The organism is Bifidobacterium bifidum ATCC 29521 = JCM 1255 = DSM 20456 (assembly GCF_001025135.1).
In the GTDB taxonomy this organism is placed as follows: domain Bacteria; phylum Actinomycetota; class Actinomycetes; order Actinomycetales; family Bifidobacteriaceae; genus Bifidobacterium; species Bifidobacterium bifidum.
Genome location: NZ_AP012323.1, coordinates 173,015 through 288,357 on the forward strand (window position 1 = coordinate 173,015; position 115,343 = coordinate 288,357).

88 protein-coding genes, 3 tRNA genes and 3 pseudogenes (2 of these 94 running past the window's edge) are annotated in these 115,343 nt (G+C 61.3%); 60 read left to right on the plus strand and 34 right to left on the minus strand.

Annotated features, from left to right (window positions below):
• A protein-coding gene (locus BBBF_RS00660; protein WP_003811470.1) for an ATP-binding protein crosses the window boundary here: on the plus strand, positions 1-344 show its final stretch. 1,342 nt of this gene lie to the left of the window's left edge; the window shows 344 of its 1,686 coding nt (coding positions 1,343-1,686); its start codon lies beyond the left edge, outside the window; its stop codon occupies positions 342-344.
• 456 nt (positions 345-800) lie between these two features.
• Positions 801-1,121, plus strand: a complete 321-nt coding sequence (locus BBBF_RS00665) for a hypothetical protein (protein WP_014759742.1) — start codon at positions 801-803, stop codon at positions 1,119-1,121.
• Positions 1,122-1,231: 110 nt separating this feature from the next.
• On the opposite strand, the gene BBBF_RS00670 is transcribed toward BBBF_RS00665, so the two are convergent.
• From BBBF_RS00670 to BBBF_RS00700, 7 genes are all read right to left on the minus strand, one after another.
• Positions 1,232-1,903: a DUF4417 domain-containing protein gene (locus BBBF_RS00670; protein ID WP_003817625.1), complete on the minus strand. Its 672-nt coding sequence runs from the start codon at positions 1,901-1,903 to the stop codon at positions 1,232-1,234.
• A complete protein-coding gene (locus BBBF_RS00675) occupies positions 1,900-2,283 on the minus strand; it encodes a hypothetical protein (RefSeq protein WP_003811477.1) in 384 nt (127 codons plus the stop codon). The genes BBBF_RS00670 and BBBF_RS00675 overlap by 4 nt, the downstream gene beginning before the upstream one ends.
• A 14-nt stretch (positions 2,284-2,297) precedes the next feature.
• A complete protein-coding gene (locus BBBF_RS00680; RefSeq protein ID WP_014759743.1) occupies positions 2,298-2,645 on the minus strand; it encodes a hypothetical protein in 348 nt (115 codons plus the stop codon).
• Positions 2,646-2,647: 2 nt separating this feature from the next.
• Positions 2,648-3,016, minus strand: a complete 369-nt coding sequence (locus tag BBBF_RS00685) for a hypothetical protein (RefSeq protein ID WP_003817631.1) — start codon at positions 3,014-3,016, stop codon at positions 2,648-2,650.
• 197 nt (positions 3,017-3,213) lie between these two features.
• Positions 3,214-3,783, minus strand: coding sequence for an ImmA/IrrE family metallo-endopeptidase (locus BBBF_RS09420; protein ID WP_003817633.1), 570 nt, complete (start codon positions 3,781-3,783; stop codon positions 3,214-3,216).
• A 43-nt stretch (positions 3,784-3,826) separates the two neighbouring features.
• Complete coding sequence (locus BBBF_RS00695; RefSeq protein ID WP_003811486.1) at positions 3,827-4,168, minus strand: helix-turn-helix domain-containing protein; 342 nt, start codon at positions 4,166-4,168, stop codon at positions 3,827-3,829.
• A gap of 378 nt (positions 4,169-4,546) precedes the next feature.
• A complete protein-coding gene (locus BBBF_RS00700; RefSeq protein WP_021648146.1) occupies positions 4,547-5,842 on the minus strand; it encodes a polysaccharide deacetylase family protein in 1,296 nt (431 codons plus the stop codon).
• 138 nt (positions 5,843-5,980) lie between these two features.
• Between BBBF_RS00700 and fbaA the strand changes: the two genes are divergently transcribed.
• The 10 genes and pseudogenes from fbaA (at position 5,981) to ilvC (BBBF_RS00750) (ending at position 18,198) form a co-directional block, all read left to right on the plus strand.
• A complete protein-coding gene (gene fbaA, locus BBBF_RS00705) occupies positions 5,981-7,048 on the plus strand; it encodes a class II fructose-bisphosphate aldolase (protein ID WP_013362976.1) in 1,068 nt (355 codons plus the stop codon).
• A gap of 289 nt (positions 7,049-7,337) precedes the next feature.
• Positions 7,338-8,624: an adenylosuccinate synthase gene (locus tag BBBF_RS00710; RefSeq protein WP_003817639.1), complete on the plus strand. Its 1,287-nt coding sequence runs from the start codon at positions 7,338-7,340 to the stop codon at positions 8,622-8,624.
• Positions 8,625-8,698: 74 nt separating this feature from the next.
• Positions 8,699-9,643 (plus strand): fluoride efflux transporter FluC, encoded by a 945-nt coding sequence (locus BBBF_RS00715; RefSeq protein ID WP_014759747.1) that lies wholly within the window; start codon positions 8,699-8,701, stop codon positions 9,641-9,643.
• Between the two features lies 1 nt (position 9,644).
• Positions 9,645-10,013, plus strand: coding sequence for a fluoride efflux transporter FluC (locus tag BBBF_RS00720; RefSeq protein WP_013389414.1), 369 nt, complete (start codon positions 9,645-9,647; stop codon positions 10,011-10,013).
• Between the two features lie 159 nt (positions 10,014-10,172).
• Complete coding sequence (locus BBBF_RS00725) at positions 10,173-11,219, plus strand: LacI family DNA-binding transcriptional regulator (protein WP_013389415.1); 1,047 nt, start codon at positions 10,173-10,175, stop codon at positions 11,217-11,219.
• 64 nt (positions 11,220-11,283) lie between these two features.
• A pseudogene (locus BBBF_RS00730) lies at positions 11,284-11,634 on the plus strand (alpha-amylase family glycosyl hydrolase); the annotation flags it as partial.
• Positions 11,635-11,783: 149 nt separating this feature from the next.
• A complete protein-coding gene (locus BBBF_RS00735) occupies positions 11,784-13,469 on the plus strand; it encodes an MFS transporter (protein WP_021648144.1) in 1,686 nt (561 codons plus the stop codon).
• A gap of 589 nt (positions 13,470-14,058) precedes the next feature.
• Positions 14,059-15,429 (plus strand): MFS transporter, encoded by a 1,371-nt coding sequence (locus BBBF_RS00740; RefSeq protein ID WP_013389418.1) that lies wholly within the window; start codon positions 14,059-14,061, stop codon positions 15,427-15,429.
• Between the two features lie 245 nt (positions 15,430-15,674).
• Positions 15,675-16,727, plus strand: a complete 1,053-nt coding sequence (ilvC, locus tag BBBF_RS00745; RefSeq protein WP_003811512.1) for a ketol-acid reductoisomerase — start codon at positions 15,675-15,677, stop codon at positions 16,725-16,727.
• Positions 16,728-17,145: 418 nt separating this feature from the next.
• Positions 17,146-18,198, plus strand: a complete 1,053-nt coding sequence (ilvC, locus tag BBBF_RS00750) for a ketol-acid reductoisomerase (RefSeq protein WP_021648136.1) — start codon at positions 17,146-17,148, stop codon at positions 18,196-18,198.
• A gap of 436 nt (positions 18,199-18,634) precedes the next feature.
• Here ilvC (BBBF_RS00750) and BBBF_RS00755 read toward each other — a convergent pair whose 3' ends face one another.
• The 4 genes from BBBF_RS00755 to BBBF_RS00775 form a co-directional block, all read right to left on the minus strand.
• The gene (locus tag BBBF_RS00755) at positions 18,635-19,624 is read right to left on the minus strand and encodes a DUF559 domain-containing protein (RefSeq protein ID WP_013362985.1); all 990 of its coding nucleotides are present in this window, start codon (positions 19,622-19,624) and stop codon (positions 18,635-18,637) included.
• 372 nt (positions 19,625-19,996) lie between these two features.
• A complete protein-coding gene (locus BBBF_RS00760; protein WP_021648134.1) occupies positions 19,997-23,875 on the minus strand; it encodes a glycoside hydrolase family 2 TIM barrel-domain containing protein in 3,879 nt (1,292 codons plus the stop codon).
• 296 nt (positions 23,876-24,171) lie between these two features.
• On the minus strand, positions 24,172-25,668 hold the full coding sequence (locus tag BBBF_RS00765; protein WP_013389422.1) for an amino acid permease: 1,497 nt from the start codon (positions 25,666-25,668) through the stop codon (positions 24,172-24,174).
• Between the two features lie 740 nt (positions 25,669-26,408).
• Positions 26,409-26,978: a TetR/AcrR family transcriptional regulator gene (locus tag BBBF_RS00775; RefSeq protein ID WP_003811525.1), complete on the minus strand. Its 570-nt coding sequence runs from the start codon at positions 26,976-26,978 to the stop codon at positions 26,409-26,411.
• 137 nt (positions 26,979-27,115) lie between these two features.
• Between BBBF_RS00775 and BBBF_RS00780 the strand changes: the two genes are divergently transcribed.
• The gene (locus tag BBBF_RS00780; protein ID WP_003811528.1) at positions 27,116-27,817 is read left to right on the plus strand and encodes an ABC transporter ATP-binding protein; all 702 of its coding nucleotides are present in this window, start codon (positions 27,116-27,118) and stop codon (positions 27,815-27,817) included.
• An 8-nt stretch (positions 27,818-27,825) separates the two neighbouring features.
• A complete protein-coding gene (locus tag BBBF_RS00785; RefSeq protein ID WP_033510155.1) occupies positions 27,826-31,245 on the plus strand; it encodes an FtsX family ABC transporter permease in 3,420 nt (1,139 codons plus the stop codon).
• Between the two features lie 16 nt (positions 31,246-31,261).
• Here the strand turns inward: BBBF_RS00785 and rlmH are convergent, their stop codons facing one another.
• Together rlmH and upp are read right to left on the minus strand one after the other, a co-directional pair.
• The gene (gene rlmH, locus BBBF_RS00790) at positions 31,262-31,741 is read right to left on the minus strand and encodes a 23S rRNA (pseudouridine(1915)-N(3))-methyltransferase RlmH (protein ID WP_003811533.1); all 480 of its coding nucleotides are present in this window, start codon (positions 31,739-31,741) and stop codon (positions 31,262-31,264) included.
• 231 nt (positions 31,742-31,972) lie between these two features.
• The gene (upp, locus tag BBBF_RS00795; protein ID WP_021648130.1) at positions 31,973-32,614 is read right to left on the minus strand and encodes a uracil phosphoribosyltransferase; all 642 of its coding nucleotides are present in this window, start codon (positions 32,612-32,614) and stop codon (positions 31,973-31,975) included.
• A 165-nt stretch (positions 32,615-32,779) separates the two neighbouring features.
• On the opposite strand from upp, the gene BBBF_RS00800 reads away from it, so the two are divergent.
• A complete protein-coding gene (locus BBBF_RS00800) occupies positions 32,780-33,034 on the plus strand; it encodes an ABC transporter (protein ID WP_003818478.1) in 255 nt (84 codons plus the stop codon).
• A gap of 74 nt (positions 33,035-33,108) precedes the next feature.
• Here the strand turns inward: BBBF_RS00800 and BBBF_RS00805 are convergent, their stop codons facing one another.
• On the minus strand, positions 33,109-33,666 hold the full coding sequence (locus BBBF_RS00805; protein WP_003811539.1) for a peroxiredoxin: 558 nt from the start codon (positions 33,664-33,666) through the stop codon (positions 33,109-33,111).
• Between the two features lie 162 nt (positions 33,667-33,828).
• Between BBBF_RS00805 and BBBF_RS00810 the strand changes: the two genes are divergently transcribed.
• Positions 33,829-34,665 carry a YihY/virulence factor BrkB family protein gene (locus tag BBBF_RS00810; RefSeq protein WP_047937760.1) on the plus strand — a complete coding sequence of 279 codons (837 nt, stop codon included), beginning with the start codon at positions 33,829-33,831 and terminating at the stop codon, positions 34,663-34,665.
• A gap of 129 nt (positions 34,666-34,794) precedes the next feature.
• Complete coding sequence (locus tag BBBF_RS00815; RefSeq protein ID WP_003811543.1) at positions 34,795-35,043, plus strand: mycoredoxin; 249 nt, start codon at positions 34,795-34,797, stop codon at positions 35,041-35,043.
• A gap of 132 nt (positions 35,044-35,175) precedes the next feature.
• On the opposite strand, the gene BBBF_RS10050 is transcribed toward BBBF_RS00815, so the two are convergent.
• Positions 35,176-35,817 carry a transposase gene (locus BBBF_RS10050; protein ID WP_231855226.1) on the minus strand — a complete coding sequence of 214 codons (642 nt, stop codon included), beginning with the start codon at positions 35,815-35,817 and terminating at the stop codon, positions 35,176-35,178.
• A gap of 659 nt (positions 35,818-36,476) precedes the next feature.
• On the opposite strand from BBBF_RS10050, the gene BBBF_RS00825 reads away from it, so the two are divergent.
• From BBBF_RS00825 to BBBF_RS00835, 3 genes are all read left to right on the plus strand, one after another.
• Entirely contained in the window at positions 36,477-38,945 is a 2,469-nt protein-coding gene (locus BBBF_RS00825) for a LamG-like jellyroll fold domain-containing protein (RefSeq protein ID WP_021648125.1), read from the plus strand.
• A 74-nt stretch (positions 38,946-39,019) separates the two neighbouring features.
• A complete protein-coding gene (locus BBBF_RS00830) occupies positions 39,020-39,241 on the plus strand; it encodes a hypothetical protein (protein WP_003811552.1) in 222 nt (73 codons plus the stop codon).
• 175 nt (positions 39,242-39,416) lie between these two features.
• A complete protein-coding gene (locus BBBF_RS00835) occupies positions 39,417-41,597 on the plus strand; it encodes a beta-galactosidase (protein WP_013389427.1) in 2,181 nt (726 codons plus the stop codon).
• A 310-nt stretch (positions 41,598-41,907) separates the two neighbouring features.
• Here the strand turns inward: BBBF_RS00835 and BBBF_RS00840 are convergent, their stop codons facing one another.
• The gene (locus BBBF_RS00840; RefSeq protein WP_256211256.1) at positions 41,908-42,258 is read right to left on the minus strand and encodes an HNH endonuclease; all 351 of its coding nucleotides are present in this window, start codon (positions 42,256-42,258) and stop codon (positions 41,908-41,910) included.
• Positions 42,259-42,279: 21 nt separating this feature from the next.
• On the opposite strand from BBBF_RS00840, the gene BBBF_RS00845 reads away from it, so the two are divergent.
• Positions 42,280-43,683, plus strand: coding sequence for an ATP-binding protein (locus tag BBBF_RS00845; protein ID WP_003811560.1), 1,404 nt, complete (start codon positions 42,280-42,282; stop codon positions 43,681-43,683).
• Positions 43,684-43,790: 107 nt separating this feature from the next.
• On the opposite strand, the gene BBBF_RS10680 is transcribed toward BBBF_RS00845, so the two are convergent.
• Positions 43,791-43,943, minus strand: coding sequence for a tyrosine-type recombinase/integrase (locus BBBF_RS10680; RefSeq protein WP_080545186.1), 153 nt, complete (start codon positions 43,941-43,943; stop codon positions 43,791-43,793).
• Between the two features lie 781 nt (positions 43,944-44,724).
• Between BBBF_RS10680 and BBBF_RS00855 the strand changes: the two genes are divergently transcribed.
• Together BBBF_RS00855 and BBBF_RS00860 are read left to right on the plus strand one after the other, a co-directional pair.
• The gene (locus BBBF_RS00855) at positions 44,725-46,293 is read left to right on the plus strand and encodes an MFS transporter (protein ID WP_033510153.1); all 1,569 of its coding nucleotides are present in this window, start codon (positions 44,725-44,727) and stop codon (positions 46,291-46,293) included.
• Positions 46,294-46,308: 15 nt separating this feature from the next.
• Positions 46,309-46,554, plus strand: a complete 246-nt coding sequence (locus BBBF_RS00860; RefSeq protein WP_013389432.1) for a hypothetical protein — start codon at positions 46,309-46,311, stop codon at positions 46,552-46,554.
• Here BBBF_RS00860 and BBBF_RS09435 read toward each other — a convergent pair.
• Positions 46,529-47,239, minus strand: a complete 711-nt coding sequence (locus BBBF_RS09435; protein WP_231855227.1) for an IS3 family transposase — start codon at positions 47,237-47,239, stop codon at positions 46,529-46,531. The genes BBBF_RS00860 and BBBF_RS09435 overlap by 26 nt on opposite strands.
• Positions 47,240-47,289: 50 nt before the next feature.
• Positions 47,290-47,577, minus strand: a complete 288-nt coding sequence (locus BBBF_RS10185) for a transposase (protein WP_014759766.1) — start codon at positions 47,575-47,577, stop codon at positions 47,290-47,292.
• A 423-nt stretch (positions 47,578-48,000) separates the two neighbouring features.
• On the opposite strand from BBBF_RS10185, the gene BBBF_RS00875 reads away from it, so the two are divergent.
• Positions 48,001-48,636 (plus strand): TetR/AcrR family transcriptional regulator, encoded by a 636-nt coding sequence (locus tag BBBF_RS00875; protein WP_003818508.1) that lies wholly within the window; start codon positions 48,001-48,003, stop codon positions 48,634-48,636.
• A gap of 67 nt (positions 48,637-48,703) precedes the next feature.
• Here BBBF_RS00875 and BBBF_RS09210 read toward each other — a convergent pair whose 3' ends face one another.
• Positions 48,704-49,231 carry a 4'-phosphopantetheinyl transferase family protein gene (locus BBBF_RS09210; RefSeq protein ID WP_021648120.1) on the minus strand — a complete coding sequence of 176 codons (528 nt, stop codon included), beginning with the start codon at positions 49,229-49,231 and terminating at the stop codon, positions 48,704-48,706.
• 701 nt (positions 49,232-49,932) lie between these two features.
• Here BBBF_RS09210 and BBBF_RS00885 point away from each other — a divergent pair.
• From BBBF_RS00885 to BBBF_RS00935, 11 genes are all read left to right on the plus strand, one after another.
• Entirely contained in the window at positions 49,933-50,124 is a 192-nt protein-coding gene (locus BBBF_RS00885; protein ID WP_021648118.1) for a helix-turn-helix domain-containing protein, read from the plus strand.
• Between the two features lie 117 nt (positions 50,125-50,241).
• Positions 50,242-51,687 carry a hypothetical protein gene (locus tag BBBF_RS00890; RefSeq protein ID WP_013389436.1) on the plus strand — a complete coding sequence of 482 codons (1,446 nt, stop codon included), beginning with the start codon at positions 50,242-50,244 and terminating at the stop codon, positions 51,685-51,687.
• 347 nt (positions 51,688-52,034) lie between these two features.
• Positions 52,035-53,597: a type I restriction-modification system subunit M gene (locus BBBF_RS00895; protein WP_021648117.1), complete on the plus strand. Its 1,563-nt coding sequence runs from the start codon at positions 52,035-52,037 to the stop codon at positions 53,595-53,597.
• Between the two features lies 1 nt (position 53,598).
• Positions 53,599-54,372 (plus strand): hypothetical protein, encoded by a 774-nt coding sequence (locus BBBF_RS00900; RefSeq protein ID WP_047289824.1) that lies wholly within the window; start codon positions 53,599-53,601, stop codon positions 54,370-54,372.
• The gene (locus BBBF_RS00905; protein WP_033510151.1) at positions 54,359-55,582 is read left to right on the plus strand and encodes a restriction endonuclease subunit S; all 1,224 of its coding nucleotides are present in this window, start codon (positions 54,359-54,361) and stop codon (positions 55,580-55,582) included. The genes BBBF_RS00900 and BBBF_RS00905 overlap by 14 nt, the downstream gene beginning before the upstream one ends.
• A 113-nt stretch (positions 55,583-55,695) precedes the next feature.
• Complete coding sequence (locus tag BBBF_RS00910) at positions 55,696-56,649, plus strand: Abi family protein (RefSeq protein WP_013389439.1); 954 nt, start codon at positions 55,696-55,698, stop codon at positions 56,647-56,649.
• A 91-nt stretch (positions 56,650-56,740) separates the two neighbouring features.
• Entirely contained in the window at positions 56,741-59,785 is a 3,045-nt protein-coding gene (locus tag BBBF_RS00915; RefSeq protein ID WP_033510149.1) for a type I restriction endonuclease subunit R, read from the plus strand.
• A gap of 487 nt (positions 59,786-60,272) precedes the next feature.
• Entirely contained in the window at positions 60,273-60,617 is a 345-nt protein-coding gene (mobC, locus tag BBBF_RS00920; protein WP_021975234.1) for a plasmid mobilization relaxosome protein MobC, read from the plus strand.
• Positions 60,617-62,509 carry a relaxase/mobilization nuclease domain-containing protein gene (locus tag BBBF_RS00925; protein WP_013389442.1) on the plus strand — a complete coding sequence of 631 codons (1,893 nt, stop codon included), beginning with the start codon at positions 60,617-60,619 and terminating at the stop codon, positions 62,507-62,509. Before mobC ends, BBBF_RS00925 begins: the two co-directional genes overlap by 1 nt.
• On the plus strand, positions 62,451-63,212 hold the full coding sequence (locus tag BBBF_RS00930) for a hypothetical protein (RefSeq protein ID WP_161388809.1): 762 nt from the start codon (positions 62,451-62,453) through the stop codon (positions 63,210-63,212). Before BBBF_RS00925 ends, BBBF_RS00930 begins: the two co-directional genes overlap by 59 nt.
• 269 nt (positions 63,213-63,481) lie before the next feature.
• On the plus strand, positions 63,482-63,919 hold the full coding sequence (locus tag BBBF_RS00935; RefSeq protein WP_013389444.1) for a TnpV protein: 438 nt from the start codon (positions 63,482-63,484) through the stop codon (positions 63,917-63,919).
• 64 nt (positions 63,920-63,983) lie between these two features.
• Here the strand turns inward: BBBF_RS00935 and BBBF_RS00940 are convergent, their stop codons facing one another.
• From BBBF_RS00940 to BBBF_RS09440, 4 genes and pseudogenes are all read right to left on the minus strand, one after another.
• Positions 63,984-64,754, minus strand: a complete 771-nt coding sequence (locus BBBF_RS00940; RefSeq protein WP_021975238.1) for a hypothetical protein — start codon at positions 64,752-64,754, stop codon at positions 63,984-63,986.
• 4 nt (positions 64,755-64,758) lie between these two features.
• Positions 64,759-66,267: a tyrosine-type recombinase/integrase gene (locus tag BBBF_RS00945; RefSeq protein WP_033510073.1), complete on the minus strand. Its 1,509-nt coding sequence runs from the start codon at positions 66,265-66,267 to the stop codon at positions 64,759-64,761.
• A 211-nt stretch (positions 66,268-66,478) separates the two neighbouring features.
• A tRNA-Ser gene (locus tag BBBF_RS00950) sits at positions 66,479-66,566 on the minus strand.
• Positions 66,567-66,718: 152 nt separating this feature from the next.
• Positions 66,719-66,889 (minus strand): annotated as a pseudogene (locus tag BBBF_RS09440) (glycerophosphodiester phosphodiesterase); the annotation flags it as partial.
• Here BBBF_RS09440 and BBBF_RS10685 point away from each other — a divergent pair.
• The 3 genes from BBBF_RS10685 (at position 66,878) to BBBF_RS00965 (ending at position 68,908) form a co-directional block, all read left to right on the plus strand.
• Positions 66,878-67,528 carry a DUF5011 domain-containing protein gene (locus BBBF_RS10685; RefSeq protein WP_020372718.1) on the plus strand — a complete coding sequence of 217 codons (651 nt, stop codon included), beginning with the start codon at positions 66,878-66,880 and terminating at the stop codon, positions 67,526-67,528. The pseudogene BBBF_RS09440 and the gene BBBF_RS10685 sit on opposite strands and share 12 nt — an antisense overlap.
• Entirely contained in the window at positions 67,525-67,680 is a 156-nt protein-coding gene (locus BBBF_RS10195) for an LPXTG cell wall anchor domain-containing protein (RefSeq protein WP_020372719.1), read from the plus strand. Before BBBF_RS10685 ends, BBBF_RS10195 begins: the two co-directional genes overlap by 4 nt.
• A 235-nt stretch (positions 67,681-67,915) precedes the next feature.
• The gene (locus tag BBBF_RS00965) at positions 67,916-68,908 is read left to right on the plus strand and encodes an aldo/keto reductase (protein WP_017143196.1); all 993 of its coding nucleotides are present in this window, start codon (positions 67,916-67,918) and stop codon (positions 68,906-68,908) included.
• Between the two features lie 386 nt (positions 68,909-69,294).
• Here the strand turns inward: BBBF_RS00965 and BBBF_RS00970 are convergent, their stop codons facing one another.
• Positions 69,295-69,582 carry a type II toxin-antitoxin system TacA family antitoxin gene (locus tag BBBF_RS00970; protein ID WP_003811585.1) on the minus strand — a complete coding sequence of 96 codons (288 nt, stop codon included), beginning with the start codon at positions 69,580-69,582 and terminating at the stop codon, positions 69,295-69,297.
• Positions 69,583-69,786: 204 nt separating this feature from the next.
• On the opposite strand from BBBF_RS00970, the gene BBBF_RS00975 reads away from it, so the two are divergent.
• The 7 genes from BBBF_RS00975 to BBBF_RS01005 all read left to right on the plus strand — a co-directional run bounded on the left by BBBF_RS00975 (position 69,787) and on the right by BBBF_RS01005 (position 85,197).
• Positions 69,787-70,317, plus strand: coding sequence for a MarR family winged helix-turn-helix transcriptional regulator (locus BBBF_RS00975; protein WP_003811587.1), 531 nt, complete (start codon positions 69,787-69,789; stop codon positions 70,315-70,317).
• A gap of 218 nt (positions 70,318-70,535) precedes the next feature.
• Positions 70,536-72,419 carry an ABC transporter ATP-binding protein gene (locus BBBF_RS00980; protein WP_003811589.1) on the plus strand — a complete coding sequence of 628 codons (1,884 nt, stop codon included), beginning with the start codon at positions 70,536-70,538 and terminating at the stop codon, positions 72,417-72,419.
• A gap of 50 nt (positions 72,420-72,469) precedes the next feature.
• Entirely contained in the window at positions 72,470-74,410 is a 1,941-nt protein-coding gene (locus BBBF_RS10690; RefSeq protein ID WP_003811591.1) for an ABC transporter ATP-binding protein, read from the plus strand.
• Positions 74,411-75,242: 832 nt separating this feature from the next.
• Positions 75,243-81,122, plus strand: coding sequence for a glycosyl hydrolase family 95 catalytic domain-containing protein (locus BBBF_RS00990; RefSeq protein ID WP_033510071.1), 5,880 nt, complete (start codon positions 75,243-75,245; stop codon positions 81,120-81,122).
• A gap of 175 nt (positions 81,123-81,297) precedes the next feature.
• Positions 81,298-81,849: a YbhB/YbcL family Raf kinase inhibitor-like protein gene (locus tag BBBF_RS00995; protein WP_013363002.1), complete on the plus strand. Its 552-nt coding sequence runs from the start codon at positions 81,298-81,300 to the stop codon at positions 81,847-81,849.
• A gap of 124 nt (positions 81,850-81,973) precedes the next feature.
• Positions 81,974-83,587 carry a C69 family dipeptidase gene (locus tag BBBF_RS01000; protein WP_013363003.1) on the plus strand — a complete coding sequence of 538 codons (1,614 nt, stop codon included), beginning with the start codon at positions 81,974-81,976 and terminating at the stop codon, positions 83,585-83,587.
• Between the two features lie 92 nt (positions 83,588-83,679).
• Positions 83,680-85,197 carry a formate--tetrahydrofolate ligase gene (locus BBBF_RS01005; RefSeq protein WP_013363004.1) on the plus strand — a complete coding sequence of 506 codons (1,518 nt, stop codon included), beginning with the start codon at positions 83,680-83,682 and terminating at the stop codon, positions 85,195-85,197.
• A 395-nt stretch (positions 85,198-85,592) separates the two neighbouring features.
• Here BBBF_RS01005 and BBBF_RS01010 read toward each other — a convergent pair whose 3' ends face one another.
• Complete coding sequence (locus BBBF_RS01010; protein WP_003811601.1) at positions 85,593-85,940, minus strand: phenylpyruvate tautomerase MIF-related protein; 348 nt, start codon at positions 85,938-85,940, stop codon at positions 85,593-85,595.
• A 160-nt stretch (positions 85,941-86,100) separates the two neighbouring features.
• On the opposite strand from BBBF_RS01010, the gene BBBF_RS01015 reads away from it, so the two are divergent.
• Positions 86,101-86,634, plus strand: a complete 534-nt coding sequence (locus BBBF_RS01015) for a GtrA family protein (RefSeq protein ID WP_003819120.1) — start codon at positions 86,101-86,103, stop codon at positions 86,632-86,634.
• 91 nt (positions 86,635-86,725) lie between these two features.
• On the opposite strand, the gene BBBF_RS01020 is transcribed toward BBBF_RS01015, so the two are convergent.
• The gene (locus BBBF_RS01020) at positions 86,726-88,156 is read right to left on the minus strand and encodes an MFS transporter (RefSeq protein ID WP_013363005.1); all 1,431 of its coding nucleotides are present in this window, start codon (positions 88,154-88,156) and stop codon (positions 86,726-86,728) included.
• Positions 88,157-88,561: 405 nt separating this feature from the next.
• On the opposite strand from BBBF_RS01020, the gene BBBF_RS01025 reads away from it, so the two are divergent.
• Both BBBF_RS01025 and BBBF_RS01030 read left to right on the plus strand, forming a co-directional pair.
• The gene (locus BBBF_RS01025; RefSeq protein ID WP_003811609.1) at positions 88,562-89,221 is read left to right on the plus strand and encodes a histidine phosphatase family protein; all 660 of its coding nucleotides are present in this window, start codon (positions 88,562-88,564) and stop codon (positions 89,219-89,221) included.
• Positions 89,222-89,468: 247 nt separating this feature from the next.
• Complete coding sequence (locus tag BBBF_RS01030) at positions 89,469-90,392, plus strand: hypothetical protein (RefSeq protein ID WP_003811611.1); 924 nt, start codon at positions 89,469-89,471, stop codon at positions 90,390-90,392.
• A 276-nt stretch (positions 90,393-90,668) separates the two neighbouring features.
• Here the strand turns inward: BBBF_RS01030 and BBBF_RS01035 are convergent, their stop codons facing one another.
• Positions 90,669-91,454, minus strand: a complete 786-nt coding sequence (locus BBBF_RS01035; RefSeq protein WP_003811612.1) for an ABC transporter permease — start codon at positions 91,452-91,454, stop codon at positions 90,669-90,671.
• Between the two features lie 262 nt (positions 91,455-91,716).
• Positions 91,717-92,784: an ABC transporter substrate-binding protein gene (locus BBBF_RS01040; protein WP_013363006.1), complete on the minus strand. Its 1,068-nt coding sequence runs from the start codon at positions 92,782-92,784 to the stop codon at positions 91,717-91,719.
• A 427-nt stretch (positions 92,785-93,211) separates the two neighbouring features.
• On the opposite strand from BBBF_RS01040, the gene BBBF_RS01045 reads away from it, so the two are divergent.
• Together BBBF_RS01045 and gltX are read left to right on the plus strand one after the other, a co-directional pair.
• Positions 93,212-93,874 carry an HAD family hydrolase gene (locus BBBF_RS01045; RefSeq protein ID WP_013363007.1) on the plus strand — a complete coding sequence of 221 codons (663 nt, stop codon included), beginning with the start codon at positions 93,212-93,214 and terminating at the stop codon, positions 93,872-93,874.
• Positions 93,875-95,329: 1,455 nt separating this feature from the next.
• Entirely contained in the window at positions 95,330-96,859 is a 1,530-nt protein-coding gene (gene gltX, locus BBBF_RS01050) for a glutamate--tRNA ligase (RefSeq protein WP_003811622.1), read from the plus strand.
• A gap of 241 nt (positions 96,860-97,100) precedes the next feature.
• Here the strand turns inward: gltX and BBBF_RS01055 are convergent, their stop codons facing one another.
• Both BBBF_RS01055 and BBBF_RS01060 read right to left on the minus strand, forming a co-directional pair.
• A complete protein-coding gene (locus tag BBBF_RS01055) occupies positions 97,101-97,631 on the minus strand; it encodes a DUF4143 domain-containing protein (protein WP_003811624.1) in 531 nt (176 codons plus the stop codon).
• Positions 97,597-97,992 (minus strand): AAA family ATPase, encoded by a 396-nt coding sequence (locus BBBF_RS01060; protein ID WP_013389458.1) that lies wholly within the window; start codon positions 97,990-97,992, stop codon positions 97,597-97,599. The genes BBBF_RS01055 and BBBF_RS01060 overlap by 35 nt, the downstream gene beginning before the upstream one ends.
• A 488-nt stretch (positions 97,993-98,480) precedes the next feature.
• On the opposite strand from BBBF_RS01060, the gene BBBF_RS01065 reads away from it, so the two are divergent.
• The 3 genes from BBBF_RS01065 to BBBF_RS01075 all read left to right on the plus strand — a co-directional run bounded on the left by BBBF_RS01065 (position 98,481) and on the right by BBBF_RS01075 (position 100,240).
• A tRNA-Glu gene (locus BBBF_RS01065) sits at positions 98,481-98,553 on the plus strand.
• 43 nt (positions 98,554-98,596) lie between these two features.
• Positions 98,597-98,668, plus strand: a tRNA-Gln gene (locus BBBF_RS01070).
• 282 nt (positions 98,669-98,950) lie between these two features.
• Positions 98,951-100,240, plus strand: a complete 1,290-nt coding sequence (locus BBBF_RS01075; protein WP_021648481.1) for a metallophosphoesterase family protein — start codon at positions 98,951-98,953, stop codon at positions 100,238-100,240.
• Between the two features lie 138 nt (positions 100,241-100,378).
• Here BBBF_RS01075 and BBBF_RS01080 read toward each other — a convergent pair whose 3' ends face one another.
• Positions 100,379-101,137 (minus strand): IclR family transcriptional regulator, encoded by a 759-nt coding sequence (locus BBBF_RS01080; protein ID WP_047298685.1) that lies wholly within the window; start codon positions 101,135-101,137, stop codon positions 100,379-100,381.
• A 370-nt stretch (positions 101,138-101,507) separates the two neighbouring features.
• Here BBBF_RS01080 and leuC point away from each other — a divergent pair, with 370 nt between their 5' ends.
• The 7 genes from leuC to murA all read left to right on the plus strand — a co-directional run bounded on the left by leuC (position 101,508) and on the right by murA (position 113,266).
• Positions 101,508-102,911: a 3-isopropylmalate dehydratase large subunit gene (gene leuC, locus BBBF_RS01085; RefSeq protein ID WP_003811629.1), complete on the plus strand. Its 1,404-nt coding sequence runs from the start codon at positions 101,508-101,510 to the stop codon at positions 102,909-102,911.
• Between the two features lie 148 nt (positions 102,912-103,059).
• Positions 103,060-103,752 (plus strand): 3-isopropylmalate dehydratase small subunit, encoded by a 693-nt coding sequence (gene leuD / locus BBBF_RS01090; RefSeq protein ID WP_003817545.1) that lies wholly within the window; start codon positions 103,060-103,062, stop codon positions 103,750-103,752.
• Positions 103,753-103,910: 158 nt separating this feature from the next.
• A complete protein-coding gene (locus BBBF_RS01095; RefSeq protein ID WP_021648483.1) occupies positions 103,911-107,930 on the plus strand; it encodes a DEAD/DEAH box helicase in 4,020 nt (1,339 codons plus the stop codon).
• 74 nt (positions 107,931-108,004) lie between these two features.
• Positions 108,005-108,385, plus strand: a complete 381-nt coding sequence (locus BBBF_RS01100; protein ID WP_003817542.1) for a hypothetical protein — start codon at positions 108,005-108,007, stop codon at positions 108,383-108,385.
• Positions 108,386-109,277: 892 nt separating this feature from the next.
• The gene (locus BBBF_RS01105) at positions 109,278-110,384 is read left to right on the plus strand and encodes a CPBP family intramembrane glutamic endopeptidase (protein ID WP_021648486.1); all 1,107 of its coding nucleotides are present in this window, start codon (positions 109,278-109,280) and stop codon (positions 110,382-110,384) included.
• Between the two features lie 126 nt (positions 110,385-110,510).
• Positions 110,511-111,662: a beta/alpha barrel domain-containing protein gene (locus BBBF_RS01110; RefSeq protein WP_021648487.1), complete on the plus strand. Its 1,152-nt coding sequence runs from the start codon at positions 110,511-110,513 to the stop codon at positions 111,660-111,662.
• A 278-nt stretch (positions 111,663-111,940) separates the two neighbouring features.
• Positions 111,941-113,266 (plus strand): UDP-N-acetylglucosamine 1-carboxyvinyltransferase, encoded by a 1,326-nt coding sequence (gene murA / locus BBBF_RS01115; RefSeq protein ID WP_003811644.1) that lies wholly within the window; start codon positions 111,941-111,943, stop codon positions 113,264-113,266.
• A gap of 96 nt (positions 113,267-113,362) precedes the next feature.
• Here the strand turns inward: murA and BBBF_RS01120 are convergent.
• A pseudogene (locus BBBF_RS01120) lies at positions 113,363-114,706 on the minus strand (MFS transporter).
• A 222-nt stretch (positions 114,707-114,928) separates the two neighbouring features.
• Positions 114,929-115,343: the 3' portion of a TetR/AcrR family transcriptional regulator gene (locus BBBF_RS01125; protein WP_014759783.1), read on the minus strand. The gene runs 296 nt beyond the window's last position; only the last 415 of its 711 coding nucleotides appear in the window; its start codon lies off the right edge, out of view — the gene reads right to left on this strand; its stop codon occupies positions 114,929-114,931.

Consider the following 115,343-nt stretch of genomic DNA (forward strand, 5'->3'; position numbering starts at 1 on the left):
TGACGGAGTCTGGGCTCGTCGAAAGCTCCGGCACTAACGCTCGTCGTACATACACATTGGGGGCGAAAGTGTATCGGCGCAGCGGTAAAACGGTGGAATATGTCAGACAGTCAGGCATCGACAGGGTGCGTTACCCCGAATTGATCATGAAGCTGATGCGCGAGCAGAAGTCGGTAAGCAAAAACGACGTGATGGAGCTATTGCATCTCGACGAGAACCAGGCATATTACCAATTGCGAAAACTGGTTGGTGAGGGACGCGCCAAAAAGGTGGGTGGTGGTCGCAATGTACGATATGAGGAAATGCAACGAGACGACGATGGAATATCGGGCGAACAGTTCTGATTAGGGATTATCCCCTGAATGCATAGAGCTGGGATTCAGCACAGCAAAGAGGATTTTCATCGACTCGTTCGTCGGTATGCAGGAATCGCCATGGAATTGTTCCATGGCGATTATCCGTTTTCTCCGGACGCTCATCGTCCAGACCAGTTTCGCTGATTCTGCTCCACGATTGAAGTGTGGGCGATCCTTTTGCCCTCTACTGATGCCGTTGGAAGGGAGCCGGCATGCCGATATATTCATTCCCCGAACCACGCTATATTTCGGGCGCGGGCTGTTCCCAATCCATTGATATGAATATGGGGTTAGCAAGCGACGTATGTGTGGCCACACGTGCTCGCTCCACAGGTGCGGGACGGCTTGCCGGGAGACCCGGTCCCCATGGTCGGCGAGGCCTCCAGACCGCTGACGTGGCTTATGGAATGAGCCGTTCCAGCTCCCGCGGGGAGGTGTTTCTTTATGGGCTGGCGTGACAACCGCAGGCGCAGCGTATGCAAGAAAATCATGTTCACACCGGAGGAATGGGAGCAGACTAGGAGAATCCACGAGCGTTGGGCGAGGAACATCCCGGTATACAGGCGGTGGGGTGATTTCGCCCGCCAGACCCTCATGCATGGCGCGTTGATGAACGTTTCGGTGACGCTGGCGAGCGATCCGGAGGTGTTCAAGGCCGAGCCCCACCACATCGGCGTGAACGTGAACCAGACAGCCCATTGCGCTGGCCCGACTGGTGGATCCTGCTCACCGCCACCACGCACCCGGTCTACCTGCTGGCAATAGCGCCAAAGATCAGCCGGTTCATCACTGGCGGCCAGCGATGAATGGCAAGAGCATGGAGGCATGGCGGTATCTCGGCATGGCGCAAATGACGAATTCTTCCATAACGTTCTTCAGGTCCGGGCCAGTTGCTTATAGAGCGTATGAGCGTCTGGGTAAATCCTGCAGGGCACTCCGGCGACGTTCGCTTGACGCTCCATGATGGGGTCGTGCTTGCCATACAGCAGCAGTTTGCCGGGCCTTATCGCAAAAAGCTTCTCGGCGAAGAGCAGATCCAGTTCGGATTCGGTGTTCGCGCATCCCAATGTGCTGGTGGCGCACATCACTCCGGAAGGAACGCAGCTCAGGCATGTGATGGTGCTGGGGGAACCGCATCTGAGATTCTGCACGATTTTGACGCCGTTCACCGCCAATGTCGCCAGATAGAGCTGATTAAGCAGCATGATTGCCTGCTGCCATTCCAGGTCCATGTCCGAAGTGACGGTGAGGTCCGAGCCGACGGCACCCATATACCGCGAGTATTCCGGGATGTCGTCGAGGGCCTTCTCCAGTCGCGGGTATATCCGCATGTCACTGGTGAACAGACAAAGCACGGTATGGGAAGGATTATGGACGAATCGCGCCTTGCGATCCCGGTACGGCACCATGAGCTCCGGCCATTCGTCCAGATACATCTGCGGCTGAAGCATCGGGAAACCTTGTGGATTGAACTGGATGCCTTTACCGCTGAGATAGTCGGCGTAGCGGTCGATGAGCTCTTCGAATGATGCGATGGATCGGTTCATGCCGCCCTTCCCACGTTGGGAAACTTCATGACAAGGACGTGCGCCCCCGGGATTTCGCATCGCAGCAGGCACAGCACCTGGCGCAGGCGATGCTGGTGAAACTGCTGCACCGCCTGGCCTTGGAACCGGGGACGGCAATCGTCGATCACTGCGATTTGACGGCAGCCGGCCAGGGACGCCCTGACCCGTTCCCAGTCCGCCTCATCCCGAACGGCGAATAGCACCGAGAGCCAGATGCCGCGCCGCTTGCCATTGATGTCGAACAGACAGTAGGGCGTTCCTGCTTCCGGCATCAGGGGATCATAGGGAACCGTCTGCGCGACGGCGTCGGCGGGCCTGCCGTCCCAGAAAGTGCCGATGAGATCATAGGTGGATTTCATGCTTGTCCCTTTGCCTAGAGATCGAAGACAATGCCGGTGCCCAGCTCGATAGCCTTGTTGGCGAACTCGACGAGCTTGCGGTAGATCGTTTCAAGCCGTGGGTTGATCGGCTCCGTGAGCCGCCATTCAAGCCATCCGAGCATGAGCTTGCACTGCTCGGCGTTCAAGTAGTCCACGTCTCCAGGGTCGATGAGCGAATTGCACAGCCTGTCTATCGGGCCGATGAAGTCCTTATCGAGGAGATCCTCGTCCCCCTCGGTTAGTTCGAATGATTCCGTCTGCCCCGGCTTCGCTTGGAAGGTTTCGGGAATATAGCCGTAGTAGTTGAGACCTTCAAGGCTGAGAACAAGGACAAGTTCCATGATCACATTTCCCTTCTCTTGAGAATTTTGAAGTGGGTTTCTTTGTTGCTTCCAGGCAGACCGTTGAGCTTGACGTTTTTCTTCGTTCTTTTGTCGTATATGCGCAGATAGCCCGCCACCATGTCCGCGTCGATTCTCCACCGGGCGTTCTCGAACACGTACTTGACGCCCCTTCTGCGCCCCTGGGCACCGGGAGTGAACCGGCTGACAATGTCATTGAGATCGACCGGCTGCCTCTTCCAACTTTCGTTCCACCTCGTCTCGCGGTCTTTGCTTCTGTCGTAGCGGCCCTGATCCACCATGGAGCCGGGGACGTCGTTGCCGATGTAGCTGCGCGAGCTGTCCGAATACCGCTGCTTGCTGTCCGACATATGCCATATGTCCTTTCCTGCGGCGCCTTGCCGCATGCCATCTTGAAGATGCGCCAGCATTGTGAGAATGCGGCGCGCTTCACCTGTTTGTATGAGTGGGTGGGTCCAGACGGTGGCACAATGGGATGTGCGAGATAGTCCATTGTGGGCCGTCTGGACCACGGTGCGAGAACTTGCCGGTTCGCGCACCGTTTTTTTTATTGCAGAATCTGTGCCGGGTCGGCCTGCTTCTCATCCCTCCTTTCCAAGAGGAGTCCGCGTGCGTAGAGTTCGAGGATGCTGGCGTCGAGCGCTTCGTCATCATGGCGATGGCGCAGCCAGTTCGCATGCTGGTTCAGGATGTTAGAAGCGCATTCCAGCGAGGTGCCGAATCGCTGAGAGATTTCCTCGATGGTCGTGAGACCGAGTTCTTCGATGAGTACTTGGGGCGCGATAGCGTATTTCGCCCAGAAATTCGCTTCGATTTCGGCAAGCTCGCTGTCTCGGAGATGGCCTCGCATGGTGTGTCCCATTTCATGCAATTTGGTAAAACGAATTCTTCCTGAGTTTTCTTGGAGATTGCAGGCAATGTATCGGCTGTCATTGCCGTTTGCGCTAATCGTGAATGATATGCCACTTGGGCAGCTGCAGAGCGTCATCAAGTCATCCAAGGAGACAGATGGGTTGAATGCAATCTGATAGGGTATCGTTTGAATTCCGTGTGCATCCAGCAACTCTGATGGGTCGATGGGCAGCCTGATGTAGCCGAGTTGCTGGAATGCGTCCACCACGCTCCATTTCAACTCCTGATAAAACGACGGGTCGTCAATCCTATATCCCGTGATGTCCTCCTTGTTCCCTTGCAGTCAACAGAGTCATGATGAGCTCCCGCGTCTCCGCTTCGCTGAGATCGCCGCCGTGCCTGGCGCAGTACGCCTTGATCGTGCCGAACGGCGTATCGGCGTTTGATTCGGGCAGGCCCAGCAGAAATTCCGATGTGGTGTGCAGAGCGGTGGCTATGTTCGCGAGCGTACTCGACGTGGGCTCCCGCTCTCCCGCAAGGTATTTCGAGATATTCGGCTGGGTTGTCCCGGCTCGCGCGGCGAGCTGGGACTGATTGATGCCATGCTGCCGCATAAGCTTGCGCATCCTGTCGCCAAGTGCCGCCGTCATATGATGTCCTTTGTCTTTAAGCCTGCGAGGCTCCTTTTCAATTGCTTCACGGCAATCAATATACCACGATTATTCCAAAAGGAATAATCGTGGTGCAACAACTAATGTGCTGCAAGTAGGAAAACGCAAGATAAGTCGTTCCCAAATTGTTGTCACCATGTTGTCATACAAGGCTGCAATCAGGTAAATAAAGCCGCTAAATCACTGGTATTTAGCGGCTTCTCAGCATCGGTCAAGGCGGGTTCGACTCCCGTCATCCGCCCCACCACTTTCCGCTCCCGCTGGCGGGAGCTGGCTCGCGTCAGCGAGACTGAGGGTGAGACTGAGGGTGGTTTTCCACCTATCAGATAGCTACACGTGCCAGCTCCAGCAGGGGGCTCAGTTGCCCGCGTCCCCCGTATCTCCCGCGTCGCCGGCCATCTTAATCAGCTGCTCGATGGTGACGAACTCGTACCCCTGCTTCTTGAGATCGTCGATGATGCCGGGAAGCGCCTCGACGTCCTGCGAACGGTCGCCGCCGCCGTCGTGCATCAGCACGATCGCCCCGTTATGCGCGCCCGTCATCACGGCATCATGAATCGCCTTGGCTCCGGGACGCTTCCAATCGAGCGTATCGATATCCCACAGCACGTTCATGTCGATCAGGTCGGACGTCTCCTGCCACTGCTTCTTGCCGAACGCCCCGTATGGCGCCCTTAGCACTTTCGTTACATGCCCGGACGCCTTCTTCATGTTCGAAAACCCGGCGATGATTTCAGCGCGCAACGCGTCGCGGCTGAGTGTCGGCATGTCCGGATGCGTGTTGGAATGGCTCGCCACCTGATGTCCCTCCTCCAGCATGCGTTTCTCGGCGTCCGGGAACGACAGGCACTCCTCGCCCACGTCGAAGAACGTGGCCTTGACGCCCTTCTCCTTGAGGATGTCCAGGATCGGGCCGCTGTATTTGCTCGGCCCGTCGTCGAACGTCAGCGCGATGACCTTCTTCCCCTCCGGGCGCGGATTCAACGGCACGACGATCGTGTCCTGCGGCTCGACGGTGACGCCTTTGTCCACATGCTTGCCGGAACGTTTCCCGACCCAGTATTCGTGCACGCCGTCTTTCCCGGCCTGCTTGAGTATCTGTATCGAGCCGCCTGCGATGTCGATGCTTTCGCCGTGCGGCACGGTCTCCTTTCTCACGGTATGGTCTTCGGTCACATCCTCGCCTGACGTCACCATCACCATGCCATCCTGCGGGATCGTCGTGCTGTCGATTGCATCCCGGCGCACGGCAGCGCCGTTGATGCTGACGACGATCGGTTTGCCGGCATGCTTCTCGATCATGTCGCCGGCCACGTCGACCAGATTGCCCGGATGCGCGTCGAAATCGCCATTGTCGCGCAGCAGTCGTCCCAACGTCATGTCGACGCTGACTTTCATGGAAGTGCCGTTTACCGTGATCGGTATCTGCCGCCAATGCCGGTCCCACATCCACCAGCCACCGACACTGCCACCGGCCAACGCCAATATCACCAGAATGGCGACGAATGCAATCAGCCGATGCCGTCCCCTGCCGTGCCGCCCGTTATCGGGGCCGGCTCCGTACTCGCCATATTCGTTCCCGCGCGTCTTCCCCGCCCGGCGCACACTGTCCCCAAACGACAGCTCTTCAATGTACTGCGGTTCTTTTGTCACGTTCTTATTTTACGGAGGTGAAGGTGGGGGAAAGGTGAGGAACGGGCCGCGGCGTGCGGAGGCGATGGATTCCGCCCGGCGGCTCCGGCCGGAGTAGCGGTGGTGCCAAATGTTGCATGGTCGCGGGATAATGCAGGTATGACGATTGCAACTGCCGAACGATACGCTGAAATGCTGGACGCCGCGCGCCGCGGCGGATATGCCTACCCGGCGATCAATGTGACGAGCTCCCAAACGCTGAACGCTGCGCTGCAGGGTTTTGCCGATGCCGAGTCGGATGGCATCATCCAGGTTTCAGTGGGCGGCGCCGCGTATTTTTCCGGTCAGGGCGTGAACGACCGCGTGACCGGGTCGTTGGCGTTCGCGGCGTTCGCGCATGAGGTGGCGAAGCGCTACCCGCATATCACCGTCGCGTTGCACACAGACCATTGCGCCAAGCAGTATCTGGACGGTTGGGTGCGTCCCCTGCTGGACATGGAGGCCGATGAGGTGGCGCACGGCCGCGAGCCGATGTTCCAGTCCCACATGTGGGACGGTTCGACGGTTCCGCTGGACGAAAACCTCGCCATCGCCGAACAGCTGCTCGACAAGTCCGTCGCCGCGCGCACGATCCTGGAAATCGAAATCGGCGCGGTCGGCGGCGAAGAGGACGGTCATAGCGCCGAAATCAACGAAAAACTGTATTCCACGCCGGCCGATGGCGTGAAGGTCGCCCAGCGTCTCGGCCTGGGAGAGCGCGGCCGGTACATGGCCGCGTTCACGTTCGGCAACGTTCACGGCAGCTACAAGCCCGGCGTGGTCAAGTTGCGCCCGGAACTGTTGGGCGACATCCAGCGCGAGGCGGCTCAGGCCGTGGTGGACGGGCGTATCGCATCCGCCGCCGGGGCCGTCGATTTTCCGAACGGCAAGCCGTTCGCTCTGGTGTTCCACGGCGGTTCGGGCTCTCGCCCGGAAGAGATCGCCGAGGCGGTGCGGTACGGCGTCGTCAAGATGAACATCGATACGGACACGCAGTACGCGTTCACCCGTGCGATCGCCGATCATGTGTTCTCGAACTACGATGCCGTGCTCAAGGTGGACGGCGAGGTCGGCGAGAAGAAGCTGTACGATCCGCGCTCCTGGGGCCGCGAGGCCGAGAGCGCGATGGCGGCCCGCATCGTGGAGGCCTGCAAGCAGCTCGGTTCCGCCGGCAAAGCCCTGAAGTGACGTCGGTCGCCGCGGTAGATGCAACCGCAGCTGTCGAGTTACGGTCTTCCGATATGATGGCTGAATATTGGAAAAATGCGTCGGCGCGGGATTTCCCACGCAAGTGCAGGGAGAGACTGCAGGAACTTCAACAAGGCAAGGACGGCAAGTTGCAGCCGTTCGCGCCCATGTTGATATGGGCGTTGACAAAACGAATGCGACGGTAACCGCCGCCCCAGCGCTTACCTTCGCAGTAGAGGGCATACGGTAGGCTGTTCCCGGCGGAATTGTGCGGATGCGGAGGTGCAGTATGTCCGGAATCGTGTTGATCGGCGCTCAGTGGGGCGACGAAGGCAAAGGCAAGGCTACCGATCTGATCGGTACCAAAGTGGACTATGTGGCCCGTTTCAACGGCGGCAACAATGCCGGCCACAGCGTGATGGTCGGCGACCAGATGTATGCGTTGCACCTGCTGCCTTCCGGCATCATCAGCCCGAACGTCACCCCCGTGATCGGCAACGGCGTCGTCGTGGATCCGGAAGTGCTGTTCGAGGAGATTGATGGTCTTGAAAGCCGCGGCGTGGACTGCTCCCGCCTGCTGGTGAGCGAGGCTGCACATGTCATCGCGCCTTACCATCGCACGCTCGACAAGGTGACCGAGCGTTTCCTCGGCAAGCATAAGATCGGCACCACCGGCCGCGGTATCGGCCCGGCCTACGCCGACAAGATCAACCGCGTCGGCATCCGCGTGCACGACCTGTTCAACGCCGAGCACCTGCATGACAAGGTCGAAGCCAGTCTGCACCAGAAGAACCAGATTCTGGTCAAGCTGTACAACCGTCGCGCCATCGACGTGGACCAGACCACTGACGAGCTGCTCAAGCTCGGCGAACGCCTCAAGCCGTACGTCGCCAACACCGGCCTGATTCTGAACAAGGCTCTCGACGAGGGCAAGACCGTGCTGTTCGAAGGCGCCCAGGCCACGATGCTTGACGTGGATCATGGCACTTACCCGTTCGTCACTTCCTCCAACCCAACCGCCGGCGGCGCCTGCACCGGCACCGGCGTCGGCCCCACCAAGATCACCCGCGTGGTCGGCGTCTCCAAGGCGTACGTGACCCGAGTCGGCGAGGGCCCGTTCCCCACCGAGCTGTTCGACGAATCCGGCGAATGGCTTCGCCAGCAGGGCCACGAGTTCGGCGTGACCACCGGCCGTCCGCGCCGCTGCGGCTGGTTCGATGCGGTCGTGAACCGCTACGCCAGCCAGGTCAACGGTCTGACCGACCTCGTGCTCACCAAGCTCGACGTGCTCACCGGTCTCAAAGAGATTCCGATCTGCGTCGCCTACGACGTGGATGGCGAGCGTTACGACGATATGCCGACGGATCAGGCCGCCTTCTCTGCTGCCAAGCCGATTTACGAGACCATGCCCGGCTGGACCGAGGACATTTCGCAGGTCCACGAGTTCGACGAGCTGCCCGCCGCCTGCCAGGCGTACGTCAAGCGTCTTGAAGCTCTGAGTAACTGCCGCATCTCCGTGATCGGCACCGGTCCTCAGCGCGACCACATCATTTCCGTCCACTCGCTTCTCGACTAGCCGCCATTCGGCGATCTCGCCGACCCACGGCTGCCGGGACAGAGTGAATCCGCGTACTACAAGGGTTTCAGATCATGAATCAGTCTGTACCGTTCGTGCCCTCCTCGCATGACGAATCCGATGGCGGCGACGCCGCCGGCGCGGGGGACATCGAATCCGTCTCTGCCGGGTCCGACGTCGCCGACACTTCCGCGCCGGACTCGACTCCAAGCGAGGCTCACGCCCTCGCCGCGGACGAGCCGGCGCCATCGACCCAAGAGATCAGCGCCTCCGAAATCGAATACTCGGCGCCTCGGCCCACCGGACTGGCAGCCGCAGTAGCACCACCTTCCATTCCACTGGCCCCGGCCAAGCGCGTGCAGGCGAAATTCAATCCCCTCGCCGATGGCATGCTGTATTTGGTGGTGTTCGTTGGCGGGTTCTTCGGCACGGCGATACGATACGGGCTCTCGCTGCTCCTGCCGAATCCGGCCGCGCCAAGTGGTCTCCTTCATTCGTTCCACACCGCCACGTTCATAGCGAACATGCTGGCGTGCTTCATCTTCGCCGCCCTGAGCACGTACATGTCGCAGGCGGCGTGGATTCGCAAGCGCATCCGCCAGCTGGTCAGCCGCGGTGTCGGCATGGGCATGTGCGGCGGGTTCTCCACGTTGTCGGCGATGATGATCGAGGACCTGAACTCGTTGCGCGCCGAGAACATCGTGGGATTCGTGACCTACACGCTGCTGAGCTTCATCTGCGGTTTGATCATCGCGTGGCTTGGCACCATGCTGGGCCTTGCGCTGAGCCGAAAACGCGAGGCGCGCGTGGTGGCTCGCGCGGTGCGCGAGTCGCAGGCCGCCGGCGCTCCGTCCGGAGCAGACTTGGCTGTTGAAAGTCAGGCCGGTTCGGAACCGGCTGCGGGCCGCGTACAAGACATGCCAGTATCCGACGAACAGCACCTTCCGTCGTTCGAACCGGATCCGATCACCGCGGAAATTCCGCTCAGGCCTGATCCTGAAACCGGGGAGGTGCGCTGACATGTTTGCCCTGATCTGTATGTGCGGCGGCTTGGGCGCCGTGACGCGGTTCGTCCTGAACACCTCGATTCAACGGTGGTGGAACCGCGCGTTCCCGCTGTCCACGTTCATCATCAACGTGCTCGCCACGTTCTTCGCCGGCGTGGCCGCCGCGGCCTACTTCTACCAGACGGCCGACCATTCGTCGTACCTGCTGTTCGTCACCGGCTTCCTAGGCGGTTTCTCTACGTTTTCCACGGCTATCAACGAGATGGTGTCGCTCGCCCGCAGCGGCAAATACGCCGCGGCCGCCGTGTACTTCATGATGACCGTGCTGGTGCCGGTGGTGTGTGTGGTGCTGGGTTGGGGGCTGATCGCGCTGGTGCGGTAGCTCGTCTGCGCTGGAGTGGCTCTCAAAACTCGCAGATACAAAAACGATGTTGTTGGAAAATAGGGGGTTCTGTTTTTGTATCTGCAAGTTTTGAGAGCGTCGTTCTGTATACAATTAGGCGAACAGTCATATTGTGACGGCAAACGATGGAGTGGGGGCATGGTCGGGATGCGTGATGTGGCCAAAAAGGCCGGGGTGTCGTTGAGTACGGTGTCGCTGGTGGTGAATGGTGCCGGGTGCGTGTCCGATGACATGCGCGAGCGCGTCGCCGAAGCCATGCGTGCGCTCAATTATGTGCCGAACGAGCTCGCCCGCAACCTGTATCATGACCGCACCAACACCGTCGGCGTCATCGTGCCCACCATCCGCCATCCGTTCTTCGCCACGTTGGCGGCCGGTCTGCAGCGAGAGCTGTCGGAGCGGGGGCTGCGTACCATGCTGTGCTCGACGGCCGATTCGGGTACTGGCGAGGCCGAGTACGTCGACATGCTCCGCCGGCATATGATGGATGGCATCGTGATGGCGGCGCACACCGAGCACGCTCCGGATTACTGGACTTCGATCGGTCGGCCCATCGTGGGGTTCGACTGTTATCTCGGCGAGGGCATCCCATCGGTCGGCTCCGATCACGAGCAGGGCGGGCGACTGATCGCCGACCTGTTGATTCATAATGGTTCCCGGCATGTGGCGATGGTAGGCGGCCCGTGCAGGCAGTTCCATGATCTGGCGCAGACGCCGACTGGCGAGGTGCGGCAGACGGAATCGCCCGGGAACACCACGTTCCCGACCGTGCGCTATTACCTGACGCTGGAGCGTGAACTGCAGCGTGCAGGCATTCGGTGCGAGTACATCGAGGCCGGGGAAGTGGCGGATTTTCAGGGTTGTGCGACGGCCATGCGCGAACTGTTCGACCGTTTTACCGACGTGGATGCCGTAGTCAGTTCCGATATCGGTGCCGCCTGCTGCGTGCAGGAGGTGTTTCGCCGCGGCATGCGTGTGCCGCAGGACGTGCAGGTCGTCGCCTATGATGGCACGTATCTGACCGACATGGCAGGGTTGCGTCTGACCGCCGTATGCCAGGACTTCGATGCGCTTGCCGGCACGGCCGTCGCCCGCATGATGGATGCCATCGAGGGGCGCCCGGTCGATTCCGCCGGTGACGTAATCCCTGTTTCCCTGCGCGAGGCCGACACCACTCGGCGCTGATCGCCGCGCCTCCGCCAGCGAGTCCGGAGGCGGTACCTACGCCAACCGCTTCGGCGACGGCACCATCGCCTCGCTCACCGATGTGCTGCGCACCCGCTTCGCCGGGGTGTACGACGGTGTCCACGTCCTGCCGTTCTTCACGCCGTTCGACGGCGCCGCCGCCGGCTTTGATCCGATCGACCACACCAAGGTGGACCCGCGCCTGGGCTCCTGGGATGACGTGGCCGAACTCAGCAAGTCCCACGACATCATCGTCGACGCGATTGTCAACCACATGAGCTGGGAATCCGCGCAGTTCCAGGACGTGCTGAAGAACGGCGAGAAATCCGAGTACTACCCGATGTTCCTGACCATGAGCTCCGTATTCCCGAACGGCGCCACCGAAGAAGACCTCGCCGGCATCTGCCGCCCGCGCGGCGAATCTCGCAAGTTCCGCACTCCCAAAAGTCTCACGCGACGCGGCCGGCATATCGGCCGTGCCGCGTCATCGTGTAATATGCGACCGTTACGATAGTTGTATACCCGTAACGAGAGCGCACAAGAGAAGAGAAGTAAACCGATATCATGACCGATGATCAGCAGCAACCGAACGAATTCCCCGCTCCGAAGCCGTTGCCGGGCAGCGTGTACATTCGCCCCGGCATCGATGATCGGCCTGATTACGACAAGGTGCTCAGCCCCGAAGACAAGTCCGCGGTCGCCCGCTTGGCCGTGCATCAGCCGCGGCGCAAGGTCGAGGCGTCCGTGACGCAAGCCGAGACCCAGGTCGCGCAGATGACTTCGGAGGGATCTCCCGCGGCGGCCGCGGCCTCCGTCGACACGGCGGTCCCGGACATGGGCTCGGCGTACGTGGACATGCGCGACCCGGTGGTCAGCGCCGACGGCCAGCGCCCGAACCCCGGTCAGGTGACCCGCCTGTCGTGGGGCTTCGCGGTGGGCGCGACCATGTCGATCGTGCCATGGGCCGCATTGAACCTGCTCGCGCTGCCTGCGGTCATAGCGAAAGTCAGCTGGCAGCGGGTCTCCAGCGCGGTTGCCTCCCGCGCGGCGTTCTCCGGTGGCGGCCAGGAACTCTCCGAGAGCCTGGTCAGTCGCATTGGCGCGGTCGGCGACGGCGGGGTGGCGTCGGCATGGGCCATTGATCTGGCCGTGGTTGTTGTCGTGGGCGTCGTCGTGTCGCTGATTGCCGAGGCCGTCGTCTCCGCGCTGTCCGATCGCACGCGCGTGGCCGCTGGCCGGCGCACGCCGTGGATCATCGCGGGAGGCGTCGTCTCCGCGGTGATGACGCTGGCGCTGGGACTGTGCTCGAACGTGGTGGGCATCGCGTTGCTGTGGGGTCTGGTGCAGGTCGGTTATGTGATGCTGACCGTGCCGATGGCGGCTGCGTTCAGCGAGCGAGTGCCCGACAAGTTCCGTCCGCGCATCGTGCGCGCGCGTGGCATCGGCCAGATGGTCGGCCAGGCGCTGGGCGTGTGGATCGGCGTCGCCTGCGTCGTGTTCGGCGGGCTGTATACGCCGTTCGCCGCGGCCGCCGCGGTGTTCCTGCTGGCCGGCATCGTGCCGGTGCTGGTGTGGCCGAAGGAACCGTCGAGCGAGGAGCAGCCGCATACGGCGATGAGTGCGCACATGCTGATGGAGCGGTTCCGCGCGCCGCGGCACGCCGTCGAATTCTGGAAGGCGTTCGCTTCGCGCTCCTTGGTGTCGGCTGGTGTCGGACTGACGACCATGTTCCTGTGGTTCATCGCATCGGCGCTGATCTTCCGGGATTGGTTCACGCAAGGCAACTCCTCTCCGATCGCGGTACCGGTGTGCTCGTTGATCGCCTCGATGGCCTTGGCGACGCTCGTCGGTTCCGTGGGTGCCGCGTTCATCGCCGGTCCGGTGGGTGAGTACATTGAGGATCCGCGGTATCTGTCGGTCATTTCCTGCGTGCTGTACACGGTGGCGTTGGCTTTGCCCATGACCATGCCGAGCGCCGTCAGCATGGTGCTGTTCGCCCTGATCGGAGGGTTCGCGTTCGGCCTGATCGATACGTTCGGCCAGTTGCTTGCGATGGGCGCGTTGCCGGATGCGCGTTCGGCCGGCCATGATTTGGCGTTCTTCAACCTGTCGAATTCCGTCGGTCTGGCGCTCGCCGCGATAATCGGCGCGGTCGGTGTGGCCGTCACCGGCGGTTTCTCGGTGCTGTTCCCGGCGGCCATCGTCTGTGTGCTCGCGTCCGCGGTCGTCACGATTTCGATGAAGCGCTAGCAATCCGGCCGGATTGGCCGCTGTCGCGCCTCGTTTGGGATTGAGGCATCATCCTATCCGCGATTAGTCCCATCCGTTGCTGCTGAAATGGGACTTTCGCGGGATGGGGCGTCGATGTGTCTGTCTGTAATGCAGGCGGAACGCAGACAGGTTGTGCCGACGCCGCCGATGTTGTTATGCTGCGGCCGTCCACATAGTGAACCTTTGATGGCTGTCGTGGAATTCCGCGCCTATGTTGTCGGACAGTCGAGCGCGAAAGAGCTCGAAAGACACGTTCAATACCGAAAGGAGGTTCGCCGCGATGACTGGATATGCTGCTGATAACGCCGCTAACGCAACTACCGTTAACGTTGTTCTGCTGTCTGCACGAATTATTATTCCGTCTTCGTTGGCGGACTGATTCGGCATCACTGCTTGGAACCCCGCCAACGAAGGCAGGGCTCAGCGAGCAACCAATCGTATAGCCCTGCACGAGTCGCGGGGCTTTTTTGATGCGTCCCACAAGGTCACCGGATCAGCAAAGCGGCAAACGAGAGAGAACAGAATAAAAAATCGCGGGCTCGTCCGCGTGCAGTAACAGGAGCTAACAATGACAGCAGTCACACTGACAGCTGACGGCACCACTTCGGTGGGTGGAAAAGCAAAGGCGATGGTCCGTGACTCGGTCAAGACCGTGATCGCCGCCTCGATGGTCGGAACCGCCATCGAATTCTACGACTTCTACGCCTACGGCACCGCCGCAGCGAACTACTTCCCGCGCATCTTCTTCTCCGCGAAGGACAACCCCACCGTCGCGCTGCTGATGAGCCTGCTGACCTTCGCCATCGCGTTCATCGCTCGTCCGCTGGGATCCCTGATCTTCGGCCACTTCGGTGACCGCATGGGCCGCAAGACCACGCTGGTCGTCTCGCTGATGACCATGGGCGTCGGCACGTTCCTCATCGGCTGCCTGCCGACCTACAGTCAGGTCGGTGTCGGCGCGGTCGCGGTACTGTGTCTGCTGCGTTTCATCCAGGGCATCGGCCTTGGCGGCGAATGGTCCGGTGCTGCGCTGGTCGCCACCGAGAACGCGCCCGAAGACAAGCGTGCGCTGTACGGCTCCTTCCCGGAGCTCGGCGCCCCGATCGGCTTCTTCCTGTCGAACGGCACCTACTTCGTGCTGGAGTCGTTCAATGACACCGATGCGATGTGCGCCTGGGGTTGGCGTGTGCCGTTCCTGCTGTCCGCCGTGCTGGTGATCATCGGCCTCGTCGTGCGAGTCCACATGGAGGAGACCCCGATCTTCCGCATGGCCCAGGAGCAGAAGAAAGTCGTCAAGTCCCCGCTGACTGAGGTGTTCCGCAAGTCCTGGAAGCAGGTGCTGCAGGCGACGTTCCTCGTGGCCGTGACCTACACGCTGTTCTACACGCTCGCCACCTGGTCGCTCGCATGGGGCACCAAGATCAAGCGTGAAGGCGGCGGCGACCTCGGCTTCACCAACCAGGAGTACCTGCTCATGCTGATGATCTCCATCTGCGTGTTCGCGCTGTTCATCGTGCTTTCCTGCCTGTATGCCGACCGGATCGGCCGTCGTCGCGTGCTGATGTTCTCGTCCTGCGCGCTGGTCGTGTTCGCCGTGCTGTTCCCGTTCCTGCTGGACAGCGGCCTGGTCGGTCAGAAGAACTTCGCGGCCACCATGGTGTTCCTATGCCTCGGCTTCGCCCTGATGGGCATCGCCTTCGGCCCGATCGGCGCCTTCCTGCCCGAGCTGTTCGACGCGAACGTGCGTTACTCCGGCTCCGGCATCGGCTACAACCTCGCCGCCATCGTCGGCGCTGCTTTCGTGCCGACCATCGCCACGTGGCTGTCGAAGAACTTCGGCGTGCATTCGGTGGGTCTGTATCTTGCCGTGATGGCCGTCTGCTGCCTGATTGCGTTGGCGACCTGCAAGGAGACCAAGGACGTCGACTTTACGAAGTGACGGCGATGGTCGGGTACCGCCCGGCCGCGCTTGAACTCCCAAAAAATAACAACAATACACAAAAACAATCATTCAATATTTGGACGTGGGCAACCACGTCGCCTCCAGTGGTACTAGAAATGAGCCACAGGAGGGGATGACTTTGGCGCGGGACACAATCCCGCGTGGAAGCCGTCTGCAACCAAGAGGGCCGTCGAAAGCGAGCGCGTTCGGCGGCAAGACATCCAATTAAAGGAGTGCCTATTATGGCAGCAACTATCTGGTATGAGAAGGACGCCGATCTGTCCGTGTTCGATGGCAAGAAGGTCGCCATCCTCGGTTATGGCTCCCAGGGCCACGCGCATGCGCTGAACCTGCGCGACTCCGGCGTTGACGTGGTCGTCGGCCTGCGCCCGACCTCCAAGTCCGTCGAGTTCGCCAAGGAGCAGGGCCTTGAGGTCAAGCCGGTCGGCGAGGCCGTCGCCGAGGCCGACGTGGTCATGATCCTGCTGCCCGATCAGTACCAGGCCGCCGTGTACAAGAAGGACGTCGAGCCGAACCTGAAGCCGGGCGCTGCCTTGGCCTTCGCCCACGGCTTCAACATCCACTACGGCTACATCAAGCCTTCCGAGGATCACCCGGTGTTCATGGTCGCTCCGAAGGGCCCGGGCCACATCGTGCGTCGTGAGTACGCCGCCGGCCGTGGCGTCCCGGTCGTCGTGGCCGTCGAGCAGGACCCGGACGGCAAGACCTGGCCGCTGTGCCTGGCTTACGCCAAGGCTCTGGGCGCCCTGCGCGCCGGCGCCATCAAGACGACCTTCACCGAGGAGACCGAGACCGATCTGTTCGGCGAGCAGGACGTCCTCATGGGCGGCATCAACCACCTGTGCGACCTCGGCTTCGACGTGCTGACCGAGGCCGGCTACCAGCCGGAGATTGCCTACTTCGAGGTGTTCCACGAGCTGAAGATGCTGGTCGACCTGGCCAACGAGGGTGGTCTGAACAAGGCCCGTTGGTCCTGCTCCGACACCGCCCAGTACGGCGACTACACCTCCACCGTCATCACCGACGAGACCAAGAAGCGCATGCAGTACCAGCTCAAGCGCATCCAGGACGGCTCCTTCGCCAAGGAGTTCATGGATGACCAGGCTGCCGGCGCCCCGAAGTTCAAGGAACTGCAGGAGAAGTTCTCCCACCCGCACCTTGAGACCGTCGGCCCGAAGCTGCGCGCCATGTTCTCCTGGAACAACGGCCCGGCCAAGGACCAGGACGAAGCCGAGTCCTTCAACGGCAAGATCGCTCGTACCCAGGTTCAGTGATCGCCTCCGCTCCGGCTCCCGCTGGAGGGAGCCGCCAGTCGGTCGCAGACTGACTGAGAGCGGTGCATAACAAGGCCGCCGTTCCCGTTCATTCGGGAGCGGCGGCCTTCTGCGTTGCCGGTGATGCGGCCGGTAACGAAGCCGACATTGCCGCGTCCTGCGCCGTGTCACCCGCTCCCTGCCTGAACTGTTCATACTCCAATAGTGAGATGGTTCACGTTGTGGACGGTGAGGGGGCTGTGGCGGCGTTACCGGTAGGATAGTCCTCAGTTCTAAGGACAAAATCCTTAACGCTTGGATCGACCGGGCCCATGCCCGACCCCAAACGCGCGGAATGCAGGCTCCTGCATAATGCGCAACCACAAACGACACCGTGTGCCGGCAAGAGTGCCGGTACGCAAGTAAAGGAGTGCCAAACATGGCTGCACAAATCTGGTATGACAACGACGGTGACCTCTCCGTACTCGAAGGCAAGAAGGTCGCGATCATCGGTTACGGCTCGCAGGGCCACGCGCATGCGCTGAACCTGCGCGATTCGGGTGTTGACGTGGTCATCGGCCTGCGCCCGACCTCCAAGTCGGTCGCCTTCGCTAAGGAGCAGGGCCTTGAAGTCAAGTCCGTGCCGGAAGCCGCCGCCGAGGCCGACGTAATCATGATTCTGGCCCCCGACCAGTACCAGCGCACGATCTGGGCCAACGACATCGAGCCCAACATCAAGCCGGGCACGGCCGTCGCCTTCGCCCACGGCTTCAACATCCACTACGGCTACATCAAGCCTTCCGAGGATCACCCGGTGTTCATGGTCGCTCCGAAGGGCCCGGGCCACATCGTGCGTCGTGAGTACGCCGCCGGCCGTGGCGTCCCGGTCGTCGTGGCCGTTGAGCAGGATCCACGTGGCGACGCTTGGGACATCACCCTGGCTTACGCCAAGGCTCTGGGCGCTCTGCGTGCAGGCGCCATCAAGACCACCTTCACCGAGGAGACCGAGACCGATCTGTTCGGCGAGCAGAATGTGCTCATGGGCGGCGTGAACAAGCTCGTCGAGATGGGCTTCGAAGTCCTCACCGACGCCGGTTACCAGCCTGAAATCGCCTACTTCGAGGTCTGCCACGAGCTGAAGATGCTCGTCGACCTCATGAACGAAGGCGGTCTGAACAAGGCCCGCTGGTCCTGCTCCGACACCGCCCAGTACGGCGACTACACCAACACCTGCATCGACGAGCACGTGCGTGAGCGCATGCAGTACCACCTCAAGCGCATCCAGGACGGCTCCTTCGCCAAGGAGTTCATCGACGACCAGGACGCCGGCGCTCCGAAGTTCAAGGCGCTGCAGGAGGAGTACTCCAACGTGCGCATCGAGACCGTCGGCCCGAAGCTGCGCGCCATGTTCTCTTGGAACAAGGACGCCGTGAAGGACGCCGACGAGGCCAACTCCTTCACCGGCAAGATCGCCCGCGCCCAGGTGCAGTGATTTCTGAAGCTGTGAGGCCGTAAGACCGTAGAGCTGTAAAGCCAGGCCTTACCGCATGACTCAGGTCGTTGTCTTCGTCGTTCATCGCCGAAGACGACGACCTTTCGTTTATCTGGTCCTATTAATGTGTTCGTAAGCAATGTGCTTACGAACACATTACGAGTATCAAGGGTTGCTATCACGCCAAATTGCGTCACTGTGTGCGCCCTCGCACACAGTGACGCCTGTGTAAACCCTTTATTTTTCAACGGTTCTGCAGATTGCGTCACTGAGAGAGGTCGCGCACAGTGACGCAATCCGCACACAGTGACGGTCGATAACCATGGTTGTGTCGCACGATTCGCATGTTTCGTATGATCACGTGCGAGTTGCAGGATCCGACGCTGGTGGTATCAGCGCCGAGGCTCGTTCGCTGTCGTCTTCCGCGATGCCCGACTCATACGCGGCGCCCTTTGCGGCGTTCTCTGGCGCGGTACCTACGTTGCCGCTGACGGGCCGTCTCAGCACGATCATCTGCCAGCAGTGCCCGGAATTTCGGGTGTGGTCTATTCCGGCAGGTGGTGTCAAGGGCTTTCGCCACCCTTTGCGCGAATCGTCGCCGCCCCTGCGAGGTCAATATATCATCGGCAAAGACGACGATGACTGTATATCCCATCGCCCGCAAAGCCTGCCTCTTGCGTTCGTCCCATCGGTATTGTCGTTTGTCGCGGCGATGCGCGTCTCCATCGTATTCGATGATGACCCGTTGTTTGGGGTATGCGATATCGACTGTCGCCTCGTGAGCCAACTCCGGAATGAGTATCTTCCAGTGTTTGACCGGCTGCGGCAATCCATGTCGCAGCATCACGAGAGTGCAGCGGCATTCCATGGTGGAGTCAGTCACGGCATCGAGGAAAACGAGAGCATCAATGCATTTCCTTCTGCCCGGGAACGCGTCTGCTCCATCAAGGAACCGCGAGATATTGGCGACCGTCATGGAGCCTGATGACGCGCGCAGTATGGCATCCGCCAGAACGATTACCTCGATTTGCGTGAGATACGGCGCCAGCAGTGCCCATGTCATCAGCGGGTGCGTGTAGACGATGGTGATGTTGTCGTGAGTCCATGTGAGGTGGGCGATGCCCGTCAACGATGGCGGGCATTTCAGGTAGGACGTATCTTTCCGTCCGGATCTCTTGGTTGGCTCCCCAACGTACAGTACTTGGAACTTCACGGCTTCAAATCTTGAACATAGCGGTGTCTCTATGCCTGCCAGACGTAATGCGGTCATACCGGTATAGACCGGTGGCGAGGTGTTGATGGTTTTTCGTGAGTGTTCCATGCAATGCAGGAACGTCGTGGATTGCAGCTGGCGCAGTGAGCGCGCAAGATAGTTGTTCGCGACTGTTGCGCTGGAGTTGACAGGGGTGTGCTGATTCGTATTCATGGATTGAATGTAAGCATGATAATCTGCGGTGCGCCACCGGCCGCCTCAAATCTGTGGATAAGTGTATAACTCATCGGTTATCCACAGTGATGTAGCGAATGTGGATATGTAACTGGCGGAGATGCTGCGTGTGGTGCTGCTCTGCGGATGGAGGAACGCGTCACTGTGTGCGGAGTGCGTCACTCTGTGCGTCCTCACACACAGTGACGCCCATGTAAATCCCTTATTTTTCAACGGTTCTGCGAGTTGCGCCACTGAGAGAGGGCGCACACGGTGACGCACCCCGCACACAGTGACGGTATTGCGGGCTTCCGCCGTGCACGGGTACGGGTATCGGATCATGTGACTGATCCGATACCCGTACCCAACGCCTCAGAGCGCCTGCGGGCGCAGGACGAGATCGAAATCGAACTCCGCGTCGTCGAGGCGGTATTTCTCGTGCAGCTTGGGACCGCAGCTGTTGGACCCGATGCCGGACTGCATGTAATCCACGCACACCACCGTCGAATCCGCCGGCTTCAGCTCGCTGTTGTGAGCCTTGGCGGTCAGCTCCTCCTGGGTGTAAGGCAGCGCCTGGAAGTCGAAGGCATGGTCACCGGCACGGAGCACCAGCAGCTCGGCGTCATCGCTGGCGATGCTCGCCCAATCGCAGTCGTGATGGTTGCCGTTCTCCTGCGGCTTGATATACGGCTCGAACAGCGATTCGGGAGTGCCGGAGAACACGCCATGATAGCTGGACCGGCGCTTGTCGATGTAGCTTTCGTTCGGGCCGAGACCGCAATAGGCGATCTGCCGCATCGGCTTCGGCACGAACAGGCGCAGGCCGAAACGCGGCAGGAACGGGAAATCGGTGTCGCGCATCACATGCATGCGCAGCGCCACCGAACCGTCGGGCGCGATGGTCCAGTCGGCGTCGATGTCGGCGATGCGCTGCACAATCGGCGCCACCAGCGCCATCGTCGCATGGATCGTCACCTGGCCGTCGACCACCACCGAGCCGTCCTCGGACGTCGCCATGGCGCTCACGTCGCCGGCGTTGACGTTGCCGTCGTCGAGGATCGCATCGTCTCCAAACGAGGCGACCGGCGCATCCTCATCGTCCGCACGCAGTTCAATCGACTCGGGCTTGGCGATGACGTCATCCTCATCGACCAGTACACCGACCTCGTACGCGCGCGCCTGAGCGCGGTCATACTGGGCGCGAATCCAATCGGCCTTGATGTACTGGTCGTTGTCGGTGGGAGCGCGCCACACGTTCAGCTCCATCGGCCTGTTAAGCAGCGACCGGTTCGCGAACGACATCGACGAGAACAGGCCGGTACGGCGGTCGAGCACATACCGGAACGTCGAGCCTTCCACGGTGATCGAGGCATCGGTCTGCATGACGGTCAGCGGGTCTGCCAGCACGACGTCGTCGTAGCCGGCATCCGCGGCATCGTTCGCTCCATCGTCGGCGCCTTCTACGCTATCGGTGCCGTCATCGGCAACGTCGTCGACATCGTCATCCGAGCCGATGCCATCGGCGATATCGGCCAGCGCGGCGACGACCGTCTGATTGCGTGGATCCGCGGTCGGCACGGCGACCTCGTCGAAGCCGAGCTCGAAGCCGATCGGCAGTGTCTCGGTGTCCGTCGCCTGATAGTACTTCACCAGCATTGTCACGTTCCCGGCCTCGGGTATGGCATCAAGGATCTCAGCCGGTATGTCGACGACCGCGTCACCATGCGGCGCGATCGATGGCATCGACGGCGTGTAATTGCCGGGATGCTCCTCCCGGAACGTCGCGCCCGCCGCAGGATCACTCTCCCACGCAGCCCATGCGGTCTCCGCGCCATCCACCAGCAGCTCGAACGTCATGAACACCGCGTCGGCGGCATCCAGGAAGTCCAGGTAATTGTGCAGCGTCACCGTGCCCGCGGCCGCGTCGAAACCGGTCACGCGCACCGGCCGATACACGTTCTTGAACTCCAGCAGCCCGGTATGCGGCGTGCGGTCCGGGTACACCAAGCCGTCCATGCAGAAATTGCCGAAATGCGGGTACTCGCCCGAATCGCCGCCGTACGCGTACTCGCGCTCGCCGGCCGCGTTCGTGCCACGGTCGATCGCATGGTCGCACCACTCCCAGATGAAGCCGCCGACCAGGCCGTCATAACGCTGGATGCGCGTGAAATAATCCTCCAGATCGCCCGGGCCGTTGCCCATCGCATGGCAGAATTCGCACAGCACGTACGGCTTGACGCCGTTGTCGCCGTCATCGCCGTTGCTGCCGTCGCGCAGCCCGTCCGGCGTGCGCGGCCCCTCCTCGGAGAAGTACTGGTCGATCTCCTCGACGGACGGGTACATACGGCTGTGTACGTCAAGATAGCTGTAATCGCACTCCTGTCCCTCATCCACATACCGGGCGCTCTCATAGTGCGTCAGGCGGCTCGGATCGAAGGTCTGCGTCCACAGCAGCGCCGCCTCGAACGTACAGCCGTACGCACACTCGTTGCCCATCGACCAGAAGATGATGCTCGCATGGTTCTTGTCGCGCTCCACGCTGCGCTGCGCGCGGTCAACGGTCGGCGCGATCCACGCGGGGTTGTCGGCGATAGGCCGGTTCCAGCGCTTGTTGACAGCCGCGTCGCTCTCGTCCGGATGCACGCCGCGCATCGCGCCGTGGCTCTCGTTGTCAGCCTCGGCCACCACGTAGAAGCCGAGACGGTCGTACAGGTCGTAGAAGTGCGGCGCGTTCGGGTAATGGCTGGTGCGGATCGCGTTGACGTTGTGCTCCTTCATCAGCGTGAGGTCGCGCATGAGCTGCTCCTCGCTGATGACCGGGCCGGTCACCGGGTCGCTGTCGTGCCGGTTGACGCCGTGGAGCTTGATCGGCTTGCCGTTGACCTTGACCACATTGCCATCCACGCTGACCTCGCGGATGCCGACGAGCGCGGTGATGACCTCGTTCGCGGTGGTGTACACGATGGTGTACAGGTACGGCGTCTCGGCGGTCCACAGATGCGGGTCGTCGACTGCCAGGGATGCGTGCGCGGTCGGGGCGAACGCGCTGTCTCCGGTGAATCCGGTTCCGTTCGCGCCGCCGGCGAGCGTGCCGGTCACCGACGCGATGCGCAGTGCGGCCTGTGCGTCCGTGGAGTCATCGTCGATGGCGGCCACGTCGTCGATCGACTCGATGACGCCTTCTTCTTCGTCGTCCGCGGCGGTGTCGTCGCTGCCAGTGCCGGTCGCGTCGTCGGCTTCGCTCGCGTCGGGCTGTGTCCGAACCGTCACGTCGTCCTCGTCCCCGGCCATCGGATCATCGATCGGCTCCGCGGCCGTCTCTGCCACCAGCTCGCCATCCTCATCGAACAGCTGCACCTTGACCGGCACATCCGCATCGTCGAAGAACGCGAAATCCACGTCGACCGTCGCGTGATCGACCGGCGACGCATCATATTCGTCATCGCTGATGCCGGCCTCAACCAGCGCGGAATCGACATTGCGCCAAATCGACGTATGCACGAACATGTCACGAATCGCATACTCGGGACGGTCCAGCAGATACACGTCACGGAAGATGCCGCTCATGCGGAACTTGTCCTGATCCTCCTGATAGCTGCCGTCGCACCACTTCAGCACCAGCACGGCCAGCGTGTTCACGCCGTCCTCCAGCACGTCGGTCACATCGAACTCGCTGGTCGAATGCGACACCTGCGAATACCCGACGAACTCGCCGTTCACCCACGCATAGAACGCCGAATCCACGCCCTCGAAATTCAGGTACGTGCAGGGTGCGTCAGGATCGGACGTATGCATGAAATCGCACAGGTACACGCCGCACGGGTTGTCCTGCGGCACGAACGGCGGGTCGAACGGGAACGGATAGTCGAAATTCGTGTACTGGTGGCGGTCGAAACCATGGTTCTGCCACACGCTCGGCACCGGCGTCGTCGTGAAGCCGTCCGCCGCCAGCGCACCCGTGGCGGCAGTGCGCGGATCGGCGTTCTCCGGTGCGTCATCCCCGCCGAAATCCACGTCATAGAACACCGGGCGGCCGGCGGCGCGCAGTCGGGAGACCTCGGCGTCCAAGTCGTAGATGCTCGCATAATACTTGAAATCCCAGTCGCCGTTCAGCAGCATGAAACGGTCGGAATTCACGCGATTCTCGCCGACCGTGTCCATCGGCGTGGACGCGGGCACGTAATACGCGCGGTTCGGCTGCGTGCCGACATGTAGATGGCCGAGACTCTCGTAGTACCGGGGAATGAACATGATGGAGCCCTCCTTGGTTGTGCATGTGCCAGTGCGATGACACTGCACACCATTATCAGCGTCAGCATGGTCGAGAAGTAAGGCCTTTGCCTGGCTTCCGGCGATATTCGCGGGTCCTGGGAAGGTGGTCTCGCGCTAAACCAAGGAAAATGGCGGCTCACAAGGTTTGTGGGGACTTCGTTGTGACTTGTGTTCGGCGTGTCGGATTATGGTGGGCTGGCTCTGTGCGCTCGTGAGCCGTTCCGGCTCTGTTCGCGCGTGCGGCGGCCATGGCTCCATCCGCGGGATGTGCGCGACTAAGGGCGGACGGTCTTGCACGTCTGCGTGACCTGGTATGCGGTCAGCAGAATCGCAAGCCACACCACACCGGCGATGACGGCGACGCGATAGCTGGACGAGAAGCACATGAGCACCACGACGAATGCCAGGAATGCGAGCACTACATACGGCATCACGCGGGCGAACGGCAGCTTGAAATGGATGCGTCCCAGAGCCTCGTCTCCGGTGAGCCCGGCCAGCTCGCCGGGCCCGTCTCCGGCCGCCACACGGCGACGGAAATGAATCTCGGTGACCATGATCATCGACCAGTTGATAACGCCAGCAATCGTGGCGATCGACATCAGATAATTGAACGCGAAATCGGGCCACAGGAACACGACCACCACGGCCAGCGCGGTGATGGCCGCGGAAGCGAGCACCCCGACAACCGGTACGCCGTGGAAGTTGAGCTTGCCGAGGATTTCGGGCGCGTTGCCCTGCCTGGCCAGCGAGTACAACATGCGGGAGTTGGCGTACAGGCCGGAGTTGTACACGCTCATCACCGCGGTCAGACACACGAAGTTGAGGATGCCGGCGGCCGCGTGCACACCCACCGAGTCGAAGATCTGCACGAACGGGCTGGTCGTGCCGTCGATCGTGTTCCACGGCACCACGGCCATGATCACGCCGAGTGCGCCGATGTAAAACACCAGGATGCGCCAGATGATGCCATTCGTCGCGCGGGGAATGGTTCTGCGTGGATCTTCGGTCTCGCCGGCCGTGATGCCGATGAGCTCGGTGCCGCCGAAACTGAACATCACCACGACCAACGCCATCAACAGTCCGGTCCATTGGCCGTCGGCACTTTGCTGCAGCAGGCCGTGGGGGAGTACGCCGCCATCGAGCGCGAACCAGTTCGAGAAGCTCGCCTTGACGCCGGAATCCGTTGGCAGTCCGGCAATCAGTACCGCGAGCCCGCTGACGATCATCGCTATCACCGCGACGATCTTGATGATCGCGAACCAGAATTCGAACTCGCCGAACTTGCTCACCCCCAGCAGGTTCATCGCCGCAATCACGACGAGAAACACCGCGGCCGACACCCATTGCGGAATCGCGGGAAACCAGTAGTTGACGAACGAGCCGACCACGCTCAGCTCCACCATCGACACCAGAATGTAATTGAACCAGTAGTTCCAGCCGCTCACGAAGCCGGCGCGCTTCGACCAGTAGCGGGTCGCGTAGTAGCTGAACGCACCGGCCCTCGGGTCTTCGACCGACATCTCGCCCAGCGCCCGCACGATCATGAAGATAGCCAACCCGCCCACAAGATAGGCAAGCAGGATTGACGGGCCTGCCAACGCGATCGACTCGCTGGAGCCATAGAAGAGTCCGGTGCCGATCGCCCCTCCCAGCGCGATCAGCTGGACATGCCGGTTCTTCAACGATTTGCGCAACGCCGCCGGTGCCGGCGTGTTGCCGGTGCCGGGGCGGGAGGCCGTCGCCGTGCTGTCGTGCATGGTGTTCTTGCTCATCGGTTCCTCTCCATCGTTGCCGCACGCCGGCGACTGCTCGCGGCATTGGCCGTCTGCCCGTCGTTGACCCGCTCGCGCCCGTCTTCGACATTGCCGTCATCGCCGGTGGGGCCGGGCCGTGATGCCGTGATCGCCGCACCCGCCACAACGCAGGCCGATATCGGCACGACCGCCATTCTATGCCATCCGCTGACGAGTCGACGTCACCGTGCGCCGTTTTGTCTCCCGCATCGGCTCATCGGGGTGCGTCATGCCGCGGTGGGCACCACGGTCACGGTCTGAGCCTTCCTCATCGTCGCGGCGTCGACTTTTCGTGGCTATCTGCGTTTCAAGGGGGTGATTTCGTGTTCGCCGAACATCTATCTGAGTTTCAGGGGGTTGCCAAAACATGATACCCGGAGTATTGAGCACCAATTGCCATTGGAATCATGCGGTCTTGAGGGTGTTTATACTCGGCTACCAACCCCTCGAAACGCAGATAGATGTTCCGGAAGAGCGCCATCAACCCCTTGAGATGCAGATAGCCCAATTTTGCCGCAACATGTCTGCGATTGAGCGCCTAGCATCACGTTTGCATAATCGTGATTTACTAAATCGCGATTATGCAAACGATCTGTGCCGGTGCGAAGAATATGTCATGCCCCGTCGATTCCTTGTGACCAGCATCTCCGATTCGTCTAGTGCCGCTGCGGCACTCTGGCCGTATGATTCCGGGTGGGCCGAGGCCGGAATCGTCTGTCTCACCGGGCGCCGGGCATGCCCATGGTGAAGATGATGTGGGCGACGGTTTCTGGTGGGGCGGCGAGGTCGGTGGCGAGCCAGTACTGCAGCAGTCCGATGCTGCCGGATACGGCGAACCGCATGCGCATCTGCGCTTCGGCCGGGTCGCTGGAGGCGGGCTGCATCTGTTCGGCGACGGAACGGCGGCTGTAGATCAGGCCGAGCAGCTGTTGCTGGAAATCCAGGTCGGCGGTAGGGCTCATCAGCACCTGCAGATGGTTGCGGTTGTCGGCGATATAGCGGCAGATGTGCTCGATGACGTGCTCGACGCCGGCCGCGTCAGGCTGCATGAGCAGCTGGTCGAGCGCGGTCGTGACCCATGCCATCGTTTCGTCCTCGATGTCGTGTAGCAGCTCCTCGATGCTGTCGTAGTGCGCGTAGAACGTGGAGCGGTTGACGTCCGCCTGCTCGCACAGCGCCTTGATGGTGATGCTGCCGAGCGGCCGTTCGCGCATCAGGTCGATGAGCGCGTCCTGCATCGCCTTCCGCGTGTAACGGGTGCGGCGGCTTTCGGTCAGTTCCTTGGCCATGGCTGGTCCTTGCCTCGTATGGCCTCGCGCCGGCGGATTCCTGCCCGACATTCGGCAATCCGACTGTTGGTTGCGAAACCGACATAGTGTTGTTTTACTTGAGTATAACATCTGTTGCGTGTGCGGGGAGGTGCATGATGGCGTATATCGAATTCGACCGCGTGGTCAAGGAATACCCGTCCGGGCGCACCACGATCCGCGCACTGGACGAGGCCAGTTTCACCGCCGACCGAGGCGAACTGACGGTGATCCTCGGGCAGTCGGGCGCGGGCAAGACCACGGCGCTGAACATCCTTGGCGGCATGGACACCGCCACCTCCGGGCGCGTGGTCGTCGGCGGCCGCGACATCACCGGACTGCGCAAACGCGACCTCATAGCCTACCGGCGGATGGACATCGGATTCGTCTTCCAGTTCTACAATCTCGTGCCGAATCTGACCGCATTGGAGAACGTCGAACTCGCGTCGCAGATCTGCCCCGACCATTTCGACCCGGCCGACACCCTGCACAAGGTCGGCCTGGGCGACCGGCTGAGCAATTTCCCGGCGCAACTGTCCGGCGGCGAACAGCAGCGCGTGTCCATTGCGCGCGCAATCGCCAAGAAGCCGAAGCTGCTGCTGTGCGACGAGCCGACCGGCGCGCTCGACTATGAGACCGGCAAGGAGGTCCTGCAACTGCTGCAGGACATCTGCCGTGACGAGAACATGACGGTGCTCATCATCACCCACAACTCCGCGCTCGCTCCGATGGCGCACAAGGTCGTCCGCTTCCGCTCCGGCAAGGTGGTGGGCGAGGATGTGAATCCCGCGCCGACACCGATCGCCGACATCGAATGGTAGGTGCTGTGATGGGACGGCATGCGCATAGGAACAAAGGTCGGAAGGCGGACGGTGATTCTGCCGGGTGGTCGCCCGCGTCCGATGTGCCCACCGAGGTGATTCCCGGAATCTACGACTTGGCGGCCGACACCGATACGGGCGGCAGGCCGTCTCGTGGGCGCTCGCTGTCGGGGGCGTTCGTCAAGGATACGATGCGCTCGTGGCTGCACGGGTGGAAACGGTTTCTGTCCATCGCCGTGATTTCGCTGCTTGGGGTGGCGGTGATGACCGGCATCTACGCCGGTTGTCGTGACACGTTCCGCGCCGCGAACCGGTTCTACGACGCGCAACGGTTGCACGATATCCAGGTGCTGTCGACCTACGGCCTGACCGATGATGACGTTGCGGCCTTGAAGCAGGTCCGCGGAGTCGATGTCGTGCAGCCGGAACGCAGCCAGAGCGTCGAAGCCGACGTCAAGGGCACCGACAAAACCGTCACCATCAACGAGATCGGCGTGAACGGCCTCGACCAGCCGTACCTACAGGACGGCCGCATTCCGAGCAAGGCTGGCGAGGTCGCGGTCACCAAAAAGTTCCTCGCCGACAGTGGCATGGCAGTCGGCGACTCGCTGACCGTCACCCCGGTCGACACCGGCACTGCGACATCGACCGTTTCGGATACGGACTCCGCCGACAGCGGCGCGAACGGCACGGAACCGACGGACGAGCAAGCCGATGCATCGCAATCGGCGCCGAGCTTCCCGACCGAACTGGCCATCACCGGCACGGTGATAGACCCCAAGGACCTGAGCAATCCGGACGGATACAGCGGCGCCAAGGCATTCCGCAACTCGCTCGCGTCCGACTACACGTTCTTCGCGCCGAGCGACGGCGTGACAGGAGACATCTACACCGCTATCAGCCTGACCGTGAGCGGCTCGACCGACGAGGACGCGTTCGGCGACGACTATGACACGCTGGTCCGCGATGTCGCCGACCGCATCGAAGCCACGGTGCAGACCAAGCAGCAGAACGAACGCCGGCAGACTCTCGTGGACGCCGCGCAGAAAAAGCTCGACCAGGCGAAGACCGACGCCTACCGGCAGCTCGACGACGCGCAGATGCAGATCACCGAGCAGACGGAGGGGCTGAAAACCCAGCGCGAGCAGGCGAAAACCACCAAGCAGAGCCTCGAAGACCAGCTCACACAGCTCGAAGACCAATCGGAGCAGCTGCAGGACGGCAAAGACCAGGTCAACGTGGGACTGCTCCAAGCCCGCCAGGGCCAATCGCAGCTGCAGCAGGGCATCGCCACCGCGCAGACGATGAACGACCTGGCCGCGCAGGGCGCGCGGGCCGCAGAGCAGGCCGCGGACGCGGCAGACCAGGCGGTCGCCGGCGCGCAAGGTCTGCCCGAGACGGTACTCGAACCATTGCGCAAGGCAGCGAAAACCGCGCGCGACCTCGCCACACAGGCACGGTCCAAAGCCGATGAATCCGCGGCACAGCTCACGCAACTGCAATCCCAGCTGAGCCAGGTCAACGCCACCATAGCCCAACTTGAAGCGCAATCGGCCACTTTGCAGCGGCAAACCGAGCAGCTGCGCGGCGGTCGCCAGCAGATCCGCGACGGACTCAAGCAGATAGCCGCCGGCGAAGAGCAGATGGACACCGGCGAACGGCAGCTCAAGGACGCGCAAGACCAGCTTGACGCCAAGCGCAAGGATGCCGACAGTCAGTTCGCCAAGCAGCAGCAACGCGTCGACGACATCGCCGCAGCCCGCTGGTACGTGCAGACGCGCTCGTCAATCGGCGGCTTCAGCTCGCTCAAATCCGACATCAGCTCAATCGAATCAATCGGCTACGCCTTCCCGGTCGTATTCCTGATTGTTGCGGTGCTGATGAGCCTGACCGCGATGACCCGCATGGTCGAGGAGGAACGCGGTCTGATTGGCACCTACACCGGGCTCGGTTACGGGAACGCGGCCATCGCGATGCGGTACGTGCTGTTCGCCGCGCTCGCCTGCCTAATCGGCGGCGGACTGGGACTGATGGTCGGCTTCCTCGGCATTCCGTCGTTCCTGCTGCTGGTGATCGAGGGACTGTACACGGTGCCCGGCATACAGCTCGAATACGATTGGCTGTACGGGTCGGCAGGCATCGCGCTGTTCGTCGTCGGCGTGGTCGTCGCAACGGTCGTCGCCTGCGCCGGGGCTCTGCGGCAAAGCCCGGCTCAACTCATGCAGCCGAAAGCGCCGAAGGCTGGCGCGCGCATCTTGCTCGAACGCATCCGCCCGCTGTGGCGGCGGCTCAGCTTCCTCAACAAGGTCACCGCGCGCAACATATTCCGCTTCAAAAGCCGCCTGTTGATGACCGTCGGCGGGGTGGCGGGCTGCACGGCGCTGATTGTGTGCGGCTTCGCCATCAACGACACCGTCGCCACGCTCGGACCCAAGCAATACGAGGACATCTACCATTACGACCTGCTCGTCGTCAGCGGCGACGACAGTGTCGATGCGATGCGCGCTCGGCTCGACAAGGACGGGCGCGTGGAACGTTCGCTTGATCTGCGGCTCGACAGCGGCGAGATGGACGCGGGCGGCGCAGGCGAGACGATTCAGCTCATGATCGTGCCGGATGATTCAGTAGGAGCGCTCGGAGACATGATTACGCTGCGGTCCGCGAGCGGCGGGCACGGCAAGCTGCAGCTTGGGGGCGATGGCATAATCGTCGCGCAATCCGCGGCGAACTCGCTCGGCGTCAAGGCCGGCGACACCGTCACGCTACGTGACGGCAGTATGCGTCATGGCGAAGTGAAGGTCTCCGTGGTGACGCGAAACCTCATCGGCTCGAACGTGTATGTCACCGAAAGTCTGTACAAGAAGACATTCGGCGTGTCGACGGCGGTGACGCGCAACGCCGTGATCGCCACACTGGACGGAACCGCCGACCAGAACATCGCGTACGCGGATCGGCTCGCACGCGATCCGTCGGTCGTGAGCGCCACCAGCACCGACGATCTCGAGCGCAGCTTCTCGTTCGACCTGATGAGCGCCGTCGTGGCGCTCATCATCGCGCTCGCGGGCGGGCTGGCGCTCGTCGTGCTGTTCACGCTGGCGAACACGAACGTGTCTGAGCGCGTGCGGGAAATGGCCACGCTGAAGGTACTGGGCTTCTACGACCGCGAGGTGCACCGGTATGTCAACAAGGAGATGCTGATACTGGCCGGCATGGGCATCGTCGTCGGTCTGCCGCTCGGGCGCGCGGTCGGCGGGCTGCTTACGGCGGCGCTCAACATGCCCGCGTTGTATTTCGAGGTGAGCGTGCACTGGTATAGCTATGTGATCGCCGCCGCGGCGACGATGGCGTTCGCGCTGCTCGTGCAGCTGCTCACCAATCCGGTGCTCGACCGCATCGATCCGGTCAGCTCGCTCAAGTCCGTGGAGTGAGCCGCCCGCCACCGCCCTACTTGTGGTATGGCTCGCCGGCGTTGATTTTGTAGGCGCGGTACAGCTGCTCCAGTAGGATCACGCGCATCAGCTGATGCGGGAACGTCATCTTCGAGAAGCTGAGCCTGTAGTCGGCGCGGCGCAGGATCGCGTCGTCCAGGCCGATTGAGCCGCCGATGATGAGCTGTATGTGGCTTTCGCCGTGCAATCCGAGCTGGTTGATGTGCGCGGCGAGCCCTTCGGAGGAGAGCATCGTGCCGTCGATCGCCAGCGCGATCACATAGGCGTCGGGGCGGATGTGCTTGGCGATGCGCCCGCCTTCCTTGGCACGAATCTGCCGTTCCACGCCTTCGCTGGCATGTTCGGGGGTCTTCTCGTCGGCGACCTCGATGATGTCGAGCTTGCAGTAGCGGCCGAGCCGTTTGCTGTATTCGGCGATGGCGTCGCGCAGATACTGCTCTTTGACCCTGCCGACGCAAATGACGCTAATACGCATTATCCTGCTTTCTATCTGCCCGGAGGATTACGGAAGATACGCCGTCGTACTACTCCGAGAGTCACGGCACGACGATACCGCGACTCTCAGAGTCCCTCGGTGGGGGATTGGCTGACGCTCCGCCAGTCAATCCCCCACCGTCGGCATTGGTTGATGTGTGCGGATACGGCCGTTCAAAGCCGAAGGCGTATTTCGTACGTCGAGCGCTGAGGAAAGGCCGTATACGCTCCATCAATCAATGACGCCGTAGAGGCGGTCGCCGGTGTCGCCAAGCCCCGGCACAATGTACGCCTTTTCGTTGAGTTTTTCATCGACGGCGCAGACGACGACCTTGAAGGCGATGGAGGGGTCGATGTGGTCTTGGACGTATTGGATGCCTTCGGGGGCGGCGATGATGTTGATGGCGGTGACGTCTTTGGCACCGCGCTCGGCGAGGTAGTGGGTGGCGGTGACGAGGGTGCCGCCGGTGGCGAGCATGGGGTCGATGAGGAAGCACTGACGGCCGGTGAGGTCTTCGGGGAGACGGTTGGCGTAAGTGATCTGCTGGGTGGGGTGCTCTTCGTCGCGCTTCATGCCGAGGAAGCCGACTTCGGCGGTGGGGATCATTTTGGTCATGCCGTCGAGCATGCCGAGTCCGGCGCGAAGGACGGGAACGATGATGGGGGCGGGGCTGGCGATGTGCTTGCCGACCATGGGGGCGACGGGGGTTTCGATGGGCTTGTCGACGATGTCGAGGTTGCGGGTCGCCTCGTAGGCTTCGAGCATGACGAGTTCGGTGACGAGCTCGCGGAAAGTGGCGGATGAGGTGTTTTTGTCGCGCAGGACGGTGAGCTTGTGTTCCACCAGCGGGTGGTCGAGTACGTGAAGTTCCATGAGTACCAGCGTACCCGGTTATCTCACATTCTGGATGGACGTAGCGTGTTGCTTATGTGACGTAATGGTCAAGATGTGCAGTGAGGTCGGACTGCAGGAGCCGAAGGCGGTTTCGACGGCGACGATATCACCAAGGCCGCGCCGAACCAGCGCATCCGCAAAGGCATGGCGTTCGTGCCGCAGGGGCAGCAGTCGTTCGGCACGATGACCGTCGACGAGAACCTGCATGTGGTCGCCGACCGGTACGGGTCCGAGGCGAAAGCGCGGTACGACGAGGCCGTGACGATGTTCCCGGTGCTCAAGGAATTCGCCGTCGAACGGGCGGATCGCTACTATGTGCTGGCCTCCGGGCGCTTCATCGCCACCGGCGAAGGCGGTCCTGCACAGGTTGAGGCCGCCAAAGAGGCCATGCGCGTATAATCGCGCTCTCAAAACTTGCAGATACAAGGCTTTTTTCGAGCGTCAATCGTTATACCTGCGAGTTTTGAGAGCGCCTATTGCAGAGCCTTCATCAAAGAAGCCACATGACCCTTCGCCCGGACGTTGTAACGGGCGATTTCTATCGTGCCGGCTGCGCCTGTAACAGACACGCTGATGACGAATGTCGAGCGGATCACGCCTATGTGCGTGCGCCCATAGAGCTTCTTTTCGCCGTACGCGCCGTAAAGCCGATGCACGGTCAGGTCCGCGTCCGACAGCAGCGGGAACGACAGGTGGTCGCGCTCGCGGAAACGCTGCAGCTTGTCGATTGGGTCCTTGGAGACGCCCAGCACAGTGAAACCGAGTGCGGTGAGCCGGGCAATGTTGTCGCGGAAGTCGCATGCCTCGGTGGTGCAGCCCGGCGTCATCGCGGCCGGATAGAAGTACAGCACCACGCGCTTGCCCTGCGCCAGCAGCCGCGACAGCGTGACGGAGGTCTCACCGCCGTCCGGGTTGACCGCAGGCAGGGTGAAATCAGGAGCGGGCTGGCCGGGGGTGAGTCGCGTGGGAAGAGCGGGCTGGCTGGATTGTCCGGGCTGCGGTGATTGGTCGCTTGCGTGATTTTCTGTCATGATGCGTGCTCCTTTACCTCGATGCCCATGTGTGCCACCACTATCGCCGTCGTGGTGGACAGTCGCGCGACCGCGTATAGTCGAATCATGCAATGGCTGCACAGGATAGGCGAGGCGATTGATTCGCTGGTTGCATGGTGGCGGCGCTCGCTGATCGGGCGGGTGATTGACCGGTATGTGTCGCGGCGCGGGCCGCTGCTGGCGAACGGGTTGGCATATGGGCTACTGTTCGCGTTCTTCGCCGGCGTATGGATCGTGGTCAGCGCGCTCGGACTGGTGGTGACCGGGAGCGAGGAGATGCAGAAGGCGCTGCTCGCGATGCTGCGCACGGTGATTCCGAGCGTTTCCGATTCGCTGTTTTCCGCGTCGATGCTGAGTGGAATCTCGCATACGCTGACATGGACCGGTCTGGTGACGCTGGCGGTGTTCTGGTGGACGGTCACCGGTTGGATGAATTCCCTGCGCAATGCAGTGACGACCATGTTCGACGATTGCACGCAGGAGCTGAACGTGGTTAAGGCGCGATTGCGCGATACGGTCGCTGCGATCATGGTGGCGGTACTGTTCATATTGTCGACCGCGGCGGGCGTCGTCTCTGGCGGCCTGATGAGACTGGTGTTGCGGGCGCTTGGCATCGCCGATGATTCGCTGCCGGGCGCGCTGTTGCTGGAATCGACCGGTTTCGCTACCGGCGTGTTGCTGAATTTCGCGTTGTTCATGCTGCTGCTGCGCGTGGTCGCGCACATACGCGCGGGCAAATTCACGCTGGTGGGGGCGGCGCTTGGGGCTCTGGCGGTCGCGGTGATGCAGCTGCTGGGCGCTCGTCTGTTGACGGGTGCGTCGCGCAACCCGATGCTGGCGCCGTTCGCAGCTATCATCGGCGTGCTCATCTGGTTCAACTTGGTGGCGCAGGTGATTATGATCTGCGCGGCGTTCATCGCCGAGTGCCGGCGGGGGGGGCGGGGAGAGCCGGAGCTAGCTACAGCCGCTGTCAGCTGACAGGGTAACTGGCATCAAGCATTGCCGGATACGATATCGTATGAGACGGCTGCGAGCTTCATCGCAGGTCGCAAGGTGCATGTCTTTCATGAGATGTGCCGTAGAGCATATGACGAGAGGGGAGTTCCCATGGCGATTGATGTATATGGTGCAACATGGTGCGGCGACTGCCACCGTGCCAAGAACGCGCTCGACCGGTTCGGCGCCGCTTACACGTGGCACGACATCGAGCAGGAGGAGGGCGCGGCCGACCGTGCCGTTGAGATCAGCGGCCAAAAACACATCCCGGTCGTGCTCTATGGCGACGGGTCGTTCCAGGTCGAGCCGTCCGTCGTGGACATCCAGAACAAGCTCAACGAGCTTGGCCTGCTCGGGTGAGCGGTGAGTGGCTGCGGCGGTGGCGAGGTGCGGTATCGGCTGTCCGCCATTGAACACGATGCATCAATTCGCGCCTTATGGTCGGCGCTTTTGCAAAGTGAGGACAGCATCGTTGCTTGATTTGACCAGATTCTATTCGTAGGCAGAATTCGAATTTTGGTAGTTGAATGGTTCCGGGAGTGCTGGGACAGTGAATGATTCGACGATCTCGGGGATGCGGCTGTGGGAGGCCCGGAAGATCCATCGTTTCAGCTTGGCCCCGGCTTGTCCGGTGGGCTGGTGCGGGAGCGTCCCGAGGAGTTCCTTGAGTTGCCATGACCGGTAGGGCTGGCCCCTGGGATCCGTGTCCTGCCGTTCGGTGAGATCCTCCGGGTTCTTGGGCACGGCGTATCTGACGCCGCGCATCGCCTCGGTCGCCGTCTTGTCGTTGCCGCGCCGGGCCTGGTTCCGCACCCGTTTCCTGACCTGGTCGGGCGCGTCGCTCATCCGGGAGACGATGTGGAACGAGTCCGGGACGCGCCCGGCGTTCGGCAGGCGCTCCTTCACGCTGGCGTCGATCCACTTGGCGCCGTCGCCGGTGACTGCCTTGATGGAGGCGCGCTGCTCGTCGGTCGGCTGTCGGAAGAACAGGCCGGGCACCTCCTTGCCGTATCCGTCGTGCGCCCAGACGACCCGTCTGCGCTTGTGGTCGACGACCACGGTGATGTACGTGTGCCCCCCTTCCTGCAGCTGGTCTCGTCCACGCCTATCGCGGTGGGACCGTCGAACATGCACGGCATCGAGGATTCCAAGCGGGCGGCGACCCTGCGCGCGATATGGCCGGCCGTCCTCCACGCGATGCGTGGGAATCCGCCCACGGTCTTCTGGCTGGCGACCGCCGCCGGCCACGCGCACTCCATCTCGAAACCACTGGTGAGCCGGCTGTCCGGCTCCGCCACGGCACTTGGGCGGCCACCACGCCATGCTCCGCGCACGCCACGCGCGGCGCCAGGCCCATGAGCTCGACCCCATAGCAGCCGAAGTCCTGGTGGCGCCATCGCCGTTCGCCGCCACCCCTCCCATATAACAGGCCCGTCCGCTATAAACCGCAAGATGAGGTCCACAGCGGACGGGCCTGTTCGTTCATATGGTCGGCGGTCATGGACATGCCCCATGCCTACTCCGGCAACGAGGCCGGAACCGGCGGTACCGCCACGACACGGCAACTCGACCGGTATAGGGACGGTCCATAACAAGTTCATACGGTTCATCGCACATTGAACATCAGTTGAACGACGAATGATATTTGATGCGCGCACCATGAACAGTGCCTGAATCAGCCATCGTCTCCGAAAAGCGGCGGATAGCCTTGTAAAGGCCATGATGCGTAGGCGCATTGCAACGGCACATTCGCATCGTCGTTGAAATAGGAGAGTGCTAGGGAGAGCCTGGTCATGCATATAGGAAAGATACGCAATATCATCAAACCAGCGGTGGCGTGCATAGCGCTTGCCGTGTTCGCCGCGCCGGGTACGGTAGTCTCCGCCGCGGCGCTTGAACGTGAAGGTGCCCCATTGGATGTGGTGGCCGATTGGAAATTCCAGCAGGCGCATTCCACCGGTTCCATCGACGGTGGTGACCTGGTCATCAAGGATATGTCGGGCAACGGCAACGATCTGCACATGCAGACCTACGGGAAAAATGATTACAAGCTCAGCGACTATGTCAACTGGTCGTCGAATTCGATGAACGGTGACGGTGGTGGAAGCCTGAAGCTCAACGGCGACAGCGATCTGGCGCATAAGAAGGATCATCCCGAGCAGCGAGATCCCAAGGGCGCGGATTTCATCACCGCGAGCGGCGCTCCCATCAACAAAGAGCAATTTGCCAACGGATACACCATGGAGTTCGTGTACTACCTTCCCGATGACTTCAACGCCGGTACCGATTCGTGGATGGGGCTTGCGGCCAGGCAATCCACAAACAGCAACATGGATGAACACGAGATGGGGTCGATGAGCCTGTCGATCTCCAATTGCAAGGAAACCCAGTTCAAGGCCGCCAACAAGGACAATGAGTCGACCATGAACACCGATGATCCCAACAACGGCGTCACCAGCTGGGGCGTCACCATGGATCACGGTGGCATTTGGTATCACATCGCCGTCGTATCCGATGGCACGAACGTGGTGACATACACCAACGGTGCCAAAGCATTCCGCAATATCAACAAGAACGGCAATGGCCTGTATGCCGATCCGACCGATGGTCGCTTCCGCATCGGCTCGTCGTATTACAACGACACTTTCGACACCAGCCAATACAACAAGGACGACTTTGACAAGTTCCTGCGTGGCAACCTGCAGGAGGTGAGATTCTCCCGCGGTGCGCTGGCACAGGGCAACTGGATCGTGCCCAACCCGACCGAGTATCTCAAGGATTACGGTACCAACGATCGTTTCGTGCTGGACAACCCCAGCGTACATACGATGGCTTTCTTGCCGGACACGCAGAATGCCATCCGTTGGGTGCCCACGGTGATGGACCGAGCCATCGACCAGTTCGATTCGGAAGATTCCAGTCTTAATCTGACCAACATCGTGTCCCTCGGTGACGTGGTGGATAACTGGGACAGTGACGCGCAATGGCAGGCATCGTCCAAGGCGTTCGGGCGTATGCAGAAAGTGGGCGTCCCCTTCCTGGAGCAGCCGGGCAATCATGATTACAATGGAGGCAGGCATGGCTACGGAGTGCCCAGCTTGCGCAAGGCGGACAATTACCTGAAACACTTCGGACCCGACTCCGATTTCGGCAAGTATCAGAAAGAACACGGTTTTGCATACTCGCCCGATGGCCTGTCCTCATACCATCTGGTAGACAACGGCTCCTACAAGTATCTGGTGATGAACATCGACATGGGCGCGGTGGTCAGCAACTCGTCCTCGGCAAGCAATGACGATATGCGATGGTTCGAGCAGGTGCTCAAAGACCACCCGAACAACCCGACTGTGGTGGTGAGCCACGATATCTTCAAGTGCTCCGATTCACGTCCGAATGAAATCTCCCTCGATGACGATTCCGGATACAACGGTGAAGCCGGTGACGATGAAGGTGCCGGCTCGAAAATCTGGAACATCGTGAAACGGTACAACCAGGTATTCATGATGTACTCCGGTCACAATCACGGATCCGGACAAATGACCCTGACCAATGACGCCGGCAATCCGGTGCTGGGGCTGTTGTCCGACTATCAGTTCGCGTATAACGGCGGCAATGCGTTCTTCCAGTACGTCGGCATGGATGAAGCGAACAACAAGATCACCATGCGTACGTATTCGCCATACTCGGCATCGCTGCCCGCGGCCGAGCGTTCGTTCTTCGATGTCAACTCCCTGACCGGTGTCGGCAACACCTATGACGGATCGTTCGATTTCGCCAAACGATTCGCCGGTTACGAACATTCCTCCGGTTATGACGCGCAGCAGTCGGTGATCTCCTTGGTGCGCGGCATCGGTGCGTTGAATGGTCAGACGCCGGCGAGCGAAGTACGGCAACTATATACTGCTCTGGCCGCATTGCCGGATAATGTGAAAGCGCAATTCGGTGATCCGTCGGATAGTGGCTCTCTGGCAGGCAGACTCGCCGCCGCATACAATGCCGCGTTCCCCAAGCCGGAACAGCCCGACACCAAGCCCGGTGCCGGCAATCAGACTGGAAGCCAAGGTGGGCATCAGGGTGGACAGTCCGGAAGCCAACAAGGGCAGAAGGGCGATGGCCATGGCAAGGGGCAGACGAATGCCGGCCCGGAGGCAATGGCCTCCACTGGTGCCGATGTGGCCCCGATCGTCGTTATCGCGATGATGACGATCTTGTTGGCCGGCGTGCTTGTGCTCGTGAAGCGTAAGCATCACCTTTCGCACTAACCGATTACCGGTGTGCAACCTGTCGACGAGCGAGCAGCCAATAGCTGGGCCTGATATAGAACCCGCGGTACTGGTTGCTCGCTCGTCGAATCAAGGAAAACCGAAGCACGCTTCGCGCCAATGCCGAAGACGCCGATGGCTTGCCGTGTCGCCACCTGCGCATTGGCGTCATGATTGTCGTGATCGTGGCCTACGTGATGTTCGGCCCGTTTCGCGGCGACATCGTTCTGGTCTTTGGCGCGTCGGCGATCTTCTACGTTTCCGGTACGTTCGCGTTTCCGGTACGTTCATCATGATGACGGTCATCCTTTCCCTGACCGGTCCCATCGAGCACGGTCAGGAAGAGCGGCAAGCCATCGAGGTCGGAACCGGCGGTGTGTCACCTGTCGGCCAGGAGCCTCCATCAACTAGTATCAGCTAGTATCCGATATGAAGCCGTGGCCTCATTGCCAATCGCCAAGGGAGGAAACCGTGCGCGCGCGACGTGACTTTGCATGGCCGAAACTGCTGACCGCGGACGGACGCGGCATCGCCTTCGGCGGCGACTACAATCCCGACCAATGGCCGGAGGACGTCTGGGACGACGACATCCGCCTGATGACCCAGGCCGGTGTCAACACCGTGGCCCTTGCCATCTTCAGCTGGGACCGCCTCCAACCCACCGAAGACCATTGGGATTTTGGCTGGCTCGATCGCATCATCGACAAGCTCGGCAAGGCTGGCATCGCGGTTGATTTGGCATCCGCGACGGCGACCGCACCCCTGTGGCTCTACGAAAACCATCCCGAAGTCCTTCCGCGAGACAAGTACGGTCATCCGGTCAACGCCGGCTCCCGCCAGTCCTGGAGCCCGACCAGCCCGGTGTTCAAGGAATACGCGCTAACCCTATGCCGCAAACTCGCCGAACGCTACGGCGCCAACCCATATGTGACGGCATGGCATATGGGAAACGAGTATGGGTGGAACAATCGCGACGACTACTCCGACAATGCGCTCGAAGCCTTCCGCGCATGGTGCCGCCGCAAGTACGGCACCATCGACGCACTTAACCAGGCGTGGGGCACCACGTTCTGGGGACAGGAGATGACCGGTTTCGGCGAAGTGCTCATCCCGCGGTTCATGGGTGCCGATTCCATGGTCAACCCCGGCCAGAAGCTTGATTTTGAACGGTTCGGCAATGACATGCTGCTCGACTTCTACAAAGCCGAACGTGACGCGATCGCCGAAATCTGCCCCGACAGACCCTTCACCACGAACTTCATGATCTCCACCGACCAGTGCTGTATGGACTACGCCGCGTGGGCGGAGGAAGTGGACTTCGTATCGAACGACCACTACTTCCACGAAGGCGAATCCCATCTCGACGAGCTGGCCTGCTCCGACGCGCTCGTGGATTCGCTGGCGCTCGGCAAACCGTGGTACGTCATGGAACATTCCACCTCAGCGGTGCAGTGGAAACCGCTGAACACCCGCAAATGTAAAGGGGAGACGGTGCGCGACTCCCTGGCCCACGTGGCCATGGGCGCAGACGCCATCAACTTCTTCCAGTGGCGCGCATCCGCGTTCGGCGCCGAAGCGTTCCATTCCGCTATGGTCCCGCACGCCGGCGAGGACACGAAACTGTTCCGTCAGGTGTGCGAATTGGGCGCGACGTTGCGGGCGCTCGCCGACGCCGGTGTTCAAGGCAGCGGATTGGCGGCATCGGACACGGCGATCCTCTTCAGCGCCGAATCGGAGTGGGCCACCCGATCCGAGACATTGCCGAGCATGAAACTCAGCCATTGGCATGATGTGCGTGACTGGTACCGTGCGTTCCTGAACGCTGGTGCACGCGCCGACATCGTGCCGCTCGCCTACGACTGGAGTTCCTATAAGACCATCGTGCTGCCGACCGTACTGATACTGAGCGACGCCGATACGCGGCGGTTGGCCGGTTTCGTACAGGCCGGAGGCCGTGTGGTGGTCGATTACGCGACCGGTCTGCTCGACGAGCGCTTCCACACGTGGCTCGGCGGGTATCCCGGTGCGGGCGATGGGCTGTTGCGCTCGATGCTGGGCGTTCGTGGTGAGGAATTCAACATTCTCGGTGCTGGGGCGGAAGGCGAGCCGAACGAGATTCGGCTGACGGGCACCAGGGATTCATCCACGATGGACGGTGCCGTGACCCGCCTGTGGCAGAACGACGTGACCGTCGCCGGACCGCATGTGCAGGTGCTTGCCACATATGCCGGCGAAGAAGCGGATGAGTGGGAGCTTGATGGCACGGCCGCGCTCACCCGCAACGCATACGGCGCGGGGGAGGCGTATTTCCTCGGCTGTGATCTGGGCGTGAGCGACCTGACGCGATTCGTGAGCGGCTGGCTTGCCGTGCAGCCGCAATCCTCCCGTCAGCCGCAGGTCAACAGTCAGTCGCAATCCAGCCGTCAGCCGCAAGTCGTCGGCGCGACCCCTGATGTTCTGCACACCGTGCGTCAATCCGACGACGCCATATTCGACTTCTACCTGACACGTGGCAGATCGGATGTCGAACTGCGTGGCATCGCCGGGGAGCCGATCGTCCTGTTCCGGGCGGAACGGGGCAGTGACGGCGGTGCGTATACGGTGCATCGCAATGGCGTTCTCGTGGTGAAACGCCCGAACCCGTCGCTGTAGTCAATTGCGGCGAAACAAGGGAATGGGGGCGCGGATGGTTTTGGGAAACGGTCCGCGCCCCCCTACAGAGATTCCGGTGGCGACTGGCTGTTTCCGGCTCTATTTCAACGTTTTTGGACTGCCGCTTAAGTGCCTGGCCGCTTAAGTCGCCGCTCCTTCGGCGTGCCGCGACGGGCCGAAACGGATAGTTGGTGTAGCAGGGCAGCCTGAGGTTGTGTCTTGCTGGTTTGGGAAAATGATGGGGAAGGAATTTGGCCGATACTCTGGTGCAGCGAGGAGTGGGCCGGGGAGGGGGTCCTCCCCGGTGTTGTTATGCGGCGTTGGCGAGGAAGATGTGCTTGTGGTGATACTCGATGAACTCATGCGAAGGTTGGCTGATTGCCGGCAATGAGATCTCATGTCCATCGAAGTCATAGAGCCATCTGTCGTTGATGTCGGAGTGCCGCACCTTGTCATGGTTGACCATGATGCGGTAGTCGTCATCGATGGAGATGAGGCCTTGGTCGAAGGCCCGATCATGGAAGGCGTTGAGCAACAGCCCATTCGATGCGGCGGTTTTCTCGTTGGGCGTCGATGCCTTCCAAGGTTTGATGTGACTGGCGATCAGTAGTTTGGGAATCTGCATGCCGGTTATGCAGCATGTGCCGTGGTAGTTCTGCAATAGTGAATTGCGGAAATAGGATTGGTTGACCCGTTGAAGTATGGTTGCCGGTCGCTCCTCTCCGGTGGGCGCGTGTTCGGCGATGAACAGGGCTGTTGCTGTTTCGAGCGGCGAACAATGGATGGTACGCCAGAAAGTGTGCCCATGTATCCGTATGAGATTGCCACCCGTCTTTCGGATCTGGGCAGACTTGACTATTCCGCTCAGCCGGTGATGGAGTCCACCCGGGATGATCTCGATCCATTGGAGCGTGACCGCCTGCGCAAAATCATCGCTTCCTATCAATCCAGTGACCGGAATCTTTTGGAGCTTTCGGATGCGGACTTGGAGAAATCGCTGCGCCTTGTTGTGTCGGTCAATGGTGAGCTGACGCCGACTTTGGCAGGGTTGCTGCTTATCGGCAACGAAGAAGCGCTGCAGAGGCTTGTGCCGACGAATGAGGCGGCTTTTCAGGTTCTTGTGGGTACCGACATCAAGGTGAATCAGACCTACCGTGGCCCGTTGCTCAAAACCATAGAACAGATAGCCGAGTCGTTCAAGCCCTGGAATCCAGGCACGGAGCTGACCGTGGGTCTGTTTTCTTCGGTGGTTCCCGAATTTGACGAAAGGGCTTTCCGAGAGGCTTTGGTCAACGCATTCGGCCACAGGGACTATTCGCTTCTTGGTCGTGTGCGGGTATTGGTGGATGATGCCGGCTTAACCATTGCTAATCCCGGTGGATTCGTGGAAGGTATCAACGTCCATAACTTGCTTACTGCGGAGCCGCGTGGCCGCAATCCATGCCTGATGGATGCGTTGAAGAGAACCGGTCTCGCCGAACGTACGGGGCGCGGCATCGACCGTATATTCGAGGGTGCTTTGAACTATGGCCGTCCTCTGCCTGATTATTCGAGGTCCAACAGGCGTGGAGTGTCGGTGCTGTTGCCTCGTAGTGTGCCCGACAAGGCGTTTGTGGAACTGCTGGCCGAGGAACGTGAGCGCAGCGGCAAGTCCATGTCTCTCGATGGTCTGCTTATTTTGGACAAGCTCAAGAGTGAACGTCGTTGTGGCTTTGATGTGTTGTCGGGCTCTCTGGACATGAGTGACCAGCGTCTGCGCACCGTACTGGGGCAGCTGACGGAGGCGGGGCTTGTTGAAAGCGCTGGCGTTGGAGCTCGCCGCACGTATATGTTGGGTGCGAAAGTGTATCGGCGCAGCGGTAGGGCGATGGAATACGTTCGCCAATCAGACATCGATAGGGTGCGGTATCCCGAACTGATCATCGAGTTAATGCATGAACAGAAATCAGTGAGCAAAAACGATGTGATGGAATTGCTGCATCTTGAGGAGAATCAGGCGTACTACCAATTGCGAAAACTAGTCCTTGAAGGACGCGCTAAGAAGGTCGGCAGTGGACGCAACGTGCGGTATGCGGCAGTACGTTGAATGAGATACGCAGATCATTCTTGAACGGTTTTCTCTGAATTCCGAGATTTATCTCTGAATTCAGAGAAAGAATATCGGAATTCAGAGAAAACTAGTGTGCGATGTGGCTATTCCGCTTCAGGAATTATGTACGATTCGAACGTGGCCTGTATCTGCGATGCCGTCAGCCGCTTTATCGGTATGCTCCCTATGCGGGGCTTGATGTGGTTCCCGTAGCTGTTCCCATAGCGCGTCCTTGTGCTGTCGGCGATGTTCCAGATAGTTCACGTCATGCTCCCTTGCGTGATGATTCACATGATTCGCGTCTTCATGGTAGCGTCTCCCGCCGGCGCATGAGTGACTGGTCACGCTGTCAGTGGAATCTCCCCGACGGATATCCCGCCTATGCGGGATATCCACGCCGGCGTACGGAGATTCGCATGTTCGGGCGTACGATGGACCCGGTTTTTGCAGGATGCGGCCAACGCCTTGGATGGGCATGGGCCTGCAACCATCGTGAGCCGCCACGGGCGTTCGGCGATCGCCGGGCGGCGGATCGAGAAGGATCGGGCGATCGGGGCCGCCCACCATCCGAAACCATCGTCGGCGTCGCTTCAGCGGGGCATGCCGACGGTTCGCGTTTTCCGGCAAAGGGTCGGCCGGCGCTTTCCTCATTGAAGTTCGACGGGTCATGGTCCCGCCGTGAGGGTTGGACCGGTAATCGGGTGATGCCGAACGTCCCGACGGGACGGCGGCCGTGTCATCAAAGCGACCGCACGAACTCTCCGCCCGGAAGCGGACGGCGCTGATTTTGGATGACCCATCGGCCGTGGCATTCCCGGGCCCGGAACATGCCATGGGGTTTGCGGACCCCGGGCGACGCCGCATGGCCTTCCCGTTCCCGCGCCACGGGCGGCGGCATGGTTCATGGCGCCGACGGTGGGTCCGTCCGCACGCGGAGCGCTTCCATGCCTCGCTGACGGATGGTGGCGATCCCCCCCCGCGGAGAGGAGTATTGTTTCATTTGTAGATAACATTGTTACACAGTAGGAGAACATTGATATGCAATCTGAACGTTCGTTGATTCCCACCCCCATGCCGGTCCGGAGACACGCACGGTCCGGGAACAGGGGGCTGGCCCTCACCGCCCTGTGTCTGGCGGTGCTGCTGGTCGTGATGGACAACACCATCGTCAACGTCGCGATTCCCACGATGAGCGACGCGTTGAACGCCTCGTCCACGGACCTGCAGTGGGTGGTGGACGCCTACACGCTGTCCTTCGCGGCGCTGCTCCTGCCCGCCGGCAAACTCAGCGACCGATGGGGAAGAAGACGGATGCTGCTCGTCGGATTGGCGGGATTCGCCGTGGTCTCCGCAGCTACGGCCTTCTCCTGGGCCCTGTGGCAGCTGGTGACGCTGCGCGTGGTGTTGGGGGTCTGCGCCGCGCTGATCTATCCGGCGACGCTGTCGTCAATCATCGTCATCTTCGAAGGCTCCAGGTACCGTAGCCTGGCCGTTGGCCTGTGGGCGGCGACATCAGGGGTCGGCATCGCCCTGGGCCCGATCATCGGCGGCGTCCTGCTGGAGCACTATGCGTGGAATTCCATTTTCTGGGTGTGCTCCGTCATCGGCGTGGTGGCGCTGGCCTGCATCGCGGTGGCGGTGCCCGAGGTACGGGCGTACCGTTCCGAGAGGTTCGATTTCCCCGGCACCGTGTTATCGGTGGCCGGCGTGGGCCTGCTGGTGTGGGCGATCATCGAACGCCCGACTTACGGCTGGCTCTCCTGGCAGGTCATAGGCGGCATCTGCGCGGCCCTGATCATACTTGCGGTGTTCGCGGCGGTCGAGGGGCATACGCACGCCCCGCTCATCGATGTCGGCCTGTTCCGAAGGGCCACGTTCACGAGCAGCACCTGCGCGATCTGCGTCGCGTTCTTCTGCCTGTTCGGCTTCATCTTCATCACCACCCAATGGTTCCAGGCATTGCGTGGATACACCGCATTGCAGACGGCGGTCGCGACGCTGCCCTTCGCGGTGGTCATGGCGGCGGTCGCCCCGTTCGCCACGCAATTGGCGAAACGTTTCGGATACCGGTCGGTCGTCTCGACGGGACTGCTGTTCCTGTCGGCGAGCATGTTCGTGGTCACGCGTGTCGACGCCCATTGCAGCTACTGGTTCGTGGTCGTACCCACCATGGCCCTGATGGCGGCCGGCATCGCCCTGATCCAAGGGCCCGCCACGGACGCCCTGATGAGCACCGTTCCGGAAAGCTCGACCGGCACCGCATCGGCTGTCAACGACACGATCCGTGAGATCGGCGGCACGCTGGGCGTCGCCGTCATGGGGTCCGCGATCTCCTCCGTCTACCCCGACGAGCTCTCGGACTCGTTGTCCGGACTGCAGATCCCGTCTTCCATCGCGAAAGCCGCGGAGGATTCGGTGATGGCCGCGAAATCGATCCTTCCGCACCTGCCGGCAGGCATCCGACAGACCGTGGAGCAGTCCGTCTCGACCAGTTTCATGAGCGCCACGCATGCGGCATGCTGGATCGCCTGCGCCCTCGCATTGGCGTTTGCGCTGCTCTGCTGGATCACACTTCCCAAACACGATTCAGGCAATCTCCCCCAATAGAAAGGAACATCCATCATGAAAGACGACGGACGGATCCCACGGATCAAGGACACGGATATGACGGACCGTCTCCTGACGGCCGGCGCGATAGCGGAGGACACACGCAACCCCATCGGTGACATCGCGGCATGCTTCCCCGGTCACGGCAGCCAGAGCGTCGGCATGTTCCACGGCTGCCTGTCCGGCTTCCCCGAAGCCCGGCAGGTGGATTGGCAACGGTGTGTTGGACGGTTTCTTAGAGGACGAGTCCTTGTTGTGTGAATTCGTTGGGGCTCCGGTATGCGAGGGTGGAGTGGAGTCTCTGGTTGTCGGACCACCACACATAGTCGTCGGGGTCGGAGCGTAGTTGTTCCAGGCTGGTGTAGTGGTTCCGGTATATGAGCTCCTTCTTCAGGAGCCTGTTGGTGGATTCGACCACGGCGTTGTCGAACCCGCCGCCCCGGTCCGTGCGGAACACCTCCACCTCGGTCAGGGGGAAGCCGAGCGTGGCGAACGCGGCCATGACCAGGCCGGCGGCGCGGCCCGTGTCGGCGCCGTGGCCGGCGATGCCCCTGTTCGCCAGGCCGATGAGCGGGCACGCGTACGCCCACTCGCCGCCGACGCGCACGTACGTCAGGTCACCGGCCAGGTGGGCGCGCGGCCCGTAGCCGTCGAACTCGCGGTCGAGGATGTTCGCGAGCCCGGCCTCGTCGGCCCGCGTCCTGTGCGGTTCGGACGTTCTGCGCGCGTACGCGCCCGCCATGCCCCGCCGTTTCATGATGTTGACGATGCGCCTTCCGGAGGCGGTGACGCCCCTCCGCTCCAGCGCGGCCTTGATCTTCCCGGCGCCGCAGCGCTCATGGCCGTCGCGCCGGACCGCGCGCACGTCGCCGGCGATCGGGTCCACCCGCCCGGCTTCGGGATGTTCGATCATCCAGTAGCAGGCGGAGCGGGGAACGCCCGGCATCCTGCACTGCGCCGATATCGGACAGCGGGAGGCGTCGGCCCGTATCACTGCTACCTTCGTGCGAATACCGGCGCCGCCTGTTCTGAAACGTCCACCTCCATCTCCAACTGTCCGTTGCGCTTGCGCAGCTCGACCGGCTCGTTCCGCTCAGGGGTGCGGTTGTCGGCGGCTTTCGCGGAGCCGCTGTCGCGGATGCCCTGGACCCAACGGTGCAGCGTGGAACGCGAGATGTCGTACTCGTCCTTGATCTCGCGCGCCGGCTTGCCGTTCTCGTAAAGCCGCACGATCCGCCGCTTGAACGACTCCTCGTAGTGGCGGGGATGCCTCGGGTCGGCCATCGTCGGCCTCCAACCTCATGTCAATCGACCCCCATCGAACTGTCTAACACATTGTAGCCAATCCATGCGGGAGCTCCGCATTCTGAAGGACGCCCTGCGGCACCACCGGTAGCCGACGGGCATGCCTGACGTGCGTGCGGGACGATGCCACGGTGCCGCCGTCCCACACGCCGACGGCATCATATGCGCGATGCCCCGGCATGGCACGCGGCGGGAGGACGGCACGCCCGCGCCGGCCAGCGTTCCCCGACATGTCTTGGCTCGGTGGCAATCTCAATGCGGTGGGACTAGCCATCACACCCATCGAGGCGCGGTCCAAGAGCGTGGCTGGACCTTCGACCCCACCCATCATGGGACGGTGCAGGGACCTATGGGCCGGATGGCGTTTTTCATCCGTAACGGCGGGATGATGCGGAGAAGCATATGAGGACTATTCGGAAAACGACAAAAAGCCAGCGGACGCCCACCACCGAGATCAGGGGCCTCATACTCGACGCCTCGAAACGAATCATCGAAGAGGACGGCTATGACGCCTTCACCATCCGGCTTCTCTCGGAAAAGGCGGATGTGTCCCCCGCGAGCATCTACCGGCATATCGGCGACAAGCAGGCCGTCATCGACGCTCTCATCGACGACAGTTTCCAGACGTTACGGGAGAAGCTCCTGCGCGTCACCACCGAGGATCCCCTGCAAAGACTCTACGATGCGGGAGTCGTATACCGCGGGCACGCCAAGGCGTCGCCCGGCATCTACGCCCTGTTGTGGCGATGGCATGCGGGCGAGGCTTCGGAGGCATGCCTCGCCGCCATGACCGAGCTGGTGCGCTACGGGCAGGCCGCGGGAAAGATCCGGAGGGATGACCCGCACCTCATCGCATGGTCCATATGGTCCGCCGTGCACGGATTCGTCCAATTCGAGACACGACCCGAACATGATACGCCCGTCGACGATGACGATGCGGCCTATTCCTTTCTGCTCCGGCTGCTCATTCGAGGGGTCCGCACCCCTCAGACGGTCTCCGAGGGAACGGCGACCATCGCGGATACCAGCCGATCGTAGAATCGCCATTGGCCGCGCAACGCCACATCCCGTCTCACAGCGGCGAACGTTCCATCCGCCTTCAGGCTCACGGATACCTTACGGAAGTCCCCGTCCCGTCCAATGCGGACAACGCCTTCGAGGCGGCCTCCTTCGCGCAGAAGGCCGCCCTACGTTCCACCGAGGAGACCATACGCAATGATGCGAGCTCTTCGGAAGAGAACACGAACCGCATGATCCCGTCGGACAATCCGTCCGAATCGTCCACGTCCACTCCCACGGCACGGATTCTTTCCGCCGACGCCACGGCGGCGACGCACAGCGACGGACAATGCGACAGCGATCCCACGATGCCGGACGGCCAGAGCGGTTCACCATCCGAACCTTTGAGTATGGGCCCGTCATGGCCGATACGTCGTAAGGCCTCGTGGGCCAAAAGACGCGTCTCCGTGAATTCCCTTCTTCGTTTGGCCGTGGCGTTCCCGACCAAGGCCCGCTCACCGTCGAACAATCGCACGCGGCGCGTCCCCTTCCCCGAGATCAGCACCTCGCAGCCGGAGGCGAGCAGCGGCCCGAACAGGCGAGCCCGTCGCATCATGAGGTCTGCGCACATCATGGAGACTCTATATACCGAAACCCACAAACCCAGCAACGGCAAGGCTTTCTACCAATTCCCAGAATGAGTGTACCACTCTGTTCGCCGCTCAAAGCCCGCCAGAAGGAAATTTGCGCTTTTCCATACCTTCACGCCGACAAGAGGTGTCACGATTACCTATATCTCCCATACTTTCTATGTTTTCTTGTGTAGGAAAATGTAAAAGTGTAAACACCGTCGGAATCGACGGAGACGTTCTCATATGACACGCCGATCGATCATCGAATGTCATGAGTGGCTCCCTTCAGACATAGAGTGGTACACCGATTTGGCCTACCGGATGCACCACGTAACGTGCCACCGATATCGTCGGGCCGAACACCCTCTGAAGACACTACAAGGAAACTATTCCGACAGTCCAAGCCGTTCGGAATCGTTGAAAGGAAACTGTTTTCGGCAAAAGAAAAGGGCTTTCGAATTTCTTCGAAAGCCCTGCTAGCGGAGGATACGAGATTCTGTGCAGAATGCGAGAAAAGCCTTATTTTCCGCCAGTTTTCGAGACTGCAAGGTGACGACGCCACGGTAATTCCCACTGTTTATACGGGCCAACATGTCCCTTCTAGTAGTGCTACAGTTAATTCCACGATCATTCCGATTGTCGTCTGCATGACGTTAAAGCAATTACCCATGGCAAGGTCTGCCTTGCAGGAAGGAAGATTATCATGTCAGCAACGGTCGCTCCTTGGAATTTGGAACCTATCTCCGTGACTATTGCCGAGGCCACCCGTCTTCTAGGCTTCAAAGACTCCAAAACTGTCTACAACCTCATTTATCAGGGAAAGATCAAAGCCCGCAAGGTCGGGCGAGTATATCTTGTCTCCTACGCGTCCCTCAAAAAACTCATTGAAGGCTAAGTATCCGTACTTGGAAAACGTGAGGTCACGTCAACGGGAATTGACACGACCTCAAAGAATCCATGTTCATGCGCGCTGCTGTTTGCAAACCGGCGCGAGATAAAAAGGACCCTTACAATGCTTCATTATAGCGATGCGCGCCCGGAGAGGGGCGAATTCATCGGGGACGGCATAGCAAGAACCGCGGGAAACATCCCGTACAATCCGGAATCCGATGACAACGCGTCATTTCCTGACGACGAATTCTGGAATTCGAGGGAGAGCCTGCAACAGATCAAAGATTATGCGGTCAGCAGGTTCGTTTCCCCCTACGCGGTGCTCGCCGTGACGCTCTGCCGCATCATCGTGGCGACGCCGCCCCATGTGGTGCTGCCACCCACCATTGGCGCGGATTACGGATCGTTGAATTTCGGCGTGGTGATTCTTGGTAATCCGGGCTCGGGCAAGGATGCGGCCTTTGGCGCAGCGAAGGCACTGGTGCCGGACATTCGTGACGCCCCAGTGACCAGCGTGGCCAGCGGGCAGGCCATCAGCGCGTTATTCGGCCAGCGTGTGCAGGACGACGGCAGATTCAGACTGGAATGCAAGACTCCTCGCGCGATGATCAGGTATTCCGAGGCGTCCAATTTCAAGGCGCTGTCAAGCGCGAAGGAAAGCAACCTCCAGGCGGAGGTGCTGTCGCTGTTCTCCGGCCAGCAGATCGGCGACTACACCAAGAACAAGGAGCTGTCCGTGACCATTCCGGAACACGGGTATAGAACGGCTGTGGTGATTTCCGCCCAGCCGTCGATGATGGGCATGTTCGAGGTTGGCGTCGGTGTGGGATTCCAGCAGCGGTTCCTGTACGTCTCCGCGTACAGCGACAGGCTCAATGTCCGCGCCCTTGACGAGGATCCGGTCGCGCTGTCATCGTTGACGAGATTTCCCTACGACACCGGTCTGCTGCCCGTTGACTATCCCATCGAGCAGATGAACCGGCTCTACGAGTGCGGCAGCTATGCAAAGGCCAATGACTCCACGCCGGATTCCAGCCATCTGGAGAAGCGCCCCATGCGTCTGCCGCCGATAGCGATAGCCGAAATGAGAGCCGACAAAATACGGGTCAACAGGGAGCATGGCGGCGATCCGCGCCGGGCCCACGGCATGTTCCTGCGTGCCAAACTGTCGGCGGCCTTCCGCTTGCTTGAAGACCCGCTGTCATCCGAAATCATGCAGGAGGACTGGGAACTCGCGGGCATGATGATGCGTTACTCGCGTCGATGCTACGAGGAAAACCTGCAAGAGTATAGGAATGAGAACCTCAAACGACGCGCGGACTATAAAGAGGAGGACGAGCTGGTCCGCGAACAGGTCGATATGCGTTCCCAGCTCGCCACCGAGGAGCGCATCATGGAGGTGCTGTCCAACTCGCCGAAGCCATCCGTGTCCAAAGGGGAATTGACCCGTTCCCTGTCCAAAAGACAGAAAGCCAGTCTGGATGCCGCTCTGGAGAACCTGATGGCTTCAGGAAAGATCAAACACAGGAAGGGCATGAAGGGCGGCCACTGGTATTCGCTTGCGTGAGCGACCTACCGACCTACCCGCCTACTCACTACTGCCGTAAGGTTTTCCGCGACCTACCGACCCGAGCCTACCGACCTACCTACGGGAATCCAAGGTAGGTCGGTAGGCGAGCTCAGTAGGCGACCAAATCCCAGTGATTCCACCAGGTAGGTCGGTAGGTTGGTAGGTTTTTGGGAATAGACCAATTCTGACCGACGATTAAACCCCGGCTATCGAAACTGGAACATGGGAAAGCCATGACCCTCAGCATGACGCACAGTGTGGGTGTCGTCTGCTTCTACTGGTGTGTGAATCTGCGTACTTGGTATTGTTGAAGGCTATATCTACGGTTCTGAAGAAGGTATGGCATGATGAATAGCGGAGCGCAGCGCGCGGAGTTGCACAAAACGATTTGGAGTATCGCCAATGTGCTGCGCGGCTCAGTGGACGGCTGGGATTTCAAACAGTATGTGTTGGGATTCCTGTTCTACCGGTTCATCTCCGAGGACATCACCTCATACCTGAACGAGTACGAGCACCAGGCCGGCGATGTGGATTTTGACTACGCCAAGCTGGACGATGCCACGGCCGAGCAGGTACGTAAGTCGATGGTGGAGGAGAAGGGCTATTTCATCCTCCCGTCCGACTTGTTCGCCAACGTGCGCAGATGTGCCGATGCGGACGAGAACCTGAACGAGACGCTGCAACGAGTGTTCAAGAACATCGAGGGCTCAGCCATCGGCTCGCGTTCGGAATCCAGTCTGCGCGGCCTGTTCGACGATTTGGACCTGAACAGCCGCAAGCTCGGCGACACCGTGGTGGATCGCAACACCAAGCTGGTGAAGGTGCTCAACGCCATCGGCGATCTGGACCTGGGCACGGAGAGCTTCGCGGACAACACAATTGATGCGTTCGGTGATGCGTATGAGTATCTGATGACCATGTACGCGGCGAACGCCGGCAAGTCCGGTGGCGAGTTCTTCACGCCGCAGGAGGTCAGCGAGCTGCTGACCAGAATCGCCACCCATGGCAAGAGCGAAGTGAACAAGGTCTACGACCCGGCGTGCGGTTCCGGTTCCCTGCTGCTGCAATCCATCAAGGTGCTGGGCAAGGATAAGGTCCGGCAAGGGTTTTTCGGCCAGGAGAAGAACCTGACCACGTACAACCTGTGCCGCATCAACATGTTCCTGCACGATGTGAACTACGACCATTTCAACATTGCCTACGGCGACACGCTGATCAATCCCCAGCACTGGGACGACGAACCGTTCGAGGTGATCGTGTCCAACCCGCCCTACTCCACCAAGTGGGAGGGCGACGACAACCCCACACTGATCAACGATCCGCGATTTGCCCCGGCTGGCGTGCTTGCGCCGAAGTCGAAGGCCGATCTGGCGTTCACCATGCACATGCTCTCCTGGCTGGCGGCCGACGGTACCGCGGCCATCGTCGAGTTTCCCGGCGTGCTCTACCGCGGCGGCAAGGAGCAGAAAATCCGCAAATACCTGCTGGAGGGCAACTTCATCGACGCGGTGATCCAGCTGCCGCCGAACCTGTTCTTCGGCACCTCCATCGCCACCTGCATCATCGTGCTCAAGAAATCGAAGAACGACGACAGCGTGCTGTTCATCGACGCGTCGGAACGGTTTGTACACGTCGGCAACCAAAACCAGCTTTCACCCGACGACATCGCCGCAATCATGGATGCTTATGTGAAACGCGAACCGGTTGAGCATTTCTCCGCCGTCGCCTCGCTTGAGGACATCCGTAAGAACGATTACGTGTTGTCGGTCAGCAGTTACGTACAACCCAAAGACACGAGAGAGAAGATCGACATCGCCGCACTCAACCGGCAGATCTCCGACATCGTGGCACGAGAGAGCGAACTCCGCACTCAGATCGACGCCATCGTCGCGGATTTGGAGAGCTGAAATGGTTGAAGCGTTTCAGGCACAGGGCTATTTTGGTAGGACACAGTATCTTCCCGAAATCCCTGTGGCATGCAGTCGAGAGTTCGACTTCTATCGCTGCGTTGAATTCAGTCACTCGATGTACGGGAAAACAGTTAGCGAATTGCATGCGGGGAATCTGAGATTGCCTTCCGGCGGGCGCTATAGTAGCGTATTCGGCAATCAGCGCTTGTCTTATTGGTCGAGCAGTGCGGAAACGGCAAAAGCTGAAATTAGAAAACATGGCGCTTCGTCTGATGTGATTCTGTTCAAAGCGTACGATGATGCGACCAGCACATGGCCTACCTTGATGGATCAAGAACCACTGGTTCTTGTGGATGCTCGTGATTTCGAGATACAAGCGATAATCGACAAGGTCGATAACGCTGCGCCGCTAAACAAGACTGAATTGGAATTGCTTAGGATGATCAAGGCCCAGGATCCTGATTGTCTTGTCTATAAGTCCCATGCCCGCGCCGGTGGGGAGAATTACCTTTTTTATGAAAAAGGATTCAATAAGTTAGCACTTCGCGAAGTCCGATTATCGCTGAATGGCGGAAGGAACCGAAATTCTGTTGCTTGCGCCGTGTCATCTGACTATTTGCCAGTACTGGAAGCATACGGATGCTATTTCAGTCCTATTGCGCGTATAGGCAAGGACTTAACGTACCCAGAGTCCTCGGAATACAGAATGAGGAAACAGTACATGGAACTATCCTTCAGCCAGTATCGGGAGCATGAGCATGAGCAGGATTGACGATTTGATTGCGGAATATTGTCCTGATGGGGTGAAACACCAAACGTTGGGCGAAATAGGTGAGTTTATTCGAGGTAATGGCATTCAGAAGAGGGATTTTCGAGATTCTGGATTCGGGTGCATCCATTATGGACAGATTTATACCTATTATGGCTTATTTGCTGATCATACGAAGTCGTTCATTGACCCAAACTTGGCTGAAAAACGAAAGAAAGCATATAAAGGCGATCTGGTTATAGCTACGACAAGTGAAAACGAAGAAGATGTTTGTAAGGCATGCGCATGGCTAGGCGAAGAGCCGATTGCTATTAGCGGTGACGCCTATATTTTCCGGCATCATCAAAATCCAAAATATATATCTTATTGCTTCCAATCGGAGCTGTTCCAGTCACAGAAAAAGAAATATATAACTGGTACAAAAGTGCTACGTGTAAATGGCGATGCAATGGCCAAAATCCATGTTCCCGTTCCTCCATTGCCGGTGCAGGAGGAGATCGTTCGGATTTTGGATTCGTTTAGCTCGCTGGAGGCGGAGCTGGAGGCGGAGCTGGAGGCGGAGCTGGAGGCGCGGAGGAAGCAGTATGCCTATTATCGCAATGAACTCCTCACATTCGAGAGAGTCGTAACCGTTTGTATTCAGGATATCTGCATCCGAATCTGTTCAGGAGGAACGCCATCATCAAAGCGTCATGATTACTATGATGGGAATGTCCCATGGTTGAGGACTCAGGATATTGATTTCAATGTTATTAATCAAACTTCAGCCACCATTTCAGATGAAGGATTGAGAAATTCGGCTGCCCAGTGGATACCGGCCAATTGTGTGATTGTGGCAATGTATGGGGCAACGGCAGCAAAGGTAGCAGTGAACAGCATTCCCCTAACAACCAATCAAGCATGTTGTAACTTGCAGATTGACGAGACCAAAGCTGATGTCCGATATGTGTTCCACTGGCTTTCCAATGAGTATGAACATCTAAAGGCATTGGGTGAGGGCTCACAATCGAATATTAATGCTAAGAAGGTGAAGTCGTATCCCATTAGTTTGCCGCCGCTTGAAGAGCAACGCCGAATTGTCTCCATCCTGGATCGTTTTGACAAGCTCACCAATGACCTAAGTTCCGGCCTGCCCGCCGAGATCGAGGCCCGTCGCAAGCAGTACGAGTATTACCGGGACCGCCTGCTGTCATTCGACGAACTTGCCGTGTGACGTTTCATCGTGGGAACGGTCGAGTTGATGTATGGTCAGGTGCCGGACCATAGGGATGCATAGCATGGTTGGGACGCGCCGCAGACTTTTCAAAATGTGAGGACACGACTAACATGGCAGATAACAGCAGCTCCCTAAGCCTACTCACAGTGCTCAAACCAGGGGGCTCTTCTCATATCGGGGCGGAATCCAAGCCCGCGAAGACCATCGACCAGATGATCGCCCTGATGTCGGAGCGAGGCCTGGTGATCACGGATGAAGCAGAGCTGCGGCAGGTGCTCTTCGACTGCAACTATTACCGTCTCTCGGGATACTTCCGTTCCTTTCAAGTCAACCCAGCGGCCGGCGACAACAGGTACAGGCCGGGCACTCGGGACGTTGATTTCCTTGTTCCCTATGCGATGGACGAGAAGCTGCGCAACATCATCCTCAAAGGCACCGCGAAAGTGGAACTCACCCTGCGTTCGAGAATCGCATACCTGCTGGCGTCAGACGGCAACGCCTACACGTATATGGATCCCGAATCCTATCAGGATGTGCGCAGCAAACGCGGCGAACTGTTGCGTGACAATCTGCTGCGCAACATGGACAAATGGATGAAGATGTCCAACGAGGTATGCATGCGGCATTACCGGCGCAAAGGCGGACCGGTGCCCGTGTGGGCGGCCGTCGAGACGTTCCCGTTCGATACGCTTTCCCGAATGCTTTCCCTGCACACGGATGCCAAGGCGCTCAGGGAATTGTACAGATCAGTCGGATTACGCACCAATCTGCGGACTTCCTCGGAGGTCGTGCATGCCATGGTTTATCTGCGCAATCTGTGCTCGCATCATGCCAGACTGTGGCATCGGGAGATGGTCATCCCGTCGCCTATGACGCGTGACATGAAAACCGCGTTCGCTGATTTCGAATACGGCGAGAAATCCGTGGCGTCGTCGCTGCTTGCGCTCATGTATCTTGTGCGGAATATCGAGGGCGACGATGGCTACGCCATGGTGATTCGTCGCTTCCTCGACTCGAATGAGGCATACGCCTCTGGAATCAGGACGGCCCTGCATTGGGAATAAGCCGCAGGATCCAGGAATCCCATATGCGCTGCGGAATCCGAATTCCTTTGAGTAGGATGGCGGATAAATACGGATGAAGAAGGAGCCCATGATGACGGAGCGGTCGGATATGGATCTGCCGGATGGCGGCAAGTCGTACAAGCTCGTGGCCGAGGGCGCGGAAAGCACCGTGGTGGCCGAATACGAGCCTGACCACGGTCGTGAGACCGCATACCAGAGCGAAGCGGATCTGGAGGAGGGGCTGCTGCGAATCCTCGAATCCCAGGGCTATGAACGACTTTCCGCGCATACGGAACTCGAGCTTATCGCAAACCTGCGCACCCAGCTTGAGAAGCTGAACGATGTCCGGTTCACCGACAATGAGTGGTCGCATTTCTTCCACGAGGTCATCGCCTCTTCGACGGCGGGCATCGAGGACAAGACCCGGCTGATCCAGGAAGACAACATCCAGATTCTGAACCGTGATGATGGCACGACGAAGAACATTCGTCTCATCGACAAAGTGCATGTTCACAGCAACCGCCTCCAGGTGCTTCACCAGTTCGAGGAGGAGGGAGGCAGCCACCCGACCCGGTATGATGTGACGATTTTGGTCAACGGCCTGCCGTTGGTGCAGATCGAGCTAAAGCGACGGGGCGTGGCGATCAAGGAGGCGTTCAACCAGATCAACCGTTACCAGCGTGACAGCTTCTGGGCCGGATCGGGACTCTATGAGTACGCCCAGATCTTCATCATCTCGAACGGCACGCACACCAAGTACTACAGCAACACCACGCGCTTCAAGCACATCCATGAAATGGAAGGCCGTCCCGCAGCCGGCCGTTCGCAGAAGAGCTCCGACAGTTTCGAGTTCACCAGCTGGTGGGCCGACGGGCGCAACCATGTCATCGCCGACCTGACGGGTTTCGCCAGGACCTTCCTCGCCCGGCATACACTGCTCAATATCCTGACACGATATTGCGTGTTCACCGCCGAGCATGACCTGCTGGTGATGCGCCCATACCAGATCGCGGCCACCGAACGCATCCTCAACCGCATTCTCATCAGCGAATACGATCCGAAGAGACTCGGCACGCCCGAGGCGGGCGGATACGTGTGGCATACCACAGGCAGCGGCAAGACGCTGACCAGTTTCAAGACGGCGCAGCTCGCCAGCAACATGGATGGCGTAGACAAGGTGCTGTTCGTCGTGGACCGCAAGGACCTCGACTACCAGACCATCAAGGAATACGAACGTTTCAAAAAGGGCGCGGTCAACTCCAACAAAAGCACCAAGGTGCTTGCCGAGCAGCTTGCCAGCCCCGACGCGAAAATCATCGTCACCACGATTCAGAAGCTTTCCTCATTCATCCGCAGCAATCCCAAGCACGATGTCTACGCGCAGCATGTGGTGCTGATTTTCGACGAATGCCATCGCAGCCAGTTCGGAGAGATGCATACCGCCATCACCAAGCATTCCAAGAACTATCATCTGTTCGGATTCACCGGCACGCCCATCTTCGCCGTGAACGCGAAAACCGGAGGCTCCCCCAATCTGCGCACCACCGGACAGGCGTTCGGCGACTGCCTGCACTCATACACGGTGGTGGACGCGATCAAGGACGGCAACGTGCTGCCGTTCCGTATCGGATACGTGGACACGGTGCGCCGTAAGGAAGGCATCAGGGACGAACAGGTGTACGGCATCGACGCGGCCAAGGCGCTGAGCGACCCGCGGCGCGTGAGCGCGGTCACGTCGTATGTGCTCGACCATTTCGACCAGAAAACCAAGCGGCAATCCAGCTACATACTCAAGGACCGGCGCGTCCGCGGCTTCAATTCGCTGTTCGCGGCTGATTCCATCGGCATGGCCAAGCAGTATTACGCCGAGTTCCAGCGCCAGCAGGCCGAGCGCGGTGGGGAACCGTTGAAAATCGCCTTGATCTACAGTTTCGCGCCGAACGAGGCCGACCCCGGCGAGCAGGGCTTCATTGATGACGAGGACTTCGAGACCGCTGGCCTTGACCAGTCATCACGGGATTTCCTCGGCGCCGCGATCTGCGATTACAACCGAATGTTCGGCAGCAGCTTCAGCACGGCCTCCGACCAGTTCGAAAACTACTACAAGGATTTGTGCCTCAGGCTCAAGAACCGCGATCTGGACATGGCCATCGTGGTGAACATGTTGCTCACCGGCTTCGACGCCACGACGCTCAACACCCTGTGGGTGGACAAGAACCTGAAGCAGCATGGCCTGATGCAGGCGTTCAGCCGCACCAACCGCATCCTGAACTCGGTGAAGACCTTCGGCAACATCGTCTGCTTCCGCGATCTGCGGCAGGAGGTGGATGACGCCTTGGCTCTGTTCGGAGACAAGGACGCCAAGGGCACGGTGGTGCTTAAACCATATGCGGAATATCTCGCTGCATACAACGAGAAGATCTCGCAACTGCTCAAGCGGTTCCCCCTGGGCGAGGAAATCGTCGGAGAACAGGCGCAGAAGGATTTCCTTACCCTGTTCGGCTCAATCCTGCGGCTGCGCAACATCCTGCAGGCCTTCGACGATTTCTCCAACGAAGATGTGCTGAGCCTGCGCGACCTGCAGGACTACCAGAGCATGTACATCGATCTCTACCAACAGCGGCGTTCGCATGAGGAAGCCGACAAGGAAATCATCAACGACGACGTCGTCTTCGAAGCCGAACTGGTCAAACAGATCGAAGTGAACATCGACTACATCCTCGAACTCGTAGCCAAATACCATGATGGGCATATGGAGGACAAGTCGATCCTCGCGGACATCAGCCGCACCATCATGTCTTCGCCCGACCTGCGCAGCAAAAAGGACCTCATCGACTCGTTCGTCGAGTCCCTGTCCTCAGGCGCGGACGTGCAGCGCGACTGGAAGGAATACATCGTCCGCAAGAAGCAGGAGGAATTCGAGCGCATTGTCAGCGAGGAACACCTGAAGACGGGACTGGCCGAGCAGTTCATCATCGACTGCTTCAAGGAAGGCTATGTCGACACGGACGGCACCAGAATAGTGTCGATGCTGCCCCCTGTGTCACGCTTCGCGCCGAGCAACGCGTACGAGCTGATGAAGAGCCGAGTCGTCGAACGGTTCCGCCAATACTTCGATCGCTTCGTCGGAATGTGAGGGAACGGCCGTCCCAGGGGCCGAAACGGAATGAGGACACCGGGGACCATACTTTTGGCAATCGGGGCTCCGCAGAAAAATCTGCGGAGCCCCGATTGCCGTCTAAACCAGCAGCTTGTCCAACGTCCAAACTGGTCTCCGCTGTCTTGATGGATGATGAATATGCAACAGGTTGTTGCCGCTAAAGCTGATGACGTAAGGAGCGGAGCAATGAGCGCGATCATCCCTCAAGGAATCCCACGGCCGCATCATGCGGAACCATCCCAGATCCCTGGAACGGATACGGGGATAGCAAGCGACGCATGTGTGGCCACACATGCTCGCTCCACAGACGTGGGGCGGCTTGCCGGGAGACCCGGACCCCATGGTCGGCAAGGCCTCCGGACCGCTGACGCGGCTTATGGAATGAACCGTTCCGGCTCCCGTGGGGAGGTGTTTCCTTATGGGCTGGCGTGACAATCGCAGGCGCAGCATATGCAGGAAAATCATGTTCACGCCGGAGGAATGGGAACAGGCGAGGAGGATCCACGAGCGTTGGGCAAGGAACATTCCGGTGTATAGGCGGTGGGGTGATTTCGCCCGTCAGACCCTCATGCATGGAGCGTTGATGAATGTCTCGGTGACGCTGGCGAGCGATCCGGAGGTGTTCAAGGCCGAGCTCCACCACATCGGCGTGAACGTGAACCAGATCGCCAGGATCGCGAATCTGACGGGCTCCGTGAGTCCGCAACAGATGCGTGAGCTGCATGATCTGCTCGCCTTGATCGATGAGAGGATGACGGGGATGGAGCGCGAGAAAGCGGAGATAGATGCGGTACAGGGGCTGTACTGATGGCCGTGGTCAAACTTGGGAACAAGGTCAAGACGAATCTTCCGGACACGATTCGTTACGTCATCAATCCCGAGAAGAACGATGGCGGCAGGCTCGTATACGCGAGCTACAGCAGTGAGCGGCATGACGCGAACACGCTCGCCGAACCGATGATCCGGGATCTGGAACGATGCGCGAATGGGCTGCGCAAGGATGGCGTGCTCGCCCTGCATCTGAAGCATTCGTTCAGTCCCGACGAGCATGTGAGCGCGGAACAGGTGCATGAGCTGGGCGTCATGCTGACCGAGGCGATCACGGGCGGCGACTACAAGTATGTGGTCTCCACGCACATGGATCGGCATCACCTGCACAACCACATCGTCATCTGCGCGGCGAACCGGAGGACGGGAAGGAAGATGCGTCTGACCCGCAGAAGCATCGACCGGTGGCGCGCGGTCAGCGACGAGCTATGCCGTCGTGAGGGCCTTGCCGTATTGGAGAACCCGAAGGTCGAAACCGCCGTGGAACACGATGAGATGCTCAAAGCGATGCGGCATGCGCCCGACCAGAGCAGCGGTCGGCAGTTCGGAGTCGAGTCCCCTGTCATCGCGTCCACGGGCGTGGGCGCGGACATGGGCGAACTGTATGCGGCGGCGAGGGGCGTGGGCGTCAAAGAGCGGCTGCGCATCCTGATCGATCTCGATGCGGCCAGGGCGAACAGCATCGGAGAGCTCGCCGAACTGCTCGACTCGCACGGCGTCGGATTGACGTTGCACGGTGGCGGCGTGACCTTCATGGACAGGGCCACGGGCCGTAGATTCCGTGGCGCGCGTCTCGGCCCGGCGTATTCGCTCGACGCACTCGGCATGCGGCTCTCGGACGGTGGAAGCATGCTGCATCTGACGTTCAACAACCGTCTCGTGGCCGCCGTGAACGATCGTTTCGTAAGCGTGTGGCTGCCCGGAACCAAACGGCGGAGGAAGGTCAATCTGCCCGTGAGCATGCTGCGCCGCGATGGCAGCACATGGCATCTACTCATGCCCGCAACGTTCACCGGCATGCTCATGGACCAGTCGAACAGGTACGCGGCCCGTTTCGACACCGGCACGCTGTCGGAGGCGTTCGGCCACCCGAGGCAGCGCGTCGAATCGTTGGCAGGAGACGATTCCACGATGCCCAGACGTTATGCGGCGAGTCCCGCGCAGTACCGCTACTACCAAGTGCAGGCAAGGAAACTCGACGAGCTGAGGACGATGGCCGAGGGGTTGAACGCGGCGTGCAGACTCCAGCGAGAGAACGGTGGCGGCCTGGCCAAGGGACTGCGTGACTTAAACGCCAAGGCCGACTGGGCATACGGCGAACTACGTGCCGCGGTCGTCGCGCTGAACGACGTGATCGACAGCCATGACCCCGATCTTGTGGTGGAAGCGCGTGAGGAGATCGAACGTCGCGAGCGAACGCTGCTTGAATGCCGGAGACAACTCGACGCCATCAGATCAGTCGCCCGTAATTCCGGAGTCGGACTGCCCAAATGGATATGCAAGGAACGGAACGATGAACCAGCCAACGAACATGAACAGCGGAATGGAATCCGATCCGATGGGCGGCATGTTCTCCCAGATGTTCGATCGGATGCAGCCGATGGAGCCGGAGAACACCATGCCGGCGTCGGAGGCCGATACGATTCGGGCGGAGGAAGAGAGCCGGAGGCTCAACCGGCAGGTTGCGGAACTTCGGAGCGAGAATTCGACGCTCTCATCACGGAATCAAGAGCTTCAATCAACGAATCGGCGGCTCTTGTCGGCGAATCAGACGCTCAGGAAGCAACTCTCCGAAGTCAACGAGACGGCCAGATTGCTCAAAGAGACCAGGAAGAGAGAACGCGCGTGCATAGAAAGGGAAAAACGTTGTGACCGCATTCTCCGTCGCGAGGCGGTTCTTGAAGCCGACGAATCCAGAGTTCGGGATGAACGCGAACGTCTTAAAAACGAGCGGAAGCGGATACGTGAGGACATCGCCGAACAAGTCGAACGGGAATCGGAGCGGATGCGTCGATGTCTTAAGGAGAGCAGCGACAGGCAGCGTGAGCGTGACAGGCGCATCCTCTTTGCCTTGTGCCTGGGCGTGTGCTCGTCCATGGTGCCGATGCTCGCTGTCGTCATGCAAGGCCGCTGGCAAACCTTCGCCGACTCATTGTTCGACTGGCTTCATATGCGCGGGAAGCAGCTCACGGCGGTCGGCCAATGGCTTGCGGGCATCAATGCGCGGCTGAATGAGATCATCCCCAGCGGATGGTGGGATCGGCCACTCGTGTTTCTGCTCATGCTGCTGTTGGCAGCCGTGGTCTGCGGCATGCCTCTGCTCGCGGCAGGCGGATACGTGATGGTGGTTTTTACGACGATGAGAGGCTGGCTTACGGAAGGAACCCTGGGAGTCCATATCGTTCTTTGGACGTTGGCCGCCATGGTGGGCTTCGTCCTGGCTGGCCATCTCGCCATGATCCCGCACAATCCGATGGGCTGGCCCACTTGGTGGATCCTTCTCACTGTTGCCGCGCACCTGATCTATCTGGCAAAGCTGGCGGGCCCAATCAGCCGATTCATTAGGAACAGCTAATGCGATGGACCATGCGGTACATGAGAGAACGCCTCGAAACGAGTCGTTCCCAAATTGTTGTCACCATGTTGTCATACAGGACTGTAAACCACTGACCACACCCAAACGGCTGCCCCTGCGCTACGGGGTGAGCCCTATGACTGTCGATGCGGAAACGATTAAATGGGGAGATTGCCTGGACGCAGTGTCGCGAACCACGCCGCAACCTGTGGTAAAACGTTTCACACAATCCTCCGGCACGGAAAATAATATCGAAGAAAGGAACGACGATGGACGAGATAACATGGACCGACCCGCAGCTCAAGGCGCGCTACGAGAGGAACCTCAAGGCGATGGAGCAGCGCCGGGCGGCGCATCCGGAACTGCTCAACAAGTGGGCGGTGCCGTACAAGGTGTTCACCCGCAGCAGCCTGCACGGGATCCAGAACATGCGCATCAACTGGCTGATGGACAACCATCCGCAGCAGTTCAGGGAGATGATGATGGCCAACGTGCTCGAGGAGCATCTGCGGGACATCGAGAGGCGCACGAGGGAACGCCAGGCACAGATTGTGGACCGGCTGATGGAGTCCAGACACCTGCTCAACCGGACAGACTGCCTGAAGGCAGCACCCCAGATGGCCGACCTGGACCGGCTCAATGGGATGAACGAGGCGCAAGCGGAGTCGATGAGCATGGCAATCCACGAGATTGTGGAAAGCTTCTAAATGCAAACGCAGATGTTCATCTGGGTAGTGTTCCGAAACGGCTCTGTTTGATCGTACCGGTCTTTCAGAGTCTGCGGCTCTTTCCTAGGTGAGGCATGGAGTGAGCTTTATTAACAGACTTCCAATACAGCTCGATATCGCCGCTATAAGCCGCCTTGACATAGCCCGGCATGGTCTTCCTGTCTGCTATGCCGGACTTCAACCAGCGGTTGTACTCGTGGATACACGAGTGCCAATACTTAGTGATTCTGTCCTCATCAACGGATGAGCCCGACTTCGCCAAAGTTCGTTTCAAGGAGCTGTATTGGCTGGTCGCATAGAGATGCGCGGCAATATATGCACCAAGCTTCAGAAAGAACGATGGTGCTTTTTCAACTCCGATGGATTGCCCCCACTCGCGCTCAAAGAGGTCAATGTAGGCTCGCGAGAACATCACATTCCAATCATCAGAGGGACGAATAGACTCAAATAGGGATAGGAAACGAGTGATCTCATCCAATAGCTCATGGCTTTCGTGCCAGAACTGCTTGTCATCATCGTCGTGTTTTTGCCACTCCATATCCTCTTTTTCAACAAGCAGATCGCGAAGCGCGTAGTCATCTATAGCCCCGTCCTTTTCCAACGATTGACGTGCGAATTCACGTACAGAGGGCGGCTCCATCCAACCCCAGCTCCAGAGACGTTGAGGATCGGAGACCGGAATAAAATACCAAGTGACGGTCCGCATCAATAAGTTCGTTTCAATGGGAGCGCTAGTATTCGGACCATCATTCACGATGGTACGAATGGTGCGCTCGGCGCGGCGACGAGTGGTATCAGTGAGTTGCCAGTGCATAAATCTAGGCTTTCTCGGATATATGGGCAAGGATTTTCTTAGCGACGCCGAACGGAAGCACATTCAGAATCGCCGTGCGTACGTCATCCGTCATGGCCTCAAGAAACGCTACCTGGGTATTCAGCGGCATACTCTTCACATACTCGGACATCAGCTTAGGCGTGCTCTCCGCGTCGTCTATTGGCGTCGCCGGCAACTGAGATGTCATCCCTAGCTGTTGCCTCGGTGCATCTTCGTAGACGACCTTCTCGCTGTTCGGGGATCGATGCAGACCGCGTATGTCATGCTCCATGCCTTCGAGAATCTTGGCGTTCTCGCTATCGATTGCATGCTGATAATGCAGATCCGTACTGAGCTGCGTGTGGCCCATAACCTTCATGATTGTCTTGTCGGAGTTGGTGTAGGTCTTCATTACGCTGGCCGCGCGATGCCTTAGATCGTAAAGACGAAGGCCACGTTGTTCAAGACGAGGCACACTGCGACGCGCGTTGTACCAGGCATTGCGCAAGCGTTGATCGTCCACTACGGTATGCGTACGTTCGCCGGTGAACAGGAAGGAGTCGGGCGCGTCGAGAACATAGGTGCGTATGTGTTTGTCAAGGATTCCAGCGAGTGATGCGGGTATCTCTAAATCGCGTACGCTACCACGGGTTTTCGGGCGTCCAATGAGGATATCTCGATGTCCGCCACCCGTCTCGGAATCAGGCACGCGTATAGGCTTAGCGGTTTTGGTGATGTGGATGATGCCGCCAGAGAGATCGTCAGCAAGCACGATATCTTGACGCTGGAGCGCTGTGACCTCGCCGGGGCGCATGCCCATGATTCCTATCAGATAGATGACCGGTGCGAAACGTGGCGTCATGGCTTGATAGAGCGTCTCAAGTTCTTCCGCCGACACATTGCCATAGGCCACGTCCGAGCACGGCTTGCTGACTTCAATCAGTACGGGAGATTTCGTGAGCAGCGTGGTGCCGTCCATATCCAAAGGTGTTTCCACAGCATGATTGAAGATGGCGCGCAAAAGCTCCCACACTTTGCGCTTGATGGCCCCGCCCTCTCCCGCAGCCCCCAGCGGCATGGTGTCAGCCCAGGCCTGAATGTCTTTCGGAGTAATACCGCCCATCAGTTTGTTGCCCAACACGGGAATCAGATAGTCCCGCAGGTACTGTTCGTACTTCTGCTTGGTGGTGATGGCCAGTGGCTCGCCATTTTTCTTGCGGCGGTTCTCCACGAAATTCGCAGCATATTCGCCGAAGGTGACTTGGAAGGCAGCACTCCGATTCGACGCGATGACTGGCGGGATCCATCTTCCATCGTCGATCTCGCTTTTGGCTTCAGACAGCCACGCCTCGGCCATGTGGCGCTGGGGGAAGTTCTTGGTGATGTACTGGGGCAGATTAGGCCATTTCGCGCGCGCTTCGATCGGCGGGCGGTAACGGGCCTCATAATACTTGTGGCCAGTGCTTTTGCTTGTGCGGGCATTGACTGAACCGAAGTTGCGCCTGTTGCCCATGTCGCCTCCAAGAGTGGTAATCGGACAATCCGTGGTAAAAATCCGGTGCATCAGAAAAGTACCACGCTATTTACCACTGATTGTACATGGATAAAAGGCGCTTCACGTGCTTCTGGGGAGATTATGTGAAGGTGGCAGATTGGCTGAAATCGTTGAAATTCCGCCATTTTCGAGAAAGAAAAAGGGCCTTGGTGCGAAGCCAAAACCCTGATGGCGGAGGATACGAGATTCGAACTCGTGAGGCTGTTACACCAACACGCTTTCCAAGCGTGCGCCATAGACCACTAGGCGAATCCTCCATTACGCTGTTTGCCGCGGCCTTTTGGCCTCAACAGACAACTCGAAGAGAATACCACAGACTCGCGGACAAGCAAAACCGTCGCGTGTTGTGCGTGTGTCGCGCTTGGCGGCTCGCGCGTCCGGGATCCCTCCGGCGCTCCGATGCCCGAATTCAGTAATTGTTCGAGCCGGCACCCTCGAAGCGCACGTTGAAGCCGCGCTCGTAGTGCAGGAACATGTCGGCGCCGTAGCGGTCCGCGTCGCGGTGGGTGAACAGCATGCGGATGGCAAATGCGGTCTGCGCGTCGTGCGGCATGGCGCGGAACGCCTTGTGGGCGTTCCATCCCGTCTCGGTGATCGCCTAGTCGGGCACACCTACCAGCTTGTCGGCGTGCAGTCCGGCAAGAACCTGTCCGCCACGGCTTCCGGCGATTCCGCACTGTCCATCGCCGACACGCCCGAGACCCTGACCGACACCAAGAAGCAGGCCTGGAAGTTCACCCAGATCGACCAGTCCGACACCGAGCGCCCCGGCCTCAAGGCCTACGTCATCACCAATACGGACTGCAAGGTGCTCGTCGCCAAGGACGGCACCAACGCCTTCAGCGATGAGTCGGTGGAAGACGCCAAGTCCGACCCCGCGGCCCGGTGGATTTTCGACACGTCCGACGGTGCCACCTACCAGCTGCTCAACGCATCCGCGAAGCAGAACATCAACGTCGACGCGTTCGACCCGAAGGCCGGTGCGGCCGCTTCCGATGAGGAGGACGGCGATCTGACCGACAAGATCCTGGTCGAAGGTTCGGTGAACACCGAGAAGGCCGGTGAATACACGCTGACGTATTCGGTGACCGACTCCGAAGGTGCGTCGTACACGGTCAAGCGTGTCGTGACCGTCAGGGAGAAGTCCGAGCCGATCGAACCGAGCAAGCCGATCGAACCGACCGAACTGACGAAGCCGACTGAGCCGACGACACGGTGAAGCCGAACAAGCCGGATGCCGGCAACAAGCAGCCCGGCCTGTCGAAGACCGGCGCCTCTGTGAGCGGCGTGTTCGGCGCGTTCGCGGCACTGCTCGCGGTCGGTGCCGGCGCGGCGCTTGCCGCCCGCCGTCGGCGCGAGCCCCGGCGCTGAATCAGCGGATCGGCATATGATGCCGGTCGGTCACCTATTCGGTGGCCGGCCGACTTTTTGTTGACTGCCGGGGCCTCACGCGGGAGGTGAAGTCCACCCATCCCGCCAAAGTCCCATTTGAGTGTCTTCGGATGGGACTTTCGCCGGAACAAGTCGAAAGGAACCGGGGCCGGGACTCATGGGCTGGCGCATTGCCAGTCGGCCCTGTGTTCGTGTCGCGTGGGATGATGGTGGCATGGTGACATCGAACATTGTGGAGTTTGCGGGGAAAGCGCGCATGCCGCGCCTCGGCATGGGAACGATGGCGCTCTCTATCGAGGGACGCCCGGACCGGGCGACGGCCATCGGCACGATCCATGCCGCGCTTGACGCCGGAGTGCGTTATCTCGACACCGCATGGTCGTATTATCTGCCAAGCGAACCGGGGCCTGACGGTACAGGCGTGCCGCGTGATTTCGGGTACGGCGAGATGCTGGTTCATGCGGCGCTCGCCAGCTGGAGCGGTCCGCGCGATGAGGTTCTGGTCGCCACGAAGACTGGTTATCGCCGAACGCTGGAAGTGACGAACCGCGACGCGGAAGATCCTCAGCAATCCCCGGGCGACGGCGCGAGCGCATCCGCATCCGAGCGACAGCACCTGCAGGCGGCCGGCAGCCGGTACGGGTGGATGGCCGACTCGCGCCCGGAGACGATGATTCGTGACGCGAAGGAGTCCGCTCTCCGCCTCGGCGTCGACGCGCTCGATTTGTTGTATTCGCATGGCCCTGACCCCGCGGTTCCGTATGAGGATACGGTCGGCGCGCTGAAAACCTTGCTGGATGAGGGCGTGATTCGGTTCGCCGGCATCTCGCGCGTGGACAATGCGCAGATTGACACCGCCCGTGGGATTCTCGGCGACCGTCTGATTGCGGTGCAGAACCAGTTCTCGCCATCGCATCCCGACCCCGAGCATACGATGGGTCACTGCGCCGATCTCGGTCTTGATTTTGTGTGCTGGTCGCCGCTCGGCGGGTTCCTGGACGCATTCGACAGTCATGCGTATGATCCGTTCCGCACGGTCGCAGCGGCCCGCGGCGTCTCGTACCAGCGTGTGGTGCTCGCGTGGGAGCTGACCAGATATGACCGTCTGTTCACCATTCCCAGTGCCCGCAACCCGCATGAGGTCCGGGACTCGTTCGCCGCAGTCAATCTCACGCTCGCCCCTGAGGAGCTGTCTTTACTGCCGTGAATCAACGCTATGAGTCACCGTCATAAATACGGAACAGGCTCGTCGTCAAACGAGCCTGAGATACATGCTGGTGGTTCCGGGAATCGGTTGAAAACCGAAATGCGCATAGAACGCGCGTGCTTTATCGTCGTAAGGTTCCACAATGAGCGCACGTGACCCTAGTGCGCCGCTGACAGATCGTGCTCGCAGTGCCGAATATGCACTCAGCGTGTAGAATCTCGCCGGTTCACCTAACGCAGTGAATGACACGTACGCGACGGCCGTCCCATGCTGGGCCGATGACGGTGCGCGTTGTGCGGCCCACTTGTCGATGAACGGTACTCCACAAGAGAACTTCCCCATTCTCTCTTCCGGGCCGAGCTTGCGCGGACGTTGGAAATGATGGATCATGCCCACTGCGGATCCCTTTCCGTGAGTTTTTCGGCTGCTGGCGGAACCGGCTGATCCAATGCCTGTATGAAATCTTCGAATGCCTGTGATTCCAGATGCAGGACGGTTGCTTCTTCTATATCCTTACGGGCTGATTCCAGGAGATGGCGAGCGGTCCATTGCGTGAGCGTGCTGCCGGTCAGCTCGGCGGCACGCTCGATGAGCTGCCGTTGCGCATCCGTCAGTCGAATGTCAAGCCGGGACGTTTTCTGTTTCGATACCGTTTGCTTCGTTAGTGTCGCCATAGAATGGTTGTACGGAAAAAATGCGTACAGATCAAGTTAGTAGCAGGGGAGTAAGGCGCGGACATATAATCACATACTGTAAATTGTTTACGGTGTGAGATAATATTACAGATGTTTGCACGATGTATATGCCGCTGGAATGTATTGGCGGTACTCCGCGGAGCGCGGTAGTGCGGCAATGGTCGAATCGGAAGGCGGTGCGAAATGGGTTTTGAGCGGGAGGCGCTCAGCGAACTGTACGCCAGCGTGTGGGGCAACCGTTCCAAGATGCAGAAGGAGTTCGCGCGCGGTGCGCATGGCGAGCCATTCATTCTGCACGAGCTCGCACTGCGCGGCACCATGACGCCGTCGCAGCTCGCCAGTTCGCTGAAGGCCAGCTCCGGCCGCATCTCCACAGTGCTTGCCGCTCTGGAGAAAAAAGGGTTGATCACCCGAGACATCGACCCGGACGACCGCCGCATCATCCGCGTGAACCTTACGGATGCCGGGCGAGAGCGGTCCAAGTGCGACTTGGAGGAGATGCGTTCGGCAATCTGTTGGATCTTCTCGCAGATGGGGGAGCGGCGCACGCGCGAGTTCGTTGATCTGCTGTCGGAGTTCTCGACATACATGGCCATCTGCCATCCCGGCGCGCCGCGCCCGACCCCCGATGAGGTGCGGGCCGCGTTCGCCGAGCGTGACAGGCGTGTCGCCGATCATATGCGGACCGAGCGCGCGAAGGCCGGCGAGGAGTAGCTTCTTCCGCCGGCTGCGGATGACGTGGGGGACGGCGTGCGTGCCGTGTCTCTCGTGCGCAGCCAGCGCAAAGCGCGCCATTCACAGCGAATACACAGAATAATGCGTAATATCTTACACTGTAAGTAATCTAACAACAGAAACTAATTCGGGCATCGGATATCGATGCCGCGGCAAATAACGTAACCAATCACCAACAAAACACAAGGGGAAAGCCAATGCTTCGCATCCTGAAATACCTCTCCAAAGCGGAGATCGGTCAGATGCTCATCGCCCTGGTGACCATCGTCGGGCAGGTCTTCTTCGACCTCAAACTGCCCGATTACATGTCAGACATCACCACGCTCGTCGAGACGCCGGGCAGCGCGATGAGCGACATCTGGATCGCCGGCGGCAAGATGCTGCTCATCTCCCTCGGCTCCGTCGCCTGTGCCATCGTCACCGGCTACATCTCCGCACGCGTCGGCTCGTCATTCACCCAGCGCCTGCGCTCGCTCGAATTCCGCAAGGTCGAATCCTATGGCCCCGCCGAAATGAGCAAATTCTCCACCGCGAGCCTCATCACCCGCTCCACCAACGACATCACGCAGATCCAGATGTTCATCACCATCGGCCTGCAGCTCATCGTCAAGTCGCCGATCATGGCCGTATGGGCCATATGCAAGATCGCCGGCGAAGGTTTCGAATGGACTCTCGCCACCGGCATCGCCGTCGTCATCCTGCTCGTCGCCGTCGTCATCATGATGGCCATGGTCATGCCCAAGTTCAAGGCCATGCAGAAGCTCACCGACAACATCAACCTCGTGGCCCGCGAAAACCTCACCGGCCTGCGCGTCGTGCGCGCCTACAACGCCGAGGACTACCAGGAGGCCAAGTTCACCAAGGCCAACAAGGACCTCACCGACACGCAGCTGTTCACCAACCGCGTCATGGCGTTCATGATGCCGCTGATGAACACCGTCCTGAACGGCCTGATGCTCGCCGTCTACTGGATCGGTGCCTATCTGATCGACGCCGCCGGCCTGACGGACAAGCTCAACGTGTTCTCCAACATGGTCGTCTTCTCCAACTACTCCGTGCAGGTCATCATGAGCTTCCTGCTGATGAGCATGGTATTCGTGCTCTGGCCGCGCGCCGACGTGTCCGCGCAACGCGTGCTCGAAGTGTTCGACACCGATCCGATCGTCAAAACCGGCACCAAGACCGCCGCCGACGTGGCGCGTCTGGGCGGCGGGAAAACCGGCACCGTCGAGTTCCGCAATGTGAGCTTCACCTACCCCGGCTCACGCGAGGCGACGCTCGAAGGCATCGACTTCACCGCCGAAAAGGGCCAGACCGTCGCGTTCATCGGCTCCACCGGCTCCGGCAAGTCCAGCCTCATCAACCTCGTGCCGCGCTTCTACGACGTGTCGGCCGGGCAGGTGCTCGTCGACGGTGTGGACGTGCGCGAATACGATCTGAAAGCCCTTCGCGACAAGATCGGATACGTGCCGCAGCAGTCCGTGCTGTTCAAGGGCACGGTCGCATCCAACGTGAGCTACGGCGACGACGTGAACGGGGCAAGCTCCGCGGACGTCGAAATGGCCGACACCTCCACTCCGGCCGGCCGCAAACGCGAAGCCGAACTCATCGCCGCGGGCAAGAGAGCGGAAGGCGCCGCAATGCCGACTGAACAGATGAACCGGGTCAAGGCGGCGGCCGGCGTCGCTCAGGCCACCGAGTTCGTCGAGCGCATGGACGGCACATACACCGCCCCGATCGCACAAGGCGGGTCCAACGTCTCCGGCGGCCAGAAGCAGCGCCTGTCAATCGCGCGCGCCGTCTACCGCCACCCCGAAATCCTGATCTTCGACGACTCGTTCTCCGCGCTCGACTTCAAGACCGACCGCGAAGTTCGCGACGCACTCGCCAAAGAAGCCAAGGGATCCACCAAGCTCATCGTCGCCCAGCGCATCGGCACGATCATGAACGCCGACCGCATCATCGTGCTCGATGACGGCAAGGTCGTCGGCCAAGGCACCCATCAGGAACTGCTCGACACCTGCGATGTCTACCGTCAGATCGCCGAATCCCAGCTCAGTCAGTCGGAACTGACCGCGTGAGATCAATACGGACTTTTAAGGAGTAACAAATGCCAGGACCAAGAGGACCAATGGGCGGCGGCCGCACGGTCGAAAAGCCTGCCAATTTCGGCAACGTGATGGGCAAGCTCGTCCACTACTGCCGCAACTACCTGCCCGTCATCATCATTGCGCTCGTGCTGGGCGCGGCCGGCACGATATGCCAGATCATCGGACCGGACAAGCTCAAGGACATGACCAACGAGATCGTCAAGGGACTGCCGGCCATCGTGAACGGCAAGCCGGTGATGAACTCGGTCGATTTCAACGCCGTCGGCCGCATCGCCTGGCTGCTCGTCGCACTGTACGTCGGCTACGCGGTGCTCAGCTACGTGCAAAGCTGGATGATGGCGAACGTCACCCAGCGCACCGCCCAGCGCCTGCGCGAATCGATCTCGGTCAAAATCAACAAGCTGCCGCTCAAATACTTCGACAAGGTCAGCTACGGCGACGTACTCTCCCGCATCACCAACGACGTCGACGCCATCGGCCAGACGCTCGGCCAGTCCCTCGGCTCGCTCATCACCTCGGCAACGCTGTTCGTTGGCGCGCTCGTCATGATGTTCTACAACAACGTCATCATGACCCTGTGCGCGATCGGCGCGAGCATACTGGGACTCATCATCATGATGGTCATCATGAAATCCTCGCAGAAATACTTCGCCCGCCAGCAGATGGCGCTCGGCGACGTCAACGGCCACATCGAGGAGATGTACGCCGGTCACCTCATCGTCAAGGCGTACAACGGCGAGGCCGACTCAATCCGCCGCTTCGAGAAGTACAACGCCGACCTGTACGAATCCGGCTGGAAATCGCAGTTCCTGTCAGGCCTGATGATGCCGCTGATGAACTTCGTCGGCAACTTCGGCTACGTGATCGTGTGCGTGGTCGGTGCGGCGCTCGCCATGGACGGGAAGATCGAATTCGGCGTGATCGTCGCGTTCATGATGTACATCCGCCTGTTCACCCAGCCGTTGAGCCAGTTTGCGCAGGCGTTCCAGAACCTGCAGCGATGCGCGGCCGCCGCCGAGCGCGTGTTCGGCTTCCTCGAAGAGCCGGAGATGGATGCGGAACCGACCAAGGCCGAACTCGGCGTGGCTGATGCCGCTGCGAGCACGGCACGGACGGACAGCGGCAAGCTGGCGCATCGCGGCACTCGCGCGAATGCCACCGCCGGTATGACGGCTTCGCAGCGTTCGCAGCTGCTCGGCTACGATGCGGCCGGCAACCCCCGGACCGTGCGCGGCGACGTCGAATTCAGTCACGTGCGATTCGGCTATGAGCCCGACAAGCCGATCATCCACGACTTCTCGGCAAGCGTCTCCGCCGGCCAGAAAGTCGCCATCGTCGGTCCGACCGGCGCCGGCAAAACCACCATGGTCAACCTGCTGATGCGCTTCTACGAGATCTCCGGCGGCTCCATCTCCATCGACGGCATCGACACCACTTCCGTGCCGCGCTGGAACGTACACGACCAGTTCTCCATGGTCCTGCAGGATACATGGGTGTTCCGTGGCACCGTGCGCGAAAACATCGCCTACTCCAAGCCCGGCGTCACCGACGAGCAGATCGTCTCCGCATGCAAGGCCGTCGGACTCGACCACTTCGTGCGCTCTCTGCCGCAGGGCTACGACACCGTGCTTGACGACAACACTTCGCTCTCCCAAGGACAGCGCCAGCTGCTCACCATCGCCCGCGCCATGGTGCAGGACGCTCCGATCCTCATCCTTGACGAAGCCACCTCCTCCGTCGACACCCGCACCGAAGAACTCATCCAAAAGGCCATGGATGCGTTGACCGTGGGGCGCACGAGCTTCGTCATCGCGCACCGCCTCTCCACCATCCGCGACGCCGACATGATTCTCGTCATGAACCACGGCGACGTGATCGAGCGCGGTACCCACGAGGAACTGCTCGCGGCGGGAGGGTTTTACGCCGACCTCTACAACAGCCAATTCACACTCACCGATTGATGGGGCGCCCGTTGCGCTCGCTGGATTGATGAGGCTGACAGCCCGGTGAACTTACGCATGGCAGTGCGCCGTGCGTAGGCTCGCCGGGCTGTTTGCTATGTAGGCGAGTGATGGGCGGAGAATTTCCTATATATGGTGCGCGACGGGTTCGGGGACTGTGGTTTGCGTCCCTATGTGCGCACGGTCGTCGTTCCGGCGCGCACATAGCGACGCAAACGGGAGAAGGATTGTTGAGGGCGGATGCGCTGGTGCGGCAGATGGCCGGTGTGCTTCCATAGAACATGATTGTGACGAGAGCAGAGGGGCGTCCGGCGCGTATCACCCTCTCGGTCTGCCACACAATGAGTTTTTCGATGGTTTTTGGGCTGGTGTGGTACGCGGGCATCGGAGGAGTCGTTTCGGGCCGTTGAAAAATGGCGGTTTTGCGGTGCATGTTGTGCCACACCACGTGATGTGAGGGTTCACATTTCATTGTGAGGCAGACTGGCTGGCCACACAATGCGATTTTGATGTGATTTTGCGCTGGTGTGGTACGCGACCGGCTGCGCTGACGACTTGGCCGGCCGATGGCGCGGATGGTGTGCTCCCGCTGTCAGGAGCTGCCGAGCGTAGCGAGGCTGGGGGCGGTCTTCCCGGCGGCCCTGCACCCTGTGATAATAATGCCAAGAATGTTACGTAATTCTGGGAACGGCGGTATCCAGGGACTTTCTGAGAGCTGTGATTCCAATTGAAGACACAAGTCGCCGACGGACTTGATTCTTTTAGTAAACAATGTATATATTAACATGAACCGGCAAAGCTGCTGGCTTCTCTATAGGAGAAAGGACCAAATATGAAACATAGAGCGATGTCATCGCGTCTGATGCCACTGGTGGCGTCCTGCGCGACGGTCGGCATGCTGCTGGCCGGACTACCTGCGTCGGCCGTCGCGGTCGGCACGACGAGAGCGGCAGCGTCCGACGCCTCGTCCTCCACCACAGCAACCATCACCCCCTCCGCCGATACCACGTTGCAGACGTGGACGAGCGAGAAGAATTCCTCAATGGCGTCCAAGCCGTACATCGGCACACTGCAAGGGCCCTCGCAAGGCGTGTTCGGCGAGAAGTTCGAGTCCACGGATGCCGCGGACACCACCGATCTGAAGACCGGCCTGCTGACGTTCGACCTGAGTGCCTACGACCATGCCCCCGATTCCGCAACGTTCGAGATGACGTACCTCGGCTACCGCGGCAACCCGACGGCCACCGACACCGACACCATCAAGGTGACCCCCGTCGACACCACCGTGTGCACCAATAACGCCACAGACTGCGGCGCGAATGTCGCGACCGGCGCGACCAAGCCGAAGTTCAGCATCAACGACTCCTCATTCGTCGCCGAGTCCAAGCCGTTCGAGTACGGTACGACGGTTTACGCGGGCGACGCCATCACCGTGGTTCCCGCCAATACCAAGAAGGTCACCGTAGATGTGACCGAAATCGTGCGCCAGCAGTTCGCCGAAGGCAAGAAGGTCATCACCCTGGCCGTGGGCGAGACCAAGAAGACCGAGGTTCGTTTCGCCAGTTCCGAAGGCACGACGTCCCTGAACGGCGCGACCGCAGACATGGCTCCGAAGCTGACCGTTTCCGTGTCCACCAAGGACGATCTCAAGCCCTCCGCCGACACCACGTTGCAGGCATGGGCCAGCGAGAAGAACGAGAAGAAGAACACTGCGGCCTATGTCGGCGCGCTGCAGCCGGAAGGCGATTACGGCGACTTCGGTGAGAAGTTCAAGTCCACCGACGTCAGTGATGTCACAGACGCCAAGATGGGTCTGATGACGTTCGACCTGTCCGATTACACCGCGGCGCCCGAGCACTCCATCCTCACCTTGACGTATCTGGGCTACGCCGGTGCAGACAAGACCGCCACGGCCACCGATAAGGTCAAGGTGGTCGCTGTTGACACGTCGCGGTGCACCGGCACCGCTCCCTGCGACACCAACAATGCCACGTGGGCGAACCGCCCGGACTTCGAGGTGACCGATACCACGAAGACCGCGACGTCCCATGCGTTCGCTTATGGATCTAAGAAGTATTCCGATGGCATGACCGTCGAATCGGGCAACGCCAAGAAGGTTCTGCTCGACGTGACCGACATCATCAAGGCAGAGTTCGCCAAGTTCAGCGCCGGCGCCACCGAGAAGAAGATCACGCTGGCCCTGGGCGAGCTCAACAAGTCCGACATGCGTTTCGGCAGCAAGGAAGTCACCTCGCTGACCGGCGCCACCGAGGCCATGCAGCCGACCTTGTCCGTCACCAAGAAGCCGAAGGCATACACGCTGAGCATCGAAGGCCCGACCAAGGTCAAGTACCAGAAGGGCGAGGCGTTCGACAAGGCCGGACTCGTGGTCAAGGCCACCAGCACGGCCGACGGCACGGTCAAGACGCTGACCGAAGGCAACGGTGAGGATAACTACACCATCGACACCAGCGCTTTCGATAGTGCCAGCATCGGCGTATACCCTATTACCGTGAAGTACAACAAGGACCCCGAAATCGCCGCTTCGTTCAACGCCTATGTCATCGCCAGTGTTGAGGACGGCGGAGACGGCGACACCAGCAAAGACGACTGGCTGTGGTACAAGCAGCCCGCGTCGCAGACTGACGCCACCGCCACCGCCGGCGGCAATTACGGCAACCCCGACAACAACCGTTGGCAGCAGACCACCTTGCCGTTCGGCAACGGCAAGATCGGCGGCACCGTCTGGGGCGAGGTCAGCCGTGAACGCGTCACCTTCAACGAGGAGACGCTGTGGACCGGCGGCCCCGGATCCTCGACCAGCTACAACGGCGGCAACAACGAGACCAAGGGTCAGAACGGCGCCACGCTGCGCGCGCTCAACAAGCAGCTCGCGAACGGCGCCGAGACGGTCAATCCCGGCAACCTGACCGGCGGCGAGAACGCGGCCGAGCAGGGCAACTACCTGAACTGGGGCGACATCTACCTCGACTACGGGTTCAACGACACGACCGTCACCGAATACCGCCGCGACCTGAACCTGAGCAAGGGCAAGGCCGACGTCACGTTCAAGCATGACGGCGTCACCTACACGCGCGAATACTTCGCGTCGAACCCCGACAATGTCATGGTCGCCCGCCTCACGGCCAGCAAAGCCGGCAAGCTGAACTTCAACGTCAGCATGCCGACCAACACGAACTACTCCAAGACCGGCGAAACCACGACGGTCAAGGGTGACACGCTCACCGTCAAGGGCGCTCTCGGCAACAACGGCCTGCTGTACAACTCGCAGATCAAGGTCGTCCTCGACAACGGTGAGGGCACGCTCTCCGAAGGCTCCGACGGCGCTTCGCTGAAGGTCTCCGACGCGAAGGCGGTCACGCTGTACATCGCCGCCGCGACGGACTACAAGCAGAAGTATCCGTCCTACCGCACCGGCGAAACCGCCGCCGAGGTGAATACCCGCGTCGCCAAGGTCGTGCAGGACGCCGCCAACAAGGGCTACACCGCCGTCAAGAAAGCGCACATCGCCGATCATTCCGCCATCTACGACCGCGTGAAGATCGATTTGGGCCAGTCCGGCCACAGCTCCGACGGCGCCGTCGCCACCGACGCGCTGCTCAAGGCGTACCAGAGGGGCTCCGCAACCACCGCGCAGAAGCGCGAGCTGGAGACGCTGGTGTACAAGTACGGCCGCTACCTGACCATCGGCTCCTCCCGTGAGAACAGTCAGCTGCCCAGCAACCTGCAGGGCATCTGGTCGGTCACCGCGGGCGACAACGCCCACGGCAACACGCCTTGGGGCTCCGACTTCCACATGAACGTGAACCTCCAGATGAACTACTGGCCGACCTATTCGGCCAACATGGGAGAGCTCGCCGAGCCGCTCATCGAGTATGTGGAGGGTCTGGTCAAGCCCGGCCGTGTGACCGCCAAGGTCTACGCGGGCGCGGAGACGACGAACCCCGAGACCACGCCGATCGGCGAGGGCGAGGGCTACATGGCCCACACCGAGAACACCGCCTACGGCTGGACCGCACCCGGTCAATCGTTCTCGTGGGGTTGGAGCCCGGCCGCCGTGCCGTGGATCCTGCAGAACGTGTACGAGGCGTACGAGTACTCCGGCGACCCTGCCCTGCTTGATCGCGTGTACGCGCTGCTCAAGGAGGAATCGCACTTCTACGTCAACTACATGCTGCACAAGGCCGGCTCCAGCTCCGGTGACCGCCTGACCACCGGCGTCGCGTACTCGCCCGAACAGGGCCCGCTGGGCACCGACGGCAACACGTACGAGAGCTCGCTCGTGTGGCAGATGCTCAACGACGCCATCGAGGCGGCCAAGGCCAAGGGAGATCCGGACGGTCTGGTCGGCGATACCACCGACTGCTCGACCGACAACTGGGCCAAGGGCGACAACGGCAATTTCGCCGATGCGAACGCCAACCGTTCCTGGAGCTGCGCCAAGAGCCTGCTCAAGCCGATCGAGGTCGGCAACTCCGGCCAGATCAAGGAATGGTACTTCGAAGGTGCGCTCGGCAAGAAGAAGGATGGATCCGCCATCAGCGGCTACCAGGCGGACAACCAGCACCGTCACATGTCCCACCTGCTTGGACTGTTCCCCGGTGATTTGATCACCATCGACAACTCCGAGTACATGGAGGCGGCCAAGACCTCGCTGAGGTACCGCTGCTTCAAGGGCAACGTGCTGCAGTCCAACACCGGCTGGGCCATTGGCCAGCGCATCAATTCGTGGGCTCGCACCGGCGACGGCAACACCACGTACCAGCTGGTCGAGCTGCAGCTCAAGAACGCGATGTATGCAAACCTGTTCGATTACCATGCGCCGTTCCAGATCGACGGCAACTTCGGCAACACCTCCGGTGTCGACGAAATGCTGCTGCAGTCCAACTCCACCTTCACCGACACCGACGGCAAGAAGTACGTGAACTACACGAACATCCTGCCCGCCCTGCCCGACGCCTGGGCGGACGGCTCGGTGAGCGGCCTCGTGGCCCGCGGCAACTTCACCGTCGGCACGACCTGGAAGAACGGCAAGGCCACCGAAGTCAAGCTGACCTCCAACAAGGGCAAGCAGGCGGCCGTCAAGATCACCGCCGGCGGCGCCCAGAACTACGAGGTCAAGAACGGTGACACCGCCGTGAACGCCAAGGTCGTGACCAACGCGGACGGCGCCTCGCTGCTCGTGTTCGATACCACCGCAGGCACCACGTACACGATCACGAAGAAGGCGAGCGCCAACGTGCCCGTCACCGGCGTGACCGTGACCGGCGCCAACACCGCCACCGCAGGCGACACCGTCACTCTGACGGCGACCGTCGCCCCGGCCAATGCGACCGACAAGTCCGTCACCTGGTCGACCTCCGACGCCGCCGTAGCTACGGTCAACGCCAACGGCGTGGTGACCACGAAGAAGGCCGGCAAGGTGACCATCACCGCCACGTCGAACGGCGACAAGACGAAGTTCGGTTCCATCGAGATCACCGTCTCCGCCGCGACCGTGCCCGTCACCAGCGTCACCGTTGCCGGCGACGCCGCGATGACCGTCGATGGAGAGCAGACCCTGACGGCGACCGTCGCCCCGGCCAATGCGACCGACAAGACGGTCACGTGGAAGTCCTCCGACGCCACTGTGGCGACGGTTGACGCCAACGGCAAGGTCGTCGCGAAGAAGGCCGGCGAAGTGACGATCACCGCCACGGCCGGTGGCGTGTCCGGCACGCTGAAGATCACGGTGAGCGACAAGGCCCCGACCGTCATCCCGGTCCAGTCCGTGACCGTGACAGGCAAGCAGGAGCTCGTCGAAGGCGCCTCCACGACCCTGACGGCGACCGTCGCCCCGGCTGACGCGACCGACAAGACGGTCACGTGGAAGTCGAGCGACGAGTCCGTCGCCACGGTCGACAAGGACGGCGTCGTGACCGCCAAGAAGGCCGGCACGGTGACCATCACCGCCACGGCCGGTGGCGTGTCCGGCACGCTCCACATCACCGTGACGGCCAAGCCCGTCGAGACCGTCCCCGTCACCAGCGTGGAGGTCACCGTCGAGGCCGGCACCACCGTCTCCGTCGGCAAGACACTCCAGGCCACCGCGACCGTCAAGCCCGGCAACGCCACCAACAAGAAGGTGACGTGGAAGTCGAGCGACGAATCCATCGCGACGGTCGACGCCAACGGCGTCATCACCGCGAAGAAGGCCGGCAAGGTCGTCATCACGGCCACCTCGACCGACGGCACGGACAAGTCCGGCAGCGTCGAGATCACCGTCGCGGATGAGACCAAGCCGACGCCCGACCACAAGTCCGTCAAGGCCGATACCGGCGACGTGACCGCCGGCAAGACCGGTACGGTCACCGAGCCGAAGGACGTGGCGGGCTGGAAGAGCCGCTCCATCATCAAGCAAGGCAAGCTCGGCAAGGCCGAAATCGCCGACGGCACGCTCGTGTATGCGGCCGGCGACAAGACCGGTGACGACAGCTTCGTCGTGCAGTACACGATGGCCGACGACACGGTCATCGACGTGACCTACAGCGTCACGGTCAAGGCCGCCGAAACCGGCAAGAACGACGGCGACGGCAAGGGCGACGGTGTCGCGAAGGCCGGCGCCGCCGTCGGCGCGCTCGCCGGCCTCGGCTTGATGCTGCTCGCCGTCGGAGTGAGCGTGGTGATGATTCGCCGCAAGCACTCCGCCTGATCCCCAGTCAGACCGGCCAGTCGTGACCGGTCGGCCTGACTGACTCTTTCTCCACCGTCCCCCGTCGGATAAACCCCGGCGGGGGACGGTGGCTTGTTGCGGCCGGTCTGCCGTCGCGCGCGGTGTGGCCTGCAGCCGGGTGCCGCACGTCACGCTCATGCGCGATACTGGAGACATGAAGATTTCCGCTGACTTCACGGTGATGCCCGACGACTTCGCCAAAGCCGCCGCGCCCGAATACCGCACCGACGGCGTGCCCGTCATCTCCTTCCCGTTCTATATCGACGAGATCGATCCCGCCGCCCGGTACCTGCACTGGGCGTTCACCGACCCCGACTCCATCCCGGTCTGCGGATTCGAATGGATTCACTGGACGGTCGCGAATCTGCCCATCGACGCGCTGATGTACGACTTCAACGATTCCCATGCACTGCAGATTCCGCCGGACTTCTCCCGGCAGCTGCCCTCCATGATTCCCGAGACCGTGCAGGGCCGCACGTCGGCCGCGAGCAAGCTGGTCGGCAGCACGAATCCGCAGGTGACGATGCGCTACAACGGGCCCCAGCCGCCCGACAAGGACCACGACTATTCGCTGCACGTGTGGGGCACCGCGAAGCCGTTGCCGGGTCTGAACCAAGGATTCTGGCTCAACGAGCTGTTCCACGCGCTGCGTGACATCGACCACGTCACCGATCAGGGTGTGATGTTCATCACCGGAAAAGCCTGAGGGCTGATGCCGTATACTCCCGTACGGAGTCATACACTCATGTGACAGGAGGCGCGCCGCGGATGCGCGCCGCAACGTGCACGCGACAGCGTGTGCACAGCAAGAAAGGACAGTACCGAATACTATGGCATGCACCACGATTCTGGTCGGCAAGGACGCCAGCTATGACGGTTCGACCATCATCGCCCGCAACGAGGATTCCGCCAACGGCGAATTCAACCCGAAGCGGTTCGTCGTCGTCAAGCCCGATGAACAGCCGCGCGAATACCGCAGCGTCATCAGCCACCTGACCATTGACCTGCCCGACGATCCGCTGCAGTACACCGCAGTGCCGAACGCCGACCTGAAGGAAGGCATCTGGGGCGAGGCCGGCGTCAACGAGGCGAACGTGGCCATGAGCGCCACCGAAACGCTGACCACCAACGAGCGCGTGCTCGGCGCCGACCCGTTTGTGGAATACCGGGCGGCACGCGGGCGGGAAGGTGACTCGGATTACGAGCCGGCCGTGCCCGGCGGCATCGGCGAGGAGGACTTCCTGACCATCGTGCTGCCGTACGTCACCACCGCGCGTGAGGGCGTGCAGCGGCTTGGCGACCTTCTTAAGGAATACGGCACCTATGAGATGAACGGTGTCGCGTTCTCGGACGCCGACGAGATTTGGTGGATGGAAACCGTCGGTGGCCATCACTGGATCGCCAAGCGCGTGCCCGACGAAGCGTATGTGACGATGCCGAACCAGCTCGGCATCGACGAATTCGACCTCGATGACGCCCTCGGTGAGCAGGAGAACCACATGTGCTCCGAGGATCTGGTCGAATTCATCGAGCGCAATCACCTTGATCTGGCCGTCGAATCGACGTCGCCGTTCAACCCGCGTGATGCCTTCGGCTCGCACTCCGACTCTGATCACGTGTACAACACGCCGCGCGCATGGGTCATGCAGCGGTTCCTCAACCCGTACGACGAGATGTGGGACGGCCCCGAGGCCGACCACCGCCCGGACAGCGATGACATCCCGTGGGCCCGTCAGCCCGAGCGCAAGGTGACGATCGAGGACGTAAAGTACGTGCTCAGCTCGCACTATCAGGGCACGCCGTTCGACCCGTACGGCCACCTCGGCGACGAGCACACACGCCACATGTACCGCCCGATCGGCATCAACCGCCAGAGCCAGCTGGCCGTCATGCAGATTCGCCCGTACCGTCCGCAGTCGGACCGCGCGATCCAGTGGATCGCCTACGGCTCCAACCCGTTCAACACGCTGGTGCCGTTCTACCCGAACGTCAACGAAACGCCGAAGTATCTGGAAGACACGACCACGCGCGTGACTTCCGAGAACTTCTACTGGGAGAACCGCATCATCGCCGCGCTGTGCGACGCGGCGTTCGCGGAGACCTCCAACGCCATCGAGCGCTATCAGGAGAAGACCGGCGCGATGGGCCACCGTTTGATCGCCGCCACCGACGAGCAGGTCGCGCGTCTGGGCGGTGCCGACGAGGCCGCGGCCGCCTTGGCCGACGCGGAGTTGGAGGCGGCGAACGCGGACGGCGACGTCGAGCCGATGGATCCCGAGGACATCATCGACGCGACCCGTAACGACGAGGTGCGCGACATCCTCGCCGCCGCCAACCAGACCATGGCCGACCAGCTCAAGACCGAGACCGACCAGCTGCTCGACACCGTGCTCTACACCGTGAGCATGAAGATGAAGAACGGTTTCAACCGCTCCGACAACTGATGCGCTGAGAGGCTCCCGGCCAAGCGTTTTCGGCCGCCAGCCGCTTCGACGGTAAGCAAGCGTCATACATCTACAGAAAGGTTCACCTACTGATGACTACTATCGAGGAGTTCACCAGCCAGTACGGGCTGGTCAAGAAGATCGACGCCTTCGGGTTTATGAAGTACCTGCACGACAATCCCGACGCGCCGCGCAAGCACGGCAAGGTCGTGCTCGTCACCGCCGATACGCCGCTCAAGGCGTCGCGCGGCGAGGGCAAGACCACGACGACGATCGCGCTGATCGATGCGCTGCGGGCTCGCGGCATCGACGCGACCGCCGTGCTGCGCCAGCCGAGCATGGGCATCACCGCCGCCGGTTCCAAAGGCGGTGCCTCGGGCGGCGGCAAGGCTTCGCTGACCCACCCCGAGCTCATCGACTGGGGCCTGTGCGGTGAGATGGCCGCCATCGCCGCCGCGCAGAACCTGCTCGTCTCCTTCGCCGAGAAGGCTGTGGACGAGGGACGTATCGACACGATCCTCGTGCCGCGCGTCTCCGAAGTGCCGTCCCGCTCGCTGCGTTCCATCACCGTGGACGCGGGCAAGAACAACGTCGCCGAGAAGGTCGTGCTCACCCCGACGTCCGAGCTGATGCAGATCGTCGTGCTGTCCCGTTCGATGGATGAGATCGGCGAGCGCGTGGCCGCGATGATCGCCGGCACGAAGGACGGCGAACCAGTCAAGTTCGGCGACTTCATCGACCTGTGGCGTATCACCGATATGCTCGCCGATGCGGTCAAGCCGGCGCTCACCGAGACGGTGAACGGCTCGCCGGTGTATGTGCATGGCGGCCCGTTCGCCAACGTGTCGATCGGCATCCCGACGCTGGTCTCCGTGGAGCTGGCGTGCGCCCTGCACGATGTGGTCATCGTCGAGGCCGGTTACGGCACCGACGCCGGAGCGCAGAAGTGGCTCGACATCGCCTGCCGCGAGTATGGCGCGCAGTGGCCGTCCGCGGCGGTCGTCGTGACCCGCGCCTCGACGTGGCGTGATGACCCGGAGCTGGCGTGGCGCTACCCGTTCCACGTGGATCGCTTGGAGAAGCTCGACATTCCGGCGTTCCCGCTGGTGAACCTGTGGGACGGCGAGGACGATCAGATTCCCGAACTGCGCGAGACCGCGGCCCGTCTGGAGCTGCGCGACCCCATCATCGGCAACCTGTATCGCGACGGCGGCGAGGGCCTGAGCGACCAGATCGACGCATTCGTCGATGTGCTGTCCAACGCGTCGATGCCGTCCAAGCACGACAGCCACAAGGGCATGGCCCTGCTGGAGAACGTGAAGTGGGTGGCCGAGAACGCCTACGGCGTGCCGGCCAGCCGTGTGCTGCTCAAGGACGGTTTCCTGGATTCCCTGGGTGCTGCGGATGATCTGTGCAAGGCCGCCGGCATGTCGCTGGACGATCTGGCGCTGGTCGCCGTCAAGTCCCCGGCCACGATGACCGACAACGACCGCGCTCCGGAAGACGAGCGTACGGTCACCCTGAAGAAGGTCGAAGTGCACGCAGGCGCCGGGCTGGTTCACGTGAACCTCACCACGTCCCTGACCACCCCGATGCCCAAGATCGTCTGATTGCGGCAGAGGCGTGCCGCCGGGGTGCCGGGGTACGCGTGCTGTGAGAGTGTGCGGCGGCGTGGCATGCGGAATCATGCCGCACTCGCGCTGACCGCACACCGTGACTGCATCATCACAACCCCTTTCGGATTGTCGGCCGATCATACGGGCCGACTGGCCGCAAGGGGCTCTTTCATTTATATATCGGCAACCTGTGTGCCGCAGAAAAGGCGTCACTGTGTGAGGGTTACGTCACTGTGTGCGTCCTCACACTCCGTGACGCACCCCCGCAACCCTTGCAAAATAAGGGTTTTGCGATTTACGTCACTGTGTGAGGGCTCGCAGCGTGACGGTGGTCGCGCACAGTGACGCCATGCGCGACAATATAGCGGCGGATACCATCACACCTGAGCTCAGAAGTTACCGCCGTTCCAGCCCCAGTCGGTGGTGGCGGTGTAGCGGATGTAGGTGCGGTCCTCGGGGATGCCGAGCTCGCTGTTGAGCGCGGCCATGATCGACTTGGTCAGCTTCTCCCACGCAGAACCGGGCACGGAACGGCCGAACACATTGACCTCGACGTATGCGGCCGGGGCATCGTCGCTGCCGCCGAAGTAGATCGGCATATCATCCTCGAATGGGCACATCAGCCAGCCCTCGGACTTGCCGGGGACGGCCGTGATCGCCTTGCCGTAGGCGGCCTTCAGCGCTTCGCGCTGCTCGGGAGTGGTCTTGACGGATACGTGAGTGTGGATAACGGGCATGATTCCTCCTTGATTGGGTTCGTTCCCTATCCTAATCGGTTCCGCGGCGGGCGCGGTCTGTGCGGCCATGTGTGAAATCAGTGGCGGTTCAGGAAAACCGCGGTGTGAAGTCAGCGATATGTATTAGACAATCAATGTGAGGAAATTGATTGAACAGCTGATGAAGTTCGGTATTGTCGGTGTGGTCGCGTTCATCATCGACTGGGGTCTGATGAACATTCTGCTGATGACGCATATGCATAACGTGCTGGCCACGTCAATCTCGTTCTTCGTCTCGCTGATATTCAATTACTTGGCGAGCATGAAATTCGTGTTCAAGCACCGGCCGGACATGGCGCGCTGGATGGAGATCGCGATTTTCTTCGTGGCGGCGCTTATCGGCTGGTTCATGAACGAGGCGATCGTGTGGACCAGCACGTCGTGGATGCCGCATGATTCCATGTATTCCATGCACACGAAGTACGTGCTGTGGACGAATGTCGGCAAGCTGGTAGCCACGGTAGTGGTGATGATCTGGAACTTCGTGATCCGCAAGTGGCTGCTTGACGATACGCATACCAATGCGATGAACCGTTTGAGGAAGTCCGAGAACCGTTTGAGTCAGGAAGAGCTCGAAGCGAAGTGGGAGAACAGCTTCTCGCATCGGCTTGGCCTGTGGTCGCTCGCGCATACGCCGGAGGGCTGGCCGAAGTAGCGCGGTATGCGCTCTCAAAACTCGCAGATAGAGGGTGTTTTCCTTCAAAAATGCCTTGTATCCGCGAGTTTTGGGAGCGGCATCCGGCGTATCACACGCTGACTTCGGTCAGAGTCGGGGTTTCGGTGCTGGATTTGATCTGCCGGAAGCCGACGAAGGCGATGGCAAGCGAGGTGATCGCCAGCACGGTCGCCATCAGGAAGCCTCCATGCGATCCCATGTGATCGATGAAGACACCCGCGATGGCTGAGCCGGCTGACGAGCCGATCGAGTTCATCGCGCCCATCCACGCCACGCCTTCGGTGAATCGCGTGGGAGGCACCAGATGCAGCATCAGCTGATTGCCGTTGATCCACGTGGGTGCCTGGCAGACGCCGATCAGCAGGTAGATGATCATGATCACCCACAGATGCTTGGCGAACATGAACGTGCCCACGCCGAGATTCACCACGATGAGGCAGAAGTAGAAGCGCTTCCACAGCGGGATGGTCCAGTTCTTCGCGCCGTACACCAGTGCGCCGCATAGCGAGCTGAACGAGAAGCATGCGAACACGAAACCGGTGTATTGCTTCATGTTCGCTTCGGTGGCGAACGCGATGATCGAGATGTTCGACGCCGACTGGAACGCGCCAAGACTGAACCAGGTCACGCACACGGCGATCAGGCCCGGCCCCCAGATCGACTCCTTCTTGCCGGCGCGGGAATCGGCGATGGCTCGGTCGACGGCGGCCTGCACGGCCTGCTCATCGTCGCCGCGGGCCTCGGCCTCTCGGCGGGCGCGGTCGGCGGCGTCCCTCTCGCGCATCCTCTGCGCCTTGGCGGCCTCGCGCTTGCGGTACTCCTCGCGGGTCAGACCGGCCTCTCGGGCCAGCTGGGTCTGTGATTTCGGCTCGGTCGTCAGCTCGGTCAGGAACATCAGCGCGCCGATGACGACGCACACGCCGGTGAACGAGAACGCCAGCAGGCCAGAAATCACCGCCAGCGTAGAAGCCAGCGGATTGCCGATGATCCACATGCATTCATCGAACACGCCGGACAGCGAGAGCGCGCGGTCGGTGCGCTCCCGGTCTCCCTTGAGCATGGTCGTCCAGCGGGCGCGGCTCATCGCGCCCCACGGCGGAATCGCGGCGAGGAACGGCGTCAGGCAGTACAGCACCCATACCTGGGCGCGGTTGGTGATGCTGGTGGTCAGGGCGATGGCGGCGACGATCCAGACCAGGATCGTCGGAATCGACACCTGCCGCTGGCCGAACTTGTCGACCAGCTTGCCGAGCAGCGGGCTGGAGACCGCCAGCGCGATCGCCTGGATGGCGGTGAGCACGCCGGCCAGCGAGTAGTTGCCGTAGTAATGCTGCACGGAGATGGTGATGGTCATGCCGACCATGGGGAACGGCATGCAGGCGATCACCGAGCCGATGGAGAACCTTGCGGTGTGCGGCATACGCAGCAGTTCCGCGTATCCGCCGAATACCTTATGGGCGACTTCCTTGATTGCAGCCGCGACATTGGCGTTATTGGACATGACAGCATCTCCTTTCCGCTCCCGATTGGATGTCCCCCGTCGGCGTGGCGTTGCCGGCGGAGCCCTCATCGTATTGATGTGTTGTCCTGTTGGTCGCGCAAAGGATGCTTTGCATGTTTGCGTCACGGCAACTTTAATCGCGCGTCGGGGCGCGACACGCGGTGTTGATATCACGAACGCATCAATTTTCATAACGTTCATAAACGACGGTGATATATCGGTGTATCAGATGGGGTGACGAGCCGGAGTCGGGTGGTGCCGGGACGATATCGGGTGGGGCTGAGCTGTGCCGGGGCGGGGCGATGTTCGTCGGGCAAACGCCGCCGCGGACGCGGCATCGCCGGCCGGCCGGTGAATGTGGGACAATGAAAGACAGACATCACGAGTCCCGCAGGAAGGCCGCATATGCCGACAACCACCATACATTTCGTCCGCCATGGCAAGGTATACAATCCCGACCATCTGTTGTACGAGCGGCTGCCCGGATTCCACCTGTCCGACCGCGGCATGCGCATGGCGCAGGCGACGGGCGCATACATCGCAGCCGACCCCAGGCTCAACACGGTTGCCGCGGTGTATTCGTCCCCGCTGGAACGCACCTGCGAAACCGCCGGTGCCATTCTCGACGCGCTCAACCCGGTACGCGCCGGGCGTGGGGAGGAGCCGCTGGAACTCATCACCGACCCGCGTGTGATCGAAGCGGGCAACGAGTTTCGCGGCAAGCGCATCGGACATGGCAAGGGCGCGCTGTGGCGCGACGGCAACTGGAAGCTCGTGCTCAACCTGTGGAAGCCGAGCTGGGGCGAGCCGTACCGGCACATCGCCGAACGCGTGGGCGCGTTCGCGAACGAGAAGATCCGCGAGTATGCCGGACGGCAGATCATCGTCGTCAGCCACGAGTCGCCGATCTGGAGCTACCGGCACCTGCTGGAGACCGGCCACCCCGAGCATTGGATGTTCCTACGCAAGACCGCGCTCGCGTCGATCACCTCGATCACCTACGACAGCGATACGGGCAAGGTGATGTCCATCACATATGCCGACCCTGCGGCGCAAGTCGAGTGAGTGCGGCGTGCGCCGGCCGTACAATACACAGAGAGGACGGCTGCGGGCTCGCCCGCGAAAAGGTGCGCATGCGGCGCGGGCCGGGACTGACGGCGGCCGCGTAGCGGTCACTTGTGACGACGCCGCGTAACGGCAGACGGCGAGTGGCCGGCGGTGCTGTGACGCGGTGGCCCGCGGTGCCGGCACCTGGCACCCGGCACGGCGGAAGGTTCCGCGCGTCGGCGGACAATGAAAGCGAAGGAGCGATATGGCATTCCAACTTGACGCGACGGCGATCGCCCATGTGTCGATGAATCCCGCGGTACGCGATGCGGCGGCCGTCGGCGCCGGACTGATCGAACTGTGGCCGCTGACCGACGCCAAGCAGATGGACAATGACACGAAATACGGTGAGAACCTGCAGGTGCGGATGACCCGCATGGCCGCACGGGTCATGACCGGTGACGACGTGACGGTCCCCGATGCGGAGTTCGTGTATGAGGGTGCGGATGAGATTCCCGGTCGTCCGCAGCGAATCGTCGATGCGTTGCTCGCCGCGAATGACGCTTACGACGAGATGGGCGACTACTCCGAAACCGGCGACACGAGGCTGATCATGAGAGGCGCCGGCCAGTTGGGCGTCGATTGGGATGATGACACCGTGCACGCCATCGCCGAAGCGTTGGAGGCAATCGAACAGGCCATCGGTGCCGCCGATGGTGCCGCCGGTGGTGCCGCCGCCGGTGCCGCCGCGCCTGCGAATGCTGCGCCCAGTGCCGATGTCGAAGCCATCGCGCAGCGATTCGCCACGGTGACGGTGGCGGCCGACGGGTTGCTGCGCCTGATCGATCTGCGCAAGCCGTCGCGCGCGGTGCCGGTGATGTTCTATGTCAACGAACTGTGCGAGCGCCTGTCGGTGCCGCGGCTGTGCTTCAAGGCCGAGCAGCTGTCGTCGCTGATGACCGCCCGATCGCTGACTAACGACGACGAGGCCGTCCTAGCCGAAACGGTGAAATTGTTTACTATGGTCGCGGCGAGTGAGTGGAAACGTCACCATGACGACGTGCTGTGGGATGCCGCCGAGGCGAAGCGGCTCGCGAAAGAGGAGGACGAGCGCCGCAACAAGGAGGCGCTCGCCGCCAAGTTCGCGCACGTGGGCGACGACCCGTCCAAGCCACCCGTGGAGCTGTGACGGCTGCCGCCTGACGTCTGATGGGACGGGGCGGAGACCTGAAATATATGCGATTCACCGCTGACTGCTCGGAATCGTGCCGACCTGCTTGCGGCGCGGCCGCTGAATGTGGCGTACCTCTTCCAGAACCTGAGGAACGCCTTGCCGAACGAGCACCCGTAGTAGGGTTTGTCCAGCGGTGGCTCGCCTGTGCCGAACTGAGAGGGGCCGGCGTAAGGACTGTTGCCGCCGTACTCCGGCGCGGCCGTATATGGCTGCTGTGGTGCGGCGCCGGCTCTATTCGCCGTCGTCGTTGAACGCGATGGTGTCGTCCGGGCCGAGGAGCAGGCGTTCCGCGAGACTGATGATGGTCAGCAGCAGTGCGGTCAGTGCGACCACCATGATCGTTGCGGAGAAGATCAGCGGGGTGCGGAACGAGTTGAAAGCGGCCTGCAGCCAGATGCCCAGGCCGTTCATCGCGCCCAGATATTCCGCCGTCACCGCGGTGCCGAACACATAGGCGGCGCTGATACGCAGGCCGCCGAACACCTGGCGGGCGGCGACGCGCAGCTTCACATGCCACAGCGCCCATGCGCGGGTGGCGCCGCAGGTGAGCGCCACGTCCTCGTAGAACTGCGGTACGGCGAGCATGCCGCGGCACGTCTGCACGGCGACGGGGAACACGCCGAATACGGCGACGATCACGATTTTGCCGAGCGGCTCGAACCCGAACCAGATCATGAACAGCGGGGCGATGGTGATGAGCGGGATGGTCTGCGCGGCGGCGAGCAGCGGATAGATACCGCGATACAGGGTTTTGGACACGTACAGGCCGATGCCGATGAGCACCCCGGCCACCGCTGCGATGAGAAAGCCGGTGATTGCCTCGTATGTGGTGATGGCGGTCGCCTCCCACAGGTCGGGCCAAGTCTTGACGATCGATGCGGCGATCTGGCTGGGGGAGGCGAGCACGCGTTGGGAGATGTGGCCCGCATCCACGGCGATCTCCCATACGATGAGCAGCCCGCCGACCGTGACCGCCGGCGGCGCGACGCGTGCGAACAGGGATTTCAGTGTGCGCATGGCGTGATCTTCGGACAATGTGAAACCTTAGGGATGGGATTGATGGGGACTGGCGGGTTGACGGGCTGACGGAGGGAGATGGGCCGGGTAGGAGGGAGAAGGGCCCCGGAATCGTTACGAGAGTCGGAAAACTCCCCTCCGTCCCGTCTCGTGACGGACCGAAGGGGAGCGGAGGTTGGCCCGGCCGGCTGTGACGAACCTGTGCTCGCGGATTCGCTGAACTGTAGATAGATTGGCTGTGGCCGGACTGGCTGCAGCCGGATCAGCCCACGTACTCGTTGGTCGCGAGGTCCTTGGCCTGCGGCGCGGACGCGGGATCGTTGCCGTCCTGGTCCTTGTAGGTGCCGGCCTTGTACTGGAACTCCAGGTACGGCTGCGCGTCATCGAAGTTCGTGGTGCCGGGCAGCGACTTCGGATCGTCGGTCGTCCAGTAGTTGTTCTTGGCGATCTCCTCCATCGAGGTGCGGGTCAGCTTGGAGTCGAGCTGCGCCTCCTTGGCCTGTTCGACCAGGATGTCGGCGGCCTTGTCCGGGTTGGCGAGCGCGTAGTCGTAGCCCTTCTTGGTGGCGGCGATGAACTTCTTCAGCGCATCCGCGTTGGCGGAGTCCTTGAGCCAGGAGCCCTTGACGGCGAATCCCAGCTGGTCGGGGTTGCCGGGCACGCCCCAGTCGGAGGCGACGAAGCAGTTGAGCTTCGGGCCGTTCAGCTCGCTTTCCACGCCTTCCCAGGTCACGTAGAAGCCGCCGAAATCACCCTTGCCGCTGGTCAGCGTCTCGAAGGTGTTGGTGCCGGCCGTCGCGGTCTTGATGTCGCCGGTGCCGCCAGCGTACTTGATCATCTGGCGGACGACCGCGGTCTGCTCGGCGGAGCCGAAGCTGACGAAGGTCTTGCCGGAAAGGTCCTTGGGCGTCTTGATGTCGGTGCGGGACGCCAGCGCGCACCAACGGGCGACCGGCTTCTGCGTCAGGTCGAACACGAACTTCAGGTCAGCGCCCTGCGAGTTGAACGCGGCGACGTTGCTCAGCGTGGTGAAGCCCACGTTGGCCACGCCGTTCTCGACGCTGGTTTCAGCTCCGGCCTGGGCGGTCGGCAGGATCTTCACGTTGACGTCGGCATCCTTGTAATAGCCGAGCTTCTGAGCCACGTACAGACCGATGTGGTTCGTGTTCGGCGTCCAGTCGAGCATGAACGACACGGTCGGCGTGGAGCCGGAGTTCTTGGAATCGGTGTTGCTCGCGGAATTGGTGTTTCCGCAGGCGCTGAGCGTCAGGCCGAGCGCGACGGCCCCAACCATCGCCACGATCTTGCTGAAGCCCTTGACTGTCTTCATCTTCTGTCTCCTTGCCTTCTGCGCACATCGTGCGCCTGCCGGCTGACACACGCCGGGCGGGAAGGTGAGGAGCCCGCGCGACATGAATCAGACCCGTCGCATCGCAGCGCGACACATATCGCCTTGCAATGCGTTTACTTCTCTGATGTCTGGCACGGCTGCTGCCACCAACCGCGCGAACGTTCTCCAGTATAGCGGTATGCGGGGGATCGTGGTATGTCTCGACGGGCGGCTTCGCGCAGGAGTCGGTGTGACGGCGCGGCATCGGGCCGCCATGGCATGTCTCCCGCCGGTGGACATGTGTTTGCCGGATTGCCGGGGCATTGCTGTTTTCTGCTGTTCTCGGGGCGGACCGTTTCCCCGCTGGGTTCATGGGCTACGATGCTAGTGGCTCGTGAAATGGCTTGTGAAATCAAGGAGGATGCCGATGATGAAGGCCGTGTTCTTCGACTTGGACGGGACGCTGATCGATTCCGATCCGTATTGGGTGCGCTCTCAGGAGACCTTGGTGCGCTCCTGTGGCGGGGAATGGAGCGACACGCTCGCCGATGCGCTGCAGGGGGCGGCCTTCCCCGAGACCGTGCGTCTGCTGCGCGGTGCGGGGGTCGATTGGGATGGCGATGCAATCGTGCGGCACCTGTCCGATGAGGTGCTGCGCATGGAAAAGGAGCGTCTGCCGTGGATTGAGGGCGTTCGCGATGTGCTGTCCGGTCTGGCGGCGGCGCACGTTCCGGCCGTGCTGGTGACCGGCTCCCCGCGCGAGATCGTCGAGAATGTGATGGCGCAGGCGCCTAAGGGCGCGTTCGTCGGCTATGTGTGCGGCAACGACGATGTGACGCCGAAGCCCGATCCGGCGCCGTATTGGCGTGCGGCGTCGATGGTCGGGCTGCCGGCCGATGCGTCGGGTGCTGGTCAGTGTCTGGTTTTCGAGGATTCCAAGCCCGGGTTGACGGCGGCTCGGGCGTCGGGCGCGACGGTGGTCGCGGTCACCGGTCATGCTCGTGTGGATATGAGCGACAGTGGGCTGTGCGATGAGGCAATCGTTGACTATCGCGGGCTGACCATCGCCGATTTGGCCGGCTGGATGTGATGTGCCAGCCAGATTGTCGTGGCGTTGCAACGGTTTCATGGGTTGTTCCCTCATATTCGCACGTGTTTGAGCTTCGCGTGACTCGGTCGGATAACAGGAACTTCATCCTTCGGCGCGAAAGCGGCATCTGCGTTTCGAGGGGGTGATTTCGTCTCGCCCAAACATCTATCTACGTTTCGAGGGGTTGCTGTCTGCCAGTATACGAAGTATGAGGGGCGGAATATCGCCATCAATATAGGGAGGATTGACGAAAAGCAACCCCTTGAAATGCAGATAGATGTCTGCGAGGGCTGCGATCAACCCCTTGAAACCGAGAAAGTGGTGTTGCGGACTCTTTTCGTGTGGTGGCGCTTGATTATGTTGTGGCTTGGCTGCGACATATTGCGAGTGCACTGTCGATGATGAGTGAATGGCGGTGGGGATGCCATTCGATGATATGAAGCTCGTCAAGCGTGGAATCTCCAGTGTACGAGCACGAATCCGCTCGTTTGCGTCCCTAAGTGCGCGCCGAAACGACGACCGTGCGCACATAGGGACGCAAACAGGGGCATTTGCGTCCTTATGTTCGCGCGCTTGTCGTTTCGGCGCGCACTTAAGGACGCAACTCGGGGAGTGACGGGAGTGTAGGCACGTATGTGGGCCTTGCGGCGCAGCAAAGATATGGGGCAGTCCCAAAGAAACCGGGTGAAGGTAGCGGTGTGAATGAGCGCGGCATGTACGAACACGGGGTAGGTGGGCAATGCGCAATCAGCAGGAACGGTGGTGCGTCTCGGGCGGGAATGGTCGGAAGGATCCAGCGCGCTGACAAGTAGGAGGGGCGGGCTTGCGAGGCGAACCAGCATGGAAGGAGTTGGCGCACCGCATTGACTGGCGGGAGCGAGCGGCGGAACGAAAGGGGTGTAAACAAGGCAACGGGGAGTGCCGCGTGTGACCGTTTACATACATGAGTGTAGGGATTGTGTGACGACTCGCTGTGCGCGCTAACACGATTTGCGTTTTGCCAGTGGTTGCGATATATGAGTATCAACGATAATTTCGGTTGCGGTGATGGAATCGAAACAAGCAATTGGAGCTGTATAAGTAGTAATACAAGGGGACAATCATGAATAACGATCAGAACAAGGTCATGGACCAGCGCGAGATCCGCGAGGACGAGTCGCAGGATTGGGCGACGCTGTTCGCCGGTCTCGCCGCCTGAGCGCGCCGAAATATCCTGACCGAGGCGCACTTGCCGGATTGACGATACATCGCCGTACATGGAATCCGACAGTCACCCATCGGCAGGACGACGCAGCAACCTTCATGCGCAACGCCGTCGAAGCCGCCATCAAAGCCGGCGCTTCGACCGCCATACCAGCAGCCGTTCCTTCTGCCATCGACGGCGCGACCGTGAGACCGATTGACCAAAAGTGAGTGAACCGGCTCACGTCCCGTTGACGCGGCACAATGGAACGTATGACTGAAGCTGAACATTCAAAAGACACCAAACCAGAACTTCCGGCTCATGTTCGCGTGCGCTTCTGCCCATCGCCGACCGGCACGCCGCATGTCGGCATGATCCGTACGGCGTTGTTCAACTGGGCCGAAGCCCGCGCCACCGGCGGCAAGCTGATCTTCCGAATCGAAGACACCGACGCCGTGCGCGACTCCGAGGAAAGCTACAACCAGATTCTCGAATCCCTGCGCTGGCTGGGCATCGACTGGGACGAGGGCATCGACGTGGGCGGCCCCCACGGCCCGTACCGCCAGTCCGAGCGCGGCGACATCTACAAGGATGTGGCCGCAAAGCTGCTCGAAGCCGGCTACGCCTATGAGTCCTTCTCCACTCCGGACGAGATCAAGGAGCGCAACCTCGCCGCCGGCCGCCCGGCCGAATTCGGCTACGACGGTTACGACCGCGACCTCACCGAGGAGCAGAAGGCCGCCTTCCGCGCCGAGGGCCGCAAGCCCGCGCTGCGCATCCGCATGCCCGACGAGGACATCGCCTTCGACGACCTCATCCGCGGCACCATCGAATTCAAGGCCGGTTCCGTGCCGGACTATGTCATCGTGCGCCCGAACGGCGATCCGCTGTACACGCTCACCAACCCGGTTGACGACGCGATGATGGACGTCAACGTCGTGCTGCGCGGCGAGGACCTGCTCAGCTCCACCCCGCGTCAGATCGTGCTGTACCGCTACCTGATGGAGCTCGGCATCGCCAAGCAGATGCCTCTGTTCGGTCACATGCCGTACGTGATGGGCCAGGGCAACAAGAAGCTCTCCAAGCGCGACCCGGAGTCCAACCTGTTCAACCACCGCGACAACGGTTTCATCCGCGAGGGTCTGCTCAACTACTTGGCTCTGCTCGGCTGGTCCATCGCCCCCGACCGTGACGTGTTCTCCATGGACGAGATGATCGCCAAGTTCGACGTGCGCGACGTGAAGGCCAACCCGGCCCGCTTCGACATCGACAAGGCCATCTCCATCAACGCCGAGCACATCCGCATGCTTGAGCCGCAGGACTTCCTCAACCGTTCCGTGCCGTACCTGCACCGCGACGGTGTGGTCTCGGCCGACAATTGGGATGCGCTGACCGACCGCGAGAAGGTCGTCCTGACCGCCTCCGCTCCGCTGATCCAGCCGCGCGTGCGCCTGCTGGGCGAGGTCGCCGGCATGGTCGGCTCCCTGCTGTCCACCGAGGAGTACCTGGAGCCTGCGGACGATGCCAGGAAGCAGCTCAAGGACTCCGCCGCCGACGTGCTCGATGCCGCCGTCGCCGCGCTTGAGGGCGTGGACGAGGCCGATTGGAAGACCGACAACCTGCACGAGACCCTGAACAAGGCACTCGTGGAGGATGGCGGGTACAAGCCGCGTCTCGCCTTCGGCCCGGTTCGCGTGGCCATATCCGGCCGTCGCGTCTCCCCGCCGCTGTTCGAGTCGATGGAGATCGTCGGCAAGCCGCTCACCATCGCTCGACTGAAGGGCCTGCGCGAGCACCTGTGATGTAACGCAGCGCTTGTGCGCATGCGGAATCCGGCGGGCGGCTGTCGCAAGACGCCGCCCGCCGTCTGCTATCTGCGGAGTTTGCGCCTCCGCTGGCGGGCTGAGCCGTGAAGCGAACGGAGGTGTCGTTCGTAATCGAAGGCGAGCCGACATACGAGTAGACAATACTGCCCCCGCAGGGGTGTCACGAAGCGACTGGGGGAGTCTCCGCCGATCAGGCGGGCAGAACTCCTCCGCTGATTTACCGCCCCAAATAACGCTCCGCCGTAACATACCTCCCGTTCTTACCCGTGAAGTTTTCTGTTCCTCGATACACGACGATTCTGCGATCGACCGGCACGCCCAGTTCTTCCCCGACGGTGGCGAGATGCCTGAAGAAATCTGGTCGCGGAGTCATTCTCGATTTGATTTCTATGAGGGTGGGGCTACGGCGCTGCGTAGCGTCTACGAGGTCGATTTCGCTCTGGTTGGTATCGCGGTAGAAGTACAGCTCGCCGTCTTTGTTCTTGTTGAGGTATCGCTTCACGGTTTGCGAAATGATGAGATTCTCGAACACATCACCGCGCTTGGGGTCGTTCAGCAGCTCTTCCGCAGAATGAATCCCGAGAAGATAGTTGAGCAGGCCATTGTCGTGGAAATAGATGTCGTTCGGCGTTGACGCGTCATAGAGGTGAGGATAGCCGCCGCGGAACATGAATTCGTCCGCGGTGAGGTCGGGTTCCGGCTGAATCGCCTCCTCATGCGAGAGGGGCGGCAGTTGAAGCATGCCCATGCGCCCCGCCAGAGATTGGCCCAATGCGCTTCTCCAGGAGGAAGTTTTGCGAGCCGGACAGCACGTATTGCCCCATGCCGCCTCGTTCGTCGGCCGCGACCTGGATCTGCGAGAACAGTCCCGGAGCATGTTGCGCCTCGTCGATGATGAGTTTCGCGCCATGTGATCGAATGAACCCGACCGGGTCATCGATGGCGCTGATGCGGGTGGTTTCGTCTTCAAGATTGACGTATTCGTAATCGAGCAGCATGTTTTTGATGAGCGTGGATTTGCCGCTTTGACGTGGTCCTGTCACTGAGACGACCGGGAACCATGACAGCATCGGGGTGAGCTCTTGCGCGACGGTCCGTGGTATCATCATTGTCTCATTTGCAATTTCATCAATACAGTGTCTGATAATTCATCAATAGGATTCATGCAAATTCATCAGTAGGATTCGTGATAATCTGTCAGTGCATGTCTTATATCGTTGCAATATAAGGTTTTTTGACAGTCTTTGTGGCTCAGTTGACGATGGTAGTGCGGTAATGGCGCATTCGTGAGAATCTCGACCATGTCATGCGACCCGCGGCTCAATTGACGTGAGCCGTTTCGCCATCCTCGATGATGGTCGGTGGAGATGCAGCCTAACGTATCTGCATCGTGCCGTCTCGTTCGATGTTACCGCATAACGCTTTTGTTGACTGGATTGGTTGGGATATTTTTGGAGTCTATCGGATTTCGTCGGTGGTCAAGAGCCCGTCCCAAAACCGTTGGAAATCCTCGCGACACGCCGTGAGTTGCAGTGGGCTGGATATTGCCGTATAGTTTTCATCTGTTGCGCGGCACGCCGCACAGCGGATAACTCAAGCCCCCATCGTCTAGCGGTCTAGGACTACGCCCTCTCACGGCGCCAACACCGGTTCAAATCCGGTTGGGGGTACGAAGGTGCTATAATCCCAATCGGTTACAGCATCTAGCCAAATTGGGATGTGGTGTAATTGGCAACACAGCTGATTCTGGTTCAGCCATTCTTGGTTCGAGTCCAGGCATCCCAGCGAATGAAGCTCTCGCGGAAGCGAGGGCTTTTTTGTTTCCCGGCGCATTCAGCCGGCGGATTCGTGGCCTATAGGCCGGATCCGTCCAAAATACGGGTTGAAATCGCCGAAATCTACTATTCCCCGTGTGAAATCGCCGTTTTTGAACCTTAAAACGGCGATTTCACACGGGGAATTGCCAAGAACGGCGATTTCAACCCGTAATTCAGTGTCCCGGCCCGCTCAAGACACGCCATGGTGCTGTCAGGCACGGTCAAGGTGGTATGTACTACGCTGTGAGTTATGACGGATTTCAACCAGATTGCAGCGCCGGCATCCGCTAGCGGCCCCGATGACGAGCGCCCGGTGTCCATCTCGGCGCGTCTGGGACGTCTCCAGTTCCACCGTTCCGGCAAGTTCCGCGTGTTGCAGCTGGCGGACATACAGGATGGTCCGAAGGTCTCCAAAGACACCATCCGGCTGATCGAGGCGTCGCTGGACGCCGCGCGCCCCGACGTCGTCATATTCACCGGCAACCAGATCGCCGGATACGACGACGCGTACTGCGACACGTTCCGCAAGCGGCAGTGGGAGCCGGCGCGGCGCGGCAAGATCGAGCGCACGCGGGCCAAGGTGCGTGCCGGCATCAGTGCGTTCCTGCAGCCGCTGATCGACCGCGGCATACCATTCGCCGTCACCTACGGCAACCATGATGCGCAGTGCGGGCTGAGCCCGGCCGAGCTGGACGCGCTGTACCGTGAGTTCCCGGGGTGCATCAACCCGCCGTGCAATATGGACGATTCCGCCGCGAATCCCGGCTTCCTGGTGCGTTCGGTGCCGTCATCCGGTTTGCCGGATCAGCCAGTGGCCGCATGCGAGCCCGGCACGTTCGCAATGCCTGTCCTGGATCAGGATCGCCAACGTGCCGTGCTGGGTCTGGTGGTGCTCAATTCCGGCGATTACGCACGGGAGGGCGGCTATGGCCGGCCGAGCGACGCCGCGCTGCGTTTCGTGCACGACGTGCCGCGGTGGCTCGGCGTCCGCTCCCTGGTGTTCCAGCATATGCCGTTGCCGCAGTTTTATGACGTGCTGAAGGCCATGCCGGCGAACGCCGATAACGCCATACAGGGGTATCGCAAGTACGATGCGCAGTATTACGTGCTCGATGATGACCGGACGCTCCCGGGCGGCTATCTGGGCGAAGGCGTGAGCTGTCCTGACGAGGATTGCGGCGAGTTCGCCGCACTGCGCGACACGGACGGATATATAGGAGTGGTTGTGGGCCATGACCATCGCAACGGTTTCGTCGGCTCGCTCAACGGGATGATGCTGGTGGCGACGCCGACCTGCGGATTCGGCTCGTACGGACCGGCCGCGGCGAATCGTGCGGCAAGACTGTTCGAGTTCGACATCCGCCACCCGTACAGCCCGCGGACGCAGCTGCTGACATTCGGCGAGCTGGTCGGAAAACCGAGCTCCAACAAGGCGTACACCTATGCGGTCGAAGGGCAGTCGAACGCCGCCGATGGCGTCAATCTGCTGAGGAAACCCGGCCTGCTCGCCGGGGTCGCCGCCGCATTGAAGAAGATCTGAGCAAAAAGGGACGCCCCCGCTGACGGGCTGAGTCGTCAGGCATTGTCTGATGCCAAGGAGCGCTCGACAGCGGGGGCGCTCCTTGGCGGGGGCGCTCGACAGCCTGCTGGGCTCTGCGCCCGTCCGTCGCCGGCGCCGTCAGCGAACGGAGCTGGCCTTGAGCAGGGCGTCGGTCAGGTATTTGCCGGCGGCCATGACCAGCGGGGCGTAACGGCGCCCGGGCGAGTTGCCCATACGGCCTGACGGGCCGGAAATGGAAATCGCGGCGATGACCTGACCGGAGGCGTTGCGGATCGGCGCGGAGATGGAGCAGACGCCCTCTTCGCGCTCGTTCACCGATTCGGACCAACCGCGCTTGCGCACGGCGGCGAGCTTCGCGGCGGTGAACTTGGCGTGCCTCAGCCCCTGATGCAGCCGTTCGGAATCTTCCCAGGCGAGCAGAATCTGCGCGGCCGACCCGGCCTCCATCGACAGCATCGCGCCCACGGGAATCGAATCGCGCAGGCCGCTGGCGCGTTCCACCGCGGCGATGCACACGCGCTGATCGCCCTGACGGCGGTAGATTTGCGCGGATTCGCCGGTCCGGTCAAGCAGTGTCTGCAGAATCGGCCCCGCCGCGGTCAGCAGACGATCCTCGCCCGCTGCGGCGGCAAGCTCGGCGAAACGCGAGCCAAGCACGAATCGTCCGTGCTGATCGCGCAGCACGAAGCGGTGGCGCTCCAACGCGATAGCCAGACGGTGGGCGGTCGGTCGCGCCAGGCCGGTGGCCGACACCAGCTGTCCGAGAGTCGCGGGACCGGATTCCAGCGCGTCCAAAATCTTCACGGTTTTGTCGAGTACACCGACGCCGGAATGGATCTCTCCGCTGATGGTGTACTCGATGGCGTCCGCTGCCATGGTGCTGGTCACGGTGCCGTCGTCATGCATCTCGTCGCCGGCACGCTGTCGTTCATCGGCCATGCTTGTGGCCAGTGGTTGCGTCAGAGAAGTCATAATGAAGCATTATGCCATCTCACATAATGAAATGCAAAAGTAACGTGGGCGCTTTTCTGTTAATGGCAGGCCGGTAATGTCGCGATATTTGCGACAAGAACCGCAAAAAACAAAAATAATTCAAGCATTGCCGTGTTTTCGCCGTTTTATGGCCATGTATTTATCTCATATATCGGCCTAGGGAAGTTCTCGACGTGCCCTTGCCCATACGCTTATTACCACATAAAAAGCGTGAGGGCAATACCTTGCGCGAGGAAATTTGAGGAGGTCCCGAATGGGAACCACATTGGCCGAGAAAGTCTGGGCCGACCATCTGGTGCGGCAGGGGAGCGACGGCGCACCCGATTTGCTGTACATCGACCTGATGCTCATGCATGAAGTAACGAGCCCGCAGGCGTTTGAGGGTCTACGCCTAGCCGGGCGCAAGCCGCGTCACGTCGATCAGCTGATCGCCACAGAGGATCACAACACGCCGACGGTCGACATCGACCGCCCGAACCCGGACAAGACATCCGCCCTGCAGCTGAGCACGCTGGAAAAGAACTGCAAGGAGTTCGGCGTGCGGCTGCACCCGCTGGGCGACGCCGATCAGGGCATCGTCCACGCGTTCGCCCCGATTCTGGGCCTGACCCAGCCGGGCATGACCATCGTGTGCGGCGACTCCCACACGTCCACGCACGGCGCGTTCGGCGCGCTCGCGTTCGGCATCGGCACCTCCGAGGTCGAGCACGTGATGGCGACGCAGACGCTGAGCCTCAAGCCGTTCAAGACGATGGCGATCAACGTGAACGGCAAGCTGCCGGCGGACGCCACCGCCAAGGACATTATTCTGGCGATCATCGCGAAGATCGGCACCGGCGGCGGTCAGGGCTACGTCATCGAATACCGCGGCGAGGCGATCCGCAACCTCACGATGGACGAACGCATGACCGTGTGCAACATGTCCATCGAGGCGGGCGCCCGCGCCGGCATGATCGCGCCGGACGAGACCACGTTCGAATACCTCAAGGGCCGTCCGCACGCGCCCGAAGGCGAGCTGTGGGATCAGGCCGTCGCCTACTGGAAGACGCTCAAGACCGATGACGACGCCGTGTTCGACAAGGTCGTGGACATCGACGCGACCAAGCTCGGCCCCTTCGTGACGTGGGGAACCAACCCCGGCCAGGGCCTGCCAATCACCGCGAACGTGCCGGAGCCCGACAAGATCGCCGACGCCACCAAGCGCGCCGCCGCCGAGCGGGCGCTGACCTACATGGGACTCAAGCCCGGCATGCCGATCAAGGACATCGCCGTGGACACCGTGTTCATCGGCTCGTGCACCAACGGCCGCATCGACGACCTGCGCCAGGCCGCCTCGATCATGAAGGGACACCACAAGGCCGAGAACATCCACCGCGTGCTCGTCGTGCCCGCGTCCTCGCGCGTGCGCCTGCAAGCGGAGAAGGAAGGACTCGACAAGGTGTTCGAGGACTTCGGCGCCGAATGGCGCAACGCCGGCTGCTCGATGTGCCTGGGCATGAACCCGGACAAGCTGGTGCCGGGTGAGCGCTCCATCTCCACATCGAACCGCAACTTCGAAGGACGCCAGGGCAAGGGCTCGCGCACGCATCTCGCGTCGCCCGCCGTTGCCGCCGCGACCGCCATTCGCGGCACGATCTCGTCGCCCGCCGACCTGTAAATACTGCACACTGGCTCCCGCTGGCAGCAGCTGTCAGTCGAAGACTGACTGAGGGTGGGTCGGAGTGCCGCGCACTGGCGCCACCCCCCCCAGTCAGCAAAGCCGACAGCCCCCGCCAGCGGGGGCAAGAATTGAAAGCCTGATATCCATGGAAAAACTCACCACATTGACCGGCGTGGGCGTGCCGCTGCGCCGCTCCAACGTCGACACCGACCAGATCATCCCCGCGGTGTTCCTGAAGCGCGTGACCAAGTCCGGTTTCGATGACGCGCTGTTCTACGCCTGGCGCCGCGACCCGAATTTCGTGCTGAACCAGCCGGAATATGCCGGCAAGGGGCAGATTCTCGTGGCCGGCCCCGAATTCGGCATCGGCTCATCGCGCGAGCACGCGGTGTGGGCGCTGCACGATTACGGTTTCCGCGTGGTGATCGCGCCGAGCTTCGCCGACATTTTCTACGGCAACACCGCCAAGAACGGCGTGCTGGCGGCCATCATGCCGCAGGAGTCCGTCGAACTCCTGTGGAAGCTGCTGGACGAGGAGCCCGGTCGTCAGATGACCGTAGACCTTGAGCAGCGCACCGTCACCTGCGGCGACGTGACGTTGCCGTTCGAGGTCGGCGATTACGTGCGCTGGCGCCTGATGAACGGCTACGACGACATCGACCTGACGTTGCAGCATGAGGACGACATCGCCGCCTACGAGAAGATGCGCGCCGAGAAGTTCCCGTTCAAGCCCAAGACCATCCCCGCCAAGCATTGGGCCGAGGAACCCATCCAGTCCGCCCGCGAGCCCGAAGAGAGCGACTGGGCGGGCCCGCTGAGCGACCGCGGCATCATCTGACCGATCGGGCCAGCCTCAGCCAGCGATGCCTTTGCGCCGGTGTTGGTTGAGCGGAGTGAAACCTGTTAATGTCGTATCCGTATATCGACCGGGATGTTGGCCGGTCATGATGGCATGCACGGGCGTGATTGTCGCCCGCTGCAACGGAAGGGGCATTGATGGATTGGCATGCGTCCGTGTATGGTTCCCGCTCCGGCGGTGGCCAGTACCGCGACTTCTCCGACGGTGATGCCGACGATGACGGCATCACGTACGGCGCTCGCGGCTCGTACGCCGACATGGCAGACGACACTGCCGGTGCCGCGCCGCTGACGCCCTTCGTCGACGACGCCGAACTGCGCCGGCTCGGCGGCAACGCCGTGTATTTTCGTGCGAAGGACGTGCTGAAATCCGGGCGTATGCACGACATGGCCGTATCGTTCAACGTGCCGGATTCGCCACGTACCTCGGGCACCATGCTGACGGGCGCGCGGGCCAACGTACGCCTGACAGCGCTGGTCAAAGGCGCCGACCGGTACGCGGACGATTACCGCGTCTCCGCCGCGATCGACACCGACGCGGGCAAGGTCGGCCAGTCATCGTGCACATGCCCCGCATACGGCCGGTTCCGGGGCGTGTGCAAGCATGTCATCGCGCTGGTCATGGCGTACAACGAACATCCGGATGACTTCGCCGCGGCCGACGACGGTAACGGCTCCACGAACGGTATCGGTCGCGGAGCCGCAGGCTTGGTTCCCCGGCAACCTGCCGTGCGCACGACCCGCGCGCTTGACCTGTTCATGCGGCAGCAGGACGACGAGCGCACCCGCAGATCGCAGAGCCGGCAGCTCGACCTGTTGAAGGAAATCGGCGGACTGGCTGATTCCGGAGGTGTCGCCGGCGCAGCCCAGACGGCGCGGTTCATGCCCATCGCCAGCGTGTCGCTGCGGCTCTCCTTGAGTTTCTCGCTGAACAGCTGCGTGGCGAAATTCCGCATCGAAGTGCCGTCGCGCGGCATCTCCTATGTGGTCAAGGACATCGCCTCGCTGCTGCAATCCGTGAAAAACCGCGAGTTCGTCGCATACGGCAAGAAGCTCGCGTTCGTGCACTCGCGCGACGCCTTTGACGAGCGCTCGCGGAACCTGCTCGACGTGCTCTCCCGCGCGCAGGACATCCGCGCCGTCATCAACAACGACAACAGCGCATACTCCTACTATTACCGGCGTCAGTCGGATGACGCGACGCTGACGTTGTCGGACGGTGAGGTCGCCGAACTGCTCGATACGTACGTCGGCACCGAAGACACGGTGGAATACACGGCTCCGGCACGGTTCTACGCGCCGACGATGCGCGTATCAGTCGTGGACGGCAATCCCGATCTCGGCCTTGCGGTGGAACGCGGCGACGATCCCGAGGCCTCGAACGGCAGTACGGCGGCGGCCGGTTACGTGATACGGCATGCGCAGCGCGTGGAACGATTCATTGAAGGACAGCGCTCGCATTACGTGATCGTGCGGCCGTTTTCCCAAGCCGAATCGGGCGCGGGCGTGGGGTCGGGCGGTCGAGCGCTGCTGAGCGTCGATCGTGCGACGATATACCGGTGCGATGCCGATTTTGCGCAGAAACGGGCACTGCTGAGCCTGCTGTGCGGTGAAAACGATCGCGAGGCGATGTATCTGAGCGAAAGTGATGTGGATCGTTTCGTGCGCACGGTACTGCCGCAACTGGTCTCCCGCCAGGAGAACGAGGCCGGGCGGTCGGTCAACGCCATTGGCGCATCCGCCGGTCCGAACGCGGAGGACGGTTCCGCCGCGTCATCGGTCTTTGACCGGCTCGTGCCGCCAGCTGGACGTGAAACCGGAGTTCCGGCGCACGGTGGCTTGATCATCGACGTGCCGCCCGAGCTGCTGGCGAAAATGCGCGTGCCCTGCAGGCTCGCGTTTTACCTCGACCGCGACCGCGCCGGGGTGACGTGCGACGCGCAGGCTCATTATGGTGACAAGCATTACCACGTGTTCGACGGCGTCGGCGTCGACGCGTCCATGCGCGACAAGGAGATGGAGCGACTCGCAGTCGAGGCGATGCTCCACTATTTCCCGCGCCCGTCCGGTGCCGTGGCCGCCATCCCCGAGTCCGATGACGAGGCGATATACCGTCTGCTGACCGAAGGATTGGCGGTGTTGCGCGGTTTGGGCGACGTGATGGCGACGCCCGCGTTCGACGGCCTGACCGCCATGCCGCGCCCGACGATCTCCATAGGCCTTTCGGTGAAATCCGGGCTCGTGGAGATATCGCCGATCGCCGACGAAATCGACCCGGACGACGTGCCGGGCCTGCTGGCGAGCTACCGTCGGCGCCGCAGATTCCACCGGCTGCGCAACGGCTCCTTCGTCGACATGCGCAACGTGGATATGTCCGACGTCGACGAGATCGCGGATGACCTGGGACTGCGGGCCGCCGATCTGGAATCCGGCTCGATCACGGTGCCCGCCTATGAGGCGTACTATCTGGACCATCAGGTCGACGACGACGCGAAGGACGCAAGCTTCACCGCATACCTGGACGGCCTGCGCGTGATCGATCCGTCCACGTACCGCGTTCCCGCTGCGCTGGCCTCCGTGCTGAGGCCGTATCAGGTCGAGGGGTTCCGCTGGCTCAATGCCGTGTGCGACAAGGGATTCGGGGGTATCCTCGCCGACGAGATGGGTTTGGGCAAGAGCGTGCAGCTGCTGTCGCTGCTGCTTGCGCGGCATAAGGAGTCCCGGGCCGAGCACCGTCCGAATCTGATCGTCTGCCCGGCCTCGCTGGTGTACAACTGGGTAGCCGAGGTGGCGAAGCACACTCCCGAGCTGCGCGTGGAGGCCATCGCCGGCACCAAACCGGAACGTCGCGCGATGCTTGACGGCGTGCGCGCCGCACAGCAGGACACCGGTGTGTCTCCGACGCGGGAATCCGCAAGGCCGGCATCGGCCGCGGCCGCGTCCGACGACGTTCCCGACGTGCTCGTCACCTCGTATGACCTGCTGCGGCGCGACATCGACGACTATGCGGGACTTGAGTTCTACTGCATGACGCTCGACGAGGCACAGTACATCAAGAACGCCGCTACCAAGGTGTCGAAAGCCGTGCGCTCCGTCACCGCAGTGCATCGTTTCGCCCTGACCGGCACTCCGATCGAGAATCGGCTGAGCGAGCTGTGGAGCATCTTCGATTTCCTGATGCCCGGCATGCTCGGCTCGTACGCGCATTTCCGCGAACGGTTCGAGATGCCGGTGCTGAGCGGCGACGAGACCGCACAGAAGAAACTGCAATCGTTCGTGGGGCCGTTCATTCTGCGCCGTCTTAAGTCGCAGGTGCTCAAGGATCTGCCCGACAAGATCGAGAACGTCATCACAGTGCAGCTGCAGGGGGAGCAGCGCAAGCTGTATGCGGCACTGGAGCAGCAGCTGCGCTCGGTCATCCTGAGCCAGCGTCCGGCCGATTTCAACACCGGCAAAATCCAGATTCTGGCGCAGCTGACCCGACTGCGGCAAGTATGCTGCGACCCGCGGCTGATATACGAGAACGCCGACGGGCATGCCAGTGCCTTGAGCGCAGGGGTGCAATCCGCCGCGAAAGACCCACAGCAGTCCGTGAAACAGCCTGTGAAACAGTCGAAGGCGCGCAAGACCGTAAGCTCCGCGAAACTGGACGCCATCATCGAACTGGTGGACTCCTGCCGTGATGCCGGCCGCAAGATGCTGATCTTCTCGCAGTTCACCAGCTACCTCGACCTGATCGCGCAACGGTTGCGGGCCGACGGCGTGGAATACGACATGATCACCGGAGCGACGCCGAAGAAACGCCGTCTGGAGCTGGTGGACCGGTTCAACGCCGACGCGACGCCGGTGTTCCTGATCTCGCTCAAGGCGGGAAACACGGGCCTGAACCTGACCGGCGCATGCGTGGTCGTGCACGCCGATCCGTGGTGGAACGCGGCCGCGCAGGATCAGGCCACCGATCGCGCCCACCGCATAGGCCAGACACAGGACGTCAACGTGTATCAGATCGTGGCGAAGGACACGATCGAGGAGCGCATCCTCAACCTCCAGCGCAGCAAGACAGACCTCGCGCAACGGTTCGTGGATTCCGCGTCCTCCGCCACCGGACGGTCGATGGCCGCGCTCACCAAGGACGACCTGCTCGCCCTGCTGGGCTGAAGGTTTTTCCCCACGCAACAGTCAATTCGTCGCGATACCATCGGTGCTTGGATGTTCGTAAAGGAAAGGACGTGATGAGCGTGCGTAAGAAGCTGATGAGCGTGGTCGCCGCGGTGGCGACGGCCGCTGCCATGGGCGCGACCGGTGTCGCTGCCAATGCCGCTGATGTTGTTGCCGTGCCGCAGGAGGGGCTGTCCGACACGGGTGCGTCGATCGCCATCGTCGTGGTGCTTGTCGTGGTGCTGGCCGCGATTGGCGTGGGCGTCACCGTGGCCCGGAAGCGTCAGAGCGCTACGGGCGCACACGTGCAGGGCGAGGGCGAGGGCGCCGACGAGAGCGGACTGGTGGCCGATGGTGCTGATACGGCTGATACGCAGACCGTGCAGTTCGATGATGCCGCTCCGGCCGCGGATGACTCTGACGCCGGTTCGGGGGAATCCCGCGACTCCGAGTGATTCCGGAATAACCGCAATGTGCAAAAGGCCCTCTTCGGAGGGCCTTTTGCGTTGACATGGTGTTTTGCCGGTGTCCCCCCCCCAGTCGGCCTTACGGCCGGTGGTGCCGTCCGTAGGCGAAGGCGAGCCGGCCGGCGAGCGAATAAGGTCGCGCCCGCAGGACGGGCGTCCTTGACTGCAGGGCCCGAAGGGCTGTCGCGAAGCGACTGGGGGTGGTCCCACATCGTGAGTGTGATTCGAGGTCTACGATCCGACGCTATCTGCATTTCGAGGGGTTGATTCGACGGTCGCGAAACATCTATCTACGTTTCGAGGGGGTGCCGAAACGCGATACCTGGAGTATTGAGCGCTAATCGCCATTGGAACCATGCCGTTCTGGAGGCGTTCATACTTGGCTACCAACCCCCTGAAACGCAGATAGATGTCCCATGGGACTCGAATCAACCCCTTGAAAGCGAGATATCGCCAATCAAGGCTTCAAAATGTCGCCCACAGGCATATCGGGCCCACATGAGATGTCGACACTGACGTTGATGGGCGATACACGGCGTACTGTTGAACCATGAGCATGAACGATCGGCAACAGGACCATGGGCAACCTGATGATGAGATGGAACCGGAAGGCCAGCGGCAGCCGGCTGCTGGAGACGGAAACCCCGAAAAACTCCAGATGCCTGCTGGTGACGCCCCGCAGCAAGTTGAGCAGCCGATGCAATGGACGGCCGGCGAAACGCCGCAGCCTTTGCCGTATTTACGGCCTGTGAATCCGCCGCAATCCGTGAACCGGCCTCAGCCGGTCGGCCACTCGCAGCCGCCGGTGGCGGGACAATGGGCACCGGCTTCTGAGCCACGTCCAATGCCTCCGATTCCGTCAGGAACAGGTCAGCCGGGGATGCGCCAGCCGATCCAGTCGTATCCGCCATATCCGTCACAGCTGTACCCTCCATACCCTCCGTATCCTCCATATTCCTCGGCGCAACGACCCGTCGCGCCGCCCATCCCTGTCGCCCAGCCCGTCCCGATCGACCCGGTCAAGGCCCGCCGCCGCTGGCTGCGAGGCACCGTCACCCGCCACGCGGGCCTGATATTCGCCTACCAGGGCGTGTTCATGGGCGTGAACGTACTGGCCTCGTTCGTCATCGGCATCATACTGGGCCTGAGCGGAGCCGCGGGGCGAGGAACGCTGACGGCCGAGTCGCTCAGCGCCGCCCTCGTGCAGCTGACCGGCGTGATCATGCTGCTCACGGTGCTCGGCGGCATGGGCTTCATACTGCCGATGCGCCGCAGGATGATATTCCGTCGCGACTTCTGGCTCGGCGAGCCCGGCCATGCGCGTATGAAACCATCGTGGCTGCTGACGTTCATCATCCTGGTCATGGCGATCCAGACGGCGATCGTCCTGATCCAGCTCGGCTTCTCGATGTTCGGCACTACGTTGCAATCGCCCACATCCGACAACATCAGCGAGGCCTCGACCAACATTTGGATGTGGCTGTATGTCGGCCTTGCCGCGCCGGTCGCCGAGGAGCTGGTGTTCCGTGGCGTGCTGATGCGCGGCCTGAAGCCGCTCGGCCGGAATTTCGCCATCGTGACCAGCGCGCTGATGTTCGGCCTGTTCCATGACGATGTGGTGCAGGGCCTGTTCGCGTTCGGCTGCGGTTTGCTGTTCGGGTTCGTGGCGATGGAGTATTCGCTGGTGTGGTCGATTGTGCTGCACGTGTTCAACAACGCCGTGCTCGGAGGCGTGCTGCCGTGGCTGGCGGGCCTGTTCGGCGACGCGGGGGACACGGCGTATACGCTGGGACTTTTGGGTGTTTCGATCATCGGCCTGATCGTCGTGCTGGTGAAATACGGCGGGGGATTGCGCGCCTATCGGCGGGTGAACCGCAGTGCGCCGGGAACGTATTGGGGGTGGACGTCGCCTGCGTTCCTAATTTTCGTGATCGTGAATGTGACGATCACGATACTGTCGTTCGTCACCGCGATGATGGGCGTCTGACCAGCCTGGCAGACGGCCTGGCGAATGCTCCCGGCGTTGCGGGTCTGCCGCTGTTTTTACAGTGGATATATCGTCGTGTTTGTGGCGCCGGCAGCGGTCCGGCGTCGGTTGAGTGTCTGGAGAGCCATGAGTGATTTCGAGCCGTTTTACAACGTTGACTTAAGTTATGAGGATAATTATGCGCGCGGCCCGTTCGGCGAGTTCGCCGCGGCGCTGCGCGGTGATGTGCCGGCCTGCGAGGCCGCTTCGCCGGCGAAGTCGTCGTTCCTTGGCATCCCCGTTGACCTGCCGTTCGGCATTCCGGCCGGGCCGCTGCTCAACGAGCGGTTCACCACGGCCGCGTTCCGCATGGGGTTCGACATCGCCACGTACAAGACCGTGCGCTCGCGCGCGTGGGGGTGCAATCCGTTCCCGAACGTGTTGGCCGTGCACCCGACCAGTGCCGACGGCTCACTGACGCCGGGCAGCGCCGAACTGGATGAGGGCGTACTTGCGGACACGGACTATCGCCTGCCGATTTCCATTTCGAATTCGTTCGGTGTGCCGTCCCGCGACCCGGATGAGTGGCAGCCGGACATGCGCCGGGCCATCGCGGCGGCCGGCCCGGGGCAGGTGCTGCTGCCGAGCTTCCAGGGGTCGCGCGTGGAGGGCATGAGCGGCGACGACTATATCGCGGATCATGTCGCAACCGCACGATTGGTGTGCGAGACCGGCGCCGACCTCATGGAGATGAACACGAGCTGCCCGAACGAGGGTCATAATCGCCTGCTGTGCCATGACCCGCATCTGGTCGGCCGCATCACCGAGGCCGTCAAGGGCGAAATCGGCGACCGGCCTCTGATCGTCAAGCTGGCATATATCCCGCCGACCGAGGTCGAGGGTGGCTGGGGGCCGGATCGCCGCGTGATTGACGATGCCGCTCTGGAGCTCATGGTGCGTCAGACCGCCGCCCGCGGCACGGTGCAGGCGTTCAGCACGATCAATACGATTTCGGCCCGGCTCGTCGACGCGAACGGCGGGCAGGCGCTGCCCGGCAAGGGGCGCGACCGCAGCGGTGTGTGCGGCAGCGCGATTCGCGGGGCAGGCCTTGACATGGTGTCGCGTCTTGCGGCGATTCGCGAGCGGCTGGGGCTTGACTATGCGATCATCGGCGTGGGCGGTGTCGTGGCGCCAGAGGATTACCGGGCGTACCGCGCGGCCGGCGCCGATGCGGTGATGAGCGCTACCGGCGCGATGTGGGATGCCGAGCTGGCCCGCAAGATCAAGGCGGATGACTGATCCGCTGTATCAGCGAATCGTTCTCAATAGCGTTTGTGCGAGTACTCCTCACATTTGCGAACAAAACGAACATCGGCTTACTCGTTGGAATATCGGCCATATGCATACAATCATGTTCGTTTTGCCGACGACGGGACTCGCACGTTTCTTATCGAGAACCATTCGCTGCGACATGGTAATCGGCTTCCGGCGCATTTCACGTGCCCGCCACATGCCGTATGGCAAACTAATGGATGTGATGTCCGGGGTGGCCCGGCGAATGAATAGGAGTGTTGAGGATGGCGGAATCGGAGAACGATGTCCTGCATGTGGTCGGCGGCAAACCGCTGAACGGCACGATCAAGGTGCGTGGCGCGAAGAACTTCGTGAGCAAGGCGATGGTCGCGGCGCTGCTCGCCCCCGGCAAGTCGGTGCTGAAGAACGTGCCCGAGATTCGCGATGTGCATGTGGTGTCCGATCTGCTGCGCCTGCATGGCGTGGATGTGGAGGTGGATGGCACCAACGGCATCGTCAACATCGACGCGACGCATGTGCAGCTCGCCGATGTGGCGGATGTCGACACGCTGTCCGGCTCTTCGCGCATTCCGATCCTGTTCTCCGGCCCGCTGGTGCATCGTCTCGGCGAGGCGTTCATCCCGGCGCTGGGAGGTTGCGCGATCGGCGGCCGTCCGATTGATTTCCATCTGGAAACGCTGCGCAAGCTGGGTGCCACGGTCGACAAGGAGCACAAGGACGGCATTCACATCACCGCTCCGAACGGCCTGCACGGCGCGAAGATCCATCTGCCGTACCCGTCCGTGGGCGCGACCGAGCAGACGCTGCTGGCCGCCGTGCTCGCCGAAGGCAAGACCGAGCTGTCGGGTGCCGCAATCGAGCCCGAGATCATGGATCTGGTGGCCGTGCTGCAGAAGATGGGCGCGATCATTTCGGTGGATGTGGATCGCACGTTCCGCATCGAGGGCGTCAAGGAGCTCAATGGCTTCACGCACACGTCGCTGACCGACCGCATCGAGGCCGCCAGCTGGGCGTCGGCGGCGCTCGCCACGCGCGGCGACATTTTCGTCAAGGGTGCTACGCAGCCGGAGATGATGACGTTCCTCAACGTGTTCCGCAAGGTCGGCGGCAAGTTCGAGGTGACCGACAGGGGCATCCGTTTCTGGCATCCGGGCGGCGACCTCAAGCCCGTGGCCATCGAGACGGATGTGCACCCCGGTTTCATGACCGACTGGCAGCAGCCGCTGGTCGTGGCGCTCACCCAGGCGAATGGCCTGTCGATTGTGCACGAGACCGTGTATGAGAACCGATTCGGCTTCACCAAGCCGCTTGTGCAGATGGGTGCGACGATTCAGCTGTATCGCGAGTGCCTCGGCTCGCTGCCGTGCCGTTTCCAGCAGCGCAACTACAAGCATTCCGCTGTGATTTTCGGACCGACCCCGTTGACCGGCCGCGATATCGACGTGCCGGATCTGCGTGGCGGTTTCAGCCATCTGATTGCGGCGCTTGCCGCGTCCGGCCCGTCCAATGTGCATGGCATTTCGCTGATTGACCGCGGCTACGCGGATTTCCGCGGCAAGCTCGCCGCGCTCGGTGCCGATTTCGAGTAACGGTACAGAGAGCCTGTAGGGCCCCGATTTCCGCTGAAGGAATCGGGGCCTTCTCTGTGACTGATTATGGTCGATGAAAAGGATGCCCCGCCGTCGTCAGTCGTCGAAGTGCGCGAACAGCGACGCGGACAGCAACGCCATAGCGATGAGCACTGCGCCTGACGCGATGAATATCGCGGCGGCGGGGAGATGATCGAACGCCCAGCCGTACGCCATCTGCCCGAGCGGCTGCATGCACATGGCCAGCGCAGACAGCAGCGCCATCACTTTACCGAGCATCGCATCGGGCGTGCGCATTTGGATTGCGGGCACGGCGATGATATTCGCGCATGAGCAGATGACATCGCCGATGCAGGCGAAGGCCACGAGCGCCATCAGCCGCGTCCAGTTGCCGCCAGACAGCATGCAGGCCACGCCTTGGGGGATGACGGTCAGTCCGAGCAATGTCAGGATCTTCGTCATATGGCCAATTTTCAGCCGTCCGGCCATCATCGTCACGATGAACATGCCCATCAGGGCCGCGACGCTGATCAGTCCGTCGGCAATGCCGTAGACGGTCGCGTCGAACCCCCATTGCGTGCGGATGACGAACGCGTATCCGACGGCGCCATAGCCGAGTACGACGAAGTTCAGCGCGGAGGCGAGCAGGACCATTTTCAGCAGGTTCGGTTTTTCCCGGGTCAGGAACCGCAGAGCGGCCTTGAGGTCGTCGAGTGGCGTCGGCATCTCCTCGTCGCGTTCGGGCATACCAAGCCGGATGAAGCATTCGATGGCCGCCGCGCCGGCGAATGCCGCCACGGAGACGGCCATCATCGGCCGGATGCCGAAGAGCGAGTACACGGCGCCTCCGAGGAAGCTGGGTATCAGTGCGCTGACCTGCTGCACCTGACTGACTATCGCGGCGCTGGTGTTCAGCGTCGCATCCCCGTATTGGCGCAGCATCTGCGGCAGCGCGGATTCGACGGTCGGTGTCTCGAAGATACCGAGCAGCGATAGCGCCACCTGCATTACGCCCACGGCGATGATGCTGAATCCGGCGGCGGAGAACTAGACGAGCGCGAGCGCGACCGTCACGGCGGACGCCGCGTCGAGGATGACCATGAGCGTGCGGCGGTTCATCCGGTCGGCCAACACGCCGCCGAACGGGGCGCCGAGGATCATCGGCACGAACGATATGGCGAGGATGGATGCGAATGCGGTGGCTGAGCCGGTCTCGTCCAGCACCCACATCGACATGGCGAAGCGCAGCATCATGTTGCCGAACAGCGAGATGCCTTGCCCGGCGACGAGCAGGATGAAATTGCGGGAGCGCAGCGGATGCGCGGCCTTTGGCTGCGCTTGCGGCTGCGGTTGCGGTTCGGGGGAAGTGTTGGGTTGCTCTGTTTCGTGCTGTGCCGCGGGAAGCTGTGTTTCGGAGGGTTGTGCCGGTGTGGTGGGCATGGTGGGTTCCTTTGCTGCTGGTGGCGAGTTGGTCTCGGTGTTTTGCGTTGGTGGATTTGGCGTGAGTTTGATGGATGGCACGGCAATGTATTGGGGCGGACGATTTTGACGCCGGAGTTGGTGGTTCATCGGCAATCATTCATACCGACTGACGGTATGTAAATCGGTGCTGGAGCAGGGGCGAAACATTCGTGCCGCGTCCTGCCCCGGAGTCAGCGTCGTCTAGTGTGCGTCGCTTACCGGACTGGTGCCGCCTCCGTCTTGTTGCTCGGCGGCGCTGCCGCTGCCGTCGCCGGCGAAGGCCATCATGCCGTCCGTGGCGAGATCGATGAGATGCTGGTCGAAGACCGGCGCGTGCAGCGCGTCGAGCATGGTGGCGAGGCATTGCAGACGATACCGCAGCTGCGTGCGCGTGGCGGGGAAGAAGCATGGCATCAGCCAATAGTTGCATAGCAGGGCCAGCAGCTGCGCCACTTCGCGCGGGTATTCGGTGGGGATGGAGCCGTCCAGCTGGCCTTCCTCGATCAATGGCTCGAAGTTTTTCGGCAGCTCGGTTGACCAGAATCGCATGTTGGCGGTGAATGTGGCGGGATCGTCGAAGAACGGCACGGTGGCCTTGACGAGCGCCAGGTGCGCG

What these genes read in the sequence shown, in the direction of transcription:
- BBBF_RS00665 (WP_014759742.1), top strand. Translation starts at nt 801, where the DNA reads ATGGGCTGGCGTGACAACCGCAGGCGCAGCGTATGCAAGAAAATCATG.
- BBBF_RS00670 (WP_003817625.1), bottom strand. Translation starts at nt 1,903, where the DNA reads ATGAACCGATCCATCGCATCATTCGAAGAGCTCATCGACCGCTACGCC.
- BBBF_RS00675 (WP_003811477.1), bottom strand. Translation starts at nt 2,283, where the DNA reads ATGAAATCCACCTATGATCTCATCGGCACTTTCTGGGACGGCAGGCCC.
- BBBF_RS00680 (WP_014759743.1), bottom strand. Translation starts at nt 2,645, where the DNA reads ATGGAACTTGTCCTTGTTCTCAGCCTTGAAGGTCTCAACTACTACGGC.
- BBBF_RS00685 (WP_003817631.1), bottom strand. Translation starts at nt 3,016, where the DNA reads ATGTCGGACAGCAAGCAGCGGTATTCGGACAGCTCGCGCAGCTACATC.
- BBBF_RS00695 (WP_003811486.1), bottom strand. Translation starts at nt 4,168, where the DNA reads ATGACGGCGGCACTTGGCGACAGGATGCGCAAGCTTATGCGGCAGCAT.
- fbaA (WP_013362976.1), top strand. Translation starts at nt 5,981, where the DNA reads ATGACGATTGCAACTGCCGAACGATACGCTGAAATGCTGGACGCCGCG.
- BBBF_RS00710 (WP_003817639.1), top strand. Translation starts at nt 7,338, where the DNA reads ATGTCCGGAATCGTGTTGATCGGCGCTCAGTGGGGCGACGAAGGCAAA.
- BBBF_RS00715 (WP_014759747.1), top strand. Translation starts at nt 8,699, where the DNA reads ATGAATCAGTCTGTACCGTTCGTGCCCTCCTCGCATGACGAATCCGAT.
- BBBF_RS00720 (WP_013389414.1), top strand. Translation starts at nt 9,645, where the DNA reads ATGTTTGCCCTGATCTGTATGTGCGGCGGCTTGGGCGCCGTGACGCGG.
- BBBF_RS00725 (WP_013389415.1), top strand. Translation starts at nt 10,173, where the DNA reads ATGGTCGGGATGCGTGATGTGGCCAAAAAGGCCGGGGTGTCGTTGAGT.
- BBBF_RS00735 (WP_021648144.1), top strand. Translation starts at nt 11,784, where the DNA reads ATGACCGATGATCAGCAGCAACCGAACGAATTCCCCGCTCCGAAGCCG.
- BBBF_RS00740 (WP_013389418.1), top strand. Translation starts at nt 14,059, where the DNA reads ATGACAGCAGTCACACTGACAGCTGACGGCACCACTTCGGTGGGTGGA.
- ilvC (WP_003811512.1), top strand. Translation starts at nt 15,675, where the DNA reads ATGGCAGCAACTATCTGGTATGAGAAGGACGCCGATCTGTCCGTGTTC.
- ilvC (WP_021648136.1), top strand. Translation starts at nt 17,146, where the DNA reads ATGGCTGCACAAATCTGGTATGACAACGACGGTGACCTCTCCGTACTC.
- BBBF_RS00755 (WP_013362985.1), bottom strand. Translation starts at nt 19,624, where the DNA reads ATGAATACGAATCAGCACACCCCTGTCAACTCCAGCGCAACAGTCGCG.
- BBBF_RS00760 (WP_021648134.1), bottom strand. Translation starts at nt 23,875, where the DNA reads ATGTTCATTCCCCGGTACTACGAGAGTCTCGGCCATCTACATGTCGGC.
- BBBF_RS00765 (WP_013389422.1), bottom strand. Translation starts at nt 25,668, where the DNA reads ATGAGCAAGAACACCATGCACGACAGCACGGCGACGGCCTCCCGCCCC.
- BBBF_RS00775 (WP_003811525.1), bottom strand. Translation starts at nt 26,978, where the DNA reads ATGGCCAAGGAACTGACCGAAAGCCGCCGCACCCGTTACACGCGGAAG.
- BBBF_RS00780 (WP_003811528.1), top strand. Translation starts at nt 27,116, where the DNA reads ATGGCGTATATCGAATTCGACCGCGTGGTCAAGGAATACCCGTCCGGG.
- BBBF_RS00785 (WP_033510155.1), top strand. Translation starts at nt 27,826, where the DNA reads ATGGGACGGCATGCGCATAGGAACAAAGGTCGGAAGGCGGACGGTGAT.
- rlmH (WP_003811533.1), bottom strand. Translation starts at nt 31,741, where the DNA reads ATGCGTATTAGCGTCATTTGCGTCGGCAGGGTCAAAGAGCAGTATCTG.
- upp (WP_021648130.1), bottom strand. Translation starts at nt 32,614, where the DNA reads ATGGAACTTCACGTACTCGACCACCCGCTGGTGGAACACAAGCTCACC.
- BBBF_RS00800 (WP_003818478.1), top strand. Translation starts at nt 32,780, where the DNA reads ATGGCGTTCGTGCCGCAGGGGCAGCAGTCGTTCGGCACGATGACCGTC.
- BBBF_RS00805 (WP_003811539.1), bottom strand. Translation starts at nt 33,666, where the DNA reads ATGACAGAAAATCACGCAAGCGACCAATCACCGCAGCCCGGACAATCC.
- BBBF_RS00815 (WP_003811543.1), top strand. Translation starts at nt 34,795, where the DNA reads ATGGCGATTGATGTATATGGTGCAACATGGTGCGGCGACTGCCACCGT.
- BBBF_RS00825 (WP_021648125.1), top strand. Translation starts at nt 36,477, where the DNA reads ATGCATATAGGAAAGATACGCAATATCATCAAACCAGCGGTGGCGTGC.
- BBBF_RS00855 (WP_033510153.1), top strand. Translation starts at nt 44,725, where the DNA reads ATGCAATCTGAACGTTCGTTGATTCCCACCCCCATGCCGGTCCGGAGA.
- BBBF_RS00860 (WP_013389432.1), top strand. Translation starts at nt 46,309, where the DNA reads ATGAAAGACGACGGACGGATCCCACGGATCAAGGACACGGATATGACG.
- BBBF_RS09435 (WP_231855227.1), bottom strand. Translation starts at nt 47,239, where the DNA reads ATGCCGGGCGTTCCCCGCTCCGCCTGCTACTGGATGATCGAACATCCC.
- BBBF_RS10185 (WP_014759766.1), bottom strand. Translation starts at nt 47,577, where the DNA reads ATGGCCGACCCGAGGCATCCCCGCCACTACGAGGAGTCGTTCAAGCGG.
- BBBF_RS00875 (WP_003818508.1), top strand. Translation starts at nt 48,001, where the DNA reads ATGAGGACTATTCGGAAAACGACAAAAAGCCAGCGGACGCCCACCACC.
- BBBF_RS09210 (WP_021648120.1), bottom strand. Translation starts at nt 49,231, where the DNA reads ATGATGTGCGCAGACCTCATGATGCGACGGGCTCGCCTGTTCGGGCCG.
- BBBF_RS00885 (WP_021648118.1), top strand. Translation starts at nt 49,933, where the DNA reads ATGTCAGCAACGGTCGCTCCTTGGAATTTGGAACCTATCTCCGTGACT.
- BBBF_RS00890 (WP_013389436.1), top strand. Translation starts at nt 50,242, where the DNA reads ATGCTTCATTATAGCGATGCGCGCCCGGAGAGGGGCGAATTCATCGGG.
- BBBF_RS00895 (WP_021648117.1), top strand. Translation starts at nt 52,035, where the DNA reads ATGATGAATAGCGGAGCGCAGCGCGCGGAGTTGCACAAAACGATTTGG.
- BBBF_RS00900 (WP_047289824.1), top strand. Translation starts at nt 53,599, where the DNA reads ATGGTTGAAGCGTTTCAGGCACAGGGCTATTTTGGTAGGACACAGTAT.
- BBBF_RS00905 (WP_033510151.1), top strand. Translation starts at nt 54,359, where the DNA reads ATGAGCAGGATTGACGATTTGATTGCGGAATATTGTCCTGATGGGGTG.
- BBBF_RS00910 (WP_013389439.1), top strand. Translation starts at nt 55,696, where the DNA reads ATGGCAGATAACAGCAGCTCCCTAAGCCTACTCACAGTGCTCAAACCA.
- BBBF_RS00915 (WP_033510149.1), top strand. Translation starts at nt 56,741, where the DNA reads ATGACGGAGCGGTCGGATATGGATCTGCCGGATGGCGGCAAGTCGTAC.
- mobC (WP_021975234.1), top strand. Translation starts at nt 60,273, where the DNA reads ATGTTCACGCCGGAGGAATGGGAACAGGCGAGGAGGATCCACGAGCGT.
- BBBF_RS00925 (WP_013389442.1), top strand. Translation starts at nt 60,617, where the DNA reads ATGGCCGTGGTCAAACTTGGGAACAAGGTCAAGACGAATCTTCCGGAC.
- BBBF_RS00935 (WP_013389444.1), top strand. Translation starts at nt 63,482, where the DNA reads ATGGACGAGATAACATGGACCGACCCGCAGCTCAAGGCGCGCTACGAG.
- BBBF_RS00940 (WP_021975238.1), bottom strand. Translation starts at nt 64,754, where the DNA reads ATGCACTGGCAACTCACTGATACCACTCGTCGCCGCGCCGAGCGCACC.
- BBBF_RS00945 (WP_033510073.1), bottom strand. Translation starts at nt 66,267, where the DNA reads ATGGGCAACAGGCGCAACTTCGGTTCAGTCAATGCCCGCACAAGCAAA.
- BBBF_RS00965 (WP_017143196.1), top strand. Translation starts at nt 67,916, where the DNA reads ATGGTGACATCGAACATTGTGGAGTTTGCGGGGAAAGCGCGCATGCCG.
- BBBF_RS00970 (WP_003811585.1), bottom strand. Translation starts at nt 69,582, where the DNA reads ATGGCGACACTAACGAAGCAAACGGTATCGAAACAGAAAACGTCCCGG.
- BBBF_RS00975 (WP_003811587.1), top strand. Translation starts at nt 69,787, where the DNA reads ATGGGTTTTGAGCGGGAGGCGCTCAGCGAACTGTACGCCAGCGTGTGG.
- BBBF_RS00980 (WP_003811589.1), top strand. Translation starts at nt 70,536, where the DNA reads ATGCTTCGCATCCTGAAATACCTCTCCAAAGCGGAGATCGGTCAGATG.
- BBBF_RS10690 (WP_003811591.1), top strand. Translation starts at nt 72,470, where the DNA reads ATGGGCGGCGGCCGCACGGTCGAAAAGCCTGCCAATTTCGGCAACGTG.
- BBBF_RS00990 (WP_033510071.1), top strand. Translation starts at nt 75,243, where the DNA reads ATGAAACATAGAGCGATGTCATCGCGTCTGATGCCACTGGTGGCGTCC.
- BBBF_RS00995 (WP_013363002.1), top strand. Translation starts at nt 81,298, where the DNA reads ATGAAGATTTCCGCTGACTTCACGGTGATGCCCGACGACTTCGCCAAA.
- BBBF_RS01000 (WP_013363003.1), top strand. Translation starts at nt 81,974, where the DNA reads ATGGCATGCACCACGATTCTGGTCGGCAAGGACGCCAGCTATGACGGT.
- BBBF_RS01005 (WP_013363004.1), top strand. Translation starts at nt 83,680, where the DNA reads ATGACTACTATCGAGGAGTTCACCAGCCAGTACGGGCTGGTCAAGAAG.
- BBBF_RS01010 (WP_003811601.1), bottom strand. Translation starts at nt 85,940, where the DNA reads ATGCCCGTTATCCACACTCACGTATCCGTCAAGACCACTCCCGAGCAG.
- BBBF_RS01015 (WP_003819120.1), top strand. Translation starts at nt 86,101, where the DNA reads ATGAAGTTCGGTATTGTCGGTGTGGTCGCGTTCATCATCGACTGGGGT.
- BBBF_RS01020 (WP_013363005.1), bottom strand. Translation starts at nt 88,156, where the DNA reads ATGTCCAATAACGCCAATGTCGCGGCTGCAATCAAGGAAGTCGCCCAT.
- BBBF_RS01025 (WP_003811609.1), top strand. Translation starts at nt 88,562, where the DNA reads ATGCCGACAACCACCATACATTTCGTCCGCCATGGCAAGGTATACAAT.
- BBBF_RS01030 (WP_003811611.1), top strand. Translation starts at nt 89,469, where the DNA reads ATGGCATTCCAACTTGACGCGACGGCGATCGCCCATGTGTCGATGAAT.
- BBBF_RS01035 (WP_003811612.1), bottom strand. Translation starts at nt 91,454, where the DNA reads ATGCGCACACTGAAATCCCTGTTCGCACGCGTCGCGCCGCCGGCGGTC.
- BBBF_RS01040 (WP_013363006.1), bottom strand. Translation starts at nt 92,784, where the DNA reads ATGAAGACAGTCAAGGGCTTCAGCAAGATCGTGGCGATGGTTGGGGCC.
- BBBF_RS01045 (WP_013363007.1), top strand. Translation starts at nt 93,212, where the DNA reads ATGATGAAGGCCGTGTTCTTCGACTTGGACGGGACGCTGATCGATTCC.
- gltX (WP_003811622.1), top strand. Translation starts at nt 95,330, where the DNA reads ATGACTGAAGCTGAACATTCAAAAGACACCAAACCAGAACTTCCGGCT.
- BBBF_RS01055 (WP_003811624.1), bottom strand. Translation starts at nt 97,631, where the DNA reads ATGGGCATGCTTCAACTGCCGCCCCTCTCGCATGAGGAGGCGATTCAG.
- BBBF_RS01060 (WP_013389458.1), bottom strand. Translation starts at nt 97,992, where the DNA reads ATGATGATACCACGGACCGTCGCGCAAGAGCTCACCCCGATGCTGTCA.
- BBBF_RS01075 (WP_021648481.1), top strand. Translation starts at nt 98,951, where the DNA reads ATGACGGATTTCAACCAGATTGCAGCGCCGGCATCCGCTAGCGGCCCC.
- BBBF_RS01080 (WP_047298685.1), bottom strand. Translation starts at nt 101,137, where the DNA reads ATGGCAGCGGACGCCATCGAGTACACCATCAGCGGAGAGATCCATTCC.
- leuC (WP_003811629.1), top strand. Translation starts at nt 101,508, where the DNA reads ATGGGAACCACATTGGCCGAGAAAGTCTGGGCCGACCATCTGGTGCGG.
- leuD (WP_003817545.1), top strand. Translation starts at nt 103,060, where the DNA reads ATGGAAAAACTCACCACATTGACCGGCGTGGGCGTGCCGCTGCGCCGC.
- BBBF_RS01095 (WP_021648483.1), top strand. Translation starts at nt 103,911, where the DNA reads ATGGATTGGCATGCGTCCGTGTATGGTTCCCGCTCCGGCGGTGGCCAG.
- BBBF_RS01100 (WP_003817542.1), top strand. Translation starts at nt 108,005, where the DNA reads ATGAGCGTGCGTAAGAAGCTGATGAGCGTGGTCGCCGCGGTGGCGACG.
- BBBF_RS01105 (WP_021648486.1), top strand. Translation starts at nt 109,278, where the DNA reads ATGCGCCAGCCGATCCAGTCGTATCCGCCATATCCGTCACAGCTGTAC.
- BBBF_RS01110 (WP_021648487.1), top strand. Translation starts at nt 110,511, where the DNA reads ATGAGTGATTTCGAGCCGTTTTACAACGTTGACTTAAGTTATGAGGAT.
- murA (WP_003811644.1), top strand. Translation starts at nt 111,941, where the DNA reads ATGGCGGAATCGGAGAACGATGTCCTGCATGTGGTCGGCGGCAAACCG.